A 105,458-nucleotide genomic window follows, 5' to 3' on the forward strand; every position below is an offset into this window, starting at 1 on the left:
TTTTTTGTTCAAATTTACTTTAGAACTCTCAAAGGTTTTTCTTATGCTGTTTTATTGTCTATGTGCTGTTTGTTATTTGTTTGTTGCTGTTCTTTTCTTGCGACAGCTTTAATATCTTATCACGCTTGTCGTTATTTGTCAAGAACTTTTTTTATTTATTTTTTTCTGTTTATTTTGTTAACCATCAAGATTAGCTTTGTTAGTCTAACATTATTATCTGTGATTGTCAACATCTTTTTTTTATTTAAAATAACTTTTTTCTTTCTTTTTTTCACTCCATCGCTGAAGTGCTTTTGTATTATAGCTCACTTATTTATCTTTGTCAATGCCTTTTTAATTATTTTTCTATTTTTTATTTTTAAGCAGTTCCCACATCTCATCAGTTCCATATTTAAACGCCCATACCGCATACCCTGAAAGATTATATTTCTTTATAATATCCAATCTATTCACTAATGAAGTTTCATCTTCATTCCATATTGTATACTTTATATCATCAATCATAATTTCACCAAAATTCTGACCTGTTGAATCATCGTAAATAAGATTAATACCCAATTCTTCAATAGCTTTATTAGCAGAACCAATTCTCAAAGCAGTTGACTTTACCTTTTGTTGATTGTCTAAATGCTCCTCCCATAGCCTTGTATAAAAAGGAATGCTTAGCACTATTTTTTCACTTGAAGCATATTCTAATAAATTGTTAACTCCATATTCAACCCAAGGCAATGAAGATACAGATCCTATAACGCCACTTACATTCTCATCATATGCCATTAACATAATATAATCTGAGTATTTTCCCACAACATTTCTATCATAACACAAGGACCAATTTTCTGCATTTGACATTATAGTTATATCGATTGTAAATAATATCCCTTTTTCTTTAGCTTTACAGTACAATTCTTTTACAAATGCAGAAAACACATCTTTATCTTTTAAATGAATATTTTCAAAATCTAAATTTATAGCATCAAAACCCTTATTTAAAGTAATATCTATTATTTTATCAGCTATTTCGCTACGTTTTATACCATTGTTTAATAATTCACTAGTTAAATCCGGGTCAAATCTATTATTAAATACTGCCCATATATCTTTGTTAGAATCTTTAACAAAATTTATATAATCATCATTTGATAAATCTTTAAATTTTTCCTTAGTATCTTCAAGTTCAAACCATGTAGGACCAACAATATCAATAGCATATGGTATATTAAATGGTTCAAATTCTTCAACTTTTATATAAACCAAATCCCAAGCCATTCTAATTTTCTTTCCATTATTTAAAGATTCATATGTATTGTACATTGTTTTTGAAATTGGTCTTATATCAGATAATTTAACATATCCGATGGCATTTTCTTCAGTTCTTGCCAATATCCAACCATTATATTCGTTATTATAAACATAAATAGAATCTTTTATATCTAATTTTTTTAAAGTGATAGCTCTACTTGTAGGACTTGACTTTAATCTAGATTTTTTAACTACTTCATATTCACTTATATCTTCTTCTATAATTACTTTTAAATTATCTATATCCACATACAAACGAAAAACATAATTATCATTAATAAATTTAGAATTAAAATACAATTCATTATTCTCAATTATAATTATTTCGTTTATATTAAATGGAATTTTATTATAGAATGCTTTTTTATTATTATAATTTATAACATCATATTTAAAATCATTAAATATAGATATTTTGTTATAGTTATTATCCCAATAGTAATCTAATAATTCATTTTGTTTTAAATAATTTGCATTTATGTAAATTTGATTATTAGTAAATATATGATTGTATTTATCTTCCTTTATTCCGTCTAAATATATATCTACATTTTTTGTTGTGTCAAATATTGGCTTATCTAAGAGCATCTTAAATACAAATATAAAAGTAACTATCAACAATACAGAAATGAATAATGTTACTATGAGCTTTTTCATTTATCCCCTACCTTTTAAGACTAATAATTTTGTTCTATTTCTAACTTTATACCTAATGCAACCTCGTCATCCGGATTGATTTTCAATGCAGTTGTTATGTCTTCTTTTGCCCTTTCCACTTCATTATTATATAAATGCGCAACTGCTCTGTTACAAAAGATTTCACAATTTCCTGGTTCTATGTTTAAAAGTGTTGTAAATAATTCTGAAGCTTCAGTATATTTTCCCCTGCATATTTTGCATAAACCTAACTCATTTAAAGTTTCTTTTTGATATTGTTCAATTTTTAAAACATTTTCAAAGTATTTTTCAGCTATTTCATATTCTCCTAATGACCTATAGGCAAGTCCAATAAAAAACAAAAGATTCCACCAACCGCTAAAGTCATTAACCAGTGGTAATAATAAATCCAATGCTTCGTTTGGTTGTTCTTTTAATACTAAATTATAACCATTCTCAAAATCAACATAAGGTTCTAACTGTTGAAGTTCATTTCTAATTTCCTCTATTCTAACAACATCTTTATCAAGTTCTTGATGTTTCTTCCAATGCAGTTCGGCTTTTACATACTGCTGTTGTAATTTATAGTAATATCCAAGTTTATAATAAGACAACGCAAATTTATCATTATAATCTAATGCTTTTTCATAGAAAAAATGTGCTTCTTCTAAAAAAAATTGACTTTCATTATCTTTTAATTTTTTATCTGTTGCTTTTTTTTCAAGAACTGAAGCATAAATAAAACAATTTTTATCATCTTCATTTATATTTATTAAAGCATTTCCATATATAACTGAATCATCTAAATTTCCTTCATCTAAATTATTTATACAATGAATAATGTAAGGCTGCAAATCGAAACAAAGCAATTCTAACATTTTTCTATACTCATACAAATATTCGAAGTCTTTATCTGATCCTTGTACATATATTATACCATCTATAATATTACTAAGTGATATACCTGCTTTTTCAACTTCATTTTCTCTTCTTATATCTTCTAATAACTTACCAGCTCTTACTGGAACCGGCAGCTCACTAGATGTAATATATTCAAATTCTTTAAATTTAATAGAAACTCCCTTTTTTAATGTTACAAAAAAAATATCATCCTTCTTATTATTAAAATACTTATTAAAAAATTCATCTTTTTTATTTTTATTCATGGTTGTACTCCTCTATTATATAATTAATGTTATAAGCTCTACATCTATTGAAAATATTTTTTTTATTTTTATAAATAAACATAGTTGCATCACCATTTATTTCAACAATTCTAAAACTATTTAAAATTCTATCGTTCTTTCCAGCATTTTCAAAGTATTTTTCCCTAATTTTCTCGTCATTTGCTATAAACCTTTTAATTGTCTTGAATTTTTCTTCCGACTCCTTGTCTAAAAACGCAGGTAAATCTTCTTGATGATTATTAAAAACATAATCATACCTTAAACTATTTACAAAATCCTCTGTTAAAAATCCTATAGAATCAATGTAGTTATATAAAATTTGATATAATTTTTTTCTACTGTGGGAAACTTTATATAAATTACTTTTTTTCCAATATTCACTAAACAACTCATAAAATTCGAATGGTGAACTATTGTATATATTTTCCATTATATAATCTAAAGATTTTTCAAAGTATTTTTCATTATAATATCTATCAACTAATTCTTCAACTTTTTTAAGTTTCAATATTTCTTCTAAACTGATATACTTTGTACAAATAACCTCATAAGGTGCTTTTTCTCTATATTTAATATTATGTTTATACTTATCAAAGTAAATCTTTGTTCCTTTCAACACCTTTAAAAACCCAAGCTGTATTTTTTCTGTATTTAATCTATAAATACCATCAAAAGACTTTTTAAATGATTTATAGTTCTCAAATGGCAACCCTGCAATTAAATCCAAATGAATATGAATATTATTATTTTCTCCAATTTTCCCTATAACATTATTAAGTTTTTCTATACTCATATGCCTATTTATTTCACGTAATGTATCGCTATTTAGAGACTGAACACCTATTTCAAACTGAAACATATTAATTGGCATATTACTTAAGAATTTTAGAAATTCATCATTCATTATATCAGCAGTTATTTCAAAATGAATTGTCATGTGATTTAAATTATGTTCTACTATGAAATTCATTATCTCCATGGACCTTTTATAATCTACATTAAATGTTCTGTCAATAAATTTGATTTGTCTCGCTTTTGTTGCTAAAAGTGTTTTTAAATCACTTTTAACTCTTTGAATAGAGAAATTTCTAGTTTTTTTATCTATTGAGGACATACAAAAACTACAATTAAATGGACAACCTCTTGATGATTCGTAGTATATTATTTTATCATCAAAGCTTTCATTTTCATCGTATGGATATTTTATTGTATCAAGATTATCAATCAATTCTCTAGCTCCATTAACTATTACAACGTCATTTTCCCTATAAGCAAGCCCTTTTATATTACCTATTTCAGGTTTATCCGAATTAATTTCTTTGATAAATTCTCTAAATGTCAGTTCCCCTTCTCCACAAACTATATAATCAACATAGCTTTCTTCTTTCATGAATTTTTCAGTTTCATATGATACCTCTGGTCCACCAAGAAGTATTTTAATCCCTAGAGTCGAACTTTTCAATATATAGGCTATTTCTTTTATGTACTCTATGTTCCAGATATAGCATGAAAAACATATAATTTGAGCATTTGCATCAAGTATCTCCCCTAGTATATAATCAAGTTGCTGATTTATTGTAAATTCTTTTATTTCTAAATCAAAGCCATCATCACTACAAAATTTCTTTAGATATCTAACAGCTAGATTTGCGTGTATGTATTTTGAATCAAGTGTAACTAACAAAGCTTTCATATATTCACCTTTAACAATCCCAATTTATTTTTTAATATTATTTGTGAAGATTCCCTTTTTAACAATATACACTTTCCCAATAAAGGATGTACAAAAGAAGAATTACTTAAATATTTTTTAAAATCAATTAATTCTTCTTGAGAATATTTAAGTTTTTCCGGACTAACTGTTCCATTTCTAAGCTTTTGAATGTATACTGCAAAATTGTTTAATACAACTTCATTGCCCTTATCTACCATTTTACAAGACATGCATTTATTAAATATATGCTGTAATGATTTAAATTTTAATATGTATATTTCACAAAACAAATTACTCTTTGATAATAGCTTTACTCTTTCTTTTTCAAATTCTATTATAGCTTCCTTGTTTATTTGCATATTAATTTTATTTAAATATAAATCTTTAAATGAAAATCTTATAAGTCTATCTTTAGTTTTATTTATTATTAAATCTATATCAAATACTTCTGAATAGAAGTATTCATAAATAACTGAGGATAAAATTATCGCACTTAATATTGTGTTTTTATTATGAGAATATAACAACACAATTTTCAACACCTCATCTATTAATGTTTCCCAATCTGTATTTGATATTGCAATAGGTAATATTTTATATTCCAAAAGAAAATCTTCAATTTCCGATGGTTTACTATTATTGAAGTAATAACTTATAGTTTCATCATTTCCATTTTTGTAATAACGAAATATTTCCATCTCGCTTTTGTATCTATTTATATCTAATCCACAGCCGATTTTATTTTCAAACGGCAATAAAGACTTGGTTGTTAATATAAACAACTGAAATTCTAAACCAGCAAACTTTTCTAAAATGCTATCTTCATAGCAATAATTCAATAAGTTATATATCTTTGATAGCATTTACCCCATTGCCTCCTCTTTTTCTATTTTTAACTTTTAACTCATAAAAATAGAACCAACAGTGTATGTTGATTCTATTATACAATTATTTCATTAAACTTTCAAACTCTTCTTTAAATTCATAAGCATATTTTAAGACTTTTACTGAATAATCGCTCATTGCAGGATTTTTATACGGAGATTTACCTTCATTAATATAATCTACCAATCCTTGTTTACCTCTATTATATGCTGTAAGAGATTTATTTATATCTTTTTCATATAAATTATACAAATATGAAAGTTGTGTAATTGTGAGCTCAATATTATACTCAGGATTAAAAAGTTTCTCTGGGTCATATTCATATCCCAAATTTTGAGCTACAGGTATTGCAGTATTTTCCATAAGCTGTCCTAGACCTCGTTCTCCAGATAAACCAACCGCATAAGGATCAAAGTTGCTTTCTGTCTTTAAAACTCCAAGAACTATAAACAGGTCTATATGATTGTTTCTACTCCCTTTAATTATTAATTCACATTCATCTTCAGATAGTTGGGTAAGACTTGAAATATATTCCTTTAAATCTTGTTCATTTAAATATAACTCTCTCAAATCATTTACAACTGACTCTATTTTTATTGTTTGTGTTGATTTATTAGCTGCAACATAGAAGTCCTCCGCATCTGCTGTAAGAACCATGCTTAGCATCATGAAATATGAACTAAAACAAATAACAAATAGAATTACTAAGTATTTTTTACATCTCATTTCATCACCCTTTTATGTTTGTACTTAAATTATATTTTCATTTAATTATGGGGTCAACGGTGAAAAAAAAGATGTTTTGTTGCATTTTGTCGTGTTTTAGATCTTTTTAATATAATTTATTTACATTTTTTCAGGTGCATCCATGCCAAGAAGACCAAGGGCTGTTTTTATTACAGTATTTACAGTTTGTGTTAATAATAATCTTGCTTTCTTAACGTTAGCATCTTCTACTATAATTGGACATTCATGATAAAATCTATTAAATTCTTGAGCTAAACTAACTACATATCTTGTAATAAAGAAAGGCTCATATTTATCATGTGAACCTAAAACCGCAGCTTTAAATCCTTCCAACTTCTTTATTACATTAAATGCTTCTTTATCAGTTAAAACTGAGAAATCAACATCATCGTCTATTTCTATATCCGCTCTTTTAAGTAAGCTACATGTTCTTGCATATGAATATTGAACATAAGGTCCAGTTTCTCCTTCGAAACTTAAAGTTTTATCCCAAGAGAACATATAATCTTTAATCCTGTTATTGAATAATTCTTGGAATATTACTGCTCCTATACCTACTTGTTTTGCAACTTCTTCTCTATTATCAATGTCAGGATTTCTATCACTAATTATTTCAGTTGTTTTTTCAATAGCTTTTTTCAAAACATCTTCTAAAAATACAACTCTTCCCTTACGAGTTGCAAGAGCACCATCTTCTAAACTTACAGTACCAAACATAACATGAACACAATCATCTGCCCATTCATATCCCATAAGTTCTATTATTTTTCTCCACTGATCAAAGTGTAGCTTTTGAGGAGCTCCAACCACATATATATTTTTATAAAAATCATATGTCTTTTTCCTGTACATTGCAGCAGCGATATCTCTTGTTACATAAAGAGTTGATCCGTCACTTTTTTGTATCAATGCATCAGTTAAGCCATATTCAGATAGTTCAACTATTTTTGCACCTTCTGAATCCTTTAGCAATTGTTTATCTTCTAGCTCTGAAATAACATCTGCCATTTTATCAGAATAAAAGCTTTCTCCTGCAAGTGAATCATATTTAATTCCAAACATTTCATAAACTCTATTAAATTCTTTTAAACTTACTTCTCTGAACCAAGACCATAGCTTATGTGCTTCTTCATTTCCATTTTCTAATTCTTTAAACCAGTATCTAGCTTCTTCTTGATATTCAGGATGTGTTTCTATTTCTTGATTATATCTAACATATAATTTTAATAGTTCAGGTATTGGGTCTTTTTCTATAGCTTCTACAATTTCAGGTGTACCCCACTTTTTGTAAGCAGATATTAGCATGCCAAATTGTGTACCATAATCACCTAGATGATTTATAGCTACTGTATTATAACCCATATAAGTATAAATTTTATGAATTGAATTACCTATTAATGTAGATCTAATATGACCTATATGAAAAGGCTTTGCAATATTAGGAGATGAAAACTCGACTATAACAGTTTTTCCTTCACCTACATTTGTGCTTCCAAATTTATCTTTTTCCGCATATGCTTGCTTTAATATCTTTTCTGCAAAATGTTTTTTATCAACGAAAAAATTAACATATGGCCCAGCATTTTCAACCTTCTCAAAGCCTTCTACTTGACCTATTTTTTCTGAGAGGTCTTTTGCTATCATTGCAGGTGCTTTTCTATATTTTTTTGAAAATTTAAAACATGGTACTGCATAATCACCCATATCTGAATTAGGTGGAACCTCTATCATTTGGATAGCTTCATCTATAGTAATTTCATCATCTAAAGATGTAAATATCTCCGCAACTTTTTGTTTAAAGTCCATTTATTCTCCTCCAATTATTTTGATTGTTATATATAATAGTCCTAAACTGTTATATTCTGTAATTATTGTTGATAATTATAATATCACAGCATAATTTCAATGTCAAACAAAAACATTGTTACTGAGCTGTTTTATACATGGTTCAGAATGGAACTTAATTTATAATCAAAAGCGCTGGGATTATTAATATCCCAACGCTTTAAAATTTTTATTTCATTTATAAATCCAGTTCTGTTTCTCCATCACCCTGTGTTATATGCCATTTTTCATGTCCAGTAATTTCTTCTAAAGTAAGTTTATCTGAAAGCACATTTGCAATCATCATATTATTTTTAGGAGGTTTTCTTGTTACCATGAAACCATTCTTCAACAATACATTTTTATAATTGCCATATAAACCAGACCCTACAACTACATACTCAAGTCCATTATCATAGCAATATTTTGAAACGCCATTAGATAGTGCTTCTATGTATCTTACATTGGTTGGATCTGTAAAAAATTCAACAGCCGAAGTCATTTTAGAACCATTTGCTTTCGAATTGTGAAGTATTGCAAACCCAATTATTTCATCATTAAGCTTCATTAAAATTGTAACATAATTAACATCTGGTCTTAAATTATATCTATAGTTTAAATATTTATAATCCCTTACTAATAACACTTTATATTTATCTTTATATTTATCCCAACAAGTTTGAATACCTTCAGGAACACTATTTAATATTTCAAATTTAATTTCTTTATCCATTTTAGCTTTTAGTTTATTTTTCATATACATTACATACATGGAATTCGCACATGATGATAAAAATCCAATTTTTATTCTTCGCTTAAGAATATTTGTTATTAAGATAGGCTTTACATATGCTTCCTTCTCAAACAAAGTTGGCCACCCAAATCTTAGATAAGCAGGATATGATTGGTCATTTGCAAGACCTATAACTACATCAACACCATCTTCTAATCCTCTTTCGCATGAATTCTGAGTCATTTTTCTGAAAATACCTTGCTTTTTATAATCAGGATGTGTCATTGACTTAACAGAATGAGCCGCTAGCAATGTTTTTCCATTAACATAAAGCTCGTTAGGAATTAGTCCATCACAGCCAATGACCTTATCACCTTCTTTTAATATGTACATCATATTTCCCGTTTTATTATATGGGTTCTTATCGAAAAGCCATTCATACATTTCCTTTTTACAATTTGTTCCTTCACCAAAAGATAGTACAGATAATTCCTCAAACCCTTCAAAATCTTTATTTATATCTAATCTAACAATTTCTCTTTCCATAGCAACTCCTTAATATAGTTCTTGCTTCATTTGTTTATTATTTGCATTTTTGTTTTTAATTATAATATATATGGTAGGAAAATCAAAAGTAATTATTTATTATAAAGATTCTCAACAAATTGTACTAATGGCTCTATTGTATTAATATCCGTAAAGTCAACTTTATCTCCATATGTATCTAACATCATTTTATCCTCATCTGTTAATTCTTCTTCCTTTTTCTTAGAAACAATTTTTTTCATCATAGCCATCATAGGTTTATGTACAAAACTAAGTTTCTTGTAATCAATACCACCACGCATGTGGAAAAATTGGATATTATTACTCATTTCTTCTGCAAAATTTTTTTCAATAATTGGTATAAATATTTCTTTGTCATCCGTTGATGCAAGTCCTACAGTAAAAACAATTAAATTCTTATCTTTTATGCTTTGATAATTCTTTGTTATAAGTGATATTCCATTAATGCCACTTGCATAAAGTCCTCCACCAAATATTATTGTATCATATTCATTTAATTTATCCGGTTTTATATCAGAACATTCAAATAATTCTGCATTTAACCTGTCACTTATACTTTCTGCATATTTTTTTGTACTACCGTATTTTGATTTATATACAACTACTATTTTGTTCATGAATAAATCCTCCCAATAAAATAATTATCTAAATTTTACTAGATTTTTACACTTTTTTCAAGGAAATAATTATAAAATATTATTTGAAAATAATCATATTGTTTAAAATTTATTTTTATTTCAGATTTTATTAAACTAAGTGTTATAGGTAACTTTTAAATAAGTATGTCTATATAAAATAAATATATCATCTTATTACTGTAATAATAGTCTTTGTAAATTCAGAATTTATAAAACTACGATTAACTAAATATTTGTCATGAGGAAGTAAATCTTCTATGAACGGAACAGAAGGTGCATATATCCAAGAACCGCCAATTAATAATGATTTCAATATTTTCATGTATGTTTGTGCGTATACTATGTCAACCTTATCATTTTGTAAATAATGATTTATAAAATGGTTACTAAAAGATAGGTTTGAAACTATCGTACCCCATTTTTGTTGTCCGTAATTAAACTCTAGCCAATTATTCTTAACATAGTAATTTTCAGTTTTATGTAGTCTGTCTATTCCATAAGCCTCTAGATTATTATTTCTTAAAAATTCAACTAAATATCCATATTCACCACAACCAATATCTAATATTGGTTCTCTTAAATCATTAATTTCTATTCCTAATAAATCTATTTGAAATTGTGCTGAATACTCCGCACATACAAAGGTTTTTGCAATAATATCGTTATTTCTATTTAACTTATGTATGGTAGGATTTGTTTTTTTTATTAATGACTGTATTCTTTCGTAATGACGTTCTTCAATTTGTTCAAAAAGTAATTGTTGATTACTTATATCTTGCAACAGCAATTCAAAAATTTTTCTAATTTCCAAGTAATCTTTTTTTTGAAAATCAATATATTGATTTGTGCTGTAAAAAGTATTTTGAAATTTATTAACGTAAAACTGTATCAAATACTCTTTGTCAATTATAGATAGTTTTTGAATTTCTTTTATGCTCGATAAAATGCTTTCTTTCGTTACTTCGTTAAAACACAATGGATTACTTTTAATACAAAATATATTTTTCAAAGAATTATATTGCATTTGTTCATGTATGATTGTTAAATATTTGTCAAGAATGTCATTCATAGATATTATCCTTTCATTTTTAAATACCTTTTCTTGTACTTGATTGAACTATACTTGCTTATTTTGCTAATAATTTTATAATTTGTTATACTTCCAATCACACCAACAACAGGTATACCTTGAACGAATTTAGAAGTTAGCATTGAATTAGACAGTATCTTAGATGTAATTGATATTTCTTTATCTAAATCATAATCAAAATTTATGTGGTTATCTATTTTATATGCAATTTTATTAACATTAGAATTGTATTTTTGTTGAACTTCACCTTTTGTTAGAGCAGCATTAATTATATTTAAAATATATACTTTTTCTTCATCCAATTCATATAAATATCCATAGCTTAATGAAATTTCATAAATGGTTTTTAGAATCATTGCAGTAAATATTGGAATATCAGGTAACCCCATTCCCAATAATCCTAATCCAGCTCCTTCTAATGTAGAAATTGATGTGTTTAAAAACTTACTTTTTTGTGCTTGCTTATCCATTTTTTTAATTGTTCTGTTATTTACATTGCTAGATATTTTATAATCATTAAAATTGTGTTCAAAGTGAATTTTGTTCTTATTATAAAGTTTTTCAATAAACTTTGTACCTTTTTCAAATATTAGTTGAAAAGCTTTATTAAATGCATTATCTAATGTAGTTTTTAAGTTTTTTGGCACTTTTGATTCAACTTTATTCACTAATGGCTCTAATTTTTCTTCAATAATACCTTGTTTTTTATTTAAAATCTTATTTTCCTTTTTATCTAATTTATTTAAATGCTTATTAATTTTGTTCATGGTTTAATACCCTCATACCCTCATATTCTTATATGCTTAATTTAAAATCAAAGTTCATTTAAATCCCCACTAAAGTCTTTTCTAATTCCACTAATTATTGTAGCAAAATATATTTGTACTAGGAGTACATAAATTGAAGTAATAGCCATATAAACTCCGCTAGAAATATTAAAAGATATAGAAATTAGTATTATTCCTATAAGAAGTAGCAAAGTATAACTTCTCTGTGACTTTACTAATAACTCAGCTTGGAGTTTTTGTGCTCTATTTAAATATAAATTAATAGTTCCAGAAAGAATATGAAACGCCATATATAAACTAAATATACTAGATAAAACAGATAATCCTATATCAATTATAATTTTATATTGATATCCGCTACTATTTCCTATAATTTCACCCGAACCTATAAAATTAAATATAGATAGTAATAACGTATACAAAAAAAGTAAATTTGCCGTTTTATGAGCTATTCTAAAACTTTTGGTTTCAAACTCATTTACTATTGCCACTAATCCTGAACCAATTATAAAATAACCTAAAAAATCTGGCAAAATATTTATAGGACCAATGTTAATGTTAAACAAGACAATTAAAAAACCCCAAAATACTTTTCTATATCCTTGTTCCATTATTTCACCCCTCTATACTTTAGAAAATCTCCAATACCTTTTTCCGAAAGAAATATTTCTATAGGATAATAATCTAAATTATGAATTGTTTCATATCCTTTATTACCCTCTGAATCCGTGACTAATATTCTTTTTTGAATATCGTAAACATTATATTTTCGAGTATCTTTTGTATTATATAAAAATGTATTATTAAAAACCAACGAGTCATCAGAATTTAATTTTAATGGAAAATTTATATCTTCAATTTTAACACCGTTTAATGTCAATTCCATAAATCCATTTGCTTCTCCATCTAAATTAGATTCAATACTATCTATAACAACATCTTTAATTGGCGTCATTACACTTGTTGAAGTAAAGTCATTAGAAGATGAAGAGCTAGATGTTTCTAAAAAGTCATAATAATTCATATTTTTATGAAGCACTATTTTTCCTATATCAACTTCTTGTTCATCTCCATTATTAAGTACAATAACGGCTTTATTTAGAATAATACTTTCTTCATTACTTTCTTCATTACCTTCTTCAGAGTAATTTATATCATTATATCGAAACTCTATCACTAGCTCATTATACATATAATGTGCAAATTCTTCAGTTCTGTAATAACCATTATTAAAACCATTACTAAAATCATTTAAAAAAACAGATGCAAATTCATTAGGCATCTCAGGGAATTTTATTTCTATTATTTTTCTATTATCTGCTGTGTTTTTAATGAAATGAATATTCATATACGAACCATCATGTATATCTCTTTCATAGTAGTGTTTTAAAAATACAAATTCATCTAAAGAAAATTGCATGTAATAAACAGTACTTATTATAAAGCATAACATAACAATTATTAATCCATATTTTAAAATTAAATTGTTTTTTTCATTACTCATATAGTTTATTCTCCCGTTTATGCATCAATATTAATAAATATTAGTAAATTGCTAGTTGTTATATAATTCGTTGAAAATCAAGTGTTCTTATAGATAATTTATATTAATTATTTTAAAAAAAGTACGTTTTATCTAAATTCAATCACTTTCATGCTTTAAAATAAATATAAATATTAATATTTATTCATCTGATATATTAAATATATTTATATACTCTATATAGCATATCATATGAATATGTATTGTATTTTAATTCTCTATATTCTAAATATAGTGAATTATAAATATTTCTGTTTTATTATAATTCAAATTATGCTTAACAATAGTATTCTATCAGGATTTTCATTAGCTATATAATTTTTTGATTCACTGAAATATATACAAAGATTACAATAAACAAAGAAATAAAATCTGTGTAAACATTCCAGTGTTCATTTTATATTAGGTAGAAATAACTGTCTCATTAATCTTATTTCTAATAAATATTATTCATGACTATTTAATTATAGACTTTCCGCCCATGTATGGTCGCAAAATAACTGGTATATTTACAGAACCATCTTCATTTAAATTATTTTCTAAAAATGCTATTAGCATCCTCGGAGGTGCAACTACTGTATTATTTAATGTATGAGCAAAATATTTACCATTTTCTCCATCAACACGTATTTTTAATCGTCGTGCTTGTGCATCTCCTAAATTAGAACAGCTACCTACTTCGAAGTATTTTTTCTGTCTTGGTGACCATGCTTCTACGTCAATTGATTTTACTTTTAAATCAGCCAAATCTCCAGAACAGCACTCCAATGTTCTAACTGGTATATCTAGTGTTCTAAATAAATCTACAGTGTTTTGCCACAATTTATCAAACCAAATATTGCTTTCCTCAGGCTTACAAACCACTATCATCTCTTGCTTTTCAAATTGATGAATTCTGTATACTCCTCTTTCCTCAATTCCATGAGCCCCTTTTTCCTTTCTAAAACAAGGAGAATAACTGGTTAATGATTGAGGTAGAGATGATTCAGGTAAAATTGTATCTATAAACTTACCAATCATTGAATGCTCGCTAGTTCCAATCAAGTATAAATCTTCACCTTCTATTTTATACATCATTGCATCCATTTCTGCAAAACTCATAACTCCTGTTACAACATCACTACGAATCATAAAAGGAGGAATACAATATGTAAATCCACGGTCAATCATAAAATCCCTAGCATAAGATATAACTGCAGAATGTAGTCTGGCGATATCACCCATTAGATAATAAAATCCATTTCCAGCAACCTTTCTGGCACTATCTAAATCTAATCCATCAAATTTATTCATTATATCAGCATGATAAGGTATTTCAAAATCTGGAACTACAGGTTCTCCATAACGTTGAACTTCAACATTTTCACTGTCATCTTTTCCTATAGGTACACTAGGATCAATTATGTTTGGAATAGTCATCATAATAGATTTTATCCTAGTTTCTAATTCACTTTCTCTTGTTTCTAACTTTGATAAAAGTTCAGAATCCTCCAAAACTTTTTTCTTCATTTCTTCAGCTTCATCTTTTTTACCTTGAGCCATTAATCCGCCGATTTGCTTAGAAATCTTGTTTCTCCCTGCTCTCAGTGCATCTGCCTTTTGCTTTGTCTCTCTGTTTTCAACATCCAATTGAATTACCTCATCTACTAAAGGTAACTTTTTATCCTGAAATTTATTAGTTATATTTTGTTTTACTATTTCAGGATTTTCTCTTACAAATTTTAAATCTAACATTTATTAATCCTCCAAAATTTTATTTTAAAATAAAAAAATTCCTTCATCTACTATGGGACGAAAGAATCCGTGTTGCCACCCAAATTGCTAACTATTAAAAAAGCTAACCACTCGAAAAGTATTATAAAGGTTACCAACCCTCGATATCTATTACCGATAGCTCCAAAAGTGGAAAGATTTAACCTTTCACCGATTCACACCATCCATCGGCTCTCTGTAGAAATTTATAAATCGTAGCTTTTATCAACGCAATTATTTTATTAACATATTTTGTGTTATTATATACTATTTTATACAAATTAACAAGTTAAAAATAAAATTAAAATTTGTATTGACTTTCATTAAAACTTCACCATCATACATATTAATACCCCCTGAACAGCATCCTGCCTCAGGGGGCTATATTATTTTATTCTTCTACTGGTTCATAACCAACTACTGTCCAAGTACCTGTTGCATCTTCTTTAATTAAACGTTTAAGATAAACCTTGTTTATTAGGGATTGGTCGTTATTAACTTCAACTTCAATATCAAAAGAACCTCAATCATTGCTGGATTAGATGGTATTTCGCTTGTTTTTGGCATCTGAATAATACTCTCTATTTCTTGTTTTTAAAAATTTTTCTATAGTTTTATCGTTTTCTCATATTGCTCAACATCTAAGTAAGATGTTCAATTATCCAAGAAGCTCTGAAATAGGTCTCAAATGTGTTAGATGTATGTTCTTGAATTTCTCTTACTCCTCCGCCGTCCAACTTCATATTTTCGACAAATTCAAGTATACTCATTTTATGTTCATTGGTCACTTGCAGATCATCGTATATTAATAATGCAAAATATGTGGCAGTAATGGAAGATTGTCTGTATTCTGATGAAGCACAGTAACCCCCATCAGCTGAATTATAGAAACTATCACATAGATTGATAATTTTATTGTTGTCAACTTCAATACCATAATACTTAAGCAATTGTAATAAGTAGTATAGTTCATCTAGTCTACCAACCTGGTTTAAATCCACATCGTAAATTGATTTATACTCGTATTTCTGACCGGATATGTCACTCAATGCATGAAAGTAATACAGCTCCTCAAAGGACATCTTATCCTGTTGGTAGCTGTCTGCCAATGTTTGAAATGCCGAGCTTATATCAACAGTATTTTCAGCGTTTAATGTTTCATACACCATATAATAATAGTATAGGTCGGAAATGCTACGATAAGATTGAGGCTGTGTCCTTTTCGCATACGCCAAGACCTTTTTAGCATCATAAGAGAAAGAATGCAGATCCGACAATTGAGTACCATAATACAATGTTCTAATACTCTGCCAGAAAGGGCAAAGATACAGCTTATATTCGAAAAATGATTTTATTGAAGGGTCGTCTACTTCAATATCATTGTGAGAAAGAATCGTATAAACTTCATATTTCGTTTGTATATCTAGTCCCGCATAGTATTCTTTAAAATCATAAACAGTGAGTATTATACCACTATTAGCAGTCCCCGAAATATTCAACTGGTCTTCAATCTGAAGCATTTTCATAATAGTTGTACTTAATACTGAGATATTATTGAGATCGATACTCGATACTAATGCCTGAAGTCTATTATCTATACTGTTATACCTCTGGACAATTATGTCATGTTCTATTTGACCACTTAATAGCATTATCTCGATGCAATCAAGGTCTTTTACCAATTCAAGAAATTCAGTGGCTGAATCGTTAAATGTTGACTCAACCAGTTCAACTAAGTCATTGAAATTGTCATCTTTAAAGTTAAAATTGACAGAAGCTTTGATTAGTAAAGCTGCCTTTGCCGCAACATCTTCTTCATTCGTATTTAGTAGTAGCTCACGAGTCAACCTAGATATCTGTTCATCGTATACTGATGGTTCAGATATGATATTATGGTTATATCGATATAGTTCGCTACATAGATAGACAACATATTCCTCTCCATACTGGTCAATATCAGATTGGTAATAATATTGATTATCCATAGAAGATAAATCATCAATTATTTCATCGGCATTTATTGTCATATTTACAGCTTCTGATGATTTGATGTTCCATACCAGATTGTAAAGACTGAAAGTATCAATGCTAAAATCACGTTCTGCAAAATATGCAAGTATATCATCTTCATAATAGCGATATTTTATCCAATCACTAAACGTATCGCTTTCATTAGCGGTGTAATAGTCACATCCGGACAAAAAAAATAGCATAATTGCTAAGATAACAAATATTTTTTTCATTTTCTCACCCTTTTTGATATAGTTTAGGAGAGGTCTCCTCTTGAGACCTCTCCATTTAGTCCGACAATCAAGCACTGGATCCATCTGAACAACTGATAGTTTTGTTTGTAGAGCCGTACGTGAATGTAGTGTCTACTGTATGAGAAAGATAAACGATAAGCCCGTTCATTTCGATGTTCTCATATTCATGAGAAAGGTACCAATGATCTTCAATTTTGGAAGTAAAAGTTATTTTTCCAGTGGTTATGCTTCCATCCCATCCATCTCCGTTAAAACCAGTGAGACCAGTAGCAGCAAGGGTATCTTTCATAGTGATTTTATCAATATCATAGGGATCATCTCCTCCCCAAAATGATATTGAGGTACCCTTTGCAGTATAAGTTAATCCAAGATTACTTCCCTTGATGTACGTATCAAAAGTAATATGTACCTCGTCATTTAGGAATTCTGCATCATAGTTGTCACTCAAGTAGATATCTACCAAATAGTAAGGAACAATTTTAGGCGGTCCTACGTACTTGACGTCCGACTCAATAGTACTTACTTTGTCTGTTGAATCCTGGTATATGATGACAGTATCTGCAAATGCCGATACAGACATTGAAGCTAACATAGCTATTCCAAGAACAAGACTAATTATTTTCTTCATTGTATATTCCTCCCTTTTATTTTTTGTTTGTAAGAACACAAATTGTTAAGCGAGGGCCTCTCTTATGACTTATGCCTTACGTCAACACCAGCACATCATAATCGTTTGATGTAGATGCTTTATCATGAGTATACCATAAACAAGCTTTAATGTCAATAATTGTTTTTGTTGGTAAATAATTACTATAATTGATTTGTGACAGGGCTTTGACAGTTGAAGAATAAAAAATCGATAAAGTCATTGGAAAGACTTTATTTTTTTTGTCAAATTTTATATTTTTATGTTGCGTTCGGTAGCGTGTTATGTTATAATATAAGGGATTGGAGGGATTTGTTATGAGGTTAAAAATATCAAAATCAAAAAATTCTACATCTCTTTATGTTATAAAAACTATATATGTAGATGGAAAAGAATATACAAAAACGGTTGAAAAATTAGGTACAGTTGCTGATTTAGAAAAAAAATTAAAAGGTCAAGATCCTATTGAATGGGCAAAACAATATGTTGCAGAACTTAATGAAAAAGAAAAAGAAGCAACACTAGATGTTGTCGTGAAATACTCACCAATAAAAAAGATAAATAAAGATGAACAAAATTCTTATAATGCGGGATATTTGTTTCTCCAACAAATTTATCATGATCTTAAGCTACGTAAAATATGCAATGAAATATCAAGGAATTACAAATTTGGTTTTTATTTAAACTCAATTCTTTCTAGGTTAATTTATGGAAGAATTATTTACCCTTCTTCTAAACTTGCTACATATCAACTTTCTAAAAACTTTATTGAACAACCCAATTTCGATTTGCATCAGATATATAGGGCGCTTGAAATCATTGCTAAAGAAACAGATTATATTCAATCCTCTCTATATAATAATAGTTTGAAAATTTCAAAAAGAAATACTGGTATTCTTTACTATGACTGTACAAATTATTTTTTTGAAATTGAGCAGGAAGACGGATTAAAAAAATATGGTGTATCAAAAGAACACAGACCTAATCCAATAGTTCAAATGGGACTTTTTATGGATGGGGATGGCATCCCTTTAGCTTTTAGCATAAATAAAGGCAATACCAATGAACAGGTTACCTTGACACCTTTGGAAGAACAAATTCTTTCAGATTTTAATGTTTCTAAATTTGTTGTATGTACGGATGCAGGGCTTGCGTCTACTGATAATCGAAAATTTAATAATATTGGAGGAAGAGCTTTTATCACAACCCAATCTGTCAAGAAATTAAAGAAACATCTTAAGAAATGGGCCCTAGATACAAATGACTGGCATCTATCGGATAAGAATAAAGTTTATGATATTTCAAATCTTGATGAAGAAAAGTACAAGGATAAAATTTTTTACAAAGAACGTTGGATCAAAGAAGATGGACTGGAACAAAAGTTAATAGTTACTTATTCTATCAAATACAAAAACTATCAGCGTTTAATTCGCAATAATCAGATTGAACGTGCTAAAAAGGTAATTAACACAAATCCTACAAAGCTTAAAAAATGCAATTCTAATGATTACAAAAGGTTTATCACTAAAACGCATTGCACCTCCGAAGGTGAAATTGCTGAAAAGGAATTATTAAGTATTGATACAAATTTAATTGTAGAAGAAGAAGTATTTGATGGGTTTTATGCTGTATGCACTAATCTTGAGGATGATGCTTCCCGAATAGCTGAAATCAACAGAAGACGATGGGAAATCGAAGAGTGCTTTAGAATTATGAAAAGCGAATTTAAAGCAAGACCAGTATATTTAAGTCGTGATGACAGAATAATTGCACATTTTACTACATGTTTTATTTCACTAATTATATACCGTCTACTTGAAAAAAGATTAGGTGAAAAATATACTTGTCATGAAATTGTAAAGTGTTTGAAAAACATGAATCTTTATGAAGTAAAAGGTGAAGGATATGTACCTACATATACTAGGACTGATTTAACAGATGACTTACATGAAATATTTGGTTTTCATACAGACTATCAAATTACAAAAATAAAAGATATGAAAAAAATTTTAAAGTTAACAAAAAAATAAAAAAGTACGCATTTTTTAATATATAATTAAATCCATGAAACTCTTTGTATAAGAGAGTTTCATGGATTTCTATTTTAATTAACTGTCAAAGATGAGATTATATACTATTTTATACAAATTAACAAGTTAAAAAAATTAAAATTCAACTATTAAAGTTAAAATAATTCTAAGTTTGTTATAGTTAATTAAAAAGATTACGGTATTTCATTTAAATCAATAATAATTTTGTTGCAATTTTTACATCTATAGCATAATACCTTTGGACTTGAGCTTAATACCTCCCCACCAAATACTGTAAATTTTTCGATAAGGTTCATGTTTTTTTCGTGCCATTTAAAAGAATACCTTCCACTATCAATAAATCCTTCTATTAAATCTGTGTTACAATATGGACATTCCAATTTCATAATCTCCCCCTATTTTAGATAATTTTTATATATTTTTTTTTGAGTAATACCAAACCCTGTAAAATTTAGTATATTGCTTTGAGGTCATAGTAATACTTTTACCATTACCCTCAAATAAATAAGCTGAACCAAATTGTTCTATAAACTTAACGCTATTTTCTTTCTCAATAAAGCCAAACAATTCATTCTTATTATTAGATTTTGTAAGATAAGTAATAGGGTTATTATTAATTTTTACATAATTGTTTGAAACATTTAATTGAATAATTCCTTTGAAAATCGGTAGTGGATTACCCTCTTGAAATATGACATCCTTGTTTACTAACGTAAATATAATTAGTATAATAACTGCAATCAATATAAAATATTTCTTCTTAATTTTCATAAATCGACCTCAAATATTAATTTTTATATTTAACCTTCCCCTAAATTTGAAAAGCATTAGTAATTTGGTTACAAATGCTTTGTTAAATAATAATAAATTATACCTAAAATAGATAGTTACTCATACCTTAATGATTCGATTGGATCTGCCTTTGCTGCTTTCTTTGCAGGATAATAGCCAAAAAATACACCTATAATCATTGAAAATATAACTGCAATTATAATGGAAGAAGGGTTAACAACTATGGGAATGGATATAATTGCCCCTCCAATCATAACTAATCCTATACCAAGGGCTGTTCCAACTATTCCTCCAAGGGCAGAAAGAGCAGCAGATTCAATTATAAATTGGAACAAAACATCATTGGTTCTTGCTCCAAGAGCTTTTTTAATTCCTATCTCCCTAGTTCTTTCTGTAACGGAAACAAGCATGATGTTCATAATTCCAATTCCACCTACTAGTAATGATATTGCTGCTATGGCAGCTACCGCTAAAGACATTCCTCCTAAAACACCATCTACTGATGCCTGGTCTTCCTGAGCAGTATAAAACATGTAATTTTCTTTTTCCCTATGTTTTAAATTTGCCACATATGATAGAAATTCATCTCCAACAGAATCGACTGAATATTTTTCATTTACGAATATATCTAATCCACTAGAACCATAGCTGCTTGGATAAGGCATTGTATATGGTATATAACTCTCCTCATATCTGCTTGGTCCTTGAAGGAGAGCTAATATTGGTGACTGCTCCTTTTTATATACTCCGATAATTAACAAATCTTCTAAATTATTATTTATTTTCACTCTTATAGTTTTACCTATAACATTTTCTATACCAAATAAGCTAACTGCAGCATTTTGTTCTAATACTACTGACTTGCTTTTTCTGTCTATATCATTTTGATTAATCATTCTTCCGTAAAGCATTTTAATATCTTGAACCTTGTCAAAACCTGCATTGATACAGTCCATACTAAGCTTAATAGTTTTTTTATTTACAGTAACATCGCTTTGTACTGATTCAGATGGGCATAAGTAAGATAACTTATCACCAAATCTTTCTTCAAGAAGTTCCAAATCTTCATCATAAAAAAAATCTGTGGATCTCACTTCATCCATTCTATACATATATAAATAAGCACGATTTTTTCCTATGCCTTTGTATATATCATTCATTGCACCCTTCATGCTGTCTCCTATAGAAACTATTGCTATTACAGAACTTATGCCTATAATAATTCCCAACATAGTAAGTAAAGAACGCATTTTATTTGATAAAATAGATTGAAACGCTATTTTAATATTCTCAAGCCAAATTATTTTGAACACCTTCTTTCCTTCTGTCTTCAATAATGATACCATCTTTAAAAACTATAACTCTATCTGCATATTCTGCTATATCAGGCTCGTGTGTTACTAATATAATACTATTGCCTTCCTTATGAAGATTAGTGAAAAGTTCCATAATTTCTATAGAAGATTGTGTATCTAAATTTCCTGTAGGTTCGTCTGCCAAAATAATTGGAGGATTGTTTGCCATGGCTCTAGCTATGGCAACCCTCTGCTTTTGTCCACCAGACAACTCATTTGGAAGGTGATGAATTCTATCAGTAAGTCCTACCTTTCCTAACAGTTCTAATGACCTCTGCTTCCTTTGAGATGGTTTGGTTTTAGCGTATATCATGGGAAGTTCAACGTTTTTAAACACACTTGTACGTGGTATCAAATTAAATGCTTGAAATACAAAACCAATTTTTTTATTTCTAATAAGGGACAGCTCATCGGTATTTTGTTTACTTATTGATATACCATCTAATAAATACTGTCCGTCTGTTGGTTTATCTAAACAGCCTAAAATATTCATAAGAGTTGATTTACCTGAGCCAGAATGGCCCATAATTGCTATAAATTCCCCATAACCTATTTCAAGATTGACATTCTTTAGGGCGTGGACTTCTACCGAACCTGCCTTATAGATTTTATTTAAATTTTTTATGCTTATCATTTTATCCATTATTATACCTTCGCTATTCCATTTCATTTTCATTAGGTGTGACAATCATACCTTCTGTAAACGTAATATCCGGGTTAACTACAACTTTCATTCCCTCTGTTAATTCCGTACCTTTTATTTCGGTTTCAAGATCAGTTTCAAGTCCAATTTCTACTGATATAGATTTAAGTGAATTGTCGTCATTTAAGATATATATTTTATATGATGAGTTTTCATCTTGAACTAATGCTCCTGATGGAATTGCAAATACATTCTCAGCTTTTGCAACCTTAATTTTGGCAGTAGCAAGTACTCCTGCAATTAGGTTAGCAGGTTTTTCTGTTACATTAATTAAAACAGGTATAACCCTTTCCATTGAATTAGCTTCTTTTTGTTCTGCTGTAGGTGAGATCCTTGCTACTATACCTTTTGCAGAATCTTCGCTCAATACATCTGAATATATATCTACATCTTGCTCGGGTTTAATTTTATTAATATCAAATTCACTTATATATACTTTCATTTGAAGTTTATCTAAATTTTCAACTACAAACATTGCTTTTTCATCTTCTGTATCTTTTGCATATCTACCTAAATTAACATTTACTCTTGTAACAGTTCCATCTATAGGACTTTTAATATAAACCTTTTCTAAGTTTTCCTTTTTTTGATCTAACTCGTATTTCTGAATTTCCATGCGTTTTTCTTCTGCAGAAGGCAATACAATTTTACCATTTACTACATTATAACTTTCTATGGCTTTTTTTGCTTCTAACAGACTATTTTTAATTTTCTCAAAAGATTCTTCTGTTATTATTTCATTTTCTAATAATTCTTTGTTTTGATTATAATCTTTTTCAAGTTCTTCTATTTGTAATATACTTTTATCATATTCTATTTGCATTGTTCTAAGCTTTTCTTGCTGCTCTAGTTTCATCAATTCAATCTGGTTTTCTGCTTCTATAATATCCTTTTTTAACTCTTCACTATCTAATATAGCTAACACTTGATCTTTTGAAACAATATCTCCTTCTTTAACCTTTATATCTACGATTTCATAATTTAAAGGGGATACTACCTCAGCTTTTTCAATTCCATCTAGTGTAGATTTCACAGATATAATTTTCTCAATTGATTTATTACTTAATTCAATCAAATTTACAGATGTAAAAGTTTCTTTTGAATTCTTCTTTTTCACACCTATAAAAACTATTACCACAATGAACAATAGTATAAAAGTAATTATAAGCTTCTTTTTTTTAAATATTTTTTTCATTTTCCTCTCCCAATTTAATAATTTATAATACTAAAACTCACCGACTAATATATATTACTATATCAAACTAGCAAAATCAATAAAAATTGACAATATTTAGTATTAATGTTTTCTAGTTTTATTTTAATGGCAAATTCCATATCATATTTTTTAGATATGATATGGAATTAAGTTTTGGAAATACAATAATAAATTAACTTACTATCTTGTAGTAAGTTCTTGCAGTTAAGGCATACACTATTGCATAAAATATAGTAAAAACAAATATGGTTATAACAGCACATATTGCAAATAACGGTATATTTGAAAGATTTAACAATAAAAGTAATTTAGTTATTACCTTAAAAGCAAAAGCTAAGTGAATTACAGCTGCAACAAGTGGCATAAAGAATACTGTCAAAATCTGAGATTGAATTGACTTTTTTATTTCACCATGACTCATGCCAACCTTTTGCATAATTTCAAACCTTTCTTTATCATCATAACCTTCAGCAATCTGCTTGTAATATATAATAAGAACTGTTGCCATAATAAATAAAAATCCTAAGAATAAACCAAGAAAAAACAAACCTCCATAAATAGAAAGAAAAGTTGATCTTGAACTTTCAGCTCCCTCAGCATAAGCATTTATTCCACTATTATTTATTGCATTTTGCAATGAAGAAACAAGATGTATTTGAACATCCTTATCTGCATTGACATCAAAACCATAATAGTATGAAAGCTCTCCCATATCTCCATCTTCAATCATTAACTCATCATATATTTTATTAATTGTCTCTATACTATCTACTACTACAAAATAACTATTAGTTAATGCTACAAGATTTCTTTTTTCCGAATAAAGACTATCAAGTCGTTCTTTAATTGATAATTTAAAATTATTAAAACTTATTATATTACTAGGTATATCACCGCTTGCAACATATAACAGCGCTTCATCACTTGATAAAGATAGGTTTTTGTTCTCCATCTTATTATATTCATCTATTGTAACAAATAAGAGCATTGACATGTTTTTAGATATATAAGAAGAGGATTCAGCACTAATAAAGTTAGAATCATCATTTTGCATTGCAGCAATGCTTATAGAACGATACCTACTTACATTCATAATATTAACATCTAACATTGATGTTTGCTTTTCAATTATATTATCTAATTGTACTGCTTGTTCATCTGAAATATCTGTATCTTCAACAATAATATTTCTAGGGTAACGAGTTCGTAATACGTCTTCCATTCCAATATACATAGAAATTGTAGTAGAAATCATAATTATTACAGCAGTTGATAAAATGCATATATTTGAAAGACCTACTGCATTTTGTTTCATACGATAAATCATACCAGAAACAGAAATAAAATGTTTAGACTTATAATAATATTTTTTATTATTGCGAAGCACCTTTAAAACTGCTACACTGCCTGCTGTGAACAAGCAATAAGTACCTATCATTACTAAAACAACAGCGACAAAAAAAATGTTAATAGCTGCTATTGGAGACTCTGTAGTTAGTGCAATATAGTAGCCACTACCAAGACAAATCGTACCAATAATTGTTAAAATCCACTTTGTTTTTGGTTCTTTTTCACCTATATTACTACCTTTTAACAATTCAACTGGCTTAGAAATATAAACTTGAAAAATATTATAACCTAGGTTTAATGTGAAAATACCAACAAACAACAAAAGCGTATAACAAACAGCCTTAATTGGTATTTCAAAACCAAATGTTACTTCAAAATTAATGATTCTAAAAAGAAATAATATCATAAGTTTACTAAAAAGAATTCCCGCTAAAATTCCAGTCAAAATACTTAGAATTGAAATAAATAATGTTTCAAAAAACATAATACTTGCAACATGTTTTTTTTCCATACCTAAAATATTAAAAAGCCCAAATTCTTTCTTTCTGTTTTTAATTAAGAAACTATTAGTATAAAACAAAAAAATCACAGAAAAAATACCTGTAACTACTGTACCTAAAAACAGAAGGGTTCTTAGGCTTTCCTTTTCACTTAAACTCCCTATATCTTTTGCTAACACTAAAAAATACATATTATAAAACATCATAATTGTTCCAATACAAGTTAATATATATGGAATATACATTTTTGAATTCTTTTTTATATTGTTAATTGCAAGTTTTGGATAAAACAACTTATTCATTTCTTCCACCACCTGTTGCAATCATAGTTAAGGTATCAGAAATTTTTTGATACATTTCTTCATTAGAATTAGTGCCTTTATATATCTGATGAAACACTTCTCCATCTCTTATAAATAAAACCCTTTTAGCATGACTTGCAGCTTTTGTACTATGTGTAACCATAAGTATTGTTTGACCTTCATCATTAATTTCTGAAAATATCTTTAACAATCCTTCTGTAGCTCGAGAATCAAGTGCCCCCGTAGGCTCATCAGCAAGAATTAACTGTGGGTTTGTGATTAGTGCTCTTGCAATAGCAGTTCTTTGCTTTTGACCCCCGGAAATTTCATATGGGAACTTAAGTAGAATATCACTTATTTCAAGCTTTTTAGCAATATGTTTTAATTTATCATTCATTTCGTCAAATGACTTTCCTGCTAAAACAAGTGGTAGAAAAATATTATCTTGTATTGAAAATGTATCAAGTAAATTAAAATCTTGAAATACAAAACCAAGATTATCCCTTCTAAATGCAGAAATTTCTTTTTCATTAATTAAAGAAATATTATTTCCATTTAAAAGAATTTCACCGCCTGTAGGTTTATCAAGAGCTGCAAGAATATTAAGCAATGTTGTTTTTCCAGAACCAGATTCACCCATAATTGCAATATATTCACCTTTTTCAATTGAAAATGAAACGTTGGAAAGCGCTTGAACAGGATTTCCACCAAAACGCGTTGTATAAATTTTTCTTAAATTGTTAACTTCTAAAAGTGGCATAATTATTTCCTCCAATATTTTCTTTATGTTCATATAGTAACAAAAGAGAAAATGACTTACCATAACTTTGGCTTACATTTTATCTACAAATCTTACATTTTAGTAAGGTTAAATTATTCTACTCTAATATCAGTAACATCAAGTCCAATTTTAACTTTAGTACCCTTTCCAACCTGAGATTCAATAGTAATAGTATGAGACAAGTTATTTAAAATTCTTTTACAAAGATACAATCCAATTCCGGTAGATTTTTTATATAACCTGCCATTATATCCGGTGAATCCTCTTTCGGATATTCTAGGTAAATCTTCTTTTTCAATCCCAATTCCTGTATCTTCAATAACTAGTGTTTCAGGCATATTTTTATCCATATATATTAATATTTCACCTTCATTTGTATATTTAAGCGAATTTGATAATATTTGTTCTATAACGAACCCAAACCATTTTTCATCAGTTAACACCTTATAATTTAATTCTTCATAACTTAACTTGATTTTCTTACGAATAAATAATTTTAAGTATTTTCTAACTGATTGCTTTATAATATCATCAAGCAAGTATCTTTTAATCAATAAATCAGAATGCATATTCTCCATTCTTAAATATTGCAATACCATTTCAACATACTGCTCTACCTTAAAAAGCTGCTCTAAAAGTTCAATATTTGTGTTAGATTGTTCCGATTGTAAAAGTAGCCTCATAGCAGCAATAGGCGTTTTAATTTGATGTGCCCAAATAGTATAATAATCTAACATATCATTATAAGCATTATCCTTATCACTTATAATTTCAGCTCTTTTTTTATCAATAATACTAATTAATTCTTGATAGTCTTTTTCAATCAAATCTTTTGAATTAGCAAATACAAAATCAGAAATAGTTATACTATTTTTCAATTTATCAAGTATCAAATGTTTTTTGTAAAAATTAATAAAATCAACAATACCAACTAGTAAAATAAAAACACTTGTCAACAAAATTGAATAAACAACAGCCTCTAAAGGTAATATGTACAATGAAAAAACTAATAAAAAAATCCCAAACGATATTAGTACTACTGTCACCATTAAAATATTTCGTTTTATATATGAATTTAAAACATTTATAAAATCATTCATCTCATTCCACCATATACCCAAGACCCTTTTTAGTTGTAATAAAATTATTTAGTCCAGATTCAGTAAGCTTTTTTCGCAAACGTGTCATATTAACTGTCAAAGTATTGTCATCAATGAAATTATCACTTTCCCAAAGGCGTTGCATTATTTCTTCACGGGAAACTACTTTCTCTAAGTTTTCCATTAGAAGCTGCAATATTTTATAATCATTTTTTGTTAAATCAATTTTTTGATTGTTATAATGCAATGTTGTATCGCTAAGATTTAGAACAACACCATTATGTTCAATTACATTAATTTGTGAGTGAAATGAATAAGTACGTCTTATAAGTGCTCCAACTTTAGCATTTAAAACATTCAAATCAAATGGTTTTGCAATAAAATCATCTCCGCCCATATTCATAGCCATAACAATATTCATATTATCATTAGCTGAAGATATAAAAACAACAGGAACTTTAGACACTTTTCGTATTTCACTGCACCAATGAAAACCATTAAAGTATGGTAGCATTATATCAAGCAAAATAAGATGCGGTTCAAATTTAATTACCTGTTCTGTTATATTTTTAAAATCAGTAGCATAAATAACATTGTAATTCCATTTGTTTAAATAATCATTTATTGCTTTTGCAATTGTGATATCATCTTCTACAATCATAATATTATACATAATTAATTCTCCTAAGTTCATTTGCTGTAAGCATTATAATTATATCACATTTATAGTTTAATTAACTATTAAAAGATATGAATATATAAAAAATTTAATAAAGAAACAATAATGCTACTGTTTATACAACTTCTATTTAAAATATTTAAGTTACAGTTTCTTAACACACTACATATAATGATGTAAATATTATATAAGAAAGGTGAAATCAATGAATAATTATTATCACGACAACAATTTACATAAAACAATGACTTTAACAGGGCAGGGTCAAGTTACTTTAGTTCCTGATACAGCTGTTATCCACTTAGGTGTTCAAACTAATGGAGAAAATTTAGTAACTATTCAATCCGAAAACGCAAAAACAACACAATCAATTATTCAAGCTCTTCAAAGAATGGGAATTTCTGATGTAAAAACCTCACAATACACCATAAATAAAATATATGATTATGAGGATGGTAAACAAATAGATAGGGGATATTCAGTACGAAATATCCTTGAAATAAGAACTAACAATTTAGAATCAGTAGGTAAAATCATTGATACTTCTGTTAGCTTAGGTGCTAATGTTGTAGATCTAATTTCATTTGAAGTATTAAATAAAGAATATTATTATCAACAAGCACTCAATCTTGCTATAATGAATGCAATTCAAAAATCAGAATCAATTGCCAGAAACTTAGGACTATCCACAAATCCAATACCAACACGTATTGTTGAAAATAGTTCATTGCCAATCCCAAGACCATATAGACGTGAGCTTGCATCAGAAACACCAATATTACCAGGAAATATAAGCATTGATGCCTCTGCTACAATTGATTTTTCATATTGAACAAAAAAATGATGCGGTGGGGACTGTCCCCAGCGCATCACCTTAATTTAATTCCAGTATAATAAAGTGGGTCTCTTGGTAAGGAATACGGTGGAGAGTACGCTAGGTCAAGATGGATTAAATCTTCTGCTTTAGCTTTTAGCGTAATAGCAGTTACAAGAACATCTAATCTCTTATCAACACCTTCATATCCAATTATTTGAGCTCCTAGTAGTTTGCCAGTTTTTTTGTCTCCTACCGCCTTTATAACAATTGGCTTTCCTCCCATATATCCTGGCTTACTTATTTTTTTATCAATAGACACTACAACATCATATCCATGTTTTATTGCTTCTTCTTCAGATAATCCCGTTTGTCCTACGGTCATATCAAAAATTCTATAAATTCCAGTTCCCAATACTCCTTTAAATTCATCACCTTTACCAGTTATATTACTTCCTGCAATAGTTCCTGTTTTATTTGCAGTAGACCCTAAAGGTCTATAAAGAGGTTTACCTGTTATTGAATTAAACAATTCAATGCAATCACCACAACTGTATATGTCATGTACGTTTGTTTTCATATGTTTATCAACTTTAATAGCACCAGTAATACCAAGTTTAACTCCTGATTGTTTAGCTAACTCAACATTTGGTTTTATCCCTGTAGCCAAAAGTACAATTTCTGCTTCAATTAAACTTCCATCTTCTATAATAACCCCTTTTTCATTTATTTCAATAGTATTAGTATCGGTATAAACAGTTACTCCATTTTCATTTAGATAATTTTCAATATAGACGGTCATATCTTTATCAATACCTTTAGAAATTGTAGACCTAGCAATAAGTGTTACGTCCATACCAAGATTATTAAAACTTTCACTCATTTCAAGTCCTATAAAGCCACCCCCAATAACAACAGCTTTTTTAGGAACTTCCCTTTCTATAAAAGTTTTTATTCTGCTCATATCATTAATGTTCCTTAAAACAAAAACATTGTTTCTTTCAGATCCCTTTATTTGTGGTACAGTTGAAGTTGCTCCAGTTGCAATAACTAGTTTGTCATATTTATCTTGTGTAATTTCATCAGTCACCATATTTCTTACAGTAATGAACTTATCATAAGAATTTATTGATAAAACTTCATGCTCTACAAAAATCTCAATATTATTTTTGTTCTTAAAATATTCAGCATCTCTTGGAACTAATTCATCTAAATCACTAATTTCATTGCTTATGTAATATGGCATACCACATCCAGCATATGAGATATATTTATCTTTTTCGTAAATAATAATTTCCGCTTCCTTATTGTTTCTTCTTATTTCTGTAGCAGCTGATGTTCCCGCAGCTACAGCACCTATAATAACTACACGCATAAAACCTCCTATAATATCTTATTATATAATATTATATACCCACTCTATGCAAATTTAAGCTAAATGATTCGAAAAATCAGCTCATAATTCTTCCTTACCTACTTAATCTCACATTAATCCTGCCATTTTTTAATAATTTTTATAAGTGCTTACTAAATTTATTTATATTTTTCAAATAAAAATCTCCATGTTAGTAACATGGAACTAATACAAGCATATAATACATTATAGCTACCGGAAAACGCTAGCTGGATAATAATTTTTGAGGGCGGAGTCGGCACATTATTGTGTTCCGACTGCCCTAAATTTATGTAACATTTTTTATCCATTTTTTTGACATAACTCTAGGAATTGAAATTATAGCTTTTACTATTTCCTCTACACTTACTAAAGCGACTACAAAGTATACAGGTAATTTCAATATAAGCGCTCCAACAAATGCCATAGGTACTCCTATTAGCCATACAGAACCTATTTCTAGAAACATGGAAAAGGTAGTATCTCCCCCTCCTCTTAAAACACCAACAATAACTGTTGCATTAAATGTTTTTATAAAGAAGACTAATCCCATTACTAACATAATACTTTTAGCGGTATCCTGTAATCCTATATCTAAATTTCTAAAAAGTTTTAATGTTAAATCTGAAGATACTATCATTATAAATCCAAATATAATACCCAACAAACTTGAAATAATTAGAAAATTAATTGCATAGTCATATGCTTCTTTTTCTTCGCCTTGCCCTATCTTATTACCTATCATTACGCTGCTTGAATTAGCCAATCCTCTAAAAATTACAAAAAAAACATTTTGAATTGTAGTAACTACTTGTATAGCTGCCGTTGCTTCTTCTCCAATCTTTGCGTAAGCTATAGAATACATAACTTGACCTAATGCCCAAAATCCCTCGTTAAGAATTACTGGCGAAGTAGTTTTTAAATACTTATTCACAAACTCTTTATTCCAACCAAATAATTCCTTTACAGTACCTGCTAGAGGCCCTCTAGATGAATATACAGCGTATAATAATAATGAAATCTCTATTATCCTTGCTAATAAAGTACCTATTGCAGCCCCCTTTACTCCCAAGGCTGGTAATCCTAATTTACCAAACATAAATATATAATTAAAAATTGTATTCGAACTGAAAGAAACAATTGATATCTTTAAAGGTATATTAGCGTTTCCAGTGCTTCTTAGCCCTATACTAATTACAAAACTAATGGCAGTAATTATATATGAAAATGCTACTATCCTAAGATATTCACTCCCTAACCGCACTGTTTCAGGAATGTTTATAAAAATCTTCATTAAAAATTCTGGGAAAAATACAGCCGACATAGTGAATATAATTCCTACCAAAGTACTAATAAATATTGCTAATCCTAATACTTTTCTAATGTTATATATATCTTTTTTACCCCAGTATTGAGATATAAATACAGACGAACCTGTACTTATTCCAAAAATTATTAATATGTAAAAAAAGAAAATTTGATTTGCCAAACCAACTGCTGCAATGCTTGATTGTCCTAAGCTACTCGTCATTAAAGTATCAACCATATTTAATGATGATGTAATTAAATTTTGCAGCGATATGGGAATAGCTATTGATAACATAGACTTCAAAAATAATTTGTCTTTATAAAATTTCATTTATTCCTCCAAAATAACTTATTATCATATTTGTATAATAAATGTTATATTTTTTTAACCATTATAATCACACCAGCTTTAATTCTAATATATTATACACTAAATTTTACTGAATACAAATACATTTATACTTTATTTATACTGTAAAATTTAGCATAAAAAAAACATAACTCACTATTATGTTTTTTTAGTATGATATATCTATTTGAATGTTACTATTGTTACTCCATCTCCGCCTTCATTGAAATTCCCTAGCCTAAAATCCTTGACATGCTTATTCTTTTTAAGAAATTGGGTAATGCCTTCTCTTAGAATTCCCATTCCTTTACCATGAATAATTTGAATTTCATTTAAATTTGACATAAATGCATCATCTAAATATTTATCTATTTCCATTAGGGCTTCTTCGAGGTTTTCTCCCCTTACATCAATTGTACTACTAATAGATGTAGTTTTTAATTTTATTATTCTAGAGGTTTTTGCATTATAATTTTTTTCATCATCAGATTTAATTTTTATCAGATCTGATTTCTTTACTTTTGTTTTCATTATTCCTATTTGAACCATAACATTTTGAGAATCATCTTCATCAGAAAGAACATAGCCCTTTTGATTTAAACTTTTGACATTTACAGCATCACCTTTTTTAAGAGGTGTAGTAGTATCATAAGTTTCTTCTTCAAATATTTGCTCAGTATATGGATTTTCCTCAAGTACTTTGGTTTTATTGTTTAAATTTTGTCTTAATTCATTAACTCTACGACTTTTATCTTTATTCATCTCTAAGTTAAGTTTTTTAAGTTCTTTAATTATTTCAGCTGTTTCTCTTTTAGTTTGCTCAACAATTTTTCTTGCTTCATAATTAGCTTCATTTATAAGTTTTTCGCTTTTTTCAAGCGCTTTTCTTTCTTTTGCTATAAAATCTGCATGTTTTTTCTGACTTTCTGAAGAAAGTCGATCTATTTCAGATTTTTTTTCTTCAATATATATTCTGTTCTTTTCAATTTGATTTAAGGCATCCTCGAATTCAACTTTTTCTGTTTCAATTGTGCTTTTAGCTTTTTGAATTATTGACTCATCTAGTCCAAGTTTCTTTGATATTTCAAATGCATTAGATTTTCCTGGAACCCCAATTAATAGCTTATACGTTGGACTTAATGTTTCAACATTAAATTCAACACTTCCATTACAAACACCATCTGTCGTTAATGCATGCAGCTTTAATTCACTATAATGAGTTGTAGCTGCAGTAATTATTTTTCTGTCATGAAGTTTATCCAGAATTGAAATAGCAAGTGCTGCTCCTTCTGTAGGATCCGTTCCTGCTCCAAGTTCATCAAACAAAACCAATGATTTGTCATCTACTTCTTTCATTATTTTAACGATATTAGTCATATGAGATGAAAATGTACTTAAACTTTGCTCTATACTTTGTTCGTCACCTATATCTGCAAAAACTCCACTAAATAATGATATTTCTGTACCATATTCGGCAGGTATATGGAGTCCTGACATACCCATTAATGAAAACAATCCAATTGTTTTAATAGCAACAGTTTTTCCTCCAGTATTTGGTCCAGTGATAATTAGTGTAGTAAATTCATCGCCAAGCCATACGTTAATTGGCACTACAACATTTGAATCAATTAGCGGATGTCTTCCATTTTTTATTCTTATATAACCTTTATCATTTATTTTAGGCTCAATTGCATTTATACTTATGGCATACTTACCTTTAGCAAAAATGAAATCTAATTGTGTTAATAATTGCTGATTATCAATCATTTCACGTTCAATATCACCTATCATCAAACTTAGTTCAAGAAGTATTCTTTCAACTTCTTTTTTTTCCTCAATCTTAAGATTAGAAACTTCATTGTTCATCTCAACTATAGCTATTGGCTCAATATATATAGTTGAACCAGTTGATGATTGATCATGCATTATACCTTTAATCATTGACCTGTACTCTTTTTTAACAGGAACAACATATCTATCATTTCTCATAGTTACAATGCTTTCCTGTAAATATTTCTGAGTTGTAGAAGAATTTACAATTGAGTTTATTTTGTTTTTAATTGCTGAATTCTTAATTTGTATTGCCCTTCTTATTCTCTTTAATTCTGAGCTAGCATCGTCAGCTATTTCTTCTTCGCTTATTATTATTGAATAGATTTTATCTTCTATATCTTTATTTGAATAGATAGTTTGACATAATTCTTCTAATATTTCATATTTTCTTTCTTCTTTATTATTAAGAAGTACATAATTTTTCATCAACCTAGCAGCTCTTAGTGTATCAGCACAATTTAAAAGTCCTCTTTGAGATATAATACCACCAACTGCTCCTCTTTTAACATAATCCCTAACATCAGAGATACCTCCAAGAGGTGGACTACCCTTTTCAATAATGATGGATAAAGCTTCTTTAGTTTGATTTTGCAAATAGTTAACTCTCTCTATATCTGATGATATATCGAGTTTTCTAACTTCTTTTTTTCCAGTTTCTGTTTCTGCAAAACTCTCAACACTTTCTATAATTTTATTAAATTCTAAAACTACTTTAGATTTCTGTTTCATTATAAATTCCTTTCCATTTCGAACAATAAAGACGCAGACATGAAATCATACCTTACAATAACCACAGGTCAGAAAATGTAGAATTTCATTCTGACTTTGCGCATATTTTGTGAAATTGTACGAAATTAATAAAACAGTTTTGGCACATTTAGCGAAGCGTATGTGTGCCATTGTTTTATTAATTGAAGTTACAATTTCCAAAATTTTAGTAGGAAGAATTAAATTTTACATTTTCCTACTCGCGTTATTTTATTATAGTATGTTTTTCAAATAATGCCCTCTTGTAAAGTTATTTTCAATGAGAACATCATACGATTGAACACCATTTAGTTCACAATATACTGCATCTATTATTTCTTCAATATTATCTTCCCATTTACTATCAATAAAATAATATTCTATTCCACTTCTAATAAAATCTGTAGTTTTTCCTATTAATGTTAACGGAACACTATTATATATATGTGTAAGTCTTCTTTCTCTTTCAATATTAAAGTATACACCTTTCCTGTCTTTTAAGGCATATTTATCTTTAAAGCTACATTTTTCACAATCCTCAACATTTTTACAATTTTTAACTAACGACATAGGACAATTCTTCATGACCATCAGCTGCGTATAAGCATATGTAATAATTTCAGACTTCATATTAGCATCTAAATTACCCACAACACTTTCCATATCCTTTATATTTGCCTCTACTGAAAATGTAAATCCATCTACGCTTTTGTCTTTTAACAATTCTACCGCAAATGTATTAATTACATTAAATGAACTACCACAATGTATTTTTAATTTGCTTTTCTGCTTGAAAAAGTGCAAAGTTCCTACATTATTTACACATACGCCATCAAATAATTCTTCATATAAGGAAATATTCTTTTTAAACAAATTATACTCTGATTTTGATACTATATTAGGTATCCAAAGATACTTTTCTACACCATCAATTTTACGAACAACTTCCAAATCTAAATTATATGGCACGTAAACTCTTTTAACCTTTACTTTATCAACTAAGTTAATTTCTTCGTTACTATTAATCTTTAAACTAATCTTTGGCTTTGTTTTTGGTTTAGTTTTACCAAAATCAAAAATTGCTTCATGTGTAATTTCACCTATATCTAGCCTATTATAAAAATATGCTCCCTCTTCAAACAAATACTCTGTTGCATCTCTTCTCATTTGATTTAGTGTGCTTTTTCTTAAAAACACACCATCTTCTAATGTGATTTTCAAGTTGCCTAATTTATATATTGTGCTACCAAGTTTTCCAAGCTGTTCATTAACCAATTCATCTGTAACTGGATTTTTTTGACTTGTTTCACAAAGTTCTTTACTTTTAATTGTTATTTCATTAGTTCCATCAGTTGCAAAAAGTACTGCCTTTTCCCCAACTTTAAGGGTTATTTCAAAATTAATGTCATTTCTCCTAAATTGAGAAAACTCCTCTGTTCTATCTCTAATTTCTTCGACTATATCTCCTATATCATCGCCTTTAACACCTGAGCTTGTTCTTGCAAACATTTCATCATCTGGACTAGGCTTAATATACCCATTTGTATATCCTCTGCTAAATGTTGAAATAGCCTTTTTTTCAAGTTCATCTATATTTTCTTTTTTATCACTTAAATAGTTATCTATAATATTCCTATAGTATTCTACCACTACGGCAGTATATTCCGGTCCTTTCATTCTTCCTTCAATTTTAAATGTCTTTACTCCAGCATCTATTAATTCACATATAGATTCTCCAGCTTTAAAATCTTTCATACTAAGAACTGGCAATACATCTAATTCTTCTACTAAAGAATTACTTTCTTTATCAAGAAAGCTGTAGTTAAGTCTACACGGTTGCGCACATTTTCCTCTATTTCCGCTTCTGCCTCCTAAAAAGCTGCTCATATAACATTGTCCAGAATAGCAAGCACACAAAGCTCCATGTATAAAAACTTCTAAATCCGTATTAGTGTTTTTAACGGCTTCACGTATTTGCCCTAATGACAATTCCCTTGCCATTATGATTTTATTAACTTTATATCTATCATAAAATTTAACTCCATACTCATCATATACAGTCGATTGTGTGCTAATATTTACTGCTAAATCAGGTATATGTTTTCTAATTAAAAATAAAAGTCCTAAGTCCTGAACAATAACTGCATCTACATCATTTTCATACAAAAAAACAGCATAGTTAAGTGCTTCCAGAATTTCAGTATCCTTTAATACAGTATTCAAAGTAACATATACTTTAACATTTTTATTATGTGCATATCTAATAATATCCATCATTTCATCATCATCGAAATTTTGAGAGTTTTGTCTCGCATTGAAATTCTTACCACCCAAATATACTGCATCAGCTCCACTGTTAACAGCTGCATAAAATGATTCAATGCTACCTGCCGGTGCTAAAAGTTCAACTTTTTTTTGTTTTTGTTCTACCATTTTTTCTCCTTATTTTTCATCTACAAAAACCACATCATCAAACAGAAGTTTCTTTTTCTAGAAGTTCTAAAAGTTCCTTATTTTCCTTCTTTAACTCATCAATTTCCAACATATTTTGATAGTTTTCAGTATCTTTTCTATTTAATTTTTCTTGAATTTCATTTATTTTGTTATTTAAACTTTCTTTATCGCTATTAATCATCAATAACTCTTCAAGATATTTTTCTTTTTCATCATTAACATCATCATATTTGGATCTCATTTCTTCATAATTACTTTTAATCTCGCTTACAAGCTTATCTTTAGACAATAAAGTTTCATCTTTTTCATTGAGTTTTTGTTGAACCAAATTAATTTTGTTTTTTAAATATTCTATATCTTTTTCCTTTGATTGTAGTGTTATGTTGTTTTTTTGAATTTCTTCATTTAAGTGGTCTATTTTAAGCAAGAGATCTTCATTGGTTTTCTTTAAGCCTCTAATTGTATTTTCAAAATCATTTACTTGTTTTTCTTTTTCATTTAATCTTAATTGAAGTTTAGAAATTCTACCATTTAAGCTACTTTTAGTGTTATTCATGAAACTTAGCTCTTTAGTGAAATTTTCTCTTTCTTTTGTAAGATTATCGCATACTTCATTAAGCTCTTCATTTTTATTCTTTAGTTCATTAATTAACATTTCACTTTTTAATAGTTGTTGTTCTTGTTCATTTACTTTATCTTGATTTTTCGATATTTGAGAATTTAAATATTCTCTATCATTATCTTTAGCGAGTAATTTTTCTCTATATTTTTCTCTTTCTTGAATTGCAGAATTTAAATTTTCCTTTGCCTGTTCTTTTTCCTTTATAGCACTTTGTGTTTGTTCTCTCAACAATGACATTTCATTATATACTTCATTTTTTAGTTCTTGAATTTCATTTGTTGATTTCATGAACTTATCTGCTATTAAAAATGAAGTTAAAATAAGCTTATCTATGTCATTAAATCTTTTATTAGAATTTGATAGAGTATTTATTTGTTCATTTAGTATTTCTTCAATCTTTTTTACATATTCGGGACTTTCATCAGTTCTTACATTGTATTTTTTATCACCAATTATTATTTCTAATTTGTTCATAAAATCAAATCCCCTTCCTATATTATATCTATTATATTTTAAGTAAGATAACTATATTATTTATGTTTATTATTAATTTATAAATTTATCGACTATATATTAATATTAAGGTATATTCCTTAAAATATCAATAGCAAATAACATATTTTATCATTTATTTTGCAAATTTTATAAAAAATATACGCTTATATTATATTTAATCTACATATATATAAAATACAAAGTCTGCTCATTACAAGCAGACTTAAATACATCAAAATAATTTATTTTTTATATCAAAGGCAATTGATTCAGCATTCAAGTCATTTTCCTTTAATAATTCATCAATAGACCCTTGTTTAATAAATTTGTCAGGCAACGTCTTAAACAAAACCTGAATATTGTTAGGAAACAATGCATCAATTCTCAATGCAACCGAACCATCTTTAACAGTTTCATCAATAATTACAACCTTTTTCGTTTTTAAAGCAGATTTTAATATTAACTCTTCGTCTAGAGGTTTTAGGAATCTCAAATTAATTATTTCAGAATCAATGCTTTTATCTTTCAAAATATCCCTTACATCAATTGCTATTTTAACCATTTTACCACTTGCAATTATAGTTAAATCGCTACCTTCTTTAACTATAGTACCTCTTCCTAATTGAACCATTGTATCACTACTATCTATTTCAGACTTAAAACTTCCTCTTGGATATCTAATACAAATAGGTCCGTTGTGTAATTTTATTGCATACTCTAACATGTTTTCAAGCTCTCTGTAATCAGTAGGAACCATAACCGCTATATTAGGTATTTGACATAAAAATGCTGAATCAAACACACCTTGATGAGTTTCACCATCATTTCCAACTATACCAGCCCTATCAATTGCAAAAACAACATGTAAATTTTGCATGGCCACATCATGTATAACTTGGTCATATGCTCTTTGAAGGAAAGATGAATATAATGTTACTACAGGAATAACTCCATTAGCTGCTAATCCAGCAGCCATAGTTACAGCATGTTGTTCTGCAATTCCAACATCAAATAATCTCTTAGGAAATTTTTTAGAAAAATTTTTAAGTCCTGTGCCATCTGTCATTGCAGCAGTTATTGCAACTACACTTTTATCTTTTTCTGCAATTTCGCAAAGTTTATTACCAAATACATCAGAACACGAGGGAATAGACGACTTATTTAAACTTTTTCCTGTTTCAATATTAAAAGCTGAAACACCATGAAAGTCATTAGGTCTCTCCTCTGCAAATTTATAACCTTTACCTTTAATTGTTTTAACATGTATTAATAATGGTCCATTAATATTTTTTGATTTATTAAATACTTCTATTAATTCATCTATATTATGACCATCTATAGGCCCCATATAAGTAAATCCAAGTTCTTCAAAAAGCATCCCTGTTGTAACGACCATTTTTTTTATACCATCTTTAGTTCTTTTTATAAATTTTTTTATACCTTTTGATCCAAACGGTATATGGTCAATAATTTTTTCAACATCTTTCTTAGTAGAAATATACCTTGGCTCTGTTCTTATTTTACCTAAATATGTTGATAGACCACCTACATTAGGTGATATGGACATTTCATTGTCATTTAATATAACAATTAACTTCGTATTGCTTCTTCCTGCATCATTTAGCGCCTCAAAGGCCATCCCTCCGGTCAAGGCTCCATCTCCAATAACAGCAACAACCTCATATTTTTCACTTTTTAAATCTCTTGCTCGTGCAATACCTATAGCAGCAGATATTGATGTACTGCTATGACCTGTATCAAATACATCATATATACTCTCATCTCTCTTTGGAAAACCACTCAACCCTTTATATTGTCTCAACGTTGACATCTCGTTTTTTCTACCAGTAAATATTTTATGTACATAGGATTGATGACCAACATCCCAAACAATTTTATCCATTGGACAATTAAAGGCGTAATGCAAAGCAACTGTTAATTCTACAACTCCCAAATTAGAAGCAATGTGTCCACCAGTTTTTGATACATTATCAACTAAAAAATCTCTAAGTTCTAAACATAATGCATTTAGCTTGTCATTACTTAATTTTTTTATATCTTCAGGTGAATTTATATTATCTAAATATTTTTCCATTAGTTCCTCACAATAATACAGCACTATATACAAATAGTGCTTTTTTTTAAGCTTTCTTTATTATATAATGTTTAAATACATATGTCAAAATTATTATTATATTTTTTATAAAAAAATACTGTACTTTTTATTATTTATGTTATATTATATGTAGTATATTTGGCTTTTATGTTATATTATATATTAAGAGGTGGTATTATTGACAGAGAAAACACATATATATGTACTATCAGATTCAATTGGAGAAACAGCTGAACTGCTTGCAAAAGCTGCTAGCATACAGTTCGACCAATATTTAATTGGTGAAATACACAAATACTCTTTCGTATCTGAAAAATATCAATTTGACGAAATTATTGATAAAGCTTCTACACACAATAGTATGATTGTTTATACGCTTGTAAAGTCAGAGAGTAGAGAATATCTTGCTTCTCAATCTGCAAAGAGAAATGTTGTTGCTATTGATGCGTTAGGCCCTATCATTAAAGTTCTAGCTTATTTATCAAAATCCGAACCTAAACGAGAAGTTGGACTTAACAGAAAGCTCAATGATGAATACTTTGAAAAAGTAGAGTCTGTTGAATTTGCTGTTAAATATGACGATGGTAAAGACCCTCGTGGAATACTAAAAGCAGATATAGTTCTATTAGGTATATCAAGAACTTCTAAAACACCTCTTAGCATGTATCTTGCATACAGAAATTACAAAGTAGCAAACATACCTTTAGTACCTGAAGTAGCTCCACCAAAAGAATTATTTCAAATATCATCTAAGAAAATAATAGGTCTTACAAATGATCCTGAAAAACTCAATACTATACGTATTGAAAGATTAAAAGATATGGGTATGAAATCAAATTCTACATATGCTAACATGGATAGAATTTTATCCGAACTGGACTATGCGCATCAACTTTTTACAAAACTTAGATGCCCCATAATAAATGTTTCAGCAAAAGCAATAGAAGAAACTGCAAGCATAATAACTTCTATTGTATCAAACGATAATGATTATTAATTAATTTTATAGGAGGACACAATGAGTAAAAAATGGGTATACTTATTTAAAGAAGGAAATGCTTCGCAAAAAAGTTTATTAGGAGGAAAAGGTGCTAACTTATCCGAAATGATTAACATAAATCTTCCAGTACCTCCTGGACTAACAGTTACGACAGAAGCTTGTACAGAATTCTACAGACAAGGCAAAAAATTATCTGATGAAATAATTTCTCAAATAGAAGAAAATCTTACATTGTTAGAAGAACAAACAGGTAAAAAATTTGGTGATGAAAACAACCCACTATTAGTATCAGTTCGCTCTGGTGCAGCTGTATCTATGCCTGGAATGATGGATACAATACTTAATCTAGGACTTACAGATATAGCTGTAGAAGGTATGGCAAAAAAGACAGGCAACACCCGTTTTGCATATGATAGCTACAGAAGATTTATTCAAATGTTTGGTGATGTTGTTTTATCTATACCTAAATACAAGTTCGATCATGCACTAGAAAATATAAAAGAAAAAAATAATTATAAATTTGATACTGAGCTAACAACTGAAGATTTAAAAACCATTGTTCAAAGATTTAAAAGAATATATAGGGACGAAACAAAAACTGAGTTTCCTCAAGAACCTGAAAAGCAATTACTAATGGCTGTTGAAGCAGTATTCAGATCATGGAATAATGCAAGAGCTATTACTTATAGAAATCTATATGATATTCCTCACAGCATAGGTACTGCTGTTAATGTTCAATCTATGGTGTTTGGAAACATGGGTGATACATCAGGCACAGGAGTTGCATTTACTCGTAATCCTTCTACAGGAGAAAAGAAAGTATTTGGAGAATTTTTAATGAATGCTCAAGGCGAGGATGTTGTTGCAGGTATTCGTACTCCATTAACTATAGACAAATTAAACGAAGTTATGCCAGAAATATATGCTCAATTTATTGAAACTGCAAATATACTCGAACAACATTACAGAGACATGCAAGATATAGAATTTACAATCGAGCAAGGTAAACTTTATATGCTCCAAACAAGATCAGGCAAGAGAACAACAGAAGCTGCATTAAGAGCCGCAGTAGAAATGGTGGAAGAAGGTCTCATATCTAAAGAAGAAGCTGTAATGAGAATAGAACCTAAATCACTAGATCAACTTTTACATCCAAGATTTGATGCTGATGATTTAAAGAATGCTACTGCAATTGCTGTAGGTCTTCCTGCTTCACCGGGTGCAGCTACTGGAAAAATATATTTCACAGCTGAAGAATCTGTTGCTGCATCTTTAAGAGGAGAAGCTACTATATTAGTAAGAAAAGAAACATCACCAGAAGATATAGAAGGTATGAATACTTCAAAAGGTATTTTAACTTCAAGAGGTGGAATGACATCACATGCAGCGGTTGTTGCAAGAGGTATGGGTAAGTGTTGTGTTGCAGGATGCGAAACTGTTTACGTAGATGAAATCAAAAAAACAATGGTAGTTGGTGATTTAACACTAACAGAAGGAGATTATATTTCTCTAGATGGTAGTACTGGTAATGTATATCAAGGAAGTATAAAAACTGTTGAGCCTGCTATCTCAGGAGCCTTTGGGAAATTAATGGAATGGGCTGATGAGTTTAGAAAATTAGGAATACGAACTAATGCTGATACTCCTAAAGATGCAAGCGCAGCTATAAAATTCGGTGCAGAGGGTATAGGCCTTTGCAGAACTGAGCACATGTTCTTTGAAGAAAGCAGAATTTTCTCTGTTAGAAAAATGATAATTTCTGATAATGTTACTCAAAGAGAAGAAGCATTAAAAGAAATATTGCCAATGCAGAAAAACGACTTCAAACAGTTATATAAAATAATGGGACCAAGACCAGCAACAATCAGACTTCTTGACCCGCCATTACATGAGTTCATACCTCATGATGAAGAAGATATAATTGAGCTTTCTAAAGAAATGCATGTTCCAATTTCTAAGCTAAAGGATATAATCCAAAGTTTACAAGAATTTAATCCAATGCTTGGTCATAGAGGATGTAGACTTGCTATTACTTATCCAGAAATTGCTAGAATGCAAGCAAGAGCTATTATTGAAGCTGCAATTGAAGTATCTTCTGAAGAAAATATAGATATAGTACCTGAAATAATGGTACCTTTAGTAGGTAAAAAAGAAGAACTTGAAGTTTTAAGAGAATTAATAATAGAAACTGCTGAAAAGGTAAAAGAAGAAAAAAATTCTGATTTAAAATACCTAATAGGTACAATGATTGAAATTCCAAGAGCTTGTGTAACATCAGACGAAATTGCGCAATATGCCGATTTCTACTCATTTGGAACTAATGATTTAACTCAAATGACATTTGGATATTCTAGAGATGATGCTGGAAAATTCATTTCAGCTTATAAAGAAGTTGGTATATTAGAAGTTGATCCATTCCAAAGCATAGACCAAGTTGGGGTTGGTAAATTAGTTGAAATGTCAGTTAAACTTGGTAAACAAGTAAAACCAAACATGCACATGGGTGTATGCGGTGAACACGGCGGAGATCCTGCTTCAATAGAATTTTTCCATAAAACTGGATTAAGCTATGTATCTTGTTCACCTTTTAGAGTTCCAGTTGCAAGATTATCAGCAGCACAGGCTGCTATAAAGAATAAATAAATTTTAAGGGGTTAGCATGACATGCTAACCCCTATATTTATCTTATTTGACCATTTCCATATATGATGTATTTGGTAGTTGTAAGTTCTTTTAAACCCATAGGGCCTCTAGCATGAATTTTTTGAGTACTAATCCCTATCTCAGCTCCAAACCCAAACTCAAAACCATCTGTAAATCTTGTTGATGCATTTACATAAACCGCTGCCGCATCAACTTCATTTAAGAACTTTTGTGAATTAGTGTAGCTTTCCGTTATTATTGACTCAGAATGTCCTGTTCCATATTTATTTATATGTTTAACTGCCGTATCTAAGTCATCAACAACCTTAACAGAGATTATATAATCAAGAAATTCTTTGCCATAATCCCCTTCAGTAGCTAATATTACATCTTTACATATTTTAATTGTTTCTTCGCATCCTCTTACTTCAACATTTTTTTCTCTTAGTTTTTTTATAGCGTCAGGTAAAAATTCATCTTTAATATTTCTATGAACTAGAAGGCTTTCACAAGAATTGCAAACAGATACTCTTGATGTTTTTGCATTTATTAGTATATCATATGCCATATCAAAATTTGCATATTCATCAACATATATGTGACAATTTCCAGTTCCAGTTTGAATTACAGGAACCGTTGCATTTTCAACTGCTGTTTTAATAAGCCCTGCACCGCCTCTTGGAATTAAAACATTTAGATAGTCGTTTAACTTCATAAAACCTGCAGCCGTTTCTCTAGATGTATCTTCTATAAGTTCTATAGCACCTTCATTTATACCTAACTCTTTTAATGACAACTTTAGTATTTTAACAATTTCTTTATTAGAATTAATTGCATCTTTCGAACCTCTAAGCATTACTGAGTTGGAAGATTTAAGACACAGTGCAGCTGCATCAACAGTTACATTAGGTCTTGATTCATAAATTATCCCAATTACTCCTAAAGGTACTCTTTTTTGTCCTATTACAAGGCCATTTGGCCTCTTAATCATATGCAGAACCTCTCCAACTGGATCATCAAGGTCAGCAATCTTGTTAACACCTTCTGCAATAGACTTGATTCTATCTTCATTCAACATTAGCCTGTCAATCATAGATTCATTCATTCCATTATTTCTTGAATTTGTAATATCTATCTGATTTTTTTCTATAATTTCTGCAGAGTGGGATACTAAATTATCTGATATTCTTTTTAATGCATTATTTTTTATTTCTGTTGAAATGTTCATAAGCTGATATGAAGCAGCTTTAGCGTTTTCACCTTTTACAATCAATTCATTCATATAGATTTAACCTTCTTTCCTCTAAATATAGTTCCAACTTGTTTACCTTCAAGTATATCATACAATGATTCTGGATGTTTACCATTACAAATAACCATATCAATTCCAGCGTTAACTGCAATTTTAGCAGCAGAAATTTTTGTAGACATGCCACCTGTTCCAACTAAGCTTTGTGAATCACCTGCTGAATTTTCAATTTCTAATGTAATTTCTTCTACTACAGGTACTAATTTTGCATTTTCATTCAACTGAGGATTTTTATCATAAAAACCATCGATATCACTTAATATTATAAGCATATCAGCTTTTACTAACTTTGCTGTAACTGCTGACAATGTGTCATTATCTCCATATACAAGTTCATCAACGGCAACAGTATCATTTTCATTTACAATTGGAATAACACCATATGTTAAAAGAGTTTCAAAAGTATTTATTATATTGTTTCTATATAAATCATTGTCAGTTATTGCTCTCGTTAAAAGAATTTGTGAAACCATTTGACCATACTGTGAAAAAAGCTTATCATAAGTAAACATAAGCTCGCACTGACCAACAGAAGCTGCAGCCTGTCTTTCTTTAACAGATTTAGGCCTTTCATTTAAACCGAGTTTAGATACACCAGCAGTTATTGAACCAGATGTTACTAGAATAATTTCCGTGTCATTTTTTTTAATATCACTTAATACCATCGCCAGCTTATCCATAATTCTTAAATTAAGACTTCCTGTGCTATGTGTGAGGGTTGATGTTCCAACTTTTATAACAATTCTTTTTTTATCTTTTATTCCTGTCCTAATTAACTCCATATGTTATGTCCCCTTAAAAATAATATAGTTCTTATTTTATCATTCAAATAGAATTAATCAAGTTTTTTTTAATATTTTTTTGTTTTTATACGAAAAATTTTCTTATTATACATACATACCCTATAGGGTAGACTTTTTTACATTGTCTATTCTATAGGGTACATTTTAATAAGTTTTTTATAATTTATTTTATTTCAACTTTTTTCTTACCAAGATATGCTTCTTGTATTTTTTCATCCTTAATTAATATCTTTGCATCTCCTTGAGCCGTAATTGTACCCTGTTCTAAAACATATGCGGTATCCGATATAGACAATGCCTTAAAAGCATTTTGTTCTACTAACAAAATTGTTTTTCCCATTTCCTTTATTTCAAGTATAATATCAAATATAGTGTTTATTAAAAGAGGAGCAAGTCCCAAAGAAGGTTCATCAAGCAAAATCAAGTCAGGATTAGACATTAATCCTCTTCCCATTGCTAGCATTTGCTGTTCTCCCCCTGAAAGCGTTCCTGCTATTTGAGTTTCTCTTTCTTCTAGCCTTGGAAATAATTCAAATACCCTTTTCATATCTTTTTGTATGCCTTGCTTGTCATTCCTTAAAAAAGCTCCCATTTGCAAATTTTCAGTTACAGTCAAATTAGCAAATATGATCCTTCCTTCTGGTACTTGACAAATCCCTGATTTTACTATTTTATGTGCCTGTTTAGGTAGTTTTTCATTTTTATATAAAATATCACCATCTTTATATTTAACAATACCACATATTGAATTAATAAGTGTGGATTTGCCTGCACCATTTGATCCTATAATAGATACTATTTTTCCTTTTTCCACATCTATTGAAACGCCTTTTAACGCATGTATTCCACCATAAAAAACATTTAAATTTTTAACCCTCAGCATGATTTTCCTCCTCTTTTCCAAGGTAAGCCTCTACAACACTCTTATTACCTTGTATTTCCATCGGAGTTCCTTGTGCTAACGGAATACCAAAGTTAAGAACAAATATTTCATCACAAACTCCCATTATTAAGTCCATATGATGTTCTATTATTAATACTGTTAAATCAAATTTATCCCTTATTTCTCTAATTAATTCCATTAGCTGTATTGTTTCCTCTGGATTCATCCCTGCTGCTGGCTCATCAAGCAATAAAAGTTTCGGGTTAAGTGCTAATGCTCTTGCTATTTCAAGCTTTCTTTGAAGTCCATACGGCAAATTTGATGCAACCATATCTTTATATTCCCATAACCCCATAAGTTTTAATAATTCAACAGTTTTTTCATTTAATTCTTTTTCTTGTTTTTTAAATTTTCCAAACCTTACAATAGAACTAAAAATTCCATAATCTGCTGATTTGTGACATGCTGTTAGCACATTATCATAAGTGCTAAGCTTTTTGAACAACCTAATGTTTTGAAATGTTCTTGTTATTCCCATATTAGCTATTTGAAAAGGCTTTAGCTTTTCAAGTTTTTGTCCATAAAAAGTTATTTCACCCTCTGTCAGGTTATAAATAGCTGTTATTAAATTAAAAATTGTAGTTTTACCTGCCCCATTAGGTCCTATCAAACCAAATATTTCACCTTCTTCAATGTTAAAGCTAACATTTCCAACAGCAGTTAATCCTCCGAATTTTTTTGTAACATTTTTTAGAGAAAGTACACTCATAGCTTTACCCCCTCTTTTTTATTTTTACTTTTATTTTTAAATTTTCTAAATATCCTTGCAATTCCCTTAAAGCTAAATTCCTTTCCACCCATAAGTCCCTGAGGTCTAGTAATCATTATTAAAATTACTGCGGCTCCATAAACAACAAGTCTCCATTCATAGAAACTCCTTAATATTTCTGGTAAGAACGTTAATAAAAGTGCTCCAACTACACTTCCTGACACGCTTCCAAGTCCACCAAATATAACTATTATGGTGAGTTCTGTAGATTTAACCATCTTGAACATTATAGGCTGTATATATCCCAGATAATGTGCTAATAGTCCTCCCGCTATACCTGCATAAAGAGCACTTATCGCAAGAGACATTAATTTATATTTAAATACATCTATACCTATTACTTGAGATGCCATTTCTTCTTCTCTTATTGCAACCATATTTCTTCCATGTCTTGATTTAATAATAAACACTAAAACAACAATAGCTATTATGTCTATAATAATAACAACTGTTAAATTTGTATGAGGATATATATTAGGAAGACCTCTTGCTCCACCAAAGTATTTGATATTATCTAATATAAGCCTTATAGCTTCGCCAAATCCAAGTGTAGCAATGCAAAAATAATCTCCCTTTAAATTTAATGTTAGTTTACCAATTAATAATCCTGCTATCATAGCACCACATCCACCTGCTAAGAGGGCTGGAATAAATGATATTCCCATCTTAACAGTTGCAGTTGCAGCTATATATGCACCTATAGCCATAAAACCTGCATGACCAAAAGAAAACAATCCTGTGAATCCTGTTAAAAGGGATAATCCTAGTACTGTTAATAAGTTTATTCCTGAAAGAATAAGTATTCCTGAAATATAAATCCAACTCATATAATCCCTCCTATGCCTTATCTTCAGTAGATTTACCCATCAATCCTGTAGGCTTCACTACTAAAACAAATATTAACAATGCAAATGCGATTAAGTCTCTATATTGTGATGATAAGTATCCAGATGTCATAGTTTCTATTATTCCAAGAAGTATTGAACCAAATACTGCGCCGGGTAAGCTTCCTAGTCCACCAAACACCGCTGCAATAAATGATTTTGTAGTAATATTACCTATTTGGGGATATACTGTGTACTTCATTCCAAATAACATTCCCGCTATTCCTGCTAAAATTCCACCCATAATAAATATAATAAATATTACTTGATCTACATTTACACCCATTAAAGTGCTTCCTTTTACACTATAAGATGTTGCTCTAATTGATAAACCTATCTTAGTTTTCTCTATTATGTAAATTAATGCAATCAAACTTATTGCGGAAATAATAAACATTAATAAATCAATTCTGCCCAATGCTACAGGTCCTAACATAATTGGTTCTGTTGAAAATATTGGTGGGTAAGTTCTAAATGTTGGTCCAATAGGACTTGCTATTACAATATTTTCTAAGAATATAGATGCTCCCATAGCAGAAATAATAAAATATAAAAACGGTGCATTTCTTTTCCTAAGAGGTCTATACACTACCTTTTCCATACTAACTGCCAACAAGCCTGCTCCTAAAGCTGATAAAATAAACGCAATATAAAATGGTACCTTTAACATAGTTAGACAAAAGTATCCTATATATGCACCAATCATAATAACTCCACCGTGAGCGAAATTAGAAAAGTTCAATATACTATATACGAGAGAGTATCCGACTGCCATGAGTGCATAAACACTACCTATTGACAATCCATTTATAATTTGTTGTAATAAATAGCTCAATATTTTACCTCCTGTCGTTATTTCAACAAAGGCGGGTATTTGCCCGCCTTAAGTTAACTTTTACTATTTAACACCATATTTTTCTTGGAATATGTAATCTCCGCTCTCTATTCTTACTATGGCAGCTTCTTTCCCATCTGGATTATGAGTGTCAGGGCTTATTTTGATTGTTCCTGTAACACCTTCTACAGAAACTTTTGTCAAGGATTCTGTTATTTTTTCAGGATCAGCACTATTAGCATCTTTTATAGCAGCTTCTAACAACAAAAATGCATCATGTGCCATATATCCGTTTAATTCCATTGGTAAATCATATTTAGCTTTATATGCATCCTGCAAAGGTTTAACATCTGGATCATTAAAGTCTAAGTGGTTTACTACATAGCTTCCCTCAATAGCATCCTTAGCCATTGTCATAAGTTGATCTGAAGGCCATCCGTCTCCACCGATTAGTGTAGCTTCTATTCCAAGGTCTCTTGCTTGATTTGCACTTAATGCAACTTCTTTGTAGTAGTAAGGCATCAATATAACATCAGGATTAGCTTCTTTAATTTTACTTAATTGTGGTCTAAAATCAACATCGCCTTCTTTAAATCCTTCTTTTGCTACAATCTTACCACCTTTTTCTGTAAATGTTTTCTCAAAGAATTCAGTAAATCCTTGAGAATAATCACTTGCTACATCATATAGTATGGCAGCATTTTTAAGTCCAAGCTTGTCATATGCATATCCAGCTGCAACCGCCCCCTGATATGGGTCTATAAAACATACTCTAAAGTTATATTTTTTTACTGAACCATCCTCGTTAACTGTAACTTTAGGGTTTGTAGCAACCGTAGCAATATCAGATACCTTGTATTGATCTAGAACTGAAGAAATAGCTAGTGCCTGTCCGCTGGCATTAGGTCCTAAAATTGCTACTACTTTATCTTGAGAGATCAATCTTTTAACTGCGTTAACAGCTTCAGCTGCATCACCTTTTGTATCATAGTATATACCTTCAACTTGTTTACCTAAAATTCCACCATCAGCATTAACTTGTTCAATTAGCATTTTTATAGTATTGCTTTCACATGTTCCCCAAACTGCTTGGTCACCTGTTAAAGAACCTATCCAACCAATTTTAATTACATCACTTGATGCACCAGATGTGCTTCCACTGCCTCCGCAGCCTGTTAACATCAGTGTGAAAATAAGCAACACACTAATTAATGATAATACTTTTCTTCTCATAAATAATACCCTCCTAATTTTATTCTTAATTATTTTAATAAATATAAAAACAAAATATTTCCATATAATTAATATATGTAACGTTTTCAAAAAAAATCAAAAGAAATCAAAAAAAAGAAAAAACATATAAAACTTTTATACATTTCTTCTCAAACTATGTTTTTTGGCTTTATACCAGTCTTTACTCTGTTTGGCATATATGAATCAAACCTTCGAAAAATTTATTTAGTGAAATTTTACCTCTTTTATTCTTCTTTCCTGTTATCCAGTCCATTTCTGCTTTAACACTTGAAAAATCAAATAGGATATTTGCATAAACATGAAAAACATCGTTACTGTAATCATTTACTCCCAAGTTTGCAATATTAGTAAGTCCATTTTTTATTGCTCTTCTTACTCTTTGTTTTACTATTCTAGTACTATCACCTAGTCTATTTTCTAAGGAAACAAAATCATAATCAATAAAACTGATATCGTTTTCAAGAAGGTATAAGGTGATTTTAATTATATCATTTGTACCCTTTTCTCCAAGCATACCTAAAATACCTAAAATATTTTTTATTTTTATTGTATAATGTTCATTTTTACATCTGCTTTGCTTTCCTGTAGATTGGAATATTTTTTTAATGTTAGATAAAGTATTATCTAATTCTATTTTTTCTGCAACCGTTGAAACAACTCTTTCCACTTCTATTATATTTATAGGTTTTGTAATAAAAAATTCAATTCCAGATTCATATGATTCTGAACGAAGTTGACTATCTAAAACTTGTGATATCATAATAAATGAAAGCTGTGGATTAATAGATTTAAGTTCCTTTACTAGAGTATTTCCGTCCATTATTGGCATAAGTAAATCTACAAGCACTATATTTGGTTTCATTACAAGTATTTCTTTAAAAGCTTTTTCTCCATTAGTAGCGCTTCCTATAATTTCAAATGAATTATTTTTTTCAATAACATTACTCAAAATCCTTATTACATTTATATCGTCATCTACAATATAAAATTTCATTTGGAAACACGCTCCATTTCATCTTGATTTATTTTAACAGTAAATTTAGTTCCTATCCCAACCTGCGATTCAACTGTAATTGTACCTTTAAAAACTTCATCAACTATACCTTTAACATGCGCCAAACCTATTCCTCGGCAAATATCTCCTGTTTGCTCTTTGAATTTAGTAGAAAACCCTGCATTAAATATGTAGTTTATATCCTCTGTCCTAATACCTGTCCCATTATCAGATACAATAAAAACACATTCGTCCCTGTATTTATTAATATCAACATTTATGTATTCGGTTTTTTTACTTTCTCTTGCTTCAATGCTGTTATATATTAAATTTCTCAATACAGTTACTAGATAATAGTGATTGCTAACATTAAAATTATTATGTATTTTAAAATCAATATATACTTTTAATTTATTACTTCTAATAAATTCTCTAATTTCATCACTCACTATATTTATAATATCTTTAATATTCATTTGAACGATATCATTACTATCATTAAATTGTTCTTCTAACCCTTTAATTATACTTATATAATCTTTTTTGATTTCATGTACATCTTTTGCTACATCTAAAGATGTTACTCTTAAATTCTCTGGATATTTCTCTAAGGATAACGCTTTATAAAGATAATATGCTTTTTTCATAACATCTTCAATTTGAAGATTATTTTTATTCATAAAATATATTTCACTTTTAACATTTGAAGTGATCAAAATAAGTTTTCTATATCTTTCTTCATGCTCCTCACGCCTTAGTAAAAAATTGTAATAGCGTGATAAAAGAATCACAAAGACTGCAATAGTAGCCCTTATAAAAGCAACGATAATTAGTGTTTTAAAAATTTCAAGTTGAAAATTTTTAAAATGTAGCATTACGCTTACTTCTAATAGATTTGAAAAATAGTCGCTTATAACTGTTGCTGCAAAAAAGTTCGTAAGCGTTGATTTAGATTTATTCCCATATAGAAAAAGAAACAAAATTCCATACGCAAAATAAAACAGCGCATCAGCATAAATAACTTCGAAAATATTATCTATATTACTACTAACAAATAATATAAGCCCTCGGTATAAAGAAGATATAATTCCTGCTGAAAATGCTATTATTACTGGGTTATAATCTCTGTTAAAATACAGCATTATAGGCAATATAATAGGAGCTAACGATATCATAAATCCAGGTGCAAATAATTGAAAGTTTACTTGTGCTGCAAGCGCTATGCATATAGCAGCTGTTAAAGTAGTCTTTAATTTATTAATAAAATCATCTCCAATTAGTAACGTTTTCAAGCTTTAGAATAAATATATTCTATGTTGTAGGGTTAGCATAAAATGCTAACCCATTAATTTCTACTTTTGTATTGGTCTCATATTCTTATATGTATTAAATGTAAACTCTATACCATTATTAATATGCTTTTCTGATTTGAAAACTAATTTCCAGTTTGCATCATCGTCAAAATTGTGTAAATATGTGTCTGCCTTAGCAGTTGCATTAACCTTTGTAATATATGCCTCTTCACAATATGGATAGAGTTCATTATAAATCTTTCCTCCACCAATAATAAAAACATCATCACTATCATATTTTTTCAATTCTTCAAACAATTCATCAGTTGAATTGCATATAATGCAACCTTCTTTTTTAAATTTTTCATCTCTTGTTAAAACAATATTTGTTCTATTTTTCAATGGATTTCCACCTGGAAATGACAATAAAGTAGGTCTACCCATAACAACAATTTTATTTTTTGTTGTATTTCTAAAAAATGCCATGTCGTCAGGAAGATCAAACAATAAATCACCATCAAATCCTATTCCCCAGTCACTAGCAACTGCTACTATTAATTTCATAATTTCTCCTCTTTTACACTGCAATAGGTACTTTAATTTTAACTGGATTAAATTTATAGTCAATAAGTTTAAAACTATCAACTTTAAAGTCATAAAAATCAGTTATGTTTTTATCTACCTCAATTTTAGGTGCATCAAAAGATTTGTTTTTTATTAATTCTTCAATAATAGGAACATGTCTGTCGTATATATGTGCATCAGCTATAACATGTACTAACTCACCAGCTTCTAAACCGCTTATCTGTGCCATCATATGTACTAATATTGAATATTGCACTACATTCCAGTTATTGGCTGCAAGCATGTCCTGTGATCGCTGATTAAGTATAGCATTTAATTTATTTCCTGACACATTAAATGTCATGCTGTAAGCACATGGATACAAATGCATTTCATGTAGATCTTCAAAATTATATATGTTAGTCAAAATTCTCCTGCTATAAGGATTATTTTTAAGATCATAAATTACTCTATCTACTTGGTTAAATTCTCCTTCTTTATATTTGTGCTTTATTCCTAATTGATATCCATACGCCTTGCCAATAGAACCAGTACCATCAGCCCATGAATCCCAAATATGACTATCTAAATCATTAACATTATTAGACTTCTTCTGCCAAATCCACAACAATTCATCAACTGCCGCTTTAAAGTTTGTTTTTCTCAATGTTAAAATTGGAAAGCTTTCTTCTAAATTATATCTATTAACTATTCCGAATTTCTTTATTGTATGAGCAGGAGTTCCATCTTCCCATCTAGGTCTAACATCATATTCATTATCCCAAACGCCATTTTGTAAAATTTCCTTGCAATTTTCTATAAATATTTTATCTGCTGCGTTCACACCATCATCCTCCCGATCTTTTATTTATTATATTATACATTAGTAGGTAAAACTTTACAAGATATTAAATACATCAAATAAGGCGAGCATATGCCCGCCTTTCTTATATAATATAATTATTTCATTGAACTATTATTAACAAAACTTTTAATTTTCATCTTTTCTTCAAAACCACTAACTCTCATAGCCTCAGAAGCTTCGCTTTCAAAATTCTTAAAATATATACTCATATCTCCATCTTTGGAATCGTCATACATAATGCACCTGTAGCCTTCATCATACATTTTCTTTATTTTTTCAAATTCATTCATAACATTCTCCCTTAAAATAAAATTATTATTACTATTATTGCCAATTTTATTCTTTTTTATTAATTTTTTTTGAATCTTAATGTATATCGGCATAAATAGATAATTATATAATGAATGCTATGATAACAATTTACACTTTATGAAATAACAAATAATATTTTCTAAAATACACTTTTTAGACTAGCTTTTCGATTTTTCCTTTTTTTGCTAATGCTAAAAGCATTCCTAAAGCAATAGAAAGAAAAGCAGAAGCTAAAACTCTATACTCTGATGGTAATAAAAAGACGGCTGTATGAACTGGTATCCAAAACATTGTACATGTTTTTACCCAACTAAACTCAACTAGCGAATGCCAATCAACTCTATCAACTAAGATACTTAAGTTTATTTTACCCAATTTTTCATACTTTGCATCAATATATAAATCCATAAATCTGTGAAAAACCATCATCATTGGTCCAAAGGTTAAATTCATTACTGTACTACCAAAAAATGCTTGAGCTAAAGCACTATTTACAAATGGTAGCAACCCAGATTTTTGGGCAATTAAAGAGCCTCCCATAAAAATTGTAAACACAAGAGAAATCATCATACCAATAATTCCCCAAACTATTATTCTATAAATTATTCCTTTTGGGATAATGTATTCGCCCTTTACCAACCTTACCCCTAACAAATCGCCCATTGTTGCCAATATTGAAAATTTTATAAATCCACCCAAATATGGATGGGAGCTGGTAAATACTAGAAATGCTTCTCTTGAAATGGGAGTTACTAGCACTACTACCCATACTAGCAATGAAGCAATCCATATAAAATCACCTTTTTTCAATCTCTGCCTCCTATTAATATAGTGCTGCATAACACATTATGCAGCACTAATTTAAATTAAACTAAATTCATACCTACTTCTAAGGCCTTTAAATTAATATCAATTAATTTTGGCTTTATATTATCTCTTAAAATTTTATCCCAATCAATATCTTCAAGTTTCATTGATTTAATTATTGTTCCAAGCAATATAACATTCATAACTTTAGAATTACCAATAGTCTCAGCTTCTTTTGCCCCATCAATTACAATTGTTTTAGCTTTGCTTTTTAGTACTTCTACAGCATTTTCAGGATAGTCTAATTTTCCAGAAAGTATTGGCATTGAATTTATTTCAAAATCATTTACAACAACTATACCATTAGGTTTCAAATAATTCAAATATCTCAAGGCTTCCATTTTTTCAAATGATACTAAGATATCTGCTCCTCCTAACTCAATAACTGGAGATTCCACCTTATCACCATACCTTACATGAGACGATACAGAGCCACCTCTTTGAGACATACCATGAATTTCACTCATTTTTACATCATAGCCTGATTCCAAAAGGCCAATTGTTAAAAGCTTACTTGCAAGTATTGTACCTTGACCGCCTACTCCTACTAATAAAATATTATTTGTCATTTATGCTTCCACCTTTCTTATAGCTTTTACAGGACATACTTGAAGACATACTTCACAGCCTACACATGAATCTTGATCTATTTTTGATTTTTTACTTATTTTATCAAAGGATATAGCAGGACATCCAGTTCTTATACATGCCTTGCAGCCTATACACTTTTCCTCATCTACTATACATTTAGATTTAAACGCAGTGCTGAATTCTTCTTTATCCTCTGGAGAAAATTTCTTTAACACACATGGCCACCTTGTTATGATTACTGATGGTTCATCAAGACTAAGAGCCCAATCAAGTGCATGTTTAACTGCTTTTAAATCATTTGGATTAATTGTGATAACATTCTTAAATCCTAAAGCCTTAACTATTGCTTCAATATCTAATTCAACAGTTTTCTCCCCTTGTAATGTATACCCTGAACCTGGGTTTTCCTGATGTCCAGTCATACCTGTTATACGGTTATCAAGAATTACATTAACTGTATTACTGTTATTGTAAATAACATCAATTAATGAATTTATTCCTGTATGGAAAAATGTTGAGTCTCCAAGACAAGAAACAACTCTCATCTTATTGTTTTCATTCATGTTAAAAACTTGTTGAGCACCATGACCAACGCTTATACTTGACCCCATACATATATTTTGATCAACTGCATTGTAAGGCTCGGAAAAAGCTAAAGAATAACATCCAATATCACCTGACATCAATACATTTTTTCTTTTGCCTAATTCATGATAGAAACCTCTGTGAGGACAGCCGGCACAAAGTGTCGGTGGTCTTGATACCACTTCTTTTTCATCATACTCTACATTTGGTTTTATTTCTCCAAACACCGCTTGTCTAATAACTTCTGGCAACATTTCTCCATAGGCAGGGAATAAATTGTTCCCGTAACATTCAAATCCTAGTACCCTTACCTGTTCTTCTATATAAGGATCATTTTCTTCAATAACATATATTTTTTCAACTTTTGAACAAAACTCTTTTATTTTCTCAGTTGGAAGAGGTTGTGTATATCCTAACTTTAAATATGATGCCGTATTTCCAAACACCTCTTTTGCATAACTGTAACATACTCCAGAAGATATAACGCCCACTTTAGTATCGTTCCATTCCATATAATTCAACTCTGTACTGTTTGAAAATTCTAATAATTCTTTTTGTCTTTCTTCTACCTTTACTCTTAATTTTCTTGCAACAGCAGGGACAGTTACATATTTATTTATATCTTTTTTATATTCTATGATTGCTTTTTCTTCTCTATCAAGACATTCAACAGTTCCTTTTGAGTGACATACTCTTGTGGTCATTCTAATTAAAACTGGTGTATTATATTTTTCACTTATATCAAATGCTACCTTAGTCATATCTTTTGATTCTTGAGAATCAGAAGGTTCTAGCATAGGAATCTTTGCAAACTTTGCATAGTTTCTGTTATCTTGTTCATTTTGTGATGAGTGCTGTCCTGGTTCATCTGCTGAAACTAAAACCATTCCTCCATATACCCCTGTATATGAAACTGTAAACAATGGATCTGCAGCAACATTTACACCTACATGTTTCATAGATGCCAACGCTCTTGCGCCTGCCATTGAAGCCCCTATAGCTGCTTCTAACGCAACCTTTTCATTATTTGCCCATTCTGCTAAAATATCATCCTTATAAAGCGCAACATTTTCTAATATTTCAGTACTTGGTGTTCCTGGATAAGCAGAAGCATACCTAACCCCTGCTTCATATGCACCACGTGCAATTGCTTCATTTCCTGTCATTAATTTTTTCATATTTTAACTCCTTAATTTTATATTTATTTTACAGCCGATGTGAATAATACTAATAATAAATATATTTCCTTAGATGATAATGTTCTGTTGTTAATATTATTTAGCAATAACTGTGCCAAAAAAAACAAATGCCTCTAATACTGTGTTTTATACGTATTAAAAGGCATTTGTTCATAATTATGTTTTGTTTTTTAGACGTTTTGTTTATGTTTTTAGACATTTCTAAAGCTTAATAATAAGCTAAAAACTCCTAGAAGCAATTATTTTTTATTTTTTACTACTTATTGATTCTTAGGATTACTTTTATTCCACAACGATGCTCTACTAATGCCTAGAACATTTGCAATATCATTTTTTGACATACCTTGATTTTCTAGCATATCAATTACTTTCATCTCTACGAATCTATTTATTTTTTTCAAATCCATGGATATGTTGCTATCTAGCACAGCACTACTAATTTTTTGTTTTTTATTTTCAAAAAGATGATATTCATCATTAGCGTTAAATTCACCACTGAACTCTTCGCCCTCATTAAATTCAAATTCACCAAATATAATATATCTTTGAACAATATTTTTTAACTCTCTAACATTTCCAGGCCAAGAATAACTAAGTAACCTATCTTTTAATTTATCATCAATTTCAGGAATTTCATAGTCTTTTGAATATTCTGATAAATAGTAATCAAAAATAGGAATAATATCTTTTTTTCTCTCCCTTAAAGGTGGTATTCGAAGTTCTATTACACTTAATCTATAAAACAAATCTCGTCTAAAACTTCCATCTTTCATTTTCCCTAATAATTCTTCATTTGAAGCTGCCAATATCCTTACATCAAGTGGTATTACATAATCAGACCCTATTCGCATTACTTCTTTTTCTTCTAGAACACGCAAAAGTTTTGTTTGAAGATTTATAGATATACTATTTATTTCATCTAGAAATATAGTACCTCCATGTGCTAACTCGAATAAACCTGATTTGCCTCCCTTTCTTGCTCCAGTGAATGCACCCTCTTCATAACCAAATAGTTCACTTTCAAGCAAGCTTTCAGTAAGTGCAGCACAATTTATAGCTACAAACGGTTCAGATTTTCTTTCACCTAAATTATGTATGCTTTGAGCTATCATTTCTTTTCCTGTACCACTTTCCCCATACATCATTGCAGTACTATCACTCATGCTCACTTTAACCGCCCTTGCTAATAAATCCTTCATAATCTGGTCATTAGCAATAATATCTTCAAATTTATATCGAGCAACCAGTTTCTTTTTATTTAGTTCATATCTTATCTTTCTTTCTAAGTTTTGCAACTTCGTTATATCTTGAAATGAACACAAAACTCCTAAAATTTGATCATCGATTTCTAATAATGAAATATTTGCTGCAACAACAATTTTTTTAATCCGAATTATTTCATTATATTTGTTAGTTCGATCATTTAAAACATCCATCATGAACCCTAATTCAGGAAAAACCTCTTTCAATTGTTTTTCCAAAACATAAGCTCCATCTTTTTTTAACAATTCATTAGCACGACCATTGTATAAAATAATTTTTCCATATCTATCAACCGCCAGTACAGCATCATGCACACCTTCGAGAGTTGTATTAAGTACCTCGTTTTTATATTTCTGTTCATATAAACTATCTACAATTTCCCAAGCACTAGATATTGCATCATGTATTGAGTCATCACTAGCACTAATATATTCAAAGTCCAAATTATATTTTTGTGCAATTTGGCATGGTATTCCGCCGCCAACGATTACCACATCTTTTTGAACATAATTACTAATTATTCCTTCAATTTCTTCAGGCTCACTAAACTTTTCAATAATAACGTTATGATTTATTATCTCTTTCCACTCCAAGTAATCAAAGTTTTCCATTTCAGAAATCAATAGAACAATATCTCTATTGTATTTTTTAGCAGTTTTAATAGCATGTAAAATATCAAGTGTGGAGGTTTTCAGTTGTATGACTGGTATTTCAACATTACTAATAGAATGAAGATAGCCACCACTTCTAGCAATTATAGCTTTAATACCCTTTTTCTCCAACAATTTACCTTGCTCATAAATTTTGTCTGGATCTAATAAATCAATTATAATTTTACCCTCTTTTACTTGGTCACCATATAATTTTTCTATTGTTTCCTTAATTTCAATATTATTAGCTATTATTCCTATTTTTCTTTCCAAAATATTTCTCCTTATAACATACTATTTATTATATTACCTTATAATTGTAAATTATATTTATATTATTAAATATTATAATACTATTTACTTTATTAATCAAAGGTATTATCTTTAATAAAAAATAGTTATCGGTTTTGATAACTATTTTTTATTATTTGAAGTTTTTATAATACTTGAGTATTCTGTTTTTTCAGTTATGTTAAATGTTTTTTTGGGTTAAGTATTTTTTGGGTTAAATATTATTTAATCTTTTTATTTTTACGTTTTTATAATTCTATACAAATAATGGTACTATCAACAATCCTAAAATTGTAGCTATAAACCAGAATAGCCATATAAATGCCATGTATCCCCATACATCCTTAAGTTTCATTCCAACTACTGATAATGCTGGAATAACATAAAGTGGTTGCAATAAATTAGTAGCTTCATCTCCATATACAAATGCATTGATTACATGTGGTAGATTAGCGTTTAATTTTAAAGCTGCATCTGTAATGATTTCACCTTGAACAATAAATTGACCTCCTTGAGAAGGAATAAATAAATTAAGTAAAGATGCAGATAAATAAGAGAATACTGGTAATGTATGCGCCGTAGCAATTGATGTAAACCCTCCAACTATTATTTGTCCAAGTCCAGAGTCTATCATCATGCCAGAAATACCCCCATAGAATGGGAATTGAATCATAACGTCAGTTGCAAGGCTCAAATTATCCCTATATGATTTTACGAATTTTTCTGGAGTTGCATATAATATAAAATTTGCTGTTAAAAATATAAAAATTACAAAATTAAGAGATAATGAACCTAAAAATCCTTTTTGAATAATTGTATAAACAATATTTATAACACCAGCAATTCCAATTAGATACATTATTATTCTACTACCATTCATCTTATCAGCAAATGTCTTTATAGATGATGATTTTTCTATTTCTTCTATTTCTAAATCATCAGTATTTGTTCCGTCAAATTCTACAATTTCATTTACTGGAGGTTCTGCTTTTATTGTAAGTATTATTGTACCTAACGCTACTATAAACCATATTATAACATTCATTGAATTGTAGGTAGTAATATTTTGAGTCAAAACTCCAATTTTATCAACCAAGAAATGGTCTGAGCCTGCAAGCAAAGCATATACTGATGCACTAGGTCCAAGACATTGTCCTAAGCACATTGTTGAATAACCTGCTGCAACCAGCATAGGGAAGTGTAATCTTTTGATATTTTTAGTAAGCTCCATTGCTAAAATTGGTGTAACAATAGTACCAAATGCCCAATTGAGGAAACTAGAAACGTAGCCAAACACCATTAATAAAATAATTGCAGCTGTTGGAGTACTAACTAACCTCGCCATTGACCTTAGTAATTTTTTAACTTGCTTTGATTTTGCTGTTACAGAACACGTTACAACCATAAATGACATCTGGAATGCAAAAGCTATTTGTGACCATATACCATTGAACCACGAATTGAGCATTCCTATAACTCCAGTATCTGTAAATATTGCACCTGCAAAGAATACTATTATTGTAAGAATTAAACAAAATACTAATGGATCTGGTATAACATTTTCAGCTGCAAATTGAAATTTTTTACTAAATCTCCATAAAAAAGATCCCTTATTTAAACTTTGAGAATTTTCCTTTGACATGATAGCTTCTCCTTTTTATACATAATTTTTGGAAGTTTTTAATTGTATTATCAACCTTTTATTAAACTCATTTTTTATTTCATTAATATTATCTTGTGGATATTCAAAGAAACCCTCTCCTGACTTTAATCCCAGTTTCTTTTCTTCAACCTTTTGACGCAAGATAGCATTAGACTCTTTCGAATTGTCCATAACAGATAGTAAATTATCTCCAACAGTACACCAAATATCTAATCCTCCCATATCAGCTACCTCAAGTTGCCCTGCTGTAGCATACCTAAAGGCTGGTCCAAATTTAAGAGCTTTATCTATATCTTCCGGTGCTGCAACTCCCATTTCTATTAAAGAAAACACCTCTCTTGCAATACCTTGTTGAATCCTATTAGCTACTAGTCCAGGTATATCTTTTAACACCTTTACTGTCTGTTTTCCTGCCTTTTTATATAATTCTTCTACTTCTTGATAAACTTCTTCAGACATGTTTCCAAAATATGAAAGTTCTGCAATAGGCAACAAATGAGCAGGATTATACCAATGGCATACCATCATCCTTTGCTTTCTATCTTCACTTACATATTTCATCATTTCACAAAGCGCTAAACTTGAAGTATTACTAGCAAAAATTGTTTCTTTTTTACAATATCCATCTATCTCTTTAAACAACTCCTGTTTTAATTCAATTATTTCAGGAGTAGCCTCTATAACATAATCCACATCCTTAACACAAGCTTCAAGATTGTCGTACAATGTTATATTTTCTAATATTTTTTCCACTTCATTGCTTTCTATTAAGTCATTTTCCGCCATAAACAAAAGTTCTTTTTTTATAATATCCTTAACTGTATTTCTTAGACTTTCATTAACCTCATATAAATTAACAGGGAATCCATACATAGCAAATGCTTCTGCTATTCCATGGCCCATAGTGCCAGCTCCAAGTACTGCTATATTTTTAATCATTAAAAATTAACCTCTTTTCTGTAATCCAAGAATTTCTCTAGCATCATCTGGTGTTGCAACTTCATTTCCAGATTCCTTTATAAGGTTTGCTGCCCTAGTTACAAATTGAGCATTTGATTCAGCAAGAACCTTTGGAGCAAACAAAACATTGTCCTCCATTCCAACGCGCAAATGTCCACCAAGCGCTATTGCTGCAAGCATTATTGGAACATGTCCTTTTCCAATTCCTAGTGCAGACCAAGTAGAACCTTCAGGTATTAATCCTTTTAAATACACTAAATTTTCAACAGTTGCTGCAGTTCCACCAGCAGCCCCTAAAACAAATTGATAGTGCAATGGTCCTTTTAATACTCCTTTTTTTAGATAGTATAAAGAATTATAAACCATACCTGCATCAAATATTTCAATTTCTGGTTTTACTCCATATTCCTGCATGGTGTATCCTAGTTCCTCTAAAAATTTAGGATGATTTATAAACAAACTGTTGTGCATCCAATTCATAGAACCACAATCGTAAGATGCCATATCTGGTCTTATAGACTTTAAGTGCGCTTGTCTTGTTTCATCAGTAGCATTTAAATCACCTGATGTTGTACAGTTAATTACTATGTCACATTTTGATTTTATAAGAGCTACTGTTTCCTCAAATTTTTCCTTGCTCATTGTTCCTTTGCCTTCGTCATCCCTCATATGAAGATGTGCTATAGCCGCACCTTTTTTATAGCATTCAAATACATCATCTGCTATTTCTTGTGGTGTCATTGGTACATTTGGATTATCTTTTTTTGATGGCCACGCTCCTGTTGGAGCAACTGTTATAATTGTTTTTGTCATTTCTTCCTCCTTTTATATAATTATAAGTAAATTACATAAATTATATAAAGCAAAATTCATGCCAATTGTAAATACAATCTCAAAAACAATATTATGTTTAAATTCCATAGTTTTTCATACTAGTATATTTTTTTCACTATTATTATATATAAAACAATTATAACAAAAGTTATAATTGTTTTATATATCTTATATTATTTTATAAGTATAATTGTTATGTATATAAGTAAATTTCAATCTATATCTAATCGTTTTATTCAATTAAGCAAAAAGCAACAGTTATAACAAAAGTTATACGATATATAACTTTTGTTATAACTGTTGCTTTAAAATAACTATTCCTTATTTATATCTATATCTAATACCTTACATTTTTTCCACAAAGCTGGTTGACTTAAACCAAGTTGCTTAGCTGCTTTATTAACAGAACCACACTTCTTAATTGAATTGACTATCATATCCTTTTCCAACTTTTTCACAGACGCTTTTAAATTATAGTTACTATCACTCATCATTGTAGCAAAACTCACACTTTCCATATCAAGAATAGATAATATGTTATTGTATTTTATTAATCCATCTTTATTAATTACAACCATTCGCTCTATTAAATTCTTTAATTCTCTTATGTTTCCTGGCCATTTATACATTTCTAAAATCTTCATAGCTTCTTTTTCTAATTTAGTTTTTTTTCCATACTTCTTATTATATTTATTTAAGTATTCGTTCGTTAAATAATAAATATCTTCTTTTCGCTCTCTTAAGGGTTTCAATTCAATTGGAACTACGTTAAGTCTATAATATAAATCTTCCCTGAATTTTTCTTTTTTTATTTCTTCTTGCAAATCTTTGTTTGTAGATGCAATTAGTCTAATATCAAGTTTGATTGGTTTATTTCCGCCTATTCTTACTATTTCTTTACTCTGTAACACCCTAAGGAGTTTTGATTGCAAATTTAAAGACATATCACCTATTTCATCAAGAAGTATTGTTCCCTCATTGGCAAGTTCAAATAGACCAATTTTACCCCTCTTTTTTGCATCAGTAAATGCTCCCCCTTCATAACCAAAAAGTTCAGATTCTAACAATTCTGCTGGTATTGCCGCGCAATTAACTTTAATAAATGGTTTATTTTCCCTATTGCTTTTAAAATATATTTCATCAGCAATAACCTCTTTTCCTGTACCAGATTCTCCAGTTATTAAAACAGTAACATCAGTTGGTCCAATAGTTGATACTAAATCCATAGCCATATTCATATTTTCACTTTTATATACCACATTATTTTTTGATATTTGTTGTTTTCTCAGAAATTTTATTTCTTCAGTTGCCTTAATTTTCTCATCATTAAGCTCTGCAATTTTTAGTTCAAGTTCTTTTAAATCACTAATATCTCTGTTATTTATAACTACAAGTTTTATGTTTCCATTCTGATCAAATATAGGTGAACCAGAAACTAAAAGGTCTTTATTATTCTTTAAGCTTTTACCTAGAGAATTAACGCCTTCTTTTCTCTCGATTACCTCCATAGTAACTGCGCCTTTAAAAAGATTACCTTCTTCAGTAATTTCTTTTACCGTTCTTCCTATAACCTCTTCTTTTGTAATACCTGTTATTTTTGTATAAGCTTTATTAATATAAATTGTTTTGCCTTTTCCATTAGATATGTACATTCCATCATATAAGTTATCGCTTATTTCCTTAAAATCCAAATAATTATTAATGAAGTCAGCGTAAGTATCTTTTATCTCACTATATTTATCATCTATAAGTATTTTTTCACTAAAGCTAAGTTCCTTTGTTTTTATAACATTATAAATATCATCAATATCATCAACTATTTTTTTAATTTTAAGCTCATCACCCATAGCTACTCCAGTTAATCTTTTAAATTTCTATTCCAATAAGTATAAATAAATTTTAACACTTTATTATTAAGCTGTCAAACGACTAATAGTCATTATGTTTGTTTTAATGTAACCTGTAAATTTTTAGTATAAATTACTTTAATTTGCAAATAATAATTCTAATTAAACTCTGAAAGGTTGTGATTAATTGAGAATCCCTAATCATATAGGCATCATACCCGATGGTAATAGAAGGTGGGCGGAGAAAAAAGGATTTGAAAAGCAGGATGGCTATGAATATGGACTTAATCCTGGACTTTATTTTTTAAAACTAGCTAAGGAATATGGTATACAAGAAGTTACATACTATGGTTTTACGACAGATAACTGCAAAAGACCAAAAAAACAAATAGAATCGTTCGTTAAAGCATGTGTGGATGCTATTAATTTAATCGCTAAAGAAAATGTTTCATTACTTGTGCTAGGAAATACTAATTCAGCAATGTTTCCGAAAGAGTTGTTAAAATACACAAAACGAACTACAATAGGTAACGGAGGTACTAAAGTTAATTTTTTAGTAAACTATGGTTGGGATTGGGATTTGGGAAATGTTGAATCTGCTTGTACAAACAGAAAAAGTATACTAGAATCTCTCCATTCAAAAGATATCTCAAGAATTGACTTAATCTTAAGATGGGGTGGAAGAAAAAGACTCTCTGGTTTTCTACCTATTCAATCTGTTTATTCTGATATATATACTATAGATGATATGTGGCCTGATTTTAAAGCAGAGCAGTTTCACGAGGCTATGATATGGTACAATCATCAAGATGTTACACTAGGTGGATAAAATTTTATTTATAATCCATCGGAATTTCACACTGTTTTCTAATTAAAAAAAAGCCTGCAAAATGTAAATATTTAACATCACTTTTCAGGCTTATACTATAGTTTATATACTATTATATTATTTTGGTATATTAATTAATTTTTCTTTAGATTCTCTGTATAGTACAAATTTATTGCCTATACTTTGAACATACTCTGCTCGTACTGCTTCAGATATTTCTGTAGCAGTTTCTTTTGATCCTAAAAGACTATTATTGAGGACATTAATTTTAATTAATTCCCTAGCTTCTAAAGCATCATCTATTTGCTTTAAAACAGTTTCTGTTACACCGCTTTTTCCTATTTGCATAATAGGATCAATTCCATTTGCTAATGCTTTTAAATAACTTCTTTGTTTTCCAGTTAACATTTATTCTCCTTTTGTGCGACATCAATATTCGCTCCTACTTATTCAATAAAATCAAATTCTACCCCACAAATACTTATAAGGTCACCTTCTTTTGCTCCAAGCTCTTTTAATTTATCTATTACACCCTTATCTATAAGAACTTTTTGGAAGTTACTAAATGATTCAAAATCATCAAAGTTTGTTGAATCAACTAATCTTTCTAAGAATTCCCCTTGTCCATAATAGTATCCATCTTCTTTTGTGATTAATATAGTATCTTTTTCTTTTCTTTCATTGAAACTTTCAACTAAATTTTCATCAACAAATACTATTTCTTCTTCTACCTGGAGGAGTCTCTCATAGGCAACTTTTTTAAGATCATCAAGACCTTGACCAGTTGCTGCTGAAACTTCAAATATCTCATAATCTACTTCAAATTCATCTTTAATTCTTTGTAAATTTTCTTGAGCTTCTGGTAAATCTAATTTATTCAAAACAATTATTTGCTTTTTAACTGACAATTTCTCGCTGTATTGCTTAAGCTCATCATTTATTCTATAGAAATCATTAACAGGGTCTCTATCTTCTTGTCCTGATGCATCAATTACATGTAATAGAAGTTTTGTCCGCTCAACATGCCTTAAAAACTCATGGCCCAAACCAGCCCCTTCTGATGCACCTTCAATTAATCCTGGTATATCAGCAAGGACATAGCTATGACCTTCGCCAATACTAACTACCCCAAGATTTGGCTTTAAAGTTGTAAAATGATAGTTAGCTATTTTAGGTTTAGCGCTTGTAACTTGCGATAGTATTGTTGACTTACCTACATTTGGAAACCCTATAAGACCTATATCAGCTAAAAGCTTTAATTCTAATATTATTTCTCTTTCTTCACCTTTTGTGCCTGGTTCTGCAAATCTAGGAGTACGTCTAATAGAGTTTTTAAATTTCGTATTACCTTTACCTCCTCGACCACCTCTTGCACATACGTATCTTTGTCCATTCTCTTTTAAATCTGCTAAAACAATTCCAGATTCTTCATCTTTTATAAGAGTACCTGTAGGTACTTTCAATACAAGATTTCCTCCATGAGCACCAAATTGTTTTTTTCCTCTTCCATCTTCACCATTAGTGGCTTGATAATGTCTTTTATATCTAAAATCCATCAAAGTTCTAAGTCCTTCATCAGCCTCTAATATTATACTTCCGCCATTTCCTCCATCTCCACCAGCAGGTCCACCCATAGGTTCATATTTCTCTCGTCTAAATGCAACACAACCATTACCACCCTTACCAGCTTTAACGCTTACTTTAGCTATGTCTATAAACATATTATCACAACCTTAATTTTAATTTCTTATCTTTATTATTTATTCCCATATTTATTTTTATTATATAAAAAACCTACCACTTACGGTAGGTCATTATTTTATGCTTCTATTTCACAAGGATATACACTAACTTGCTTTCTTGTTTTATCTTTTCTTTCAAACTTAACTTTTCCACTAACTGTTGCAAATAATGTATCATCACTTCCGATACCTACATTTAAGCCAGGATGAAGTTTAGTTCCTCTTTGTCTAACAAGAATATTGCCAGCTAAAACAAACTGTCCGTCAGCTCTTTTAACACCAAGTCTTTTAGCATTGCTATCACGACCATTTTTTGAGCTACCAACACCTTTTTTATGTGCAAATAACTGTAAATTTAATTTCAATAACATCTTTTACACCTCCTCATAATTAAGTGTAATATAATTATTATAATCTTCTAACAACAATTTAATTCCTACTAAAAAATTCCTATATATTACATCTGTTTTTTCATTGTTTCTTTGAGTTTTAATTTTCAAAAACCCAGTATCCTCTTCAACATCGTAAGTGATGTCAGAATTTGATATACCAGCTACTAAATTCATAGAATTCAGTGCAGTATATGACAATATGGATACTGCTGCACAAACTATGTCTGTGCCAATTGTACCGTATTCTGAATGACCACTTACTACAAAACCATCATATAAATCATTTGATTTATGCATAGTAACATTAATCATTTAATTATCCAACTATTTTGCCAATTTTTAATTGAGTAAATGGTTGACGATGACCTTGTTTCTTTCTATAGTCTTTTTTAGCTTTATACTTAAATACTATAATTTTTTTAGCTTTGCCTTGTTTTTCAACTACAGCTTCTACTACAGCTCCATCAACATATGGTTTACCAACATTTAATTTTCCTTCTTCAGCTACTAATAAAACTTTATCAAATTTTACTGTTTCACCATCAGCGATTTCAAGTTTTTCAACTCTTACCACATCGCCTTCTTGAACTCTGTACTGTTTTCCACCTGTTTCGATTATTGCGTACATATATTTACCTCCTCTTACCAGTCTCGCCATTGCAGGTACTAAAAGTTTAAACCTGATCCGTGCGGCTCTTACAAATGTTAATTTTATCAAAGTATGAACAGTTTGTCAACTTATTTTTACAAATTTATATATTCTGTTTTCCCATTTTTTCAACTACTATATCCTCTGTTAAAATATTTCTATTTTCTTCTATTTGTATTTCAATATTATATTTTTCTTCAATTTTATGGATATCAGCAATACAACTGCTTAAAATTTTATTGTACATCATGTTTCCAACACTAAGAATAACGAACTCACAAGATGTATTAATTTTAATTTTTCTTATAATATTTTCAATCTTTAATATTATTTGAACCCTAGAATTAACTTTACCTCCACCTCGGCAATGTTCACAATCTTCAGTCATCAAATTAAAAAAGTTATCTTTATCCTTTTTTCTAGTAATTTCCATGAGATTTAGTTTAGTCATCCCAACAACTTTTATTTTAGCTTTATCACTTTTGAATATTTTCTTAGCACTTTCAATTATTAAATTTATGTTGTTTTCATTTTTTACATCTATAAAATCAACAATTATTATACCACTAATATTTCTAAGTTTAACTTGCCTTGCAATTTCTCTTAAAGCCAATAAATTTAATGTCAGTGCTGTTTCTTCCATATTATCATTACCAATAAATTTCCCACTATTTACATCTATTACAGTCAATGCTTCTGTTACATCAATAAATATTGAACCACCGTTTTCTAACTCGACTTTTCTGTCAAATAACATATCTATTTGTTTTTCAATGTTAAACATTTCAAATATATTAGTAAATGTATCAATTACTTTTATATCCTTAAGTTCATCTGATACATTATAATATTTTATAAGTTCATCTACTTTACATTTAATCTCTTTATCCTCAACATAAATTTCATCAACTAAATAATCTACGTAGTCTTTAAAAACCTTCTCAATTATATGATTATTTTTATATAGAAGCTTAGGTGCATAAGAGTAATTAAACTCTTGTTGAATTTGATTATACAACTTAGACAACATCAAGTATTCCTTTTCTATTTCTTCCTTTTCTCTATTTTCAGAAAAGGTCCTAATAATCATGCCATTACCATCAGTCATAATACTTTTGCCAATTTCCTGCAACCTTTTTCGTTCTTCTGGATTTTTTATCCTAGTAGAAATATTTACTTCTAAGCTCTTAGGTATTAAAGCAATAAATTTCCCAGGCAATGAAATATCTGTTGTAACAGAAATATCCTTTTCTCCTATAGGCTCCCTACTTATTTGAACTAGAATTTCCTCTCCATTTTTTAAAACCTTATTTATACTTTTAACATCTTTTCTACTAATATTTTTTTCTTTTAGAAATTTATCAGACAGTAAATCATTTTTATTTAGATACGCATTTTTTTTAAGCCCAACATCAACAAAAGCCGCATCCATTCCAGGTAAAATATTTACAACCCTACCCTTATATATGTTTCCTAAATAACTTTCATTGTTTTTCTCTTCGTACAAGAAGTCCTGCAACTTTCCATTTTGTAAAATAGCTATTTGTTCAAAAAAAACAGAATTACTTATCAATATCTGCTTAATAAAAATCACACCCTTCTAACAATTGAATAGAAATAAAATGGAAATTATCCAATTGCTATCTTATTATTCCAATATTGGTTTCATATTTTTATCTAATGACTCTATCTTCATTATTGTGAAATAAGTTATATTAAAACCTTTATCCTCTATGAGCTTCATGAATTCATTAGTTTTCATACTTCCTGTCTCTGTTGTAAGAAAGACAACTTCAATACATGCTTTGTTATTGCTTGTTTTTTTAGCCTTCAAATATTTAATAAAATTTCGTGTATTAATTTCTTTTTCAATCATTTTATTTTTCTTATTTTTCTTTTTTCTTTTATAAATTACTCCAGTGTGAAGCATTTCTTCAAAATAATCATTAAGACTATCTACATCTAAATTATCAAATTCTATATTTATTAAATATTCAACAAATGCACAACGAGCCATTATTGATTCTTCACCATCAGTATACTCTGCACTAAGGATTTGCATTTCCTTTGGAAGTACACGATTCATTTTTAATATAAAATCTTGTATCTCAATCTTTTCATTTAATTCTAATTCAAAGTATTCTCCCACACTTTCATTTCCAAGGGATAAAGGAAACCCAAAAGAAGTTTTCATATGCGGGTTAAATCCTTCACTATATTTAGCAGGAATATTCGCCCTTTTTACTGATCTCTGGATAAATCTTAAAACATCTAAATGAGATATATATTTTAAATTTCCAGTTTTACTGTATTTACTAATTATTTTGCACATGAGGACAAACACCTCCTATTAACTTATTATTAACTCCACAATTACTGCAAACTATCCTACAATCAGGTGTAGTTAAAGCTTCTATAGAATTCTTGTATTCTCTAATTAAAAATTCTTTTGTTACTCCGCAGTCTATAAAATCCCACGGCAATATTTCATCAAGTTCTCTTCCTCTACTTGCATAAAAACTAGGGTCGATATTTAATTCATCAAATGTTTCAACCCACTTCTTAAAGTCAAACATATCATACCAACCATCAAATTTACAACCTTTTTCCCAAGCTCTTATCAATGCATCAGATAGTCTTCTATCTCCCCTAGCAAACACAGACTCAAGAAAGCTAAGTTTAGGTTCATGGTAGCTAAAAGAAACTTTTTTGTCCTTGATTTCTCTTTGAAGTGATTTTGCTTTATCGTATAGTTCTTCAATTCCATCCTGCTTAACCCATTGAAATGGTGTAAATGGTTTAGGAACAAAACATGAAGCACTTACATTTATCTTTAAATTTCCTTTAATATCCTCTTTTGGTCTTTGGAAAAATTTATCCTTAACTTTATATGCAAGTTCTTTTATTCCTAATACATCCTCTATAGTTTCTCCCGGTAGACCAATCATAAAGTAAAGCTTTACTGTAGACCAACCTAAATTAAATGCAGTTTCTACAGGCCCTAATATTTGTTCTTCGGTTAAGTTCTTGTTTATTACATCTCTCATGCGCTGAGTACCAGCTTCAGGTGCAAATGTAAGTCCTGATTTTCTAACTTCTTGAATTCTTTCAATAATATCAAATGTCATTGAATCAAGTCTAAGAGATGGAAGTGATAAACTTACCTTTTGTTCTTCATATTTATCAAGAAGCTTAACTGCTAAGTCAGATAAACATGAGTAATCTCCGGAACTTAAAGAAGTAAGAGAAATCTCATCATGTCCTGTTGAATCAATAAGACTTTCTGCTTGACTATATAAAGTATTTACGGTTTTTTCTCTCACTGGTCTATAAACCATTCCAGCTTGACAAAATCTACAGCCTCTTGTACAGCCTCTGAACAATTCAAGAACTACCCTATCGTGAACCACATCTATATAAGGTAGTATACTTTTTTCAGGATAGTAACTTTTATCTAAATCTTTAATAATTGTTTTTATTATTACTTCTTTGGCATTTTCATTTAAAACTTTTCTTTCTTTTATAGTTCCGTCATCATTATATATAACATCATAGAATTGTGGTACATATATACCTTCCATCTGAGATGCAAGTTCTAAGAATGACTTTTTATTCCAACCTTTGCTTTTTTCTTCCTCATAAAGCTTCATCAATTGAGGCAAAAGTTCTTCACTTTCTCCTATTGTAAATAAATCTATTATATCGTGAAGTGGTTCTGGATTATATGCACATGGACCACCAGCAATTACTAGAGGAATATCATTACCTCTATCTTTTGATTTAAAAGGAATGTTAGCTAGATTTAGCATATTAAGGATGTTAGTATAACTCATTTCATACTGAAGCGTAAATCCTATGAAATCAAATTCCTTTAACTCATCCTTGCTTTCTAGTCCATACAGTGGAATATCATTATCCCTCATAACTTTTTCCATATCTGTCCATGGTGTAAATACTCTCTCACACCATATATTATCTATACTGTTTAATAATCCATATATTATTTGCATTCCAGTATGAGACATTCCCACCTCATATACGTCTGGAAATGCAAATGCAAATCTTATATCTATATCCTCTTTATTTTTTATAACAGAATTAAGTTCGCTACCTACATATCTTGCAGGCTTTTCAACACTCAACAGCTTTCTATCCAATTTTTTTATATCAATCATATTAACCTCTTTTTATATATTATCTATTGATTATTCCTTGAAATGAATCAGTTTATTTTATCATAACATATATAAAATAACAACTTTTTTGTTTGAAATCAAGTTTTATACCCATTGACATTTCATGCATGATATAATAACAAAAAAACAATTGAAAAAAATCCTAATATATACTAATATATGCTTAGTGTAAATTATTAAAATAGTGAGGTAACGAACATGAATTATGAAGAAGCAATAGATTTTATTCACTCAACATATAAATTTGGTTCAAAGCTTGGTCTAGATAACATTACGAAATTAACAGAACTTCTAGGCAACCCCCAAGACAGCTATAAAATAATACATATAGCTGGGACAAATGGCAAAGGCTCTACAAGCAATATGATACATGATGTTCTTGTATCATCTGGGTACAAAACAGGTCTTTTCATCAGTCCATATCTAGAAGAATTTACAGAAAGAATACAAATTAATAAAATTCATATAGATAAAGAATCTCTTGCTAAAATTACAACACTCGTAAAAGAAAAAATAGACATAATGATTTCAGAAGGTTATAACCATCCTACAGAGTTTGAAGTAGTAACTGCAATAGGATTTAAGTACTTTGAAGAACAGAAAATAAATTTTTTAGTTTTAGAGGTAGGTTTAGGCGGTAGATTTGATGCAACTAACGTTGTTAAAAACACACTAGTATCAATTATTACTTCTATTAGCTATGACCACATGCAGTACTTAGGAAATACATTGGAAAAAATAGCATTCGAAAAAGCTGGAATTATAAAAAGAGATAGCAAAGTAATCATATATCCTCAATCAGATAATATAAAAGACGTTGTTAAAAATCAAGCTAAGTTAAAAAATTCAGAAATTTATGAAGTAGACGAAAAAAATATAAGAAAAATCAAAGGTGATATAACAGGTCAAGAATTTGAATATCTAAAAAAAGATGTATTCAATCTTCCTAACCTTAAAATCAATTTACTTGGAGAACATCAACTCTATAACGCCGCCACAGCTCTTTGCACTTTAGAAGTAATAAAAAAATCGGGATATAATATAGATGAACACTCTATAGAAAAAGGCTTTATAAACTGCAAATTTGCAGGTAGATTTGAAATAATAAACAAAGAACCTATAATCATACTTGATGGTGGTCACAACATTAATGGTATAGAATATTTTTCAAAAGCTATAAAAGAATATTTTGGGGATAAAAAAATCATACTGTTTTATGGTATGCTAGAAGATAAAAATCCAGACGATGTGATTGATTATTTAGTGCATTTAAGCAAAGAAATATACACATTAACCCCTAACAATCCAAGAGCAATGTCATCAAACGATATGGCGTATTTAATTAGACAGCATTCAGATATAAAGGTGACTCCTATACAAAAATATAATGAGATACTAAATATTTTAAATGGATTTGACGAAAAAGAAGTTATAGCATTTGTCGGCTCACTATACATGATAGGAGAAGTGAGAACCCTTATAAAAAAAGATTTAAACCTTAAAAATTAAAATGAAGGATTTGTGCGAGCACAAATCCTTCATCAACTATTCATTGTTTTTACTATGTATCGTTAAAAATCTATAAGACCGAGGCTTATTTTTAGACAATCATCAACATCTACCATAAGCTTCTTGTCAAATCTCCCTATTTTTTCTTTCAAACGTTTCTTATCAATTGTACGTATCTGCTCTAACAATACTACTGAATCCTTAGGTAAACTAAAATCCTTAGAACTAATTTCTATATGTGTAGGTAGTTTAGCCTTATTAATTTGAGAAGTAATTGCAGACACAATAACTGTAGGACTATATTTATTCCCAATATCATTTTGTACTATTAAAACCGGTCTAATTCCGCCTTGTTCAGAGCCAATAACAGGACTCAAATCAGCATAATAGACATCTCCCCTTTTTACAATCAAGCTATTCACTTCCTAATAATTTTGTTTCATAACTCAAAAAATCCTCATAATCTCCTTCTGAGTATTCTTCGGTGATGCTTTTATTAATACTGCTCATTTCCAAATAACCAGCCTTCATCTTATCTCTAATTTCAAGCTTTCTTTTTTCAATCAAATAAAACCTTATAGACTTACGTATAAAGTCACTTCTGTTGGTACCATCAACTTTAACTGCATTATCCAGCTCATGCAATAAATTTTCTGGAATAGAAATTAAAATCTTTTTGTTATCTGCCAAATCACACACACCTCACATCAATAAACTCAGATACAGCTATTATAACTTATGTAATTCTATCATAAACTAAGAAGAAATTGAATGGTAACTTATGACTTAATGTGAAAATAATTATTAATGATATATAATTTTACATTAATCCATCGCAACCACAATAAAACTACTATTGAACGTCTATAATATTTATTTCATCATATTGTATAGCTTTTACTAAATCATCATTTTTATAAATAAAAATTTTATCTGGTAACAAATTTTCTTTATTAAATTTCATAACATGCTTATAAATACCATCCCAATAAATTAATTCTTCTGGTATAGGGTCTACCGAACTATTGAATTTATTTAAATCAAATTCATAAATTAAAGGATTAACCATATTGAAATTATCAATTCTAACACTACTATCTGTAAATTTATCATTATTTAAAACACATACGCTATCTGTATAATCAATACTCCAACAAGAAGAACCTTCATTGATTACAAAACTATAGTCACCATCCTTACACATAATTTTAACACTATAAGAATTATCAGTATTATCTGTATACACTTTCATATTTGCTTTACCTGTATAATTGACTGGGATAACAAAGGATTCATCCTTTACCGAACATCCTGCTAAAACAATGCAACTAAATGCTATAAATATTATAAATTTTAAAATACTTTTCACTATATAAAACCTGCCCTCATATATAATTATATACTACTTATATGACAACAACCTTTAATTTATACCTATTTTATAATCCTAGTATACTACTTATCACCTTCTGCAATGCACGAAGCAATAGCATAATCCTTAATATGTGTTATGGAAAGTTGTATATTAGTAATTTTATTATCTTTTGCAATTCCAAGTGCATTATTTGAAAGTGTAACCATGGGTTTTCCCATTTCATTTTTTGATATTTCAATATCTAAAGGCCCAAATGTTGAAAAACCTGTTCCAAGACTTTTGGAAACAGCTTCCTTTGCAGCAAATATCCCAGCAGCAGTTTGAGGATTAAACTTTCTTAGCTTAATGTATTCTAATTCCTTTTCAGTGTATATTTTTTTCAAAAATACTAAATTCTCAATATTTTTTTTAATTCTTTCAACTTCTATAACATCGATACCATTGCCTTTAATCATTACAAATCATTCCTTTCAACTTAATTAAGATTAATCAACTAAAAAAATATTAATTGACAAAGAGCTTAATCTGTATAATAATTATATTATAAGTTCTAGTTCTTTACAATAAAACTTAACAATTATTCTAAATTAAATATAAAAGGAGTAACATATTATGAACAATGTAACAGTAGTTTCTCATCCATTGATACAACATAAATTAACAATGTTGAGAGACAAAAACACATCATCGAAAGATTTCAGGGAGTTGGTAAGAGAAATTGCTATGCTTATGGCGTATGAAGTAACAAGAAATCTTCCACTTGAAGATGTTGATATAGAAACACCTATATGTAAAGCAAAAGGAAAAGTTCTATCAGGAGAAGATATTGCAATAGTTCCAATACTACGTGCTGGATTAGGAATGGTAGATGGTATGCTTGATTTAATACCAAATGCGAAAATTGGACATATTGGACTTTATAGAAATGAAGAAACTTTACAACCCGTAGAATATTATTGCAAACTTCCACAGGATATAGAAAACAGAATAGTTATAATAACAGAACCAATGCTTTCAACTGGTGGTTCAATGCTTGGGGCAATTGATTTATTAAAAAGACATGGCGCTAAAAAAATAAAATCAATACATTTAGTATGTGCTCCTGAAGGAGTAGAAATAGTTACAAAAGCTCATCCAGATGTAGAAATATACGCTGCATCAATAGATGAAAAATATAATGACATAGGATACATAGTTCCTGGTTTAGGAGATGCTGGAGATAGATTATTCGGCACAAAATAAAAAGCAAACAAAAAAAGGGGATGGTCAATCAAAAAGAACCGTCCCCTTTTTTTGTTTTTTTATTTAAATAGAAAGTTTTTCTATAAATCTTTGATTTTTCATCATACTTGATACAACAACAGTACCAACTACTGTAACTACAACAAATTCACCAATTCCTACATATAGGGCATTCATCCATAATGGTGTTTGAAACAAATAATATAATTCCCATCCAACTATAAATGCATTAGCAATAACTGGCCCAAAGCTAGCTATTATTAAAGAATTTTTCGAATAACCAACTGTTTTTCTAATTGCAATTATAAATAATATGGCTACTAATGTAGCAAATGGCCCTACTATAACATCAATAACGCCCAGGGGACTAGGTAAATTTGCTAAAATACATCCAAGAACTAACCCTGTAGCATATTTCGGCTCAATAAACACAAACAAAACTAATATTTCAGCAATTCTAAATTGAACCTCTCTATAGCTTATAAAAGAAAAACTCAACGTTAAAGCTGCATATGCTGCTGCAATAAGCGCAGTCTTTGTAATAAATTGTACTTTGTTTTTTTCCATAAAAAAAACTCCTTTCGTATTATAACAACGATTCTCGGAGTCACTTAAAAAAACCTGATTTTTTTAAAGTGGGTGCCAAGAAAACACTTTTTAAATGATAGGGACAAAACAAATTGTCTCGCCCCTCCATCAATTATTCTATTATTATCTCTTACTAAACTGAGATGCTTTTCTAGCTTTTTTAAGACCGTATTTCTTTCTTTCTTTCATTCTAGAATCTCTAGTTAAGAATCCAGCTTTTTTTAGTATTGGTCTTAATTCCTTATCAACTTCAAGCAAAGCTCTTGATATACCATGTCTCATTGCTCCAGCTTGACCTGTAAATCCGCCACCTTTAACATTCATTAGAACATCATACTGTCCCAATGTATCTGTTATTAACAAAGGCTCTCTAACTATAACTCTTAAAGTTTCATATTTTAAATATTCATCTAAATCTCTTTTATTAACAAGTATTTTACCTGTTCCTGGAACTAATCTTACTCTAGCAATAGCGCTTTTTCTTCTTCCAGTTCCTCTATATTGTACGTTCATCTATTTCGTCCTCCTTATTTAAAACTCATATACTTCAGGCTTTTGAGCTTGATTATTATGCTCAGGTCCTGCGTATACTTTAAGTTTTTTTAACATTTGTCTTCCCAAGCTATTTTTAGGAAGCATTCCTTTTACTGCAAGATAAACCGGTTGAGTAGGTTTAGCTTGTATAAAATCTTTATAAGGAGTTTCTTTCATTCCACCTGGATATTGTGAATGATGTCTATATAATTTTTGATCCCATTTGTGACCAGTCAAAACTATTTTCTCTGCATTTACAATTATTACGAAATCTCCTGTATCAACATGTGGAGTATATATTGCTTTGTGTTTTCCTCTTAAAAGTTTAGCAACCTCTGTTGCTAATCTACCTAATGTTTTTCCTTCAGCATCTATTACATACCATGCCCTTTGTACTTCATTAGGTTTAGCGATGAAGCATTTCATTTTGTTTCCTCCTGTAATTCTATAACTTATATTTATTTTATAAATTCAATCTATTCAAAAAACCTAACTCCGGGGCATTGGAACGGTTTTTCTCTCAATATCATACTATAATATTCTATAATACCAAGCAAAATAAGTCAAGGACTTTTTTAAGAATAATCTACTTCTTTTAAAAATAATCCCTCTGGCTTTGCTGTATGTCCTAGTATTGTTCTATCTTTAATTTCTAAAGCTTCTTGAATACAACTAATTTCTTTTGTTCCCTTACCTATATCTATCAAAGTACCTGCTATAATTCTGACCATATTATACAAGAAACCACTTCCATTTATATATAATCTAATAATTTTATCTTCCTTTATAAGCTTTGTTGTATAAATGGTTCTAATAGTTGTCTTGACTTCTGAGCCTGCGGACATAAATCCTTTAAAATCATGTGTCCCTACTAAAAAGGTTGAAGCTTTATCCATTTTTTCATAATCAAGCTGTGAAGGTATAAAATAAGTATAACGGTCATAAAAAGGGCTATTTATTTTATCATTATAAATTTGATACATATACGTTTTATTATGTGCATCAAATCTAGAATTAAAATTTAAAGGTACTTCTTCAGAACTTAAAACTCTAATATCTTTTGGTAAATTAGCATTTAAAGCTAATTTTATTTTACCTGTCTCTATTTTAGTTTCTGTTACAAAATTAGCTACTTGCCCTAAAGCATGTACTCCTTTATCTGTTCTACCTGAACCAGTCAAACAAGTTTTTTCTTTAGTTATAATATTAATTGCATTTTCAATGGCTTCCTGTATAGTAACATTATTAAGTTGAGTTTGCCATCCATGATAATTTGTGCCATCGTATGCAATAACTAATTTAATGTTTCTTACCATATCCTTGATATTATTATTGTTGCAAGATAAATAACAAAAATAAATGCTGCAACATAATCTCCTCTATGAATTTTTAACTGCCTCATGCGTGTTCTATTATCTCCACCTCTATAACATCTAGCTTCCATTGCCATTGCTAAATCATCTGCACGTCTAAATGCACTTATAAATAATGGAACCAACAACGGAACAAGGTTTTTAGCCCTATTTACGATATTCCCACTTTCAAAATCAGCCCCCCTTGATTTTTGAGCCTTCATGATTTTTTCTGTCTCTTCCATTAAAGTAGGAATAAATCTAAGTGCAATTGTCATCATCATTGCAAGCTCATGAGCTGGTACACCAATTCTTTTAAATGGTTTCAATAAACTTTCAATACCATCTGTCAAAATTATTGGTGATGTGGTTAAAGTTAATAAAGACGTCCCCATAATTAAGAGGGTCAACCTTATTGCCATAAAACCAGCTTGTTTAAGACCCTCCTCTGTTATTTTAATAAATCCTATCTCATATATTATTTTACCTGGAGTCATTAATAAATTTATTATAAATGTTATTGTAATTATTAAAAATATTGGTTTAAGCCCTTTCAATACAAACTTTATTGGTACCTTTGAGGTAATAATTGCAACGGCTAAAAATGCTACTACAACTAAATATGCAGTAAAACTTTTTATCAGAAATAATGAAAAAATAAAAATGAAAGTTATGATTATCTTAACTCTTGGATCAAGATTATGTACAGGCGATTCGACTGGATAATGCTGCCCTATAGTTAAATTTTTAAACATTTTTTCTTCTCCTTATTTCTTTTAATATTTCTTCCTTAGCTTCATCTACTGTTATCACATCAGACTTTATATTAAATCCTCTTTTTCTAAGTTCATTCGCTAATTCCGCTATTTGTGGTATACCTAAACCAATTCTAACAAGCTCTTCAGATTGTGCATATATTTCTTTTGGAGTTCCTTGCATGTGAACTTTTCCTTTATACAATACTACAACCTTGTTAACTAACTTTGCTATATCTTCCATACTATGAGATACAAGTATAACTGTAACGTTGCTTATTTTGTGTAATTTCTTGATTTGTTCAAATATTTCGTTTCTACCTGCTGGGTCAAGTCCTGCAGTAGGTTCATCTAATATTAGATATTTAGGCTTCATAGCTAATACACCTGCTATTGCAACCCTTCTTTTTTGGCCACCACTTAAATCAAATGGTGAAACATCTTTAATTCTATCATAATTAAATCCAACCAGTTCTAATGCTTCTTTAGTTCTTTTATCTATCTCTTCTTGATTTAATTTAAGATTCATAGGGCCAAATGCTACATCTTTTGCAACTGTTTCTTCGAAAAGTTGATATTCTGGATATTGAAATACAAGACCCACCATTTGTCGTATGTTTCTAAGCTTTTTCTTATCCTGTCCTACTACTATATCATCAACAAGAATCTTTCCCTCCGTAGACATTTCTAATCCATTAAAGAGCTGTATAAGAGTAGATTTACCTGAACCAGTGTGGCCAATTATACCTATGAAGTCTCCTTGTTCTATACTTAGGTTAACATCATCTAAAGCTAATGTTCTAAATGGTGTTCCCTCACTATATACATATTTAATGTTTTCTGCTTTTATTGACATAATAAATCCACCAATTCTTTTATATGTATTATATCAGAAGGTATATTTAATCCCTCTTCTTTTAGCGCCTGTGCTAATTCTGTAACTTGTGGTACATCTAACCCGAATTTTTTAATTTCTTTTAAATTTTTAAAAACTTCCTTTGGGGTCCCATCTAGTTTTATATTTCCTTTATCCATAACTACTACTCTATCTGCCTCAACTGCTTCGTCCATATAATGAGTTATTAATAGTATAGTTTTTCCTTGTTTATTTAATTTTTTCAAAGTATCCATTACTTCTTTTCGTCCAGATGGGTCCAACATTGCTGTTGGTTCATCAAGAATAATACAATCTGAATTCAAAGCAAGTATTCCTGCAATCGCTATTCTTTGTTTTTGACCACCTGAAAGCATATGTGGCGGTCTAGTTCTATATTCATACATACCAACTGCTTTAAGGGCATCATCAACTCTTTTCCTTATTTCAGAGGATTCCACACCTTGATTTTCAGGTCCAAAAGCTATATCTTCTTCTACAATTGTTGCAACTAACTGATTATCTGGGTTTTGAAAAACCATTCCTGCAGTTTGTCTAATATCCCATAGTTTACTATCATCAGAAGTATCCATATCTTTTACATATATTTTACCCTCAATTGGCAACAACAACGAATTAATAAGTTTTGCTAAAGTTGATTTTCCAGATCCATTATGACCTATTATTGCAGTAAACTGCCCCTTTTTAATATTTAAGCTAACAGTATCTACAGCATATTTTGTATCTTCTTTACTATATTTATATTTAACATTTTCTATTTTAATTATATCCATATTGTTTTCACACCTATATTTCCTAAATAAAATTATTTCAATACAACTAAGATAATAACATTATCTACATAATTTTACAACAACAATTTTAAATGCGCTGGGGACAGTAAATGCGCTGGGGACAGTCCCCAGCGCATCCTGTCATTATTTATACATGTTAGAATATTTGTGTCCTGGAAGCATTGTTGCTTGTCTGTACTGATTAAGTTCGCTTACTGTAACTAGCTGATATCCCCTTTTAACTAGCTCAGGAACAACAATTTTTACAGCATCAGCTGTTGTACCATAAATATCATGCATCAATACAATATCACCATCTTTTACATTTTCAAGAATATTGCTACATATTTTTTTAGTATTTCTATTCTGCCAATCCAATGTGTCAAGTGACCATAAAATGATTGGTTTATATATTCTGCTACTTATTCTATCATTTACAAATCCGTACGGAGGTCTAATAACCGTCGGTTTTATGCCAGTAATATCTTCTATAAACTCATCAGTTCCTACTATCTGCTGATATAGTTCATAATCTGATATACTAGTTAAATCTTTGTGATTATAACTATGATTCCCAATTTCATTTCCTTCATCAATCATTCTAACTAATATTTCTTTATTTTTTTTAACTTCATTACCTAAAACAAAAAATGTTGCTCTTGCATCATTTTCTTTTAATACATCAAGTATAATTGGTGTATAATATTGGGATGGTCCATCATCAAAAGTTATTGCTACCATCGGTTGATCAGGGTCTATCTCTCTATCGAAAGCAAACACCAGTGAGTTCATTATAAAAATTAACATTATCATAATAGAATATATTAATATTTTCTTTTTCAATATTTTTCCCCCTAGAATTTAATATTTTATATACATACCTTATATACATATTGTATATACATTCATTATATAATTCCATATTAGATTTTAGGTTATAATGGAAAATAAAACTTTATTTTGCACGATTATGGTAATAAATACATTCAAAAATGCAACTATATTTAATCGTAGCAAGATATCGCTGGTCTGTTCCATTGCAGTTATAGATGCAATGGGGACAGTCCCCACTGCATCTATAACTGCTTTTTGGCAATACTATGTATCGTACCCCTAGTTGTATTCATCAATTCACTAATCTTTCTGTGAGATAATTTAGTGCTTTTTAGAAGTTCTATAATCATTTTTTCATAAGCATCTCTTTTATTATAAAATTCTTTAGCATCTGTTATACCCTGTTGAAGGCAGTAATTTTCTATAATTATTTGTGCCCTTTCTTCTCGATATAGATCTATATCTTGTTTAATATCAATAAATTCATAATCCTCTTCCACTATTTTTTCATGAGATAAGTGAAATTTATTAAAATCATTTAGTGATCCTGAAAACATATCTAAAACAATCTGTTTTTCATCTAAATTTAATAACATTTCTTCACTATTTTCTAAATAACTTTTATAACTGCTCCAAGGATAGTTAAGAGGTTCTGACACTATTCCAGCTTTTACAGGGTTATTATGTATATACTTAATAGCTTGTAATAAATATGAATCCGTACTTATGATTTCACTCTTGTACCGTCCTTGAAACACATGTCCTATTCTATCATGTATAAAATTATACCTTAATGCATATTTTACATTAATCCATTTTATTATTTCACTCATCTCTACTAAATCTGAATGAATCAATAAATGAGCATGATTATCCATGATACAATATGCTACTATTGATATCCTTCCTTCATCCTGCTTTAAACTAAGTAATTCAATAAAATACTGTTTTTCAAATCTTTTGCTAAATATAGTTTCTCTGTTATTACCTCTCACCATAACATGATAATACCCAGAAGGGCTTTCTCTTCTTGCTACTCTTGCCATTTTTTTCACCTCATAATTAGATTATCATTAGTAGATTATGTCATCTATCGTTAGATTCGCAAATTATGTAAGTAATGATTTTATGATTAATTATATCACATGTTACAATACACACAATAATGTTTTAATAATTAATAGAATTATTAGATGCAATGCGAAATTATCAAATATATTAAGACGAATATCACAATTTAACTACGATGATGAACATGAGGAAATTATAAAAGTAGTCACACAAGCAGCAAAAGAATATAATTGTTCATTAGAAGATATTCAGCTTAAAGGATGCGAATATTCAAATGAAATTTTGTGGTAATGAATTAATGATGCAGTGGGGACTGTCCCCATTGCATTTTTGGATAAAAAAAAGGATTAAGATGAATCTTAACCCAATTAATTGTTTGTTTATTTGTTTGTTTTGCTATAATTAAATAAGTATTATACTAATTCAATTATAGCCATTTCTGCTCCATCGCCTCTGCGAGGTCCCATTTTAAGAATTCTAGTGTATCCACCGTTTCTTTCTGAATATTTAGGAGCAACTTCTTCGAATAGCTTATATACTGCATTTTTGTCATATATATATGCTAATGCCTGACGTCTTGCATGTAGGTCTCCTCTTTTACCAAGAGTAATCATTCTTTCTGTAACTCTTCTTAACTCTTTAGCTCTTGTTACTGTTGTAACTATTTTGCCATTGTTAATCAAGCTAGCAGTCATGTTTCTCAACATTGCAACTCTATGGTCAGTAGTCATACCAAGCTTTCTGTGATTAGCCATGCTTCGTCCTCCTTTATAACTGATTATTAATTATCATTTTTCCTAAGAGATAATCCTAATTCTTCTAGCTTTTTCGCTACTTCGTCTAAAGACTTTTTGCCAAGGTTTCTTACTTTCATCATATCATCTTCTGATTTGTAGGTAAGCTCCTCTACAGAATTAATTCCTGCTCTCTTTAAACAATTGTAGGATCTAACTGATAAATCAAGTTCCTCTATTGTCATCTCTAGTACTTTTTCCTTTTCATCTTCTTCTTTTTCTATCATTATTTCAACATCATTTATGTGTTCAGTTAATGATATAAATAAATTAAGATGTTCGTTCATTATTTTAGCACCAAGTGAAACAGCTTCTTCTGGTTCTATGGTTCCATTTGTCCATATTTCTATAGTTAATCTATCGAAATCTGTTCTGTTGCCAACTCTTGTATCTTCTACTGCAAAATTAATTTTTTTAACAGGAGTGTAGATTGAATCAATTGGTATTACGCCAATTGATTGACTATCTTTCTTGTTCCTATCAGCTACTACATACCCTCTACCCTGTTCCATTTCCATCTCTATTATGAGTTCAGAACCTTCTTCTAAAGTAGCAATATGCAGGTCTTCATTGACAATTTCTACATCCCCACCTGTTATTATGTCTCCTGCTGTTACTTCTTTAGGTCCCTTTGCATCAATTAACAATTGAACTGGTCCTGGGACATTCATTTTAGCAGCAAGATTCTTAATATTAAGAATTATCTCTGTTACATCTTCTCTAACACCTGGTATAGTTGAAAATTCATGCAACACACCTTGAATGTTTATAGATGTAACGGCTGCGCCTGGTAAAGATGAAAGAAGTATTCTTCTTAGTGAATTTCCAAGTGTCGTCCCATAACCTCTTTCAAGTGGTTCAACTACTATTTTACCATAAGTATTTTCATCGTTTTTTTCAATTAACGTAATATTAGGTTTTTCAATTTCTATCATCCCAAACCCTCCTTACTTGATTTTTTTTTGCCGAGGGTAATAATTCTTAATTATTTGTTATTTAGAATACCACTCAACAATTAGATGCTCTTCTATAGGTATTTCAATATCTTCTTTTGCTGGTTCAGCTATTACTCTTCCTGTGAAATTATCAGGATCAACTTGCAACCACTGAGGTGCAGTTTTTTTATGATTTTCAATCAATTCTTTGAATTTTGCTGAACTTTGGCTTTTTTCTTTGATTTCTATTACATCACCAGCACTAAGTACCATAGATGGAATATCAGCCTTTTTACCATTTACAGTGAAATGACCATGTACTACTAATTGTCTTGCTTCTGGTCTTGAACTAGCAAAACCTAATCTATATATTACATTATCAAATCTTAACTCTAATAATTTTAAAAGGTTATCTCCAGCTTTTCCTGACATTTTTTCTGCCATATTGAAATATTCATGGAACTGACCTTCTAAAACTCCATAATACTTTCTAACTTTTTGTTTTTCTCTTAACTGTATGCCGTGGTTTGTAAGTTTTTTATTGTTCTGTCCATGTTGACCAGGAGCATAATTTCTTCTTCCAATTCCACATTTATCAGAGTAGCATCTATCACCTTTTAAATAAAGCTTTAAACCTTCTCTTCTACATATTCTACATACAGGTCCAGTATATCTTGCCATTATTTCACCTCGTTTCTAATCTACTTATACTCTTCTACGTTTTGGTGGTCTACAACCATTGTGAGGTATTGGAGTAACGTCTTTTATTAAATTTACTTCAAGTCCGGCTGCCTGTAAAGATCTGATTGCAGCTTCTCTACCTGAGCCCGGTCCTTTAACATATACTTCTACTGATTTCAAGCCATGTACCATAGCTCTTTTTGCTGCTTCTTCTGCTACGATTGAAGCTGCATAAGGAGTAGATTTTCTTGATCCCTTGAACCCTAATTGACCTGAGCTTGCCCATGAAATTGCATTTCCGTGCAAGTCAGTCAAAGTTACAAGTGTATTGTTAAAAGTAGACTTAATATGTGCCTGGCCTTTTTCTATATTCTTACGTTCTCTTTTTCTTACTCTAGTTGTTTTTTGTTGTTTTTTAGCTGCCACTTAAGTCCCTCCTTTTATTTTTTAGATTTTTTTCCTGAAACTCTCTTAGGACCTTTTCTAGTTCTTGCATTGTTCTTAGTATTTTGTCCTCTAACAGGCAATCCTCTTTTGTGTCTTAATCCTCTATAACAGTTGATTTCTTTTAATCTTTTGATATTCAACGCTATTTCTCTTCTTAAGTCACCTTCAACACGACGCTTATCTATTTCTGCTCTTAATTTTGATATTTCATCTTCTGTCAAATCTTTTATTCTAGTATCAGGGCTAATTCCTGCTACTTTAAGTATTTTATTAGAAGTTTGTCTGCCAATACCAAATATATATGTCAAACCTATTTCAACTCTTTTATCTCTTGGTAAATCAACACCAGCAATTCTGGCCATTAAGCTTACACCTCCTACCATAGTTGTTACTTATTATAAATTTTTCTCTACTCGTCATAGTTAAAAACAATTTATTAACCTTGTTTTTGTTTGTGCTTAGGATTCTCACAGATTACCATGACTTTACCTTTTCTTTTAATTATCTTGCACTTTTCACAAATTGGTTTCACTGATGGTCTTACTTTCATTGTAATCCCTCCTTACTTTTTCCTCCAGGTTATTCTTCCTCTTGTCAAATCATATGGTGATAATTCAAGAGCTACCGTATCACCTGGTAGAATCCTGATATAGTTCATCCTCAGTTTTCCAGAAATATGCGCTAAAATCTGGTGTCCGTTTTGAAGCTCAACTCTGAACATTGCATTTGGAAGTGCTTCAAGGACTTTTCCTTCGACTTCTATTACATCTTTCTTGGACATTGATCACTCAACCTCCATTCATCAGATACATTCTTGTTGAAAGGCTCAAGGAGCTTTCTAACAAATGCATCGTTTAGATTTTCGTTACCTTGTAATTTTTCAGCAAATTCTGTCAATACTGCTTTATACACAACTAAATGTTTCACTTTTTTCTTTTTAGGAGAACTAAGTTTTCTTAGCTCGCCATCACATACTAATACATAGTTTTCGTCAACAACTTCATAGATAATAAAGATTCTATCTTTATCTCTTCCAGCTTTTGATTTAACTATTTGCCCTATTTTTAAATTTGTTGTCAGTTCCAATAAATCACCTCTACAATACAGTTAATAGCTCTGGTTCACCATCAGTTATTGCTATTGTATGCTCATAATGAGCTGATGGTTTACCGTCAAGCGTTACTACTGTCCAATCATTATCGAGTACTCTAACATTATATGTTCCAGCATTAATCATAGGTTCTATGGCAAGGACCATTCCTGGTTGTAGACGGGGTCCCTTTCCAGGCTTTCCGAAATTAGGAATTTGTGGTGACTCATGCATATTCTTACCAACTCCATGACCAACATAATCTCTAACAACAGAAAATCCAGCACTTTCAGCATACTCTTGTATTGCATGAGAAATGTCAGATAACCTATATGATTCTTTTGCAAACTTTATGCCCTCATAAAAGCTTTGTCTAGTTACTTCGACTAACCGTCTTTTCTCTTCATCAACTTCACCTACAAGGAAAGTCTTTGCTGAATCTCCAACGTATCCTTCGAATGTTGCACCAATATCTACACTGATTATATCGCCTTCTTTGAGCTTTTTATCTCCAGGCATTCCATGCACAACTTCTTCATTAATTGAAGCACATATTGAATATGGAAATCCATTATAACCCTTAAATGTTGGTATTGCATTCTGTGATTTTAAAAAATCTTCAACAATTTGATCAAGTTCTTTAGTAGTAATACCGGGTTTAATATTGTTCCTCACAAGTTCATGAGCCTTGGCAACTAATCTCCCGGCTTTTTTCATTATCTCAATTTCTCTTCTTGTTTTGAGGATAATCATATTATCTTCCCCTCAATTTTGCAACAATGTCTTTGCCAACCTCAGCTATTGGTTTTTCACCATTTATATTTACTAATATACCTTTGTTAGAATAATACTCTATTAAAGGCGCTGTTTGTTCTTGGTAAACGCTAATTCTTTTTGATACTGTTTCTTCAGTATCATCTTTTCTTTGTAGCAATTCACCACCACATTTGTCACAAATACCTTCTTTAGAAGGCTTGTTAAAAGTCATATGATATGTTTGACCGCAGTCTTTACATACCCTTCTTCCAACTGCTCTAGTTATAAGAAGACTTGAATCTACTTCTATATTAACAACATAGTCAAGATGCTGATTCATGCTTTTTAAAGCACCTTCAAGTGCATCTGCTTGAGCTATTGTTCTTGGGAATCCATCTAAAAGAAATCCATTCTTGCAATCGTCATTAAGCAATCTATCTTTTACCAACTCTACTGTCAATTCATCAGGTACTAAAAGTCCTTGATCCATATATTCTTTAGCTTTCTTTCCAAGAGAAGTTCCCTCTTTAATATTGCTTCTAAATATATCACCTGTAGAAATATGTGGTATTGAAAACTCTTTTACGATTGTTTCAGCCTGTGTTCCTTTACCGGCTCCCGGTGGTCCCAATAATATTGTTCTCATTTCGTACCTCTTTTCTATTTCAAGAATCCCTTGTAATGTCTCATCATCATTTGTGCTTCTATTTGCTTCATAGTTTCAAGAGCAACACCAGTCACAATCAAAAGTGCAGTTCCACCAAATTGAACCTGCAAATTTGTGAATGAAAATACTAAAGTCGGTACTGTCGCTATAAATGCAAGTGCAAGAGCTCCTGCTATAGTTATTCTATTTAAAACTTTATTTAAAAATTCTGCTGTAGGTCTGCCTGGTCTTATACCTGGTATAAAACCTCCATTTTCTTTAAGCGTGTTTGAGTATTCATATGGATTGAACTGAACCGCTGTATAGAAATATGTGAAGAACACTATCAATAATATATTTAATATTGTATAAATGTATACTCCTGGGCTTTGAGCTAAAGAAAAATATTTTTGAATTCCAACAGTCATACTTGGGAAGAAGAATGCTAATGTTTGAGGTATTGCCAACAATGTTGAAGCAAATATAACCGGCATAACTCCTGCCATTAACACTTTCATCGGAATATGTGTGCTTTGTCCGCCATACATTTTTCTACCTACAACTCTTTTTGCATATTGTACAGGTACTCTTCTTTCTCCTTGCTGTATTGCTATAACACCAACTACTATTATTAAAGCGAATATTAAGAATACAACAACTTCTAATATATTTACTGTACCGGCCATCATTAACTGAATAGTACTACCAATATCTGTTGGATATCTTGATACTATACCAGCAAATATTATTAATGATATACCATTACCAATACCTCTATCTGTTATTAATTCTCCCAGCCACATTAAAAATGCAGTTCCTGCTGTAAGAACTATAACAACTGTAAATATTGATGTAAAACTTTTTTCTATTATAGCTTGATTAAAAAATCCTACGCTGTATGCAGTAGCTTGAATCAATGCTAAAACAACAGTTACATATCTAGTCCACTGAGCCATCTTTTTCTTTCCGTCTTCTCTTTTAAATATTTCTTCGAGTTTAGGAATAGCAATTGCAAGCAATTGCAATATAATTGACGCTGTAATGTATGGATATATATTTAAAGCAAATATTGTAAAATCTTTGAATGCACCGCCTGACATTAAATCGAAGAAATCTAATAACCCTGCTCCTGCACTCCCAGCATTAAACATGTTAGCTATTATTTCTCTGTTTATTCCTGGGACAGGAATAACAGCACCTAGTCTATAAACTACTATCATCAACAATGTAAACACAATTCTTTTTCTTAAATCAGGAATTTTCCAAGCGTTTTTCAAAGTTTCAAACACGTTTAAATCACCTCAACTTTTCCACCGGCAGCTTCAATTTTCTCAACTGCTGATTTGCTAAATTTGTGAGCTTTTACTGTCAGTTTCTTAGCAAGGTCACCGTTACCTAAAATTTTAACGCCGTCAAGTTGTTTTTTCAATATTCCTTCTGATTTAAGCATTTCAGGGGTAACTTCTGCACCATCTTCAAACTTATTTAATGCTTCAACGTTTATTTCAGCATATATTGTTCCAAAAATGTTAGTGAATCCTCTCTTTGGAAGTCTCCTGTAAAGAGGCATCTGTCCACCTTCAAAACCTGGTCTTACTCCGCCGCCTGAACGAGATTTTTGTCCGTTCATACCTCTACCAGCAGTTTTACCTTGTCCTGTCGCTGTACCTCTTCCTAATCTTTTTCTTTTCTTAACACTACCAGGATTAGGTTTTAATTCATGAAGTTTCATTTGTACACCTCCTTATAGTTTTATTCTATAACCTCTACCATGAAGTTTACTTTTCTAATCATTCCTCTAATCTGAGGTGTATCTTCTTTTTCAACTACATGGCCTATTTTTCTCAAACCTAGAGCTTTAATATTCTTAACTTGATTAGGAGTTTTAGAAATTATACTTCTAGTTTGTTTTATTTTAATTATTGCCATAATTTTCACCTCTTAACCTAAAATTTCTTCTACAGATTTCCCTCTAATTCTCGCTACATCTTCAGGTCTCTTGAGGGCTTTTAAGGCTTCAATTGTTGCATTTACAACATTCCTAGGGTTATTAGAGCCCAAAGATTTTGTTCTGATATCCTTAATTCCTGCAAGTTCTAACACTGCACGAACTGGTCCACCAGCTATAATTCCAGTACCTTCAGATGCTGGTTTTACAAGAACTCTTCCAGCGCCATATCTACCAATTATTTCATGTGGTACAGTAGTATTAATCATAGGCACTTCGATCATTCTCTTCTTAGCATCCTGAATAGCTTTTCTTATAGCATCTGGAATTTCAATAGCTTTTGCCATTCCAATTCCAACATGGCCATTTTCGTCACCAACAACAACCAAACAGCTAAATCTAAAGTTTCTACCACCTTTAACAACTTTAGTAACACGGTTAATGCTAATAACTTTTTCTTTTACATCCAGTTGGCTTGCATCTATACGTCCACGCTCCATTGATTTACCTCCTTATTAAAATTCAAGTCCGCTTTCTCTTGCTTTATCAGCAAGTACTTTAATTCTGCCATGATATAAATAGCCGCCTCTATCAAAAACAACTGCATTTATACCTTTATCCTTCGCTCTTTCTCCTACTGCCTGACCAACCACTTTGGCTGCTTCAGTTTTAGTCAATTCTGCCACTTTATCTTTTAATTCTTTATCAGCTGTTGAAGCTGAAACAATAGTAGTTCCAGTAGCATCATCTATTACTTGAGCGTATATGTGCTTAGCGCTTCTATAAATATTTAATCTTGGTCTTTCAGGAGTTCCTTGGATCTTATTTCTTATTTTAAAGTGTCTTTCGATTCTCTTTTGATTTCTATCAATTTTCTTAAGCACTAATACTCACTCCTTTCTTAATTATTTACCAGTTTTACCTGCTTTACGTCTAACAACTTCATTAGAGTATTTAATTCCTTTTCCTTTGTAAGGTTCAGGTTTTCTCCAGTCTCTAATTACTGCTGCGTAGTTTCCTACTTGTTGCTTATCTATACCTTTTACTAATATTTTGTTATTTCCTTCAACTGCAGTTTCAATTCCGTTTGGATCTTCCATTTCAACTGGGTGAGAAAAACCTAAGTTCAATACTAGTTTACTACCTTGTTTTTGTGCCCTATATCCAACACCTACTATTTCAAGAACTTTTTGATAGCCTTCAGTTACTCCAACTACCATGTTGTTGATAAGTGTTCTTGTCAATCCGTGAAGTGATTTATGCTCTTTGATTTCTGAAGGTCTAGAAACTGTTATTTCAGTTTCTTTTATTTCAATAACCATAGCCTTTGGCAATTGTTGCTCTAAAGTTCCCTTAGGTCCTTTAACAACTGCATAATTATCTTTATTAATGCTCACTTCAACATTTGCAGGTATATTTATAGGCTTTATACCTATTCTTGACATCTTAGCACCTCCTATTCGTCTATTATTACCATACGTAGCAGATTACTTCTCCGCCAACTCCTTGTATTCTTGCTTTTTTATCTGTTAAAATACCTTTTGATGTGGAAAGTACTGCTATTCCTAATCCGCCAAGTACTCTTGGAGTTTCATCCTTATTTACATACACTCTAAGTCCAGGTTTAGATATTCTTTTAATACCTGTTATTACTCTTTCCTTATTTTGTTGATATTTAAGTTCAACTCTTATAATCCCTTGCTTACCATCATCTATAACATCAAAGCCTTTAATATAGCCTTCTTCTAACAATATATTAGCAATTTCTTTCTTAATTTTTGAAGACGGTACATCAACAAATTCATGTTTTGCGTGATTACCATTTCTAATTCTCGTTAACATATCAGCGATAGGATCTGTCATTACCATGTAAGTAACCTCCTTCCATTTTTAAATTTTACCAACTAGCTTTTTTTACGCCTGGTATTTGTCCTTTATAAGCTAGTTCTCTAAAGCATATACGGCATATACCGAATTTCCTTAAATAAGCATGAGGTCTTCCACAAATATTACATCTTGTATATTCTCTCGTAGAAAACTTTTGTTTTCTCTGTTGTTTAATTTTTAGAGATGTTTTTGCCACTTTCAACCCTCCCTTACTTACTAAAAGGCATACCCAATAATTTCAAAAGCTCACGTGCTTCTTCATCTGTATTAGCTGTTGTTGTTACAATTATGTCCATACCTCTTATTTTATCTATTTTATCATAATTTATCTCTGGAAAAATCAACTGTTCCTTAATTCCTAAAGCGTAGTTTCCTCTACCATCAAAAGCTGTTTTTGATACGCCTCTGAAGTCTCTTACTCTAGGTAATGCAACATTAACTAATTTATCAAAGAATTCATACATGTGTTCGCCTCTTAGTGTAACTTTGCAACCAACTGCCATGCCTTCTCTTAATTTAAAGTTAGATATTGATTTTCTTGCTTTTGTAACTACAGGTTTTTGACCTGCAATTAATGTCATCTCTTCAACTGCATTGTCTAGGAATTTTTGATTCTCTTTAGCTTCGCCAACTCCCATGTTAATAATTATTTTTTCTATTTTAGGTGCCTGCATAATGCTTTCGTATTGGAACTTTTCCATTAACGCGGGCACTACTTTTTCCTTATATGTCTCTTTTAATCTAGCCATATAGTTCGTACCTCCTTCCCTGCATTATTCAAACATTTCTCCACATTTCTTACATGCTCTTACTTTTTTTCCACTATCTAATATTTTCTTTTCAGTTCTTACGCCTGTTTTACATTTATCACAGTAAAGCATAACATTTGATACATTTATAGAGTTCTCTTGGTGCAAGATACCTGCTTGCTGCATTTGTTGGTTTGCTTTTTTATGTTTAGTAACCATATTTATGCCTTCAACAATAACTCTATTTTGTTTTGGTAAGCTAGTAAGTACCTTGCCAATCTTACCATTATCTTTGCCAGCTGTTACTACTACTTTATCGCCTTTTTTAACGTGCATCCTTATACACCTCCTATTAAAGTACTTCCGGTGCTAATGAGATTATTTTCATGAACTTTCCATCTCTTAATTCTCTCGTTATAGGTCCAAATATACGAGTTCCTACAGGTGTTTTATCTTCTTTTATAATTACAGCAGCATTTTCATCAAACTTGATATATGTGCCATCATTTCTTCTTACACCAGTTTTTGTTCTTACTATTACAGCTTTTACTACATCACCCTTCTTAACAACTCCTCCAGGTGTTGCAGATTTAACCGCACATACAATTGTATCGCCAATGTTTCCATATTTACGATTTGATCCGCCCATTACTCTAATTACAAGTACTTCTTTAGCACCTGAATTATCAGCGACTCTTAACCTTGACTCTGTTTGTATCATTTTTCAAAACCTCCCTTCAATTGTCTTAGGGTTATTTAGCTTCCTCAAGTACTTCAACCAATCTCCATCTTTTATCTTTTGACAATGGTCTTGTTTCCATTATTTTAACTTTGTCACCGATTTTACATTGATTTTCTTCATCGTGAACTTTAAATTTCTTTGTTATTTTGATTTGTTTTTTATAAAGAGGATGTGCTACAAGACTTTCAGTAGCAACTACTATTGTCTTATCCATTTTATCACTAACTACTTTTCCAATTCTTACTTTTCTGTTGCCTCTTTCCAAAGTAAATAATCCTCCTTTCTTAAACTATTGCGCATTTATATTTAATTCTCGTTCTCTAAGAATAGTTTTAACTCTCGCAATGTCTTTTTTAACTTTATTTATTCTCATGGGATTATCAAGCTCGCCAGTAGCAAGTTGAAATCTCAGATTGAAAAGCTCTGTTTTCAAATCAACAACTGATTGATTCAGTTCATTTACTGATTTATCTCTCAATTCTTTAGCTTTCATTTGCTTCACCATCCTTTTCTACTGCCTGATCTTTGGTAACAAATTTGCACTTAATAGGCAATTTATGCATGGCAAGTCTCATAGCCTCTCTAGCTACTTCCTCTGATATTCCTGACATTTCGAACATTACTCTGCCCGGCTTTACAACTGCTACCCAGTATTCAGGTGATCCTTTACCTTTACCCATACGAGTCTCGGCAGGTTTTTTAGTTACTGGTTTATCAGGGAATATTTTTATCCAAATTTTTCCGCCTCTTTTTATATATCTTGTCATAGCTCTTCTGGCAGCTTCTATTTGATTTGATGTTATCCAAGCAGGTTCTGTTGCTTGAAGCCCATAGTCGCCATAAGTTATAGTATTTCCTCTAGTAGCTACACCAGTCATTCTTCCTCTTTGAACCTTACGGCGTTTTACTCTTTTAGGCATTAACATAATAATCTTCCTCCTTCCTTCAGGACTTATTACTTTTTATCTCTTTTAAAGTTATTATTGTTATTAGGTTTTCTTTTTCTTCTGTTATCTCTATCTCCAGGAGCCTTTGTTGGTTCTTGGTTATCGGATAATAAAGATCCTGATTTTCTTAATATCTCGCCTCTGCATATCCATACTTTAACTCCAACTTTACCAAATGTAGTATTTGCTTCTGCAAAGCCATAGCTAATGTCTGCTCTTAGTGTTTGTAGAGGTATTTTACCTTCACTATATCCTTCTGTTCTAGCCATATCAGCACCATTCAATCTTCCTGATACTGATGTTTTTATTCCTTTTGCGCCCATTTTCATAGATCTTTGAATTGATTGTTTCATTGCTCTTCTGAAAGAAACACGCTTTTCAATTTGACTTGCAATATTTTCTGCAACTAATTGAGCATTTAATTCTGGAACTTTTATTTCCTCAACATTTATTATTACAGTTTTTCCTGTTATTTTTTCTATGCTGTTCTTTAACAGTTCTACTCCAGAACCGCCTTTACCGATGATCATACCAGGCTTCGCTGTGAATACACTTACTTTAACTCTACTAGCGAATCTCTCAATTTCAATTTTTGCTATTCCTGCTTGAAATAAGCTTCCTTTTATATATTCACGGATTTTATAGTCTTCCGTTAAGTTTATACCAAAACTCTTTTTGTCAGCATACCATTTAGAGTCCCAATCTTTAATAATTCCAACTCTTATTCCATGAGGATTTACTTTCTGACCCATTTTTAACCTCCTTTGCTGTTTTACTATTCTCTTTCTTTTACAACCGCACCAACGTGACTACTTCTTTTTAATATTTTATACGCAGAGCCTTTTGCTCTAGGTCTCCATCTCTTAAGAGTAGGCCCTTGATTAGCATATACCTCAGAAACATATAATTTGTCTCTATCTAAATCGAAGTTGTTTTCAGCATTAGCTGTTGCAGACTTAACTACTTTTTCTAAAATTTTAGCTCCCTTGCTTGGGTAAAATTTCAATATAGTTAATGCCTCATCAACATTTTTACCTCTAACCATATCACACACGAATCTCATTTTTCTAGGTGATACTCTTATATATTTAGCAATTGCCTTAGCTTCCATTTAAGCTTGCCTCCCTTCTTATTTAACTTTTGAAGATCTATCAGTCTTATCATGTCCTCTATAAGTCCTTGTCGGAGCAAATTCACCGAGTTTGTGTCCAACCATATCTTCAGTTATATATACAGGAACGTGCTTTCTGCCATCATGTATAGCTAGTGTGTGACCTACCATTTCGGGGAATATTGTTGATCTTCTCGACCATGTTTTTAAAACCTTTTTATTATTAGCGTCGTTCATATCCACGATTTTTTTCAGAAGACTTGGCTCACAATAAGGCCCTTTCTTTAATGATCTACCCATTCACTATTTCCTCCTTTCACAAAACCTGTTTTTACTATTTTCCATTTCTTCTTCTTACTATCATCTTATCAGATTTTTTCTTTTTCTTACGAGTTTTATAACCAAGTGCTGGTTTACCCCAAGGAGTTACTGGTGCAGGTCTACCTACTGGTGCCCTACCTTCTCCACCACCATGAGGGTGATCGTTAGGGTTCATTACACTACCTCTTACAGTTGGTCTAATACCCATATGTCTTTTTCTTCCAGCCTTACCTATTGATATATTTTCATGATCTAAGTTACCTACTTGACCAATTGTTGCTCTGCAATCCATGCTTATCATTCTTACTTCACCAGATGGAAGTCTTACTTGAGCATATTTGCCTTCTTTAGCCATAAGCTGTGCAGCATTACCTGCTGATCTTACCATTTGAGCGCCTTTACCAGGTTTAAGCTCTATGTTGTGAATCATTGTACCTACTGGGATATTTCTAACAGGAAGTGCATTTCCTATTTTGATATCTGCATCAGGTCCTGAAACTATCATATCTCCAACTTTTATTTTATAAGGAGCTATAATATATTTTTTTTCACCGTCTACATAATTTATAAGTGCTATATTTGCACTTCTATTTGGATCATACTCAATAGTTGCAACTCTTCCGGGAATTCCATCTTTGTTTCTTTTGAAATCTATAATTCTATATTTTCTCTTTTCTCCGCCGCCTCTATGACGTACTGTTATTCTGCCATAAGCATTTCTTCCTGCTTGACTGCTTAATGGAGCTAATAGAGATTTCTCAGGTTCGTTAGTAGTAATTTCCTCAAATGTTGATACAGTCATCTGTCTCAAAGCCGGAGAGGTTGGTCTGTATTTTCTAATACCCATGAGATTTTCCTCCTTTTGTTCAATTTATATTACTAATTTTTTAAATACCGTCAAAAAACTCTATTGTTTTACTACCTTCTGTTAAAGTAATAATCGCTTTTTTCCAGTCAGCTTTTTTACCAATATGCACGCCCTGTCTCTTTTTCTTTCCGAGCATGTTCATTGTATTAACTTTTTCTACTTTTACACCAAATACTTGTTCCACAGCATTTTTTATCTCAGTTTTGTTAGATCTTTTATCAACAACAAATGTGTATTTCTTATCTGCCATTAAATCCATACTGTTTTCAGTTACTATTGGTCTAATTATTATATCATGTGGATCGCGCATTATGCGTACACCTCCTCCACTTTATTAACTGCTTCTTTAGTTAATATTAAAGAGTCACAGTTTAAAATATCATATACATTAATTGTATTAACATAAGATGTTTTAACTCCTGCTATGTTTGCTGATGCTCTAACAACAGCTTCATCTCTTTCAGGAATAACTATTAAAGCTTTTTTTCCTGAATTAAGATTTTTTAAAACCTTAACCATTTCTTTTGTTTTTGGTTGTTCCAATGTTAATTGGTCTACAACTATTATTTCTAAATCTTCAACTTTTGAACTTAATGCTGATTTAAGAGCCAATCTTTTAACTTTCTTAGGAATTGAGTAGCTGTAATCTCTTGGTTTTGGTGCAAATACAACACCGCCGCCTTTCCATTGTGGCGCTCTAATACTACCTTGTCTTGCTCTACCTGTACCTTTTTGTCTCCAAGGTTTTCTTCCGCCACCTCTTACTTCTGCTCTAGTCTTTGCTGATTGAGTTCCTTGTCTTTGATTAGCTAAATAATTTTTAACAGCTTCATACATTACATGAGTATTAACTTTGACTCCAAATATATCATCATTTAACTCTATGTCACCTATTTGGCTACCTGTTATATCATAAAGAGCTACTTTTGGCATCTTTAATCCTCCTTTCCCAACAATTATTTATTAAATCTAACTGTTTCTCTTATTTTTACTAAACCTTTTTTAGGTCCTGGTATTGCACCTTTTAAAAGTATTGCATTTTTATCTACATCAACTTTTATTACTTCAAGGTTTAATACTGTTACTCTTTCATGTCCCATGTGTCCATGAGCTTTTGTTCCTTTTACTACTTTTGCTGGGTATGCGGAAGCTCCTAAAGAACCTCTTAATCTGTGAAATTTAGAACCATGGCTCATAGGTCCTCTATGATGACCGTGCCTTTTAATGCTACCAGCAAATCCCTTACCTTTTGATGTACCAATAACGTCTACTTTATCACCAGCTTGGAAAACTTCAACTCCAATTTTTTGACCAATTTCATAGTCATCAATGTTATCTACTTTGAATTCTCTTAAGAACTTTTTAGGCTCTAATTTAGCTTTTTCAAAATGACCCTTTATAGGTTTAGTAACATTCTTAGGCTTTACTTTTCCAAATCCAACTTGAATCGCATCGTATCCATCTTTTTCAACAGTCTTCTTTTGAACCACAACTATTTCTCCTGATTCAACAACTGTTACCGGAACAACTTCACCTTGTTCTGTGAACACTTGAGTCATTCCAACTTTTTTTCCTAAAATTGATTTCATTTTACACCTCCTAATTTCTTACAGCGGATTACTTTTATAAGTAATCATTCTAAGCAGAGTGTATATTTTTTTCTCTACTTGCTATTATAATTTGATTTCAATGTCTACCCCTGCAGGCAAATTAAGTTTCATTAATGAGTCTACAGTTTTTGGAGTAGGGTTAGTTATGTCAATTAATCTTTTATGTGTTCTTTGCTCAAACTGTTCTCTAGAGTCTTTGTACTTGTGAACAGCTCTAAGTATTGTAACGATCTGCTTTTCAGTTGGAAGAGGAATCGGTCCAGCAACTGTTGCGCCAGTACTTTTAGCCGTTTCAACTATTTTTTGTGCAGATTGATCAATTAATTGATGATCATAAGCTTTTAACCTTATTCTTATTTTTTGTGCATTTGCCATTTTTCTACCTCCTTTTTCGTATGTCATCCATACAACTCGGGATTGCTTGATACACCTATCCGGGTGTTTCTATTTTTTTTAAAAAGCAATACCGGTCGCCCCGTTTTATAAACAGGACATACTCTGCAAAAATTCCCTGAAATCAGCAACCTTTTGCGTCATCGCATGTGGCAAGCTTGTTAATAATAAACCATAAATAAACATAAATCAAGTGTTTTTTTAATATATTTCTAATTCTTAACAACTGTTACTTTTTGTTAACAATCTTTCTGTTTTAACTTTACAATACAAGTTAATAATGTTGATTTTTTAGCTTTTCATAAATTGATACACCTAATTAGTTACTCTATACCTTTATCTACCTTTATTCCTAATTTGTCCATTTTATAATATAATGTTTGTCTTGGTATATCTAGCTTCCTTGATGTTTTAGAAATATTATAATCATTTTTTAATAAAGATTGACATATAATTCTTTTTTCATATTGACTTAACAATTCATTAAGTGGTTCATCTATTTCTTCATTTGTTATATATCTATTAATAAAGTTCTCTTTTTTTCTTTGTTGCTCAACAAAGTATGGTATATCTGATTTAACAATAATATTCCCTTCAGCTAAATTAACTGCATGTTCAATGGAATGACGTAATTCTCTAATATTTCCGGGCCAATCATATTTTTCAAAAAATTCTAACACATCTTTAGAAAACCCTCTTATGTTTTTTCCTAAGTTTCTATTAAATTCATCTAAAAAGCAATTAGCAAGTTCAAGTAAATCATCTCTATTATCTCTTAGTGGAATTAAACTAAAACCTATTACATTTAACCTGTAAAATAAATCTTTTCTGATTTTTCCTTCTTCTAACGACTTAAGGGGATCTTCATTTAATGCAGCAATTATTCTTACATCAACTTTTCTTATTTTGTTTTCTCCTACTCTTCTTATAAATCCATCTTGAAGAAATCTCAATAATTTAGCTTGAAGTGTTATATCCATAGAATTAATTTCATCTAAAAATAAAGTACCACCATCTGCTGATTCTATTAAACCTTTTGAATCTCTGGCTCCAGTGAAGCTCCCCAAAGTTGTACCAAATAATATACTTTCAAGAAGTGTCCCTGGAATAGCGGCACAATTTTGTGCTACAAATGGTTTATCATGTCTTTTGCTTTCGTTATGTATACTTTGCACCACTAATTCTTTGCCTGTTCCAGTTTCCCCATATACTATAACAGGTGATTTACTGTCTGCAATTTTTTTTACTTTCTTTTTAACATCTGAAATATTTTTACTACTACCCACAATATCATTTAATGTGTATGTAGCCTTTTCAATTATATTATTTTCACCTTTTTTATTGTATTTACTCTGGTTTATATTTTTATATTGATCAACATCTGAAAATATTTCAATTGCTCCTTCTATTTGGCCATTTTCATAAAAAGGAATAGTCGTTGAAAGAATAGTTGTTTTCTTGCTTTTATAATTAAAATAATCTTGCACATAATTTTTCAAACATTCTCCTGTTGATAATGCTCTCATTATTGTACTAGTTTCTGCCGTTAGTTTAGGAAATATCTCTAACAAATGTTTACCTACAGCATTTTCAACATTTACTCCTGCTAGGTCATTTGCCGATTGATTATAAAAAGTAACAATTCCATTTTTATCTACAATAAATATTCCACTATATATGTTCTCTGATATTAATTTTAAAATATTCTTATAATCCATATTTATTTTTTATCTCCTGTTACATTTTTTCTATACTATGATTAGAGTGTTGAAATACACCTTAATTCAATAGATATAATTTTTAGAAAATTTAACGCATACTCGTTTTTTTAGTAATTTCTATCTGTTTAATACAACTACCATAAGTTCAAAGTTAATCATGTTATTATATCATATGCTTTGAAGAATATAAATATATTTTTATGCAATTGACAAATAATTGAGCAAACATCAATTAATTCAGAATTTCTTAATTATAAAAAACCTGCAATTTATTTTTAAATAATTCGCAGGTTTAATATTTTTTCAAACGTAAAAAACAGGATTCTGAATAATCTATATTTTAATCGTTAAAGTGAATTATTTAGCCTGTATTTTTTTAGCGTTGATGTCTTTCCAAAGTTCAACATCAACACCTTTCCAAGAAAGTTTGTCAGGATCATAGTAAGGATCCTTGCCAGCTTCCATTTGTTCAACATAATCTTTGTACAAAGCAACACATTTTGGGAACAATAAGATAACGACTAACATATTAATCCATGTAGTTCCACCAAGAGCAAAGTCAGAAAGATTCCAAGCTGTATCCGATTCAATGATACCCCAGCAGAATACTATAACTGGCATACCAAATTGTAAAATTTTCGTAATCATTTTACGAGTTTTTTGTTGTTCTGGTTTTTGGAACAGGTACATAGCTGCTGTTTCTGCTTCATAATAGTAGCTGATTAAGCATGTAAAAGAGAATAATAACAGCATAAATGCAATAAAGATATGACCAAAATTACCAAGAACTGTACTAGCAGCAGTTTGAACGAATACAATACCACCAGTAACACCTTCAGCAATACCACTACCACTATAACCGCCTGCTGTATTGAAAGTGTCAGTTAAAAGAATCAAAAGACCTGAACATGTACATACGACAACTGTATCTAACCATACGCCGGCAGCATTTGATAAACCTTGCTTAACAGGATGGCTAGTTTCAACAGCAGCAGCTGTTGGTGAAGCCTCACCCATACCTGAAGCAGATGAGAAAGTACCTCTTTTAACACCTTGTGCAATAGCAGTACCAATTGTTCCACCAAAAATAGCGTTTAAACCAAATGCAGCGGAAAAAACACTAGAAATTACTGCCGGTAATCTTGTAATATTTAAAACTAAAACTATAAGAGTAATACCCATATAGACAACTGTCATAAATGGAACTATTGAAGAGGCTACAGAACTAATACGTTTTATACCACCAAGTACTGTTATAAGTAGTAAAACTGCAATACAAGCTGATATAACAACCATTGGAATACCCGTAGCTTGATGGAATGCATCAGAAACTGTGAATGTAGCAGCTGCTGGCATAAATACAGAAGTAGCTACAAACATAACTGCAGCCATAAATGTACCATATGCGCCCCAACCAAGTCCACGAGCTGCACAATAAGAACCACCGCCACGGTATTCACCGTCAACACGAATTTTATACAACTGGCCTAATGTACATTCAGAAAAGCAAACTGCAGAGTTAGTCATACCTATAAGTATCATCCAAAATAATGCACCAGGGCCACCAGCATAAATTGCAACAGCAACGCCTGCTACATTACCTGTACCAATACGCATAGCCATTGTTGTACAGAAAGATGCAAAAGAGGATATACCTGACTCCGAGTCTCCTTTTTCTATAATACGGCTCCACATATCTTTAAAACGAACAAATTGAAAAAAACCTAATTTTATTGTAAAGTAAATACCTGCACCACCAATAAGTATGAGCATACCAATACCCCAGATATAGCTGTTTGCCCAACCAACAAAACTATTTAAAAAATCCAACATAATTTTCCTCCTGATTTAATATTATTGCGTTTTTTCACTTTTAGCTAGTACTCGCTAAAAATTTCAACCTCTGTAAAACCTTTTCATTATTGTTAATACTTAAATAAACTACCTTCAAAGACACCTCCCTATAAAAAGATTTAATAGGCTTTTGCAAAACGCTACAACCAGTGAAAAATGGGATTTTTCATTTTTCAGAAATAGGTTTGCAATTTACCTAAAGCAATTATCTTATTATATAAGCAACTACTGTGCCAATTCTTCTATTTTCTTTCAAAGCTACACTGTTTAAGTAATATAATGGGATAAAATACAACATAATAAAATTCACACTATTTAAAAGTGAGTTTTATTATGTTGTATTTTATTAAGATCTACAGAAAAATTACAAAATTTTGTACATAATTATCTTACATATGTACAAAATTCCATAAAATTTTATTAAATCAGTAAAGAGACAATATTTCTACATTATAGAAAAGAGAACACAATAACAAAAGAGGGCTCCGTATACTGAAGCCCTCTTTATTATTGTTAATATTATTATTTGATTATTTGAGCAACAACTCCAGATCCAACAGTTCTTCCGCCTTCTCTGATTGCAAATCTTAATCCTTCTTCTATTGCTATTGGATGGATTAATTCTACTGTAAATGTTGCATTATCTCCAGGCATACACATTTCTACGCCTTCTTGTAAATCTATTGATCCTGTAATATCTGTTGTTCT

At 30.1% G+C, this 105,458-nt stretch carries 114 protein-coding genes and 1 other annotated feature; of the genes, 8 read left to right on the forward strand and 106 right to left on the reverse strand.

The annotated features are described in order from the left end of the window. Window positions 1-345 precede the first annotated feature (345 nt). The 15 genes from J2Z76_RS15185 to J2Z76_RS15255 all read right to left on the reverse strand — a co-directional run bounded on the left by J2Z76_RS15185 (window position 346) and on the right by J2Z76_RS15255 (window position 18,319). Entirely contained in the window at window positions 346-1,959 is a 1,614-nt protein-coding gene (locus J2Z76_RS15185; protein ID WP_209512910.1) for a glycosyl hydrolase family 18 protein, read from the reverse strand. A 20-nt stretch (window positions 1,960-1,979) separates the two neighbouring features. Continuing rightward, the gene (locus J2Z76_RS15190) at window positions 1,980-3,125 is read right to left on the reverse strand and encodes a tetratricopeptide repeat protein (RefSeq protein ID WP_209512911.1); all 1,146 of its coding nucleotides are present in this window, start codon (window positions 3,123-3,125) and stop codon (window positions 1,980-1,982) included. Continuing rightward, the gene (locus J2Z76_RS15195) at window positions 3,118-4,839 is read right to left on the reverse strand and encodes a B12-binding domain-containing radical SAM protein (RefSeq protein WP_209512912.1); all 1,722 of its coding nucleotides are present in this window, start codon (window positions 4,837-4,839) and stop codon (window positions 3,118-3,120) included. The genes J2Z76_RS15190 and J2Z76_RS15195 overlap by 8 nt, the downstream gene beginning before the upstream one ends. Further along, window positions 4,836-5,723, reverse strand: a complete 888-nt coding sequence (locus J2Z76_RS15200; protein ID WP_209512913.1) for a hypothetical protein — start codon at window positions 5,721-5,723, stop codon at window positions 4,836-4,838. The genes J2Z76_RS15195 and J2Z76_RS15200 overlap by 4 nt, the downstream gene beginning before the upstream one ends. Before the next feature lie 85 nt (window positions 5,724-5,808). Further along, window positions 5,809-6,471: a transglycosylase SLT domain-containing protein gene (locus J2Z76_RS15205; RefSeq protein WP_209512914.1), complete on the reverse strand. Its 663-nt coding sequence runs from the start codon at window positions 6,469-6,471 to the stop codon at window positions 5,809-5,811. 120 nt (window positions 6,472-6,591) lie between these two features. After that, window positions 6,592-8,298, reverse strand: coding sequence for an arginine--tRNA ligase (argS, locus tag J2Z76_RS15210; RefSeq protein WP_209512915.1), 1,707 nt, complete (start codon window positions 8,296-8,298; stop codon window positions 6,592-6,594). A 217-nt stretch (window positions 8,299-8,515) separates the two neighbouring features. After that, window positions 8,516-9,595, reverse strand: a complete 1,080-nt coding sequence (locus tag J2Z76_RS15215; RefSeq protein ID WP_209512916.1) for a GNAT family N-acetyltransferase — start codon at window positions 9,593-9,595, stop codon at window positions 8,516-8,518. A 92-nt stretch (window positions 9,596-9,687) separates the two neighbouring features. Then, on the reverse strand, window positions 9,688-10,233 hold the full coding sequence (locus J2Z76_RS15220) for a flavodoxin domain-containing protein (protein WP_209512917.1): 546 nt from the start codon (window positions 10,231-10,233) through the stop codon (window positions 9,688-9,690). A 187-nt stretch (window positions 10,234-10,420) separates the two neighbouring features. Continuing rightward, complete coding sequence (locus tag J2Z76_RS15225) at window positions 10,421-11,323, reverse strand: class I SAM-dependent methyltransferase (RefSeq protein ID WP_209512918.1); 903 nt, start codon at window positions 11,321-11,323, stop codon at window positions 10,421-10,423. A gap of 5 nt (window positions 11,324-11,328) precedes the next feature. Beyond that, the gene (locus tag J2Z76_RS15230; protein ID WP_209512919.1) at window positions 11,329-12,111 is read right to left on the reverse strand and encodes an EcsC family protein; all 783 of its coding nucleotides are present in this window, start codon (window positions 12,109-12,111) and stop codon (window positions 11,329-11,331) included. 47 nt (window positions 12,112-12,158) lie between these two features. Next, a complete protein-coding gene (locus J2Z76_RS15235; protein ID WP_209512920.1) occupies window positions 12,159-12,743 on the reverse strand; it encodes a hypothetical protein in 585 nt (194 codons plus the stop codon). Beyond that, window positions 12,743-13,636: a hypothetical protein gene (locus J2Z76_RS15240; protein WP_209512921.1), complete on the reverse strand. Its 894-nt coding sequence runs from the start codon at window positions 13,634-13,636 to the stop codon at window positions 12,743-12,745. The genes J2Z76_RS15235 and J2Z76_RS15240 overlap by 1 nt, the downstream gene beginning before the upstream one ends. 495 nt (window positions 13,637-14,131) lie before the next feature. Further along, window positions 14,132-15,409: a serine--tRNA ligase gene (gene serS / locus J2Z76_RS15245; protein ID WP_209512922.1), complete on the reverse strand. Its 1,278-nt coding sequence runs from the start codon at window positions 15,407-15,409 to the stop codon at window positions 14,132-14,134. A gap of 50 nt (window positions 15,410-15,459) precedes the next feature. Then, window positions 15,460-15,665 (reverse strand) — a binding site (T-box leader). A gap of 403 nt (window positions 15,666-16,068) precedes the next feature. Beyond that, window positions 16,069-17,670 carry a prenyltransferase/squalene oxidase repeat-containing protein gene (locus J2Z76_RS15250; RefSeq protein ID WP_209512923.1) on the reverse strand — a complete coding sequence of 534 codons (1,602 nt, stop codon included), beginning with the start codon at window positions 17,668-17,670 and terminating at the stop codon, window positions 16,069-16,071. Between the two features lie 67 nt (window positions 17,671-17,737). Continuing rightward, the gene (locus J2Z76_RS15255; protein WP_209512924.1) at window positions 17,738-18,319 is read right to left on the reverse strand and encodes a hypothetical protein; all 582 of its coding nucleotides are present in this window, start codon (window positions 18,317-18,319) and stop codon (window positions 17,738-17,740) included. Between the two features lie 335 nt (window positions 18,320-18,654). Between J2Z76_RS15255 and J2Z76_RS15260 the strand changes: the two genes are divergently transcribed. After that, window positions 18,655-20,367, forward strand: a complete 1,713-nt coding sequence (locus tag J2Z76_RS15260) for an IS1634 family transposase (RefSeq protein WP_209512925.1) — start codon at window positions 18,655-18,657, stop codon at window positions 20,365-20,367. A 194-nt stretch (window positions 20,368-20,561) separates the two neighbouring features. Here J2Z76_RS15260 and J2Z76_RS15265 read toward each other — a convergent pair whose 3' ends face one another. The 9 genes from J2Z76_RS15265 to J2Z76_RS15305 all read right to left on the reverse strand — a co-directional run bounded on the left by J2Z76_RS15265 (window position 20,562) and on the right by J2Z76_RS15305 (window position 29,160). Next, window positions 20,562-20,774 (reverse strand): PF20097 family protein, encoded by a 213-nt coding sequence (locus J2Z76_RS15265; RefSeq protein ID WP_209512926.1) that lies wholly within the window; start codon window positions 20,772-20,774, stop codon window positions 20,562-20,564. A 25-nt stretch (window positions 20,775-20,799) separates the two neighbouring features. Further along, window positions 20,800-21,159 (reverse strand): hypothetical protein, encoded by a 360-nt coding sequence (locus J2Z76_RS15270; RefSeq protein ID WP_209512927.1) that lies wholly within the window; start codon window positions 21,157-21,159, stop codon window positions 20,800-20,802. Between the two features lie 116 nt (window positions 21,160-21,275). Next, window positions 21,276-22,493, reverse strand: coding sequence for an ABC transporter permease (locus J2Z76_RS15275; protein ID WP_342455058.1), 1,218 nt, complete (start codon window positions 22,491-22,493; stop codon window positions 21,276-21,278). Continuing rightward, window positions 22,471-23,178, reverse strand: coding sequence for an ABC transporter ATP-binding protein (locus J2Z76_RS15280; protein ID WP_425347571.1), 708 nt, complete (start codon window positions 23,176-23,178; stop codon window positions 22,471-22,473). The genes J2Z76_RS15275 and J2Z76_RS15280 overlap by 23 nt, the downstream gene beginning before the upstream one ends. 13 nt (window positions 23,179-23,191) lie before the next feature. Then, entirely contained in the window at window positions 23,192-24,433 is a 1,242-nt protein-coding gene (locus J2Z76_RS15285; protein ID WP_209512928.1) for an efflux RND transporter periplasmic adaptor subunit, read from the reverse strand. 193 nt (window positions 24,434-24,626) lie between these two features. Beyond that, window positions 24,627-26,606: an FtsX-like permease family protein gene (locus tag J2Z76_RS15290; protein WP_209512929.1), complete on the reverse strand. Its 1,980-nt coding sequence runs from the start codon at window positions 26,604-26,606 to the stop codon at window positions 24,627-24,629. After that, window positions 26,599-27,366, reverse strand: a complete 768-nt coding sequence (locus J2Z76_RS15295) for an ABC transporter ATP-binding protein (RefSeq protein ID WP_209512930.1) — start codon at window positions 27,364-27,366, stop codon at window positions 26,599-26,601. Before J2Z76_RS15295 ends, J2Z76_RS15290 begins: the two co-directional genes overlap by 8 nt. Before the next feature lie 113 nt (window positions 27,367-27,479). Next, complete coding sequence (locus J2Z76_RS15300) at window positions 27,480-28,487, reverse strand: sensor histidine kinase (RefSeq protein WP_209512931.1); 1,008 nt, start codon at window positions 28,485-28,487, stop codon at window positions 27,480-27,482. 1 nt (window position 28,488) lies between these two features. Further along, entirely contained in the window at window positions 28,489-29,160 is a 672-nt protein-coding gene (locus J2Z76_RS15305; protein ID WP_209512932.1) for a response regulator transcription factor, read from the reverse strand. A 211-nt stretch (window positions 29,161-29,371) separates the two neighbouring features. Here J2Z76_RS15305 and J2Z76_RS15310 point away from each other — a divergent pair, with 211 nt between their 5' ends. Further along, entirely contained in the window at window positions 29,372-29,998 is a 627-nt protein-coding gene (locus J2Z76_RS15310; protein WP_209512933.1) for an SIMPL domain-containing protein, read from the forward strand. A 37-nt stretch (window positions 29,999-30,035) separates the two neighbouring features. On the opposite strand, the gene J2Z76_RS15315 is transcribed toward J2Z76_RS15310, so the two are convergent. From J2Z76_RS15315 to dxs, 6 genes are all read right to left on the reverse strand, one after another. Beyond that, window positions 30,036-31,355: an FAD-dependent oxidoreductase gene (locus J2Z76_RS15315; RefSeq protein ID WP_209512934.1), complete on the reverse strand. Its 1,320-nt coding sequence runs from the start codon at window positions 31,353-31,355 to the stop codon at window positions 30,036-30,038. A 307-nt stretch (window positions 31,356-31,662) separates the two neighbouring features. Then, complete coding sequence (locus J2Z76_RS15320; RefSeq protein ID WP_209512935.1) at window positions 31,663-33,012, reverse strand: MATE family efflux transporter; 1,350 nt, start codon at window positions 33,010-33,012, stop codon at window positions 31,663-31,665. 201 nt (window positions 33,013-33,213) lie between these two features. Continuing rightward, the gene (locus J2Z76_RS15325; protein WP_209512936.1) at window positions 33,214-35,592 is read right to left on the reverse strand and encodes an endonuclease MutS2; all 2,379 of its coding nucleotides are present in this window, start codon (window positions 35,590-35,592) and stop codon (window positions 33,214-33,216) included. A gap of 252 nt (window positions 35,593-35,844) precedes the next feature. Beyond that, entirely contained in the window at window positions 35,845-38,043 is a 2,199-nt protein-coding gene (locus J2Z76_RS15330; protein ID WP_209512937.1) for a U32 family peptidase, read from the reverse strand. A gap of 37 nt (window positions 38,044-38,080) precedes the next feature. Beyond that, entirely contained in the window at window positions 38,081-39,160 is a 1,080-nt protein-coding gene (locus J2Z76_RS15335) for a cell division protein ZapA (RefSeq protein WP_209512938.1), read from the reverse strand. 253 nt (window positions 39,161-39,413) lie between these two features. Continuing rightward, entirely contained in the window at window positions 39,414-41,276 is a 1,863-nt protein-coding gene (gene dxs, locus J2Z76_RS15340) for a 1-deoxy-D-xylulose-5-phosphate synthase (protein ID WP_209512939.1), read from the reverse strand. 190 nt (window positions 41,277-41,466) lie between these two features. Here dxs and J2Z76_RS15345 point away from each other — a divergent pair, with 190 nt between their 5' ends. Both J2Z76_RS15345 and ppdK read left to right on the forward strand, forming a co-directional pair. Further along, window positions 41,467-42,294: a pyruvate, water dikinase regulatory protein gene (locus J2Z76_RS15345; RefSeq protein ID WP_425347570.1), complete on the forward strand. Its 828-nt coding sequence runs from the start codon at window positions 41,467-41,469 to the stop codon at window positions 42,292-42,294. A gap of 21 nt (window positions 42,295-42,315) precedes the next feature. Then, entirely contained in the window at window positions 42,316-44,940 is a 2,625-nt protein-coding gene (ppdK, locus tag J2Z76_RS15350) for a pyruvate, phosphate dikinase (RefSeq protein WP_209512941.1), read from the forward strand. Between the two features lie 37 nt (window positions 44,941-44,977). Here the strand turns inward: ppdK and J2Z76_RS15355 are convergent, their stop codons facing one another. The 20 genes from J2Z76_RS15355 to J2Z76_RS15450 all read right to left on the reverse strand — a co-directional run bounded on the left by J2Z76_RS15355 (window position 44,978) and on the right by J2Z76_RS15450 (window position 66,514). Further along, complete coding sequence (locus tag J2Z76_RS15355) at window positions 44,978-46,222, reverse strand: glutamate-5-semialdehyde dehydrogenase (RefSeq protein ID WP_209512942.1); 1,245 nt, start codon at window positions 46,220-46,222, stop codon at window positions 44,978-44,980. After that, complete coding sequence (gene proB / locus J2Z76_RS15360; RefSeq protein ID WP_209512943.1) at window positions 46,219-47,031, reverse strand: glutamate 5-kinase; 813 nt, start codon at window positions 47,029-47,031, stop codon at window positions 46,219-46,221. Before proB ends, J2Z76_RS15355 begins: the two co-directional genes overlap by 4 nt. A 184-nt stretch (window positions 47,032-47,215) precedes the next feature. Next, window positions 47,216-47,935 carry an ABC transporter ATP-binding protein gene (locus tag J2Z76_RS15365; protein WP_209512944.1) on the reverse strand — a complete coding sequence of 240 codons (720 nt, stop codon included), beginning with the start codon at window positions 47,933-47,935 and terminating at the stop codon, window positions 47,216-47,218. Beyond that, window positions 47,922-48,704 (reverse strand): ABC transporter ATP-binding protein, encoded by a 783-nt coding sequence (locus J2Z76_RS15370; RefSeq protein ID WP_209512945.1) that lies wholly within the window; start codon window positions 48,702-48,704, stop codon window positions 47,922-47,924. Before J2Z76_RS15370 ends, J2Z76_RS15365 begins: the two co-directional genes overlap by 14 nt. Beyond that, window positions 48,701-49,591: a branched-chain amino acid ABC transporter permease gene (locus J2Z76_RS15375; RefSeq protein ID WP_209512946.1), complete on the reverse strand. Its 891-nt coding sequence runs from the start codon at window positions 49,589-49,591 to the stop codon at window positions 48,701-48,703. The genes J2Z76_RS15370 and J2Z76_RS15375 overlap by 4 nt, the downstream gene beginning before the upstream one ends. Before the next feature lie 10 nt (window positions 49,592-49,601). After that, window positions 49,602-50,483 (reverse strand): branched-chain amino acid ABC transporter permease, encoded by an 882-nt coding sequence (locus J2Z76_RS15380; protein WP_209512947.1) that lies wholly within the window; start codon window positions 50,481-50,483, stop codon window positions 49,602-49,604. 63 nt (window positions 50,484-50,546) lie between these two features. Then, the gene (locus J2Z76_RS15385; RefSeq protein ID WP_209512948.1) at window positions 50,547-51,716 is read right to left on the reverse strand and encodes an ABC transporter substrate-binding protein; all 1,170 of its coding nucleotides are present in this window, start codon (window positions 51,714-51,716) and stop codon (window positions 50,547-50,549) included. A gap of 181 nt (window positions 51,717-51,897) precedes the next feature. After that, on the reverse strand, window positions 51,898-52,731 hold the full coding sequence (locus J2Z76_RS15390; protein WP_209512949.1) for a DNA-binding domain-containing protein: 834 nt from the start codon (window positions 52,729-52,731) through the stop codon (window positions 51,898-51,900). Beyond that, window positions 52,728-54,023: an ATP-binding protein gene (locus J2Z76_RS15395; protein WP_209512950.1), complete on the reverse strand. Its 1,296-nt coding sequence runs from the start codon at window positions 54,021-54,023 to the stop codon at window positions 52,728-52,730. Before J2Z76_RS15395 ends, J2Z76_RS15390 begins: the two co-directional genes overlap by 4 nt. 60 nt (window positions 54,024-54,083) lie before the next feature. Beyond that, window positions 54,084-54,587, reverse strand: coding sequence for a dihydrofolate reductase (locus J2Z76_RS15400; protein WP_209512951.1), 504 nt, complete (start codon window positions 54,585-54,587; stop codon window positions 54,084-54,086). Between the two features lie 13 nt (window positions 54,588-54,600). Next, the gene (gene thyA, locus J2Z76_RS15405; RefSeq protein ID WP_209512952.1) at window positions 54,601-55,431 is read right to left on the reverse strand and encodes a thymidylate synthase; all 831 of its coding nucleotides are present in this window, start codon (window positions 55,429-55,431) and stop codon (window positions 54,601-54,603) included. Window positions 55,432-55,547: 116 nt separating this feature from the next. Continuing rightward, the gene (locus tag J2Z76_RS15410; protein WP_209512953.1) at window positions 55,548-55,742 is read right to left on the reverse strand and encodes a hypothetical protein; all 195 of its coding nucleotides are present in this window, start codon (window positions 55,740-55,742) and stop codon (window positions 55,548-55,550) included. Between the two features lie 175 nt (window positions 55,743-55,917). Further along, entirely contained in the window at window positions 55,918-56,574 is a 657-nt protein-coding gene (locus tag J2Z76_RS15415; RefSeq protein WP_209512954.1) for a hypothetical protein, read from the reverse strand. 56 nt (window positions 56,575-56,630) lie between these two features. Beyond that, a complete protein-coding gene (locus J2Z76_RS15420; RefSeq protein WP_209512955.1) occupies window positions 56,631-57,200 on the reverse strand; it encodes an indolepyruvate oxidoreductase subunit beta in 570 nt (189 codons plus the stop codon). Beyond that, window positions 57,201-58,985 carry an indolepyruvate ferredoxin oxidoreductase subunit alpha gene (gene iorA, locus J2Z76_RS15425; protein WP_209512956.1) on the reverse strand — a complete coding sequence of 595 codons (1,785 nt, stop codon included), beginning with the start codon at window positions 58,983-58,985 and terminating at the stop codon, window positions 57,201-57,203. It lies immediately after the preceding gene. 281 nt (window positions 58,986-59,266) lie between these two features. Next, window positions 59,267-61,192 carry a sigma 54-interacting transcriptional regulator gene (locus J2Z76_RS15430; protein ID WP_209512957.1) on the reverse strand — a complete coding sequence of 642 codons (1,926 nt, stop codon included), beginning with the start codon at window positions 61,190-61,192 and terminating at the stop codon, window positions 59,267-59,269. 274 nt (window positions 61,193-61,466) lie between these two features. Next, window positions 61,467-62,852, reverse strand: a complete 1,386-nt coding sequence (locus J2Z76_RS15435; RefSeq protein ID WP_209512958.1) for a short-chain fatty acid transporter — start codon at window positions 62,850-62,852, stop codon at window positions 61,467-61,469. Between the two features lie 15 nt (window positions 62,853-62,867). After that, complete coding sequence (locus J2Z76_RS15440) at window positions 62,868-63,812, reverse strand: 3-hydroxyacyl-CoA dehydrogenase family protein (RefSeq protein WP_209512959.1); 945 nt, start codon at window positions 63,810-63,812, stop codon at window positions 62,868-62,870. A 6-nt stretch (window positions 63,813-63,818) separates the two neighbouring features. Beyond that, window positions 63,819-64,646 (reverse strand): beta-keto acid cleavage family enzyme, encoded by an 828-nt coding sequence (locus J2Z76_RS15445; protein ID WP_209512960.1) that lies wholly within the window; start codon window positions 64,644-64,646, stop codon window positions 63,819-63,821. A gap of 335 nt (window positions 64,647-64,981) precedes the next feature. Further along, window positions 64,982-66,514, reverse strand: a complete 1,533-nt coding sequence (locus tag J2Z76_RS15450) for a sigma-54 interaction domain-containing protein (RefSeq protein WP_209512961.1) — start codon at window positions 66,512-66,514, stop codon at window positions 64,982-64,984. Between the two features lie 187 nt (window positions 66,515-66,701). Here J2Z76_RS15450 and uppS point away from each other — a divergent pair, with 187 nt between their 5' ends. Continuing rightward, window positions 66,702-67,343 (forward strand): polyprenyl diphosphate synthase, encoded by a 642-nt coding sequence (gene uppS / locus J2Z76_RS15455; RefSeq protein ID WP_209512962.1) that lies wholly within the window; start codon window positions 66,702-66,704, stop codon window positions 67,341-67,343. 117 nt (window positions 67,344-67,460) lie between these two features. On the opposite strand, the gene yhbY is transcribed toward uppS, so the two are convergent. From yhbY to J2Z76_RS15495, 8 genes are all read right to left on the reverse strand, one after another. Next, window positions 67,461-67,751, reverse strand: coding sequence for a ribosome assembly RNA-binding protein YhbY (gene yhbY, locus J2Z76_RS15460; RefSeq protein WP_209512963.1), 291 nt, complete (start codon window positions 67,749-67,751; stop codon window positions 67,461-67,463). Between the two features lie 38 nt (window positions 67,752-67,789). Further along, on the reverse strand, window positions 67,790-69,064 hold the full coding sequence (obgE, locus tag J2Z76_RS15465) for a GTPase ObgE (RefSeq protein WP_209512964.1): 1,275 nt from the start codon (window positions 69,062-69,064) through the stop codon (window positions 67,790-67,792). Between the two features lie 98 nt (window positions 69,065-69,162). Further along, window positions 69,163-69,456: a 50S ribosomal protein L27 gene (gene rpmA / locus J2Z76_RS15470; protein ID WP_209512965.1), complete on the reverse strand. Its 294-nt coding sequence runs from the start codon at window positions 69,454-69,456 to the stop codon at window positions 69,163-69,165. A gap of 3 nt (window positions 69,457-69,459) precedes the next feature. Then, a complete protein-coding gene (locus J2Z76_RS15475) occupies window positions 69,460-69,789 on the reverse strand; it encodes a ribosomal-processing cysteine protease Prp (protein WP_209512966.1) in 330 nt (109 codons plus the stop codon). A gap of 4 nt (window positions 69,790-69,793) precedes the next feature. Beyond that, a complete protein-coding gene (gene rplU, locus J2Z76_RS15480; protein WP_209512967.1) occupies window positions 69,794-70,105 on the reverse strand; it encodes a 50S ribosomal protein L21 in 312 nt (103 codons plus the stop codon). A gap of 124 nt (window positions 70,106-70,229) precedes the next feature. Further along, the gene (locus J2Z76_RS15485; protein WP_209512968.1) at window positions 70,230-71,699 is read right to left on the reverse strand and encodes an Rne/Rng family ribonuclease; all 1,470 of its coding nucleotides are present in this window, start codon (window positions 71,697-71,699) and stop codon (window positions 70,230-70,232) included. 75 nt (window positions 71,700-71,774) lie between these two features. Continuing rightward, window positions 71,775-72,458 carry a TIGR03936 family radical SAM-associated protein gene (locus tag J2Z76_RS15490; RefSeq protein ID WP_209512969.1) on the reverse strand — a complete coding sequence of 228 codons (684 nt, stop codon included), beginning with the start codon at window positions 72,456-72,458 and terminating at the stop codon, window positions 71,775-71,777. Then, window positions 72,442-74,301 carry a TIGR03960 family B12-binding radical SAM protein gene (locus J2Z76_RS15495; protein ID WP_209512970.1) on the reverse strand — a complete coding sequence of 620 codons (1,860 nt, stop codon included), beginning with the start codon at window positions 74,299-74,301 and terminating at the stop codon, window positions 72,442-72,444. Before J2Z76_RS15495 ends, J2Z76_RS15490 begins: the two co-directional genes overlap by 17 nt. 219 nt (window positions 74,302-74,520) lie before the next feature. Here J2Z76_RS15495 and J2Z76_RS15500 point away from each other — a divergent pair, with 219 nt between their 5' ends. Continuing rightward, window positions 74,521-75,831 carry a bifunctional folylpolyglutamate synthase/dihydrofolate synthase gene (locus J2Z76_RS15500; protein ID WP_209512971.1) on the forward strand — a complete coding sequence of 437 codons (1,311 nt, stop codon included), beginning with the start codon at window positions 74,521-74,523 and terminating at the stop codon, window positions 75,829-75,831. 62 nt (window positions 75,832-75,893) lie between these two features. On the opposite strand, the gene J2Z76_RS15505 is transcribed toward J2Z76_RS15500, so the two are convergent. The 4 genes from J2Z76_RS15505 to acpS form a co-directional block, all read right to left on the reverse strand. Continuing rightward, window positions 75,894-76,244, reverse strand: coding sequence for a type II toxin-antitoxin system PemK/MazF family toxin (locus J2Z76_RS15505; RefSeq protein ID WP_209512972.1), 351 nt, complete (start codon window positions 76,242-76,244; stop codon window positions 75,894-75,896). Between the two features lies 1 nt (window position 76,245). Next, window positions 76,246-76,521: a CopG family ribbon-helix-helix protein gene (locus J2Z76_RS15510; RefSeq protein WP_209512973.1), complete on the reverse strand. Its 276-nt coding sequence runs from the start codon at window positions 76,519-76,521 to the stop codon at window positions 76,246-76,248. Between the two features lie 163 nt (window positions 76,522-76,684). Beyond that, complete coding sequence (locus J2Z76_RS15515) at window positions 76,685-77,200, reverse strand: hypothetical protein (protein WP_209512974.1); 516 nt, start codon at window positions 77,198-77,200, stop codon at window positions 76,685-76,687. Between the two features lie 86 nt (window positions 77,201-77,286). Next, complete coding sequence (gene acpS, locus J2Z76_RS15520) at window positions 77,287-77,661, reverse strand: holo-ACP synthase (protein ID WP_209512975.1); 375 nt, start codon at window positions 77,659-77,661, stop codon at window positions 77,287-77,289. A 157-nt stretch (window positions 77,662-77,818) separates the two neighbouring features. Here acpS and upp point away from each other — a divergent pair, with 157 nt between their 5' ends. After that, the gene (gene upp, locus J2Z76_RS15525; protein WP_209512976.1) at window positions 77,819-78,448 is read left to right on the forward strand and encodes a uracil phosphoribosyltransferase; all 630 of its coding nucleotides are present in this window, start codon (window positions 77,819-77,821) and stop codon (window positions 78,446-78,448) included. A gap of 63 nt (window positions 78,449-78,511) precedes the next feature. On the opposite strand, the gene J2Z76_RS15530 is transcribed toward upp, so the two are convergent. From J2Z76_RS15530 to J2Z76_RS15570, 9 genes are all read right to left on the reverse strand, one after another. Next, window positions 78,512-79,015, reverse strand: coding sequence for a QueT transporter family protein (locus tag J2Z76_RS15530; RefSeq protein ID WP_209512977.1), 504 nt, complete (start codon window positions 79,013-79,015; stop codon window positions 78,512-78,514). A gap of 144 nt (window positions 79,016-79,159) precedes the next feature. Beyond that, window positions 79,160-79,549 (reverse strand): 30S ribosomal protein S9, encoded by a 390-nt coding sequence (gene rpsI, locus J2Z76_RS15535; RefSeq protein WP_209512978.1) that lies wholly within the window; start codon window positions 79,547-79,549, stop codon window positions 79,160-79,162. A gap of 18 nt (window positions 79,550-79,567) precedes the next feature. Further along, window positions 79,568-79,996, reverse strand: a complete 429-nt coding sequence (gene rplM, locus J2Z76_RS15540; protein ID WP_209512979.1) for a 50S ribosomal protein L13 — start codon at window positions 79,994-79,996, stop codon at window positions 79,568-79,570. 149 nt (window positions 79,997-80,145) lie between these two features. Further along, window positions 80,146-80,886, reverse strand: a complete 741-nt coding sequence (gene truA / locus J2Z76_RS15545) for a tRNA pseudouridine(38-40) synthase TruA (RefSeq protein ID WP_209512980.1) — start codon at window positions 80,884-80,886, stop codon at window positions 80,146-80,148. Next, complete coding sequence (locus J2Z76_RS15550; RefSeq protein WP_209512981.1) at window positions 80,880-81,677, reverse strand: energy-coupling factor transporter transmembrane component T family protein; 798 nt, start codon at window positions 81,675-81,677, stop codon at window positions 80,880-80,882. Before J2Z76_RS15550 ends, truA begins: the two co-directional genes overlap by 7 nt. Further along, a complete protein-coding gene (locus tag J2Z76_RS15555) occupies window positions 81,670-82,533 on the reverse strand; it encodes an energy-coupling factor transporter ATPase (protein WP_209512982.1) in 864 nt (287 codons plus the stop codon). Before J2Z76_RS15555 ends, J2Z76_RS15550 begins: the two co-directional genes overlap by 8 nt. Further along, on the reverse strand, window positions 82,524-83,345 hold the full coding sequence (locus tag J2Z76_RS15560) for an energy-coupling factor transporter ATPase (protein ID WP_209512983.1): 822 nt from the start codon (window positions 83,343-83,345) through the stop codon (window positions 82,524-82,526). The genes J2Z76_RS15555 and J2Z76_RS15560 overlap by 10 nt, the downstream gene beginning before the upstream one ends. A 144-nt stretch (window positions 83,346-83,489) precedes the next feature. Next, window positions 83,490-84,188: a polysaccharide deacetylase family protein gene (locus J2Z76_RS15565; protein ID WP_209512984.1), complete on the reverse strand. Its 699-nt coding sequence runs from the start codon at window positions 84,186-84,188 to the stop codon at window positions 83,490-83,492. 233 nt (window positions 84,189-84,421) lie between these two features. Further along, window positions 84,422-85,225 carry a transposase gene (locus J2Z76_RS15570; protein ID WP_209512985.1) on the reverse strand — a complete coding sequence of 268 codons (804 nt, stop codon included), beginning with the start codon at window positions 85,223-85,225 and terminating at the stop codon, window positions 84,422-84,424. Between the two features lie 82 nt (window positions 85,226-85,307). On the opposite strand from J2Z76_RS15570, the gene J2Z76_RS15575 reads away from it, so the two are divergent. Beyond that, a complete protein-coding gene (locus J2Z76_RS15575) occupies window positions 85,308-85,541 on the forward strand; it encodes a DUF6904 family protein (RefSeq protein ID WP_209512986.1) in 234 nt (77 codons plus the stop codon). A gap of 122 nt (window positions 85,542-85,663) precedes the next feature. Here the strand turns inward: J2Z76_RS15575 and rplQ are convergent, their stop codons facing one another. From rplQ to J2Z76_RS15750, 35 genes are all read right to left on the reverse strand, one after another. Continuing rightward, a complete protein-coding gene (rplQ, locus tag J2Z76_RS15580; RefSeq protein ID WP_209512987.1) occupies window positions 85,664-86,005 on the reverse strand; it encodes a 50S ribosomal protein L17 in 342 nt (113 codons plus the stop codon). A gap of 26 nt (window positions 86,006-86,031) precedes the next feature. Then, the gene (locus J2Z76_RS15585) at window positions 86,032-86,979 is read right to left on the reverse strand and encodes a DNA-directed RNA polymerase subunit alpha (RefSeq protein ID WP_209512988.1); all 948 of its coding nucleotides are present in this window, start codon (window positions 86,977-86,979) and stop codon (window positions 86,032-86,034) included. Window positions 86,980-87,036: 57 nt separating this feature from the next. Beyond that, complete coding sequence (gene rpsD, locus J2Z76_RS15590; protein WP_209512989.1) at window positions 87,037-87,660, reverse strand: 30S ribosomal protein S4; 624 nt, start codon at window positions 87,658-87,660, stop codon at window positions 87,037-87,039. A 24-nt stretch (window positions 87,661-87,684) separates the two neighbouring features. Beyond that, the gene (gene rpsK, locus J2Z76_RS15595) at window positions 87,685-88,086 is read right to left on the reverse strand and encodes a 30S ribosomal protein S11 (RefSeq protein WP_209512990.1); all 402 of its coding nucleotides are present in this window, start codon (window positions 88,084-88,086) and stop codon (window positions 87,685-87,687) included. Window positions 88,087-88,100: 14 nt separating this feature from the next. Then, window positions 88,101-88,469 carry a 30S ribosomal protein S13 gene (rpsM, locus tag J2Z76_RS15600; RefSeq protein ID WP_209512991.1) on the reverse strand — a complete coding sequence of 123 codons (369 nt, stop codon included), beginning with the start codon at window positions 88,467-88,469 and terminating at the stop codon, window positions 88,101-88,103. A 74-nt stretch (window positions 88,470-88,543) separates the two neighbouring features. Further along, window positions 88,544-88,657 (reverse strand): 50S ribosomal protein L36, encoded by a 114-nt coding sequence (gene rpmJ, locus J2Z76_RS15605; protein ID WP_008516283.1) that lies wholly within the window; start codon window positions 88,655-88,657, stop codon window positions 88,544-88,546. Window positions 88,658-88,669: 12 nt separating this feature from the next. Next, window positions 88,670-88,888: a translation initiation factor IF-1 gene (gene infA / locus J2Z76_RS15610; protein WP_209512992.1), complete on the reverse strand. Its 219-nt coding sequence runs from the start codon at window positions 88,886-88,888 to the stop codon at window positions 88,670-88,672. After that, a complete protein-coding gene (locus J2Z76_RS15615; RefSeq protein ID WP_209512993.1) occupies window positions 88,870-89,193 on the reverse strand; it encodes a KOW domain-containing RNA-binding protein in 324 nt (107 codons plus the stop codon). Before J2Z76_RS15615 ends, infA begins: the two co-directional genes overlap by 19 nt. A gap of 10 nt (window positions 89,194-89,203) precedes the next feature. Further along, entirely contained in the window at window positions 89,204-89,950 is a 747-nt protein-coding gene (map, locus tag J2Z76_RS15620) for a type I methionyl aminopeptidase (protein ID WP_209512994.1), read from the reverse strand. A gap of 1 nt (window position 89,951) precedes the next feature. Continuing rightward, on the reverse strand, window positions 89,952-90,599 hold the full coding sequence (locus J2Z76_RS15625) for an adenylate kinase (RefSeq protein WP_209512995.1): 648 nt from the start codon (window positions 90,597-90,599) through the stop codon (window positions 89,952-89,954). A gap of 14 nt (window positions 90,600-90,613) precedes the next feature. Beyond that, window positions 90,614-91,888: a preprotein translocase subunit SecY gene (gene secY, locus J2Z76_RS15630; RefSeq protein ID WP_209512996.1), complete on the reverse strand. Its 1,275-nt coding sequence runs from the start codon at window positions 91,886-91,888 to the stop codon at window positions 90,614-90,616. 2 nt (window positions 91,889-91,890) lie between these two features. Beyond that, window positions 91,891-92,331 carry a 50S ribosomal protein L15 gene (gene rplO, locus J2Z76_RS15635; protein WP_209512997.1) on the reverse strand — a complete coding sequence of 147 codons (441 nt, stop codon included), beginning with the start codon at window positions 92,329-92,331 and terminating at the stop codon, window positions 91,891-91,893. A gap of 20 nt (window positions 92,332-92,351) precedes the next feature. After that, window positions 92,352-92,528, reverse strand: coding sequence for a 50S ribosomal protein L30 (rpmD, locus tag J2Z76_RS15640; protein ID WP_209512998.1), 177 nt, complete (start codon window positions 92,526-92,528; stop codon window positions 92,352-92,354). A gap of 12 nt (window positions 92,529-92,540) precedes the next feature. Continuing rightward, window positions 92,541-93,047, reverse strand: a complete 507-nt coding sequence (gene rpsE, locus J2Z76_RS15645) for a 30S ribosomal protein S5 (RefSeq protein WP_209512999.1) — start codon at window positions 93,045-93,047, stop codon at window positions 92,541-92,543. 15 nt (window positions 93,048-93,062) lie between these two features. Further along, the gene (rplR, locus tag J2Z76_RS15650; protein ID WP_209513000.1) at window positions 93,063-93,431 is read right to left on the reverse strand and encodes a 50S ribosomal protein L18; all 369 of its coding nucleotides are present in this window, start codon (window positions 93,429-93,431) and stop codon (window positions 93,063-93,065) included. A 21-nt stretch (window positions 93,432-93,452) separates the two neighbouring features. After that, window positions 93,453-93,992: a 50S ribosomal protein L6 gene (rplF, locus tag J2Z76_RS15655; protein ID WP_209513001.1), complete on the reverse strand. Its 540-nt coding sequence runs from the start codon at window positions 93,990-93,992 to the stop codon at window positions 93,453-93,455. 25 nt (window positions 93,993-94,017) lie between these two features. Beyond that, a complete protein-coding gene (gene rpsH, locus J2Z76_RS15660) occupies window positions 94,018-94,416 on the reverse strand; it encodes a 30S ribosomal protein S8 (RefSeq protein WP_209513002.1) in 399 nt (132 codons plus the stop codon). A gap of 28 nt (window positions 94,417-94,444) precedes the next feature. Then, window positions 94,445-94,630 (reverse strand): type Z 30S ribosomal protein S14, encoded by a 186-nt coding sequence (locus J2Z76_RS15665; protein ID WP_209513003.1) that lies wholly within the window; start codon window positions 94,628-94,630, stop codon window positions 94,445-94,447. A gap of 13 nt (window positions 94,631-94,643) precedes the next feature. Beyond that, a complete protein-coding gene (gene rplE, locus J2Z76_RS15670) occupies window positions 94,644-95,183 on the reverse strand; it encodes a 50S ribosomal protein L5 (RefSeq protein WP_209513004.1) in 540 nt (179 codons plus the stop codon). A 24-nt stretch (window positions 95,184-95,207) separates the two neighbouring features. Further along, complete coding sequence (rplX, locus tag J2Z76_RS15675) at window positions 95,208-95,519, reverse strand: 50S ribosomal protein L24 (RefSeq protein WP_209513005.1); 312 nt, start codon at window positions 95,517-95,519, stop codon at window positions 95,208-95,210. A 16-nt stretch (window positions 95,520-95,535) separates the two neighbouring features. Continuing rightward, on the reverse strand, window positions 95,536-95,904 hold the full coding sequence (gene rplN / locus J2Z76_RS15680; protein WP_209513006.1) for a 50S ribosomal protein L14: 369 nt from the start codon (window positions 95,902-95,904) through the stop codon (window positions 95,536-95,538). Window positions 95,905-95,935: 31 nt separating this feature from the next. Next, window positions 95,936-96,190, reverse strand: a complete 255-nt coding sequence (gene rpsQ / locus J2Z76_RS15685) for a 30S ribosomal protein S17 (protein WP_209513007.1) — start codon at window positions 96,188-96,190, stop codon at window positions 95,936-95,938. 24 nt (window positions 96,191-96,214) lie between these two features. Then, complete coding sequence (gene rpmC / locus J2Z76_RS15690) at window positions 96,215-96,418, reverse strand: 50S ribosomal protein L29 (protein WP_209513021.1); 204 nt, start codon at window positions 96,416-96,418, stop codon at window positions 96,215-96,217. Continuing rightward, on the reverse strand, window positions 96,408-96,851 hold the full coding sequence (gene rplP / locus J2Z76_RS15695) for a 50S ribosomal protein L16 (protein WP_209513008.1): 444 nt from the start codon (window positions 96,849-96,851) through the stop codon (window positions 96,408-96,410). The genes rpmC and rplP overlap by 11 nt, the downstream gene beginning before the upstream one ends. 29 nt (window positions 96,852-96,880) lie before the next feature. Next, on the reverse strand, window positions 96,881-97,624 hold the full coding sequence (gene rpsC, locus J2Z76_RS15700; protein ID WP_209513009.1) for a 30S ribosomal protein S3: 744 nt from the start codon (window positions 97,622-97,624) through the stop codon (window positions 96,881-96,883). 23 nt (window positions 97,625-97,647) lie between these two features. Then, window positions 97,648-97,983, reverse strand: a complete 336-nt coding sequence (gene rplV, locus J2Z76_RS15705; protein ID WP_209513010.1) for a 50S ribosomal protein L22 — start codon at window positions 97,981-97,983, stop codon at window positions 97,648-97,650. Window positions 97,984-98,001: 18 nt separating this feature from the next. Continuing rightward, window positions 98,002-98,283: a 30S ribosomal protein S19 gene (rpsS, locus tag J2Z76_RS15710; protein ID WP_209513011.1), complete on the reverse strand. Its 282-nt coding sequence runs from the start codon at window positions 98,281-98,283 to the stop codon at window positions 98,002-98,004. A 34-nt stretch (window positions 98,284-98,317) separates the two neighbouring features. Further along, a complete protein-coding gene (gene rplB / locus J2Z76_RS15715) occupies window positions 98,318-99,151 on the reverse strand; it encodes a 50S ribosomal protein L2 (RefSeq protein WP_209513012.1) in 834 nt (277 codons plus the stop codon). Window positions 99,152-99,191: 40 nt separating this feature from the next. Then, window positions 99,192-99,482 (reverse strand): 50S ribosomal protein L23, encoded by a 291-nt coding sequence (rplW, locus tag J2Z76_RS15720; protein ID WP_209513013.1) that lies wholly within the window; start codon window positions 99,480-99,482, stop codon window positions 99,192-99,194. After that, window positions 99,482-100,105 carry a 50S ribosomal protein L4 gene (gene rplD, locus J2Z76_RS15725; protein ID WP_209513014.1) on the reverse strand — a complete coding sequence of 208 codons (624 nt, stop codon included), beginning with the start codon at window positions 100,103-100,105 and terminating at the stop codon, window positions 99,482-99,484. The genes rplW and rplD overlap by 1 nt, the downstream gene beginning before the upstream one ends. 23 nt (window positions 100,106-100,128) lie before the next feature. Then, complete coding sequence (gene rplC / locus J2Z76_RS15730) at window positions 100,129-100,761, reverse strand: 50S ribosomal protein L3 (RefSeq protein WP_209513015.1); 633 nt, start codon at window positions 100,759-100,761, stop codon at window positions 100,129-100,131. A gap of 84 nt (window positions 100,762-100,845) precedes the next feature. Next, entirely contained in the window at window positions 100,846-101,157 is a 312-nt protein-coding gene (gene rpsJ / locus J2Z76_RS15735) for a 30S ribosomal protein S10 (protein ID WP_209513016.1), read from the reverse strand. 341 nt (window positions 101,158-101,498) lie between these two features. Further along, entirely contained in the window at window positions 101,499-102,893 is a 1,395-nt protein-coding gene (locus J2Z76_RS15740) for a sigma-54 interaction domain-containing protein (protein ID WP_209513017.1), read from the reverse strand. Window positions 102,894-103,253: 360 nt separating this feature from the next. Then, entirely contained in the window at window positions 103,254-104,729 is a 1,476-nt protein-coding gene (locus tag J2Z76_RS15745) for an alanine/glycine:cation symporter family protein (protein WP_209513018.1), read from the reverse strand. 543 nt (window positions 104,730-105,272) lie between these two features. Beyond that, window positions 105,273-105,458, reverse strand: a 186-nt coding sequence (locus J2Z76_RS15750; protein ID WP_483414544.1) for an EF-Tu C-terminal domain-related protein, incomplete at its 5' end; no start/stop codon positions are given.

The organism is Sedimentibacter acidaminivorans (assembly GCF_017873955.1).
GTDB classification, from domain to species: Bacteria; Bacillota; Clostridia; order Tissierellales; family Sedimentibacteraceae; genus Sedimentibacter; species Sedimentibacter acidaminivorans.

Excerpts from the sequence above, each read along its gene's own strand:
- J2Z76_RS15185 (WP_209512910.1), bottom strand. The coding sequence starts at position 1,959 with ATGAAAAAGCTCATAGTAACATTATTCATTTCTGTATTGTTGATAGTT.
- J2Z76_RS15190 (WP_209512911.1), bottom strand. The coding sequence starts at position 3,125 with ATGAATAAAAATAAAAAAGATGAATTTTTTAATAAGTATTTTAATAAT.
- J2Z76_RS15195 (WP_209512912.1), bottom strand. The coding sequence starts at position 4,839 with ATGAAAGCTTTGTTAGTTACACTTGATTCAAAATACATACACGCAAAT.
- J2Z76_RS15200 (WP_209512913.1), bottom strand. The coding sequence starts at position 5,723 with ATGCTATCAAAGATATATAACTTATTGAATTATTGCTATGAAGATAGC.
- J2Z76_RS15205 (WP_209512914.1), bottom strand. The coding sequence starts at position 6,471 with ATGAGATGTAAAAAATACTTAGTAATTCTATTTGTTATTTGTTTTAGT.
- argS (WP_209512915.1), bottom strand. The coding sequence starts at position 8,298 with ATGGACTTTAAACAAAAAGTTGCGGAGATATTTACATCTTTAGATGAT.
- J2Z76_RS15215 (WP_209512916.1), bottom strand. The coding sequence starts at position 9,595 with ATGGAAAGAGAAATTGTTAGATTAGATATAAATAAAGATTTTGAAGGG.
- J2Z76_RS15220 (WP_209512917.1), bottom strand. The coding sequence starts at position 10,233 with ATGAACAAAATAGTAGTTGTATATAAATCAAAATACGGTAGTACAAAA.
- J2Z76_RS15225 (WP_209512918.1), bottom strand. The coding sequence starts at position 11,323 with ATGAATGACATTCTTGACAAATATTTAACAATCATACATGAACAAATG.
- J2Z76_RS15230 (WP_209512919.1), bottom strand. The coding sequence starts at position 12,111 with ATGAACAAAATTAATAAGCATTTAAATAAATTAGATAAAAAGGAAAAT.
- J2Z76_RS15235 (WP_209512920.1), bottom strand. The coding sequence starts at position 12,743 with ATGGAACAAGGATATAGAAAAGTATTTTGGGGTTTTTTAATTGTCTTG.
- J2Z76_RS15240 (WP_209512921.1), bottom strand. The coding sequence starts at position 13,636 with ATGAGTAATGAAAAAAACAATTTAATTTTAAAATATGGATTAATAATT.
- serS (WP_209512922.1), bottom strand. The coding sequence starts at position 15,409 with ATGTTAGATTTAAAATTTGTAAGAGAAAATCCTGAAATAGTAAAACAA.
- J2Z76_RS15250 (WP_209512923.1), bottom strand. The coding sequence starts at position 17,670 with ATGAAAAAAATATTTGTTATCTTAGCAATTATGCTATTTTTTTTGTCC.
- J2Z76_RS15255 (WP_209512924.1), bottom strand. The coding sequence starts at position 18,319 with ATGAAGAAAATAATTAGTCTTGTTCTTGGAATAGCTATGTTAGCTTCA.
- J2Z76_RS15260 (WP_209512925.1), top strand. The coding sequence starts at position 18,655 with ATGAGGTTAAAAATATCAAAATCAAAAAATTCTACATCTCTTTATGTT.
- J2Z76_RS15265 (WP_209512926.1), bottom strand. The coding sequence starts at position 20,774 with ATGAAATTGGAATGTCCATATTGTAACACAGATTTAATAGAAGGATTT.
- J2Z76_RS15270 (WP_209512927.1), bottom strand. The coding sequence starts at position 21,159 with ATGAAAATTAAGAAGAAATATTTTATATTGATTGCAGTTATTATACTA.
- J2Z76_RS15280 (WP_425347571.1), bottom strand. The coding sequence starts at position 23,178 with ATGGATAAAATGATAAGCATAAAAAATTTAAATAAAATCTATAAGGCA.
- J2Z76_RS15285 (WP_209512928.1), bottom strand. The coding sequence starts at position 24,433 with ATGAAAAAAATATTTAAAAAAAAGAAGCTTATAATTACTTTTATACTA.
- J2Z76_RS15290 (WP_209512929.1), bottom strand. The coding sequence starts at position 26,606 with ATGAATAAGTTGTTTTATCCAAAACTTGCAATTAACAATATAAAAAAG.
- J2Z76_RS15295 (WP_209512930.1), bottom strand. The coding sequence starts at position 27,366 with ATGCCACTTTTAGAAGTTAACAATTTAAGAAAAATTTATACAACGCGT.
- J2Z76_RS15300 (WP_209512931.1), bottom strand. The coding sequence starts at position 28,487 with ATGAATGATTTTATAAATGTTTTAAATTCATATATAAAACGAAATATT.
- J2Z76_RS15305 (WP_209512932.1), bottom strand. The coding sequence starts at position 29,160 with ATGTATAATATTATGATTGTAGAAGATGATATCACAATTGCAAAAGCA.
- J2Z76_RS15310 (WP_209512933.1), top strand. The coding sequence starts at position 29,372 with ATGAATAATTATTATCACGACAACAATTTACATAAAACAATGACTTTA.
- J2Z76_RS15315 (WP_209512934.1), bottom strand. The coding sequence starts at position 31,355 with ATGCGTGTAGTTATTATAGGTGCTGTAGCTGCGGGAACATCAGCTGCT.
- J2Z76_RS15320 (WP_209512935.1), bottom strand. The coding sequence starts at position 33,012 with ATGAAATTTTATAAAGACAAATTATTTTTGAAGTCTATGTTATCAATA.
- J2Z76_RS15325 (WP_209512936.1), bottom strand. The coding sequence starts at position 35,592 with ATGAAACAGAAATCTAAAGTAGTTTTAGAATTTAATAAAATTATAGAA.
- J2Z76_RS15330 (WP_209512937.1), bottom strand. The coding sequence starts at position 38,043 with ATGGTAGAACAAAAACAAAAAAAAGTTGAACTTTTAGCACCGGCAGGT.
- J2Z76_RS15335 (WP_209512938.1), bottom strand. The coding sequence starts at position 39,160 with ATGAACAAATTAGAAATAATAATTGGTGATAAAAAATACAATGTAAGA.
- dxs (WP_209512939.1), bottom strand. The coding sequence starts at position 41,276 with ATGGAAAAATATTTAGATAATATAAATTCACCTGAAGATATAAAAAAA.
- ppdK (WP_209512941.1), top strand. The coding sequence starts at position 42,316 with ATGAGTAAAAAATGGGTATACTTATTTAAAGAAGGAAATGCTTCGCAA.
- J2Z76_RS15355 (WP_209512942.1), bottom strand. The coding sequence starts at position 46,222 with ATGAATGAATTGATTGTAAAAGGTGAAAACGCTAAAGCTGCTTCATAT.
- proB (WP_209512943.1), bottom strand. The coding sequence starts at position 47,031 with ATGGAGTTAATTAGGACAGGAATAAAAGATAAAAAAAGAATTGTTATA.
- J2Z76_RS15365 (WP_209512944.1), bottom strand. The coding sequence starts at position 47,935 with ATGCTGAGGGTTAAAAATTTAAATGTTTTTTATGGTGGAATACATGCG.
- J2Z76_RS15370 (WP_209512945.1), bottom strand. The coding sequence starts at position 48,704 with ATGAGTGTACTTTCTCTAAAAAATGTTACAAAAAAATTCGGAGGATTA.
- J2Z76_RS15375 (WP_209512946.1), bottom strand. The coding sequence starts at position 49,591 with ATGAGTTGGATTTATATTTCAGGAATACTTATTCTTTCAGGAATAAAC.
- J2Z76_RS15385 (WP_209512948.1), bottom strand. The coding sequence starts at position 51,716 with ATGAGAAGAAAAGTATTATCATTAATTAGTGTGTTGCTTATTTTCACA.
- J2Z76_RS15390 (WP_209512949.1), bottom strand. The coding sequence starts at position 52,731 with ATGAAATTTTATATTGTAGATGACGATATAAATGTAATAAGGATTTTG.
- J2Z76_RS15400 (WP_209512951.1), bottom strand. The coding sequence starts at position 54,587 with ATGAAATTAATAGTAGCAGTTGCTAGTGACTGGGGAATAGGATTTGAT.
- J2Z76_RS15410 (WP_209512953.1), bottom strand. The coding sequence starts at position 55,742 with ATGAATGAATTTGAAAAAATAAAGAAAATGTATGATGAAGGCTACAGG.
- J2Z76_RS15420 (WP_209512955.1), bottom strand. The coding sequence starts at position 57,200 with ATGACAAATAATATTTTATTAGTAGGAGTAGGCGGTCAAGGTACAATA.
- iorA (WP_209512956.1), bottom strand. The coding sequence starts at position 58,985 with ATGAAAAAATTAATGACAGGAAATGAAGCAATTGCACGTGGTGCATAT.
- J2Z76_RS15435 (WP_209512958.1), bottom strand. The coding sequence starts at position 62,852 with ATGTCAAAGGAAAATTCTCAAAGTTTAAATAAGGGATCTTTTTTATGG.
- J2Z76_RS15440 (WP_209512959.1), bottom strand. The coding sequence starts at position 63,812 with ATGATTAAAAATATAGCAGTACTTGGAGCTGGCACTATGGGCCATGGA.
- J2Z76_RS15445 (WP_209512960.1), bottom strand. The coding sequence starts at position 64,646 with ATGACAAAAACAATTATAACAGTTGCTCCAACAGGAGCGTGGCCATCA.
- J2Z76_RS15450 (WP_209512961.1), bottom strand. The coding sequence starts at position 66,514 with ATGGGTGATGAGCTTAAAATTAAAAAAATAGTTGATGATATTGATGAT.
- yhbY (WP_209512963.1), bottom strand. The coding sequence starts at position 67,751 with ATGTTAACTGGAAAACAAAGAAGTTATTTAAAAGCATTAGCAAATGGA.
- obgE (WP_209512964.1), bottom strand. The coding sequence starts at position 69,064 with ATGTTTATAGACATAGCTAAAGTAAGCGTTAAAGCTGGTAAGGGTGGT.
- rpmA (WP_209512965.1), bottom strand. The coding sequence starts at position 69,456 with ATGTTATTGAAATTAAATTTACAGTTATTTGCACATAAAAAAGGTGTT.
- J2Z76_RS15475 (WP_209512966.1), bottom strand. The coding sequence starts at position 69,789 with ATGATTAATGTTACTATGCATAAATCAAATGATTTATATGATGGTTTT.
- rplU (WP_209512967.1), bottom strand. The coding sequence starts at position 70,105 with ATGTACGCAATAATCGAAACAGGTGGAAAACAGTACAGAGTTCAAGAA.
- J2Z76_RS15490 (WP_209512969.1), bottom strand. The coding sequence starts at position 72,458 with ATGTGCAAAATAATTAGTAAATACAGTAAAACTGGAAATTTAAAATAT.
- J2Z76_RS15495 (WP_209512970.1), bottom strand. The coding sequence starts at position 74,301 with ATGATTGATATAAAAAAATTGGATAGAAAGCTGTTGAGTGTTGAAAAG.
- J2Z76_RS15500 (WP_209512971.1), top strand. The coding sequence starts at position 74,521 with ATGAATTATGAAGAAGCAATAGATTTTATTCACTCAACATATAAATTT.
- acpS (WP_209512975.1), bottom strand. The coding sequence starts at position 77,661 with ATGATTAAAGGCAATGGTATCGATGTTATAGAAGTTGAAAGAATTAAA.
- upp (WP_209512976.1), top strand. The coding sequence starts at position 77,819 with ATGAACAATGTAACAGTAGTTTCTCATCCATTGATACAACATAAATTA.
- J2Z76_RS15530 (WP_209512977.1), bottom strand. The coding sequence starts at position 79,015 with ATGGAAAAAAACAAAGTACAATTTATTACAAAGACTGCGCTTATTGCA.
- rpsI (WP_209512978.1), bottom strand. The coding sequence starts at position 79,549 with ATGAACGTACAATATAGAGGAACTGGAAGAAGAAAAAGCGCTATTGCT.
- rplM (WP_209512979.1), bottom strand. The coding sequence starts at position 79,996 with ATGAAATGCTTCATCGCTAAACCTAATGAAGTACAAAGGGCATGGTAT.
- truA (WP_209512980.1), bottom strand. The coding sequence starts at position 80,886 with ATGGTAAGAAACATTAAATTAGTTATTGCATACGATGGCACAAATTAT.
- J2Z76_RS15550 (WP_209512981.1), bottom strand. The coding sequence starts at position 81,677 with ATGTTTAAAAATTTAACTATAGGGCAGCATTATCCAGTCGAATCGCCT.
- J2Z76_RS15555 (WP_209512982.1), bottom strand. The coding sequence starts at position 82,533 with ATGTCAATAAAAGCAGAAAACATTAAATATGTATATAGTGAGGGAACA.
- J2Z76_RS15560 (WP_209512983.1), bottom strand. The coding sequence starts at position 83,345 with ATGGATATAATTAAAATAGAAAATGTTAAATATAAATATAGTAAAGAA.
- J2Z76_RS15570 (WP_209512985.1), bottom strand. The coding sequence starts at position 85,225 with ATGGCAAGAGTAGCAAGAAGAGAAAGCCCTTCTGGGTATTATCATGTT.
- J2Z76_RS15575 (WP_209512986.1), top strand. The coding sequence starts at position 85,308 with ATGATTAATTATATCACATGTTACAATACACACAATAATGTTTTAATA.
- rplQ (WP_209512987.1), bottom strand. The coding sequence starts at position 86,005 with ATGGCTAATCACAGAAAGCTTGGTATGACTACTGACCATAGAGTTGCA.
- J2Z76_RS15585 (WP_209512988.1), bottom strand. The coding sequence starts at position 86,979 with ATGATAGAAATTGAAAAACCTAATATTACGTTAATTGAAAAAAACGAT.
- rpsD (WP_209512989.1), bottom strand. The coding sequence starts at position 87,660 with ATGGCAAGATATACTGGACCTGTATGTAGAATATGTAGAAGAGAAGGT.
- rpsM (WP_209512991.1), bottom strand. The coding sequence starts at position 88,469 with ATGGCCAGAATTGCTGGTGTTGATTTACCAAGAGATAAAAGAGTTGAA.
- rpmJ (WP_008516283.1), bottom strand. The coding sequence starts at position 88,657 with ATGAAAGTAAGACCATCAGTGAAACCAATTTGTGAAAAGTGCAAGATA.
- infA (WP_209512992.1), bottom strand. The coding sequence starts at position 88,888 with ATGTCCAAGAAAGATGTAATAGAAGTCGAAGGAAAAGTCCTTGAAGCA.
- map (WP_209512994.1), bottom strand. The coding sequence starts at position 89,950 with ATGATTATCCTCAAAACAAGAAGAGAAATTGAGATAATGAAAAAAGCC.
- J2Z76_RS15625 (WP_209512995.1), bottom strand. The coding sequence starts at position 90,599 with ATGAGAACAATATTATTGGGACCACCGGGAGCCGGTAAAGGAACACAG.
- rplO (WP_209512997.1), bottom strand. The coding sequence starts at position 92,331 with ATGAAACTTCATGAATTAAAACCTAATCCTGGTAGTGTTAAGAAAAGA.
- rpmD (WP_209512998.1), bottom strand. The coding sequence starts at position 92,528 with ATGGCAATAATTAAAATAAAACAAACTAGAAGTATAATTTCTAAAACT.
- rpsE (WP_209512999.1), bottom strand. The coding sequence starts at position 93,047 with ATGGAGCGTGGACGTATAGATGCAAGCCAACTGGATGTAAAAGAAAAA.
- rplF (WP_209513001.1), bottom strand. The coding sequence starts at position 93,992 with ATGTCAAGAATAGGTATAAAGCCTATAAATATACCTGCAAATGTTGAA.
- rpsH (WP_209513002.1), bottom strand. The coding sequence starts at position 94,416 with ATGGTAATGACAGATCCTATCGCTGATATGTTAACGAGAATTAGAAAT.
- rplE (WP_209513004.1), bottom strand. The coding sequence starts at position 95,183 with ATGGCTAGATTAAAAGAGACATATAAGGAAAAAGTAGTGCCCGCGTTA.
- rplX (WP_209513005.1), bottom strand. The coding sequence starts at position 95,519 with ATGCACGTTAAAAAAGGCGATAAAGTAGTAGTAACAGCTGGCAAAGAT.
- rplN (WP_209513006.1), bottom strand. The coding sequence starts at position 95,904 with ATGATACAAACAGAGTCAAGGTTAAGAGTCGCTGATAATTCAGGTGCT.
- rpmC (WP_209513021.1), bottom strand. The coding sequence starts at position 96,418 with ATGAAAGCTAAAGAATTGAGAGATAAATCAGTAAATGAACTGAATCAA.
- rplP (WP_209513008.1), bottom strand. The coding sequence starts at position 96,851 with ATGTTAATGCCTAAAAGAGTAAAACGCCGTAAGGTTCAAAGAGGAAGA.
- rpsC (WP_209513009.1), bottom strand. The coding sequence starts at position 97,624 with ATGGGTCAGAAAGTAAATCCTCATGGAATAAGAGTTGGAATTATTAAA.
- rplV (WP_209513010.1), bottom strand. The coding sequence starts at position 97,983 with ATGGAAGCTAAGGCAATTGCTAAATATATAAGAGTATCACCTAGAAAA.
- rpsS (WP_209513011.1), bottom strand. The coding sequence starts at position 98,283 with ATGGGTAGATCATTAAAGAAAGGGCCTTATTGTGAGCCAAGTCTTCTG.
- rplB (WP_209513012.1), bottom strand. The coding sequence starts at position 99,151 with ATGGGTATTAGAAAATACAGACCAACCTCTCCGGCTTTGAGACAGATG.
- rplW (WP_209513013.1), bottom strand. The coding sequence starts at position 99,482 with ATGCGCGATCCACATGATATAATAATTAGACCAATAGTAACTGAAAAC.
- rplD (WP_209513014.1), bottom strand. The coding sequence starts at position 100,105 with ATGCCAAAAGTAGCTCTTTATGATATAACAGGTAGCCAAATAGGTGAC.
- rplC (WP_209513015.1), bottom strand. The coding sequence starts at position 100,761 with ATGAAATCAATTTTAGGAAAAAAAGTTGGAATGACTCAAGTGTTCACA.
- rpsJ (WP_209513016.1), bottom strand. The coding sequence starts at position 101,157 with ATGGCAAATGCACAAAAAATAAGAATAAGGTTAAAAGCTTATGATCAT.
- J2Z76_RS15740 (WP_209513017.1), bottom strand. The coding sequence starts at position 102,893 with ATGGATTATAAGAATATTTTAAAATTAATATCAGAGAACATATATAGT.
- J2Z76_RS15745 (WP_209513018.1), bottom strand. The coding sequence starts at position 104,729 with ATGTTGGATTTTTTAAATAGTTTTGTTGGTTGGGCAAACAGCTATATC.